Origin of the sequence: Aquabacterium sp. G14 (assembly GCF_037482285.1) — a bacterium.
Classification (GTDB): domain Bacteria; phylum Pseudomonadota; class Gammaproteobacteria; order Burkholderiales; family Burkholderiaceae_C; genus Aquabacterium.
The window spans coordinates 57,672-171,177 of record NZ_JBBEYB010000006.1 but is presented as its reverse complement, the minus strand read 5'-3'; the positions used below and the strand labels follow the sequence as shown (position 1 = coordinate 171,177).

Genomic DNA, 113,506 nt, shown 5'->3' with positions numbered 1-113,506 from the left:
TTCTGGTTCTTCGTGTGCACGATCAGCGGCATCATGGGCGGCGCCTGGCTCAGTGGTCGGTTGGCCGGGCGCATTGCGCCAGAGCGGCAGGTGCGCATCGGGCTGGTCATCATGCTCGCTGTGTCGGTGTTGAACCTGGGGGCCAACCTGCTGTTCAAGGCACACGTGAGCTGGTCCCTGTTTCCGATCGGCCTGTATTCGCTGGGCTGGGCCATGATGACCCCGGTGGTCACGTTGATGGTGCTGGACCTGTTTCCCGAGCGTCGCGGCATGGCGGCCTCCATGCAGGCGTTTGTGGGCAGCGCCTCCAACGGGGTGGTGGCCGGGGTGGTGGCCCCGCTGGTGATGCACAGCACGATCAGCCTGGCTTTCGCGGCTTTGTTGCTGATGATGGTGGGGTTGATCGCCTGGGGCGTGCTGCAGCGGCGATAATGCGCGGGTGAAGTCAGCCAGACCGCCGCTGGTGCAAGGCCCGAAAGGGCGCACTGGAGGAAGGTCCGGACTGCACAGGGCAGCGTAGGAGGTAACACCTCTCCACCGCGAGGTGAGGATCAGAGCAACAGAGACGAGCCGATTCAGTTCGGGTGAAACGGGCAATCTCTACGCGCAGCAACACCAAATAGGCACACGTTGACCTGGCCCGGGGAGTGTGCGGGTAGGTGGCATCGAGCCGCTCTGGCGACAGGCGGCCCAGAGGAATGGCGGTCACGGTTCAGCGTCGCGAGACACGGAATCGCACAGAATCCGGCCTATCGGCTGACTTCACACTTATTTTCCCAACGTCAGGGTCAAGTTGGGCCTGTCATCTGCCGAAAACAAGGCGTATGCCGGAGACTTCGACCATGATGCCCACGTTCGCATTCCCGCGCTTGACCGTACTGGCTCTGGCCTGCGCGGCGGGCTTTGCTTTGTCCTTGACCTCCGGTTCGGTGCGTGCCGCCGAGGCGCCGGCTGAAACCGAGCCGGCCGCGTCCAAGAGCATCCGTCCGACCCTGTCGAAGCCGCCGCAGTTCTTTCAGCGCAAAGGTGAGCAGGCCAAAGAGCCTGGCAAGGACAGCGCCAAGGCGCCGGCCAAGTCAGAGGCTCAGGGCGTCTCGATGAGCGAGTTGGCCGACCTCATTGACCAGAAGATTTCCGAGGTGGCGGCCAAGCGTGCGGCGGCGCCGGTCGTGAAAGTCACGCCGCCGGCCAGTCGTGCCAAGCGCCCGGCCGCCGTGAAGGCCTCGGCCGATGTGGCCTTGGCCTCTCAGGACCCCTTGCAACAGCGTTTGTTGAACGGCCGAGATGTGGATTGGGCCTACAGCGGGGCGACCGGGCCAGATGCCTGGGGGCAGCTCAAGCCCGCTTACCGGCTGTGCATGTTGGGCAAACGCCAAAGTCCCATCGACATCCGCGACGGTCTGCCGGTTCACCTCGACCCGATCCAGTTCGACTACCGTCCGACGCGTTTCCGCGTGATCGACACCGGTCGCACAGTGGAGGTCAAGTTCGATCTGGGCAACAGCATCACGGTGATGGGCCAACGCTACGAGCTGGTGGCCATGCACTTTCACCGCCCCAGCGAGGAGCGGGTGAACGGCCGTGCCTATCCGATGTCGGCGCATCTGCTGCACAAGAGCCCGGCCGGGCAGCATGCGGTGGTGGCCGTGTTGCTGGACCAAGGCGAGTCCCAGCCACTGATCCAGCAGGTGTGGAACAACCTGCCGCTGGAGAAGCATCAGGAGCAACTGGCCCAGGCGCCGATGGACCCGAGCCAGATCCTGCCCGCCCAGCGCGCCCAGTACTACACCTACATGGGCTCGCTCACCACGCCGCCCTGCACGGAGAACGTGCTGTGGATGGTGATGAAGCAGCCGGTCACCGTGTCGATCGACCAGATCGACATCTTCCACCGCCTCTACCCGATGAATGCGCGCCCCGTGCAGCCGACTTCGGGCCGCCTGATCAAGGAAGGTCTTTGAGCCCCTGCGGGCTCAGTACACCCGTCCGCCCTTGATCTGGGCGTGGGTACGCCGGGTCAACTCGGTGGCTTTGGCCATTTGCGCCATGGCATGACCGGCGTGGGCGTGGCAAATGGCCAGGCCCAAAGCGTCGGAGGCGTCGTTGTTCGGTTCGCGCGGCAGATTCAGCAGGCGCATCACCATGTGACGGATCTGGGCCTTGGCGGCGTGCCCGTGCCCAACCACGGCTTTCTTCATCTGCAAGGCCGTGTATTCCGAGACCTGGGGTGAGGTCGGACTGGCCAGCAGCCCGGCGATCGCGGCGCCACGTGCCTGACCCAGCAGCAACGTGGACTGCGGGTTCACGTTCACGAACACGATCTCGACCGAGGCCTGTTCGGGCTCGTAGCGCGCCACGACTTCGCGCACCCCTTCGAAGATCAGTTTCAGCCGCGAGGGCAGGTCGCCTTGGGCGGCTTCCTTGGTCTTGATGGTGCCGCTGGCCACGTAATGCAGGCGGGGGCCTTCGGTTTCAATCACCCCGAAACCGGTGGTCTGCAAGCCAGGGTCGATGCCGAGGATTCTCATGGGGCGTGTGGGGCGCGGTGTTCGTTCGGGGTGGGGGAGGCGTCTTGCATGAGCAGTCGGATGCCCACCAGGGTGTAGCGGGTGCTGGCAGCATTCCAGTTGCGGTAGCTGCAGCGGGCATAGAACGCCCAGGTGTGCCATGAGCCTCCGCGGCGCACGCGCACCGAGCCGTCGGCCGGCCCCGGCGGATCGACCTCGGGCGAGTGGGCATAGTAGTCGTCTTCGTGCCAGTCGGCCGTCCATTCCCAGACATTGCCCAGCATGTCGTACAAGCCGAAGGCATTGGGCGCCAGGCTGCCAACCGGGGCGGTGAAGGCGAAGCCGTCGCTGGCCTTCACGGCGCGGTCGGCCCACAGCGGCCAGTGCGTTGCGGCGGCGGCATCGAAGACGTTGGCGGCCTGGGTCAGCTTGGTGGGATCGTCGCCATGGGGGTAGCGGGTGGTGGTGCCGGCGCGGCAGGCGTATTCCCACTCGGCTTCGGTGGGCAGGCGGTAGGTGCGTTGTTCGGTTTGGCTCAGCCAGCGTGCCAGGGTCTGCGCATCGTGCCAACTGACGTTGACCACCGGTTCGTCATCGCCTTGGGTGAAGCCCGGGTTCTGCCAGGAGTACTTCGGATCGCGTCCCGCAAAGGCGTCCTGATTCGGTTGGCGCCGGGTCACGTGGTCGGCGCTGTAGCCAAACCCCCCGGTGCCGTCGGCCACCGATTGGGGGACGTAGCCGGATGCCGCCAGGAAGCGCCGGAACTGGCCGACGGTGACCTCGTGCTGACCCATGTAGAAAGCACGCGAGATGCGCACACGGTGCACGGGCGCTTCGTCGTGCAGTTGCGTGAAGCGTTCGGGCTCGTAGCCGGGGAAGGCCTGGGCGAGGGCTGCCGGCAATTCGGCACTGCCCATCATGAACTCGCCGGCCGGGATGCGCACCAGTTTCATGCCCAGGCTGTTCTCGATGACCTGCGGTTCGGCCTGGGCGGCGCAGGCGAGGGCCGCGCAAACCACCGACAAAGCGCTGTGACGCCGCGCGGGCAGACACCTCAGCATGAGGTCAACTCCTGGGGATGCAAACCGCCCGCAGCTTACGCCAATTTGCCGTTCAAGATTGACCGCGCAGGGCCGCCGCGATCAGGGGCCACACAGCGCGGTGAGATGATCGGAACCAGTCGATGTGCCCCAGGCTTTTCAGCCCATGCTGTGCGGGCTGCACCCGGATGGCCTGCTTCGGCGCGGCGGGGAAGGTGCGCAGCAGGTCGGCCACGGTGGCGTCGGTGGCAATGTCATCGTCGGATGCGTGCAGCACCGTGATCGGCGTGCGCACTTGCGCATGGAAGTCGTGCTCGGGGTGGTGGCGCACGGCGTTGGTGGCATAGCCACCCGCGGCACACCATTGCCCCCATTGCAGGCCCACGCGGGCGGGCAGGTTCTCGCCCAGGCCAATCGCGGCGGTGGGGGCATAGCCCTTGAAGCGCACGCCCATCGGGATCACGCCGCGCAGGCCAAACCAGGCCTTCATGCGGAAGCCGGGGCGCATGCCGCGCAGCCAGCCCGTCGAGGCCGACACGCCCACCAGGCGGGCAACGCGATGGTGGTTGGGCAGTAGCCCGATCATCTGACCACCGGCGCTGTGGCCCAGCAGCAAGGCCTGCGCGCTGCCGGTGCGCTGCAGCAGCCAGTCCAGCGCCGCGACCTGATCCTGCTGCCCCCACTCGGCCAGCGAGGCGCGACAGTGTTTCAGCGGGCCGTGCAGGGACAGGCCGATGCCGCGGTAGTCGAACACCAGAACGTCATGCCCCTGCTGGGCCAGCCAGTGCACGAAGCGCAGGTAGTAATGCTGTTTCACGCCGGTGGCCGGACTCAGCAACACGGGCAGGCCTGCGGGGGCGTCCGAGCGGCTGCGCACGAGATGTCCGTGCAAGCGAACGCCGTCCGCGCAGGTGATCTCGACGCGTTCGATGCCATCAGAAGGGGAGGTGCGGGTCATGAGGGATCTCAGCGAGGGGAATGGTCATCGAGGTGTTGCACATGACGCAGCCAGCGGGCCACGGTCTGCAACTCCTCGTCAGAGAAGCCTTCGTACAGGCGGGTGTTGATGCGCCTGAGCGCCTGTTTCAGGGCCGGTAACTGGGTGCGGCCAGCATCCTGCAGCCAGACGCGCTGGGTGCGGGCATCGTCCGGGCAGGGACGGCGTTGCACCCAGTGCAAGGCCTCCATGCGCTGAATCAGCCCCGAGACGGCCGAGGGCGCCAGGTCGAGCGCCTCGGCCAGCTGGCCCATGGTGGCGCCATCGGCTTTGGCCAGCGCGAACAGCACGCCGCTTTGGGCCGAGGTGGGCGCATTGCCCCCGGAGGCGGTGGCCCAGGCCTGTTGGGCGGTCATCCATTGCTGGAGCCGGCGTTGGGCACTGTTGAGCATGAAGATCAAGCGGGGACGGTCAGCCATGATCCATTGATTTGTTTCGTATGCGAAGTATAAGTGCTTCGCATACGAAGTAAATGGGCGAGTTTCAAGCTGGGCGCAGAAAAAGAAAAAGGCCCCGAAGGGCCTTTGGTGTGTGCATCGCGATGGCGCGTCGGTACGTGGCCGGCGCCAGTCGCAGCATCGATCAGTGACGGAAGTGACGCGTGCCAGTGAAGACCATGGCAATGCCACGCTCGTCAGCAGCCGCGATGACTTCATCGTCGCGCATCGAACCACCCGGATGGATCACGCAGGTCGCGCCCGCATCGACCACCACATCCAGGCCGTCGCGGAACGGGAAGAACGCGTCCGACGCAACGGCGGTGCCTTGCAGGCTCAGACCGGCGTGTTGCGCCTTGATCGAGGCGATGCGGGCCGAGTCCAGGCGGCTCATCTGGCCGGCGCCCACGCCCATGGTCATGCCGTCCTTGCAGAACACGATGGCGTTGCTCTTGACGAAGCGGGCCACGGTCCAGGCAAACAGCATGTCCTTCATCTGCTGCTCGGTGGGCTGCAGCTTGGTCACGACCTTGATGTCGCCGACGATGTCAATGTTGTCCGCCGATTGCAGCAGCATGCCGCCGCCGACGCGCTTGAAGTCCAGGGCGTTGCCCAGTTTGCGGGTGGCGTCGTCCAGCGGCACTTCCAGCAGACGCACGTTCTGCTTGGAGGCATAGGCAGCTCGCGCGGCATCGGTGAACTTCGGCGCGATCACCACTTCCACGAACTGCTTGTTGGCGTTGATGGCGTCGATCACGTCCACGTCCACCACGCGGTTGAAGGCCATGATGCCGCCAAACGCCGAGGTCGGGTCGGTCTTCAAAGCCTGGGTGTAGGCCTGCAGCGGGCCGGCGCCCACGGCCACGCCGCAGGGGTTGGCGTGTTTGATGATCACGCAAGCCGGGGCTTCAAAGGCCTTCACGCATTCCCACGCGGCATCGGCGTCGGCGATGTTGTTGAAGGACAGTTCCTTGCCCTGGATCTGCGTCCAGTTGGCCAGGGTGCTGACCACGGGAGCGGCTTCACGGTAAAACGCGGCCGACTGGTGCGGGTTCTCGCCGTAACGCATGCCCTGCACCTTGTGCAGTTGCAGGTTGTAGACGGCGGGGTACTCGGCCTTGGCGGGCACGGCTTCGGTGGCCAGCTCGGCACCGGCTTCCAGCGAGGTCAGGTAGTTGGTGATCATGCCGTCGTAGGCGGCGGTGTGGGCAAACACCTTCTTGGCCAGCATGAACTTGGTCGAACGGGTGATGCCCTCAAGCTTCATTTCCGACAGCACCTGTTCATAGTCGACCGGGTCGATGATCACGGCCACGTCCTGCCAGTTCTTGGCAGCCGCGCGCAGCATGGTGGGGCCGCCGATGTCGATGTTCTCGATGGCGTTTTCCAGCGTGCAATCGGCCTTGGCGGTAGCCTGGGCGAAGGGGTAGAGGTTGACCACCAGCATGTCGATGGTGTCGATGCCGTGTTCCTTCAGAGCGGCCATGTGCTCGGGCAGATCGCGGCGAGCCAGGATGCCACCGTGCACGCGCGGGTGCAGCGTCTTGACGCGGCCGTCCAGCATTTCTGGGAAGCCGGTGATTTCCGACACCTCGGTCACGGGCAGGCCCTTTTCGGCCAGCAGCTTGGCGGTGCCGCCGGTGGACAGCAGGCGCACGCCCTGGGCGTTCAGCGCCTGGGCAAATTCAACGATGCCGGTCTTGTCGGACACGGACAGCAAGGCGGTCAAGGCCATGGGGTCTTCCTTCAGTTCAAAGATCGTGGGGATGCAAAAACAGGTTCACTTGATGAGCTTGTGCTCCAGGAGCTTGCGACGCAGGGTGTTGCGGTTGATGCCCAGCCAGTCGGCGGCCTTGGACTGGTTGCCCTCGGCACGTTGCATCACCACTTCCAGCATCGGGCGCTCCACCGCATTGACGACCATGTCGTACACGGCGTGCGGCTCGGCGCCACGCAGGTCGTGGAAGTAGCCTTCCAGGTTGTCCTTGATGCAGTCTTGGATGTTCTTCTTGCTCATATCAATCAATTCGCTGTGCAGGAGGCCTCCCTGGCCTCCTGCGCGTCGTCGTCCTCGCTCACGTCCACGGCCCCAGCGGGCAGGCGATCGTGATCGAGGCTGAGTTCATCAAAATAGTCGGCCACGGCCTGCACCTGCGCGGCGCAGCTGTCGAGCGCGTTCATGCGGCTGCGAAAGGCCTCGCCGCCGGGCAGGGCGCGCACGGCCCAGCCGATGTGCTTGCGGGCGGTGCGCACGCCGGCGAACTCGCCGTACAGGCCGTAGTGGTCGTCGAGGTGGGCCAGCAGCCACTGCTTGACCTGCTGCGTCAGCGGCGCGGCGCGGTGCGTGCCGGTGGCCAGGAAGTGGGCGATGTCGCCAAAAATCCAGGGGCGGCCTTGCGCGGCGCGGCCGATCATGAGGGCGTCGGCGCCGGTGTGCTGCAGCACGGCCAACGCTTTCTCGGGTGTGGTGATGTCGCCATTGGCCACCACCGGCACGCGCACGGCGGCTTTGACGGCGGCAATCGTGTCGTACTCGGCCTGGCCCTTGTAGCCTTGTTCACGGGTACGGCCGTGCACGGTCAGCATGGCGACGCCGGCCTGCTCAGCTGCGCGGGCAATGCGCTCGGCGTTCTTGTGCTGCTGGCTCCAGCCGGTGCGCATCTTCAGCGTCACCGGGACGTTGTGAGGCGCGCAGGCGGCCACCACCGCTTCCACGATCTGCAAGGCCAGCGGCTCGTCCTGCATCAAGGCCGAGCCCGCCCATTTGTTGCACACCTTCTTGGCTGGGCAGCCCATGTTGATGTCGATGATTTGCGCGCCGCGGTCGATGTTGTAGGCGGCGGCCTCGGCCATCATGGCCGCGTCGGTGCCGGCAATCTGCACGGCGATCGGGCGGGTTTCACCGTCGTGGTTGGCGCGGCGCGAGGTCTTGAGCGTGTGCCACAGGTCCTTGCGCGACGTCACCATCTCGCTGACCGCGTAGCCTGCGCCCAGGCTTTTGCACAGCTGGCGGAACGGGCGGTCCGTCACCCCGGCCATGGGCGCCACGAACAGGCGATTCGGCAACGTGATGTTGCCAATCGCCAGGGCGCTGAGGGTGGGGTGGGGGGCGTTCATGCGGGCTCTGAAAGAGGCAAAGCCCCGACCGATTGAGCGATCAGGGCTGCTTAAAAAGGAGGCAGAGTATAGCCCGCCTCGAAGCGGGTGCGCACCCTTTTTCGAGCGCCGCACACGGAAAACCCATGCCATCGAGCGGCGGCGGCATGGGGAAAACCTGATGAGTGACGTAAGCGTAAACACCCGGCATTAAGCGTCAAGTGTTCCGTAGGATGGAGGCGTCTGCCCTATGCGGCAAGCGAGCCGCTTTCACCACTTTGTTGAACCTTGGAGAAGCCTGATGAAGCCGATGCACTTGTCTCTGGCCCTGGCGGCCACCTTGCTGGCCGGTGCTGCCAGCGCCTAGCAGTACACCTTCAAGGTGGGGGCGGCCTACATCAACCCGAATGCGACCAGCGATGACCTGACCGGCACCATGACGCTCAACGTCGAAGGGGTGCCTTTCACCATCACCAAACCGGTGGATGCGGGGATTCAGCTGGAAGTGCAGCCTCAGACCGCCTTCATCTTCAGCATCGCCCGCAGCTTCACGGACAACTGGGAGGCCGAGGTCTTGCTGGGCTTCCCGCCTCGGCACGATGTGAAAATGCGCATGAACAATGCGCGCATCAAGCAACTCTCCACCCTGAATCCGGAGGGCCCGCTGCCCGATGGGGTCAGCAGCTACAGCGTGATCGCGTCCAAGCACATCGCCTCGTATGACGGGAAGGTGGTCTCGTCGCTCACGCAGTTCGCCCCCACCGCTTTCATCAACTACAAGTTTGGCTCCGCACAGAGCACCTGGCGTCCCTATGTCGGTGTGGGTGTCAACTTCACCCACGTCAAACCCGACCCGAGCGCCGCAGGCGAAGCGTTCTACAACGATGGCAAGGTGAAAACCAAGGTGTCCGACTCTTGGGGGCTGGCGCTGCAGGCAGGGATCAGCTACCACATTGATGACACCTGGCTCATCAACGCGAGCTATGCCACGGCGCAAGTCGCCAACAAGATCGAGATCCAGACGGTGTCGGGCGCCACGCAGTACGGCAAGTACAAGTTCAACCCATCGATCTGGATGCTCACCGTGGGCCGCAAGTTCTGAACCTTCTCAATCAGAGGCGGTCATTTTTCATGGCGATGCGAGTTTGTTGCATTTGAAATGCAATCGTTGCAAATAAAATGTCAGATTCACTGAATTGTTCTGACATTTTTCGCGCCTCTCATGAAGTTTCTCCCTGTGACGCTCTCCCTGGCTGCCACCCTGGTGGCCAGTTCTGCCTTGGCTCAGTCGGGCTACACCATCAAGCTGGGTGTGGGCACCATCGATCCACGCGCCACCAGCTCTGATCTGAAGGGCACTTTGCCGGTGTACAACCCGCAGGTGCAGCAGGTGATTGGCACGGTGGGCGTGTCCAGCGGGGTGCAACTGGAGGTGCAGCGACAAGACACCTTGATGTTCAGCATCGAGCGCGCGCTCAATGAGCAATGGGCGGTCGAGTTGCGTCTGGGCTACCCGCCCAAGCACGATGTCAAGTTGCGCCTGAAGGACCCCGTGCTGACTGGCCCGGGGCCCTATGTCGCTGGTGTGCAGGCCAAGCTGGCCGCCAACGATGGCCTCGTCGTCGCTGGGGTTCGCCAATGGGCCCCGACGCTGTTCCTGAACTACAAGTTCGGTGACAAGACCAGCGTTCTGCGTCCCTGGGTGGGGGTGGGCGTCAACCACACCACCTTCAAGTCCTCGACCACAGCGGTGGGCAATGAGCTCTACCACGATGGCGTGGTGCGCGTGAAGCTCTCCGATTCCACGGGGCTGGCGTTCCAGACCGGGCTCACCTATCAGCTTGACCAGAACTGGTCGCTGCAGGCCAGCTGGATGACGGCGGCCGTCAAGCATCGCTTGAGCACCTACACCGATCAAAGCGCGCAGAAGGCCACTTACCGTTTCCATCCCTCGGTGTTCACCGCGGTGGTGGCGTACAGCTACTGAGTTCCTCGGCAACGCGACTCCGATCAGCCCCTGCTTGCAGGGGCTTTTTCATTCCCGGGCCACAATCACGGCCATGGAAAGTTGGATGCCCTCTTTCATCGCCAGCACCCTGGCCTGGTTGGCGCTGCCGTCGGTCGGCTTGCCGGCCGTGTTCCTGGTGGCCACACTGTCGGCCACCTTGCTGCCCATGGGCTCGGAGCCTGCTGTGTTTGCCTTGGTGCAAGCCCAGCCCGAGTTGTTCTGGCCCGCCGTGCTGGTGGCCACCATGGGCAACACCCTCGGCGGTGCCATCTCGTGGTGGATGGGGGCCGGGGCGCATCGCACCGTGGAGCACTGGCAACAGGCGCACCCGGCCGGGCATCCGCCCCAGGGCCGTGGCCACGGCCAGGCACTGGCGTGGCTGGCACGTTTCGGTCCCAAAGCCTGCCTCTTGTCGTGGCTGCCCGTGGTGGGCGACCCGCTGTGTGCCGTCGCCGGCTGGCTGCGGCTGCCCTTCTGGCCTTGTGTCGCCTACATGGCCGTGGGCAAACTGGCCCGCTATGTCACGATGACCGGCGCCTTGGTCTGGGTGTTCTGAGCGTCCGGCCGGTCAGCCGTGCTTACTGGCCTTACTTGCGCACCTCAATGGCGGTGACCGTGAACTGCCCCCCCACCTTGTCAGCCTCGAAGCTCACCTTGTCACCCACCTGCAGCTTCTGCAGCCAGGCGGGGTTGGCCACCCGGAAGGCCATCTGCATGGCCGGGATGTCGAGGTTCTGAATCGGGCCGTGCTTGAGGGTGATCTTGCCGGCATCCACGTCGATCTTCTTGACTTCGCCATCCACGGGCTGCGCCTGAACGCTCAGGGCCATGCCCAGGCCGAGCATCAGACCGCCGAAGGTGCGGGTCAGGGTGTGCTTCACGGGGGTGCTCCTCTGTCACAAACAAGGGTGACAGTATCCGATAAACGCGTGAGCCGCGTTCGGGTTGACCTGTTCGCCCCCGGCAGGCCCGCAGGCTTCTAGAATGTTGCCTTGGTTTTCCTTTCACTCCCACCTCTCTGCGCGCACGCCATGCCCAACTCTGCCCAGCCCGACCTCGTTGCCCACATCGCTCCCCGTGACAAGGCGGAGATCCTGGCGCAGGCCTTGCCCTACATCCGCAAGTTCCACGGCAAGACCATCGTCATCAAGTACGGCGGCAACGCCATGACCGACCCGGCCCTGCAGGCCGACTTTGCCGAAGACGTGGTGCTGCTCAAACTGGTGGGCCTCAACCCGGTGGTGGTGCACGGCGGTGGCCCGCAGATCGATGCCGCGCTCAACAAGATCGGCAAGAAGGGCCAGTTCATCCAGGGCATGCGCGTCACCGACGAAGAAACCATGGAGGTGGTCGAGTGGGTGCTGGCCGGTGAGGTGCAGCAAGACATCGTGGGCCTGATCAACGCCGCCGGCGGCAAGGCCGTGGGCCTGACCGGTCGCGACGGCGGCATGATCCGCGCGCGCAAGCTCAAGCTGGTGGACCTGGAAGATGCCACCAAGGAGCACGATGTGGGGCAGGTGGGTGAGATCGAAGCCATCGATCCCAGCGTGGTCAAGGCCTTGCAGGACGATCAGTTCATCCCCGTCATCAGCCCCATCGGCTTTGGTGCACAGAACGAGAGCTACAACATCAACGCGGACCTGGTCGCGTCGAAGTTGGCCGAGATCCTCAAGGCCGAGAAGCTCATGCTGCTGACCAACATCAAGGGCGTGCTCGACAAGGAAGGCAACCTGCTGACCGACCTGACCGCTCGCCGCATTGACGAGCTGGTGGCCGATGGCACCATCAGCGGCGGCATGCTGCCCAAGATCGCCGGCGCGCTGGATGCGGCCAAGAGCGGCGTCAACGCCGTCCACATCGTTGATGGCCGCGTGCCGCACGCCATGCTGCTCGAAATCCTGACCGAGCAGGCTTACGGCACCATGATCCGTTCGCACTGATCGCTCATGCACACCGACGCGTCGGGCATGCAGCGCTGGTCGCGGCTGGATGCCCGACTGCTCGGCGTCGCGCTCGTTTACCTCATCGTGGTGGCGGGCCTGCAAGCGTGGGCCTCGCCCACCGCAGAGCTGGACCAGGCTGAGCAACTGGTGTTCGCGCAAGGCCTCCAGTGGGGTTACAGCAACCAGCCGCCGCTTTACACATGGTTGTTGTGGGGGTTGGAGCAGATGACCGGCCCCAGCCTGGTGGTGCTCTACCTTGTCAAAGTCGCGCTGCTGGGCTCCTTGGCGGTCAGTTTCGTGGGCATCGGCCACGAACTGCAACTGTCGTCGCGTCAGCGACTCGTGTCGCTGTTGGGGCTGGCATGGCTGCCGGCCTTCGTCTGGGAGGCGCAACGTGACCTGACCCATTCGATGATGGCGGCCACGATGGCGTCGCTCATGTTGTGGGGCAGTTTGTGGGCGGTTCGGCGTCGCGTCTGGTGGGCCTACACCTGGCCGGGGCTGGCGGCGGCGGGTGCGCTGCTCTCCAAACACAATGCGGTCATCTTTGTGGTGTCCGTGCTGCTCACCTTGCTGTCCTTGCCCGACTGGCGTCGCCGCTTGAGTCCCGGGGGCGTGGTGTGGGCCTGCGTGTTGATGATGGTGCTGTGCGCCCCCCACGGCAGGTGGTTGTTGCAGCACCCCGATGTGGTGGCGCAGACGACCCACAAGCTCATCGGTGCGCACGATGACGCTGGTTGGGTCGCCTGGGGAGAGTTGCTCGGCGGATTGATCAAGGGGCTGTTGGCCTTTTTGGTGCCCTGGTTGCTGGTGGCGGTGCCGTTGTGGTGGCGTGCCCACCAGCGCTGCGCGGCCAGCGTGCTCCTGACCCGCTTGCTGTGGGTGGTCATGGCGGTGTTGCTGGTCTTTGTGCTGGCCATCGGTGCCGAGTCGTTCAAGGGGCGCTGGCTGTTCCCGCTGCTCTTTTTTGTCCCTCTGTGGCTGGCAGCTTCGGTCGACGTGGCGGCTTCGCGCGCCAGCCTGGTGATGGTGAGGGGCGGCGTGATCTTGGCCCTGCTGTGCGGCGTGCTGCTGTCGGCCCGCATCGTTTGGCCGATCGCTGGCGAAGTCCAGACGCGCCAGAATCTGCCTTTGGTGGGCCTGGGCGCGCAGTTGCAGCAGGCCTGGGGCGAGGTGCCGCCCGTCGTGCTCGTGTCGCATCATCACGTCGGAGGCAACTTGCGGTTGGCCTGGGGTGGCGATCCTGTGATTCAGACGCCGAAGCTGACCTGGCCCGTGGCGTTGCCCGATACGCTGATGGTTGTGGCCACCACCCAGGACTTGCGCAACCCCGACTTTGCGACCTGGCTGCGCGCACAGACGGGCCAAGACCCGGCAGGGGTGAACTGGCAGGCCGTGCAGGCACCGGTGTTGCACCGGCCTGAACTGGCGCCGTACGTGCTGCACTGGGCCGCGCTGCCGCGTACGGCTGGGGGGGCGCCATGAGCTCGCGTCGTGCGCCGGAGCTGGCGGCCCCGATCTGGCTGTTCGACCTCGACAACACCCTGCACGATGCCAGCAAGGCCGTTTTCGGGCGACTCAATCGCTCAATGACCGATTACATCGTGCAGCATCTGGGGCTGGCGCGTGACGATGCGGACCGGCTGCGCATGCACTACTGGCGCCGCTATGGCGCCACCTTGTTGGGCCTGGAGAGGCACCATGGCATCCGCGCGGCGCACTTCCTGGCCCAGACCCATACGCTGCCCGGTCTGGAAGCGCAGTTGCACATCCCCCCGGTGGACCGCGCAGCGCTGCACAGCCTGCCGGGACGCAAGTTCCTGCTCACCAATGCGCCGGCCGACTATGCCAAGCGCGTGCTCACCGCGCTCGACCTCGCCTCGTGCTTCGAAGGTGTCATTTCGATCGAGGGCATGCGCGTGTTCGGCGACCTGCGGCCCAAGCCCGATGCCCGCATGATGCGCGTCGTGCTGGCGCGCCACCGGCTGCCAGTCCACCGCTGCGTGCTGGTCGAAGACACGGTGGCCAACCTCAAGAGCGCGCGCAGCCTGGGCCTGCGCACGGTGTGGATGCAGCACTACCTGCGCCACAACCCGCATGGCCCGGAGTTGGGCGTGCCCCTGCACGGCCGGCCGTCATGGGTGTGTGTCAGAATCAAAAAGCTACGGACCCTGCACCGCTGGGCCCGCACGGCAAGTCGGTGATCACCACTCAGGGAGGCTGGATGTCGGACGCGTACTCATCCCAGGCGGCACAGACCGCAGCGGCTGCGGTGCCATCCTCCCCGTCGTCTTCCCCCGTCCTCGCCGAGGCCGCGCCCGGTGCGCCCGCAGCCGCCGGTCGCAAACGGCCCAAGCCTGGTGAGCGGCGCGAACAAATCCTGCGTGCCCTGGCCATGTTGCTGGAACAGCCTGAGGCCGATCGCATCACCACGGCGGCCCTGGCCAAGCACCTGCAGGTCAGTGAGGCGGCCTTGTATCGCCACTTCGCCAGCAAGGCGCAGATGTTCGAAGGCTTGATCGCCTTCATTGAAGACAGCCTGTTCACGCTCGCCAACCAGATCCAGGCACGCGAGCCCGATCCGGCCCAACAGGTGGCCCGTCTGCTGGCGCTGGTGCTCCAGTTCGCGCAAAAGAACCCCGGCATGTGCCGCGTGATGGTGGGCGACGCGCTCATCCTGGAGCACGCGCGTCTGTCGGTGCGCATCAACCAGCTGTGGGATCGGCTGGAATCCTTGCTGCGCCAGAGTCACAAGGCGGTGGCCGACGCGCGTGGCTCGCTCACGCCCACGGTCGAGGCCCAGGCAGCGGCCTCGCTGGCGGTCAGTTTCTTGCTGGGGCGCTTGCAGCGCTTTGTGCGCAGCGGTTTTCAGCGCTTGCCCACCGAGCATCTCGAAGCCAGCGTGCAGCAATTGTTGCGCTGAGCGGGCAGGCGCGGCAGTCGCTACACTGCCCGCATGACGACGCTTGACCCCGCCCTGATCTCCCTGCTGCAGCGTGCCGAGTCGCTGGTGACGCGACTCGATGCCTTGCTGCCTTCTTCTCAACATGTTGTGCTGGCGCCCGACTGGTCGGCCTCGGTGGCCTTCCGCTATCGCAAGCGCAGCGGGCAGGCCTGGGCGGCTGGCCGGCTGGAGCCGGTGCGCCATGTGGCCCACATCACCTATGCCGACCTGCAGGAGGTGGACACGCAAAAGGAGCGCTTCGCCCGCAACCTAGCTCAGTTCGTGGCAGGCAAACCCGCCAACAACGTGTTGCTGTCGGGCGCGCGCGGCACTGGCAAGTCCTCCCTGGTCAAGGCCGGGTTGCACGCTCATGCCGCACAGGGGCTGCGCCTCATCGAGGTGGACAAGTCCGACATGATCGATCTGCCCGACCTGATCGATCTGGTGAGCGCCCGCCCGGAGCGCTTCATCATTTTCTGTGACGACCTGAGCTTTGACGAGGGCGAGCCCGGCTACAAGGCGCTCAAGTCCATCCTCGATGGCACCGTGTCGGCCGGGGGGGACAACGTGCTGCTGATGGCCACGTCCAACCGCCGCCACCTGCTGCCCGAATACCACTCCGACAACGCCACCTACAAGCACACCAGCGATGGTGAGTTGCACCCGGGTGAGGCGGTGGAGGAGAAGATCTCGCTGTCCGAACGCTTCGGGCTGTGGATCAGCTTCTACCCCTTCTCGCAAGACGAGTACCTGGCCATCGTGGCGCAGTGGCTGAGCCACTTCGGCCTGCCTGACGGCGTGATGGATGTGGCCCGCCCGCAGGCTTTGCTGTGGGCGCTGGAGCGGGGCTCGCGATCGGGCCGCGTGGCCTATCAGTTTGCACGCGATTACGCTGGCCGTGGCTACACGGGAGCCAACCATGTCTGAGGCACAGACCGAACGCAAGTCATACCACGTGATGGATGCCACCGACCGCACGCCGGTCGAAGTGGCCGTGGGCGTGCTGATCGAGCGCGATGCCCAGGGGCGCGAGAGCCGCTTCCTGTTGACCTCACGTCCACAAGGCAAGGTGTATGCGGGCTACTGGGAGTTTCCGGGCGGCAAGCTGGAGGCCGGTGAAACGGTTGAGCAGGCCTTGCGCCGTGAGCTGCACGAAGAGATTGGCGTCACCATTGGCGAGGCTCATCCCTGGCAGGTGGAGCTGATGGACTATCCCCACGCGCGTGTGCGCCTGCATTTCTGCAAGGTGTACGAGTGGCAGGGGGAGTTCGAGATGAAGGAGTCGCAACACATGGCCTGGCAGACGCTGCCGGTGGAGGTGGGGCCGGTCTTGCCGGGCACCATTCCAGTGTTGCAGTGGCTGGCCGCGGAGCGGGGCCACACCGGCTTGACCCACCATCAGGTGGGCGAGCCGGGTTGAGCGCGGCGCCTCAGCCGAGGCGCGGTCGATCAGTTGCTGGCGGCGCTGGCGGCTTGCGAGGCAGCCGATGCGGCTTCCACAGCGGCGGCGCTGGCCACCGGGGCTGCTTCGCTGGCAGGGGCCGATACGTCCGAAGCGGCCGAGGCGCTGTGGTCCACTTCGATGCCGTGCTTCTCACCGCCCATGTCGATGTCGCCACCGCTCTTCATCAGCACGAAAATGGCCAGGGCCGCAAAGGCCACAAAGGCCACCAAAATCTTCCACATGGGGTTCTCCTGAAAGTGGTTCACAAAGACGGATGCCTGTTGGGCATCGGGTGCCACCCGGCGTGGGGCAGCGCGGCACATTGTGCGTCACCCCTGGGGACAACGCTCTCCGTAGCTTCCCTGGGGCCGCCATGAAATAAGCCCGGCATGGCCGGGCTGGAGGTGTGTCACGGGCTGGGCTCGTCAGCGCAGCCTGTGGCAGAGGGATCAGCTCAGTTGTTGGCTGACCAGCTTGGTCAGTTCGAACATCGTGACCTGGTCCTTGCCGAAGATGGGCTTGAGCTTGGCATCAGCATTGATGTTGCGCTTGTTGGCCGCGTCTTGCAGGTTGTTCTTCTTGATGTATTCCCAAACCTTCTTGGTCACTTCGGTGCGGGGCAGCGGGGCGGCGCCGATCACGGCGGCCAGCAGCGGGCTGGGGGTCAGGGGCTTGAGGAAAGCCGCATTGGGGGCGCGCTTGGCTGCGGGAGCCTTGGTGCCTTCGGCCTTGGCCGGGGCTTTCTTTGCAGTTGCCATAAGTTTCACTCCAATTTTGGTGAGTCAGATCTGATTCGAGCCCAGGTGTTGGCGGTGCACGCACGCGGCACACTGGGTCTTGCCTCGGCGATGGTAATGCTTTTCCTGGGCAAAACCGCCGTGTGGCACGCTTTGTACCGCCATGTGCCCCCTGAAAAGCACGGGGACAAGGGCTTTGGTGTTCAATCCGGGTGCGTGTTTTCGCGCGTTGTCCTAATTTCCCGGAGTCCTGAATGCAGCCTCAAGCCGTGTTGGCCCAACCCTTTCCTTTGCCCCGTGGTGGGCGGGTCCGAAACCGCCTGTTCAAATCGGCGATGAGCGAGGCCCTGGGCACGCGCCAGGGGCACGCCACTCCCGAGTTGGCGCGTTTGTATGGCGCCTGGGCCGACGGGGGCGTGGGCTTGTGCGTCACAGGCAATGTCATGATCGACCGGCGTGCGCTGGGCGAACCAGGCAATGTAGTGATTGAGGACGACAGCCAGATGGCTGCATTGCAGGCCTGGGCCCAGGCCGCGACGCGCCACGGGACGCAGTGCTGGGTGCAACTCAACCACCCAGGCAAACAGGCGCCAAAGGGTTTGAACAAGGAGAACGTAGCGCCGTCGGCCGTGCCGTTTCGCAAGGACATGCAAGCCTTCTTCCCGACGCCGCGCGAGCTCACCGGTGCTGAGGTACGGGAGTTGATCGCACGCTTTGGTCGGGCCGCTGGCATCGTCAAGCGGGCTGGCTTTACCGGGGTGCAGATCCATGGTGCGCACGGTTATCTGGTCAGCCAGTTCCTCTCCCCGCACCACAACCAGCGTACCGATGAGTGGGGTGGCACGCCCGAGAAGCGCCGTCGCTTCGTGCTGGCGGTGCTGGCGGCGATCCGCGATGCGGTCGGCCCCGACTTCCCGATTGGCATCAAGCTCAATTCGGCCGATTTTCAGCGTGGCGGCTTCACCGAGGAGGAGTCGCTCGACACCATCCGTGCCTTGGCGCAGGCGGGCATCGACTTGATCGAGATTTCCGGCGGCACCTATGAGGCACCGGCCATGACAGGTGTGAAGACGGCTGGGGCGCCGGTGAAGGAGAGCACCCGCCAACGCGAGGCCTACTTCCTCGCGTTTGCCGAGAAGGCCCGCCAGGCGGTGTCGGTGCCACTGGTGGTGACCGGGGGCTTTCGGTCGCTGGAGGGCATGGCAGCGGCCCTCACCTCTGGGGCGGTGGACATGGTCGGCCTGGCGCGGGCTCTGGCCATCGAGCCCGACGTGGCCAGCCGTCTGTTGAGCGGGCAGGCGCCACGTGAGCAGGTGCGTCCGATCAAGACGGGCATCCCCCCGATCGACCGCATGGGGCTGATGGAGGTGAGCTGGTACACCGGACAACTCAAGCGCATCGGGCGTGGCGAGGCACCACAGCCGAACGAGAGTGCGTTGTGGGTCTTTCTCAAGACCGTGTTCAAGCAGATGGGGCTGGGGCGCAAGAAACGCCCCACGCGCTTGCGGGCTGTCTCCTGAGGGGTCAGCGGTAGCCGGCGCGATCCAGCAGTTTCTGCGCCGGGACCAGCTGGCTGGACAGCACGCTCAGCGGCAGGGTGTCGGCCTTGAAGGTGCCGAGGTCTTCCAGCCCCTCGTTGTCGATCTTGACCCCGGGCACGGCAGGCCATTCGTTGTTGCCTTCGGCCAGATAGCGTTGGGCCTCATCGCTGGCCAGGTACTCCAGGAAGCGAACGGCCGCTTCCTTGTTCTTGGAGGTCTTGACCACACCGGCGCCCGAGACATTGACGTGGGTGCCATAGCTGTTCTGGTTCGGCATGACGATGCCCAGGCGCTTGATCAGATTGCGCTCTTCCACGCGCTCTGAATTGAGAAAGCGCGCCAGGTAGTAGGTGTTGGACACGGCCACACCGCACTCACCACTGGCCACCGACTTGATCTGATCGTTGTCACCGCCGCGTGGTGGGGTTGCGAAGTTGGCGACCACGCCCTTGGCCCATTGTTCCGTCTTGGCCTCTCCGTTGTGCGCCACCAGTGCGGCCACCAGAGACAGGTTGTAGGGGTGGTTGCCCGAGCGGCTGCACACCAGTCCCTTCAGTTTGGGGTCGGCGAGGGACTCGTAGGTGGCGACGTCAGTGGGCTTGAGCAGCTTGCGGTTGTAGATGATCACGCGGGCGCGTGTGGAAAATGCAAACCATGTTGCCGACCGCAGGTGAGCTGGAATACGTGCTTCCAGCACCTTGGATTTGACAGGTGCGAAGACGCCCCACGCATCGGCCACGGCCAGGTTGGCAGCGTCGACGGTGATCAGGACGTCTGCCGGGCTGTTGGCGCCTTCATTGCGGATGCGTTCCAGCAATTCTTCCGCACGGCCATCCAGCCTGTTGATCTTGATACCGGTCTGCTTGGTGAAGTTGCTGTAGAGCGCTTCATCAGTTTGATAGTGGCGGGCCGAGTACAGGTTCAAAACCTGATCCTTGGCCATGGCGCCCATGCTGGCTGCGAGCAGGGAGAGCGAGAGGAGCAGTGGTTTCATCATGGTGTGTGTCGTGTAGGGCGGTGGAGGACGATGCATCAGGTGCTGGCCCAGCGGCGCAGCAGGTTGTGATAAACGCCAGTCAGCTTGAGCAACTGGGGGTCGTCGGGGGCGGTCCGTGGTGTGAGGCCCTGGATGGCCTGGTCGAGGTCAAACAGCAGGGTGCGTTCACCTTCGTCGCCCACCATGCTTTCGATCCAGAAGAACGAGGCAACGCGTGCGCCGCGCGTGACTGGCGTGACCCGATGAAGGCTGGACGAGGGGTAGAGCACCATGTCGCCGGCTGCCAGCTTCACCGCTTGCACGCCGAACGGGCCTTCAATTTCCAGCTCGCCGCCGTCGTATTCATCCGGTTCAGCCAGAAACAGGGTGGCGGAGAGGTCGCTGCGCACCGTGATCTGGGTGCCCGGCACCTGCATCACCGCACTGTCGACATGGGCACCGTAGGTACCACCGTCGGCGTAGCGATTGAACTTGGGGGGGTAGATCTTCTTGGGCAGGGCGGCGGAGATGAACAGGGGGGTGGCAGCCAGGCGACGCAGGATGTGCTCGCCCAGCTCCACGGCCGTGTCCGAGCCATCTGCCAGTTGCTGGTTCTGTTTGACGCTGCGCGCCAGGGTGCCCGCAGTCTGACCGCCGTCTTGCCACGACGCCTGGTCGAGCTGGGCGCGGAAGTGGCGGACCTCGTCCTTGCTCAGGACCTGTTCGATGGAAATCAACATGGTGATGCCTTGCTGGCGGAGTCAAAAAGGATGTCGGGGGTGATGTCGGCCAGCGTGGCGCAGCCTGCCTGGGCCATGCACAACTCCAGTTCCTCATGCAGGGTGCGCAGCATGTGCGCCACGCCCAAAGCGCCTGCCACAGCGAGTGCGTACACCTGCAGCCGGCCAATCAGCACGGCATTGGCACCGAGGGCCAGGGCTTTGAAGATGTCCTGTCCGCTGCGGATGCCGCTGTCCAGCAGGAGTGGATAGCCGGGTCCGACCGCAGCGCGAATGGACGGCAGCACTGTGATGCTGGCAGGGGCACCATCCAGCGCACGTCCGCCATGGTTGGAGACCACTTGCGCGGCGATGCCCATTTCTTGCAAGACGCGAGCATCCGCGGGGTGCTGAACGCCTTTGACCACGATCGGCAGCTGAGTTTGCGTTTGCAACCAGCGCAGATCGTCCCAGGTGGGGGCGTCGGCCATGATCCCTTGGAACACCATGCTGTCGCCATGCCGCAGTGGGCGAGACGTCGGCGTCGGATAACGATCGAGGTTCACATGGCGGACGGCATCGGGCATGACAAAGCCGCTGCGCAAGGCCCGTCCACTTGGGCTCTTGATCGTGGCGTCCAGGGTCACCACGAGGGCCTGGTACTGCGCGTGTTCCGCACGCCGGATCAGATCCAGCGTGACCTGGCGGTTCGGTTGAAAGTACAGCTGGAACCACTTGTCATGGGTGAGCGGGGCGATGTCCTCCAGCAGGGTCGAGGACAAGGTGCTGACGATCATCCCGGCATCCATGGCGTGGGCGCCCTGAGCCGTGGCCAACTCGCCCAGAGGGTGCACCAGCCGCTGGTAAGCCACCGGGGCCAGCAAGATGGGGTGCAGTCGGGGCTGTCCCAGCAGTGTCAGGCGGGTATGCCCATGCGCGAGCGGGCGCAGCAGACGTGGTTGCAGGCGCAGGCGTGCCAAGGCGCCTTGATTGGCCTGCAGCGTCAGCTCTTGTCCGCTGCCCCCCTGGATGTAGTGCCAGGTGGACGGTTCGATGAACTCCGGGGCCAGGCGCTCGTAGTCTTGCGCGGCATGCAGGCCGTCGGGGATCTGATTCAAGGCGTTTGGCATGGTGGCGTGCGCACGGAAGGACCAACGGAAAAAGGCCGGACACGAGATCCGGCCTGGTGTGCGCGTCGATGCGTCAGAAATCGTAATTCAGCGTCGCGCGAACATTGCGGGCATCACCCAGGTAGGCAAATGTGCCTGAGGTGTAGGCGGCGGTGTAGTGCTCCTTGTCAAACACATTGCCGATGTTCACCCGGGCGCTCAGGTTGCGGTTGAACTTGTAGCTGGCAAACAGATCGATCAAGCCATACCCCGGCAGTTTGCGATCGTTGGACACCGATTCAGGGCTGCCCGCGAACTTGCTGCTTTGGTAGGTGTAGGTGCCGCCAAAGGTGAACTTGGGCGTCAGCTTGTAGCTCAGCAGCACCGAGGCGCTGTGGCGGGCAATGTTGGCCATTTCCTTGCCGACGTTGGCCGCGTTCAGAGACTGCAACAGCTCGGAGTTCAGTCGGGCATAGCCAGCATGGGCGCTGAGCTTGCTGGTGATGTTGCCGCTCAGACCCAGTTCGTAGCCCTGCACGCGGTACTTGCCAGTGTTCAGTGCGCCTTCCTGGGAGTAGTTGTCCAGCGTGGCCTGCTCCATCACGTCAGACTTGGTGACGCGGAACACGGCTGCGGTGGCCAGCAACTTGCCGCCCATCAGGTCCCACTTCGTGCCCAATTCGATGTTTCGGGACTTCTCCGGGCTGCTGAAGTTGGAGAAGTAGTCCAGCTTCTCGTCGTTGGTGGCGCCACTGGGCAGGCACAGACCACCGTAGCCGCAGCTGGTCACATCCGACTCGCCGCCGTTGAAGTCGCTGCCGGTGCTGTAGTTCAGGTAAACGTTCGCGTTGGGCAGGAACTTGTAGGTGGTGCCGAGCTGGTAATTGGTCAGGTTGTCGTGAAGCGCGTAGCGCAGGCCACCGTTTTCGTTGCTGTAGTCGATCCGGTCGATGCGCACGCCACCGAACACGGTCCACTTGTCGGTCACATCCACGGCATCCATGGCCGAGACGCCAATGGTCTTGTTCTTCCACAGGCTGCGGGTGCCCGTGCGTGTGGCCTGGCGCAGGTAGGCGTCGCCTTGGCCATCTTCAAAGACGCACCAGGTGGTGGCCGAGCCGCAATTGCCGCTGCTCAGAGGGGTGACCGTGAACTGGCCGTTGCGCACCAGGTGATCCGACAGCTCCAGGCTGAAGATCATGTTGTGCTTCATGCCCGCGATGTCGCGGTTCAAGAACAGGTTGGTCTGGTTAGCGAAGTAGGCGACATCCTGACCACCGGCATGGTTGCTCAGGCGAGCCAGGGCGGCCTCACCATCGTCGTTCACATAGGTGGAGGCGCGCGCACCGGTCACGAGGTAACGATTGCGGGTCGTGCCATACCGGGTCAGGTTGCTCAGCTTCGTGTCGTCATCGTGCTGGTAATTCAGCCGCACCGTGTAGGTGTCGATGTTGGAGCGCAGGTAATCGGTGTCTTGCACATAGACGGGTGGGTTCTTGACCACCTTCGCCGCGGACGCTGGCGAGCCCACCATCCACGACCCCAGGTCCGGCTTGTCTTCACCCTCCATGTGGTAGTAGTCGGCCGTGACGTTGAGCTTGTCTGTCAACTTGTGGTGCAGCGACAGGGCGACCCCTTGGCGTTCCCGGTCGGCCGGGCCGCGGTCAGGCACTTCCTGGTAGGCTTTCAACAGGTTCACGCGCAAGGCGGTGTCGTCACTGAAGGCGTGGTTGGCATCCAGCGTGAGGCGGTAGAAGTCATCGGTGCCCACACCGGCCGACAACTTCGTGAAGTCCGCATCGGTGGTGGCCTGCTTGGTGATGGAGTTCACGGCGCCGCCGGTGGCGCCACGGCCTGCGAAGGTCGCGCTGGGGCCCTTGGTGATTTCCACTTGCTCGGTGGCGAAGGATTCGCGCACGGTCATGCCTGGGTCGCGCAGGCCGTCCACGAACACGTCGGAGCGGGCCTCCTGGCCGCGGATGATGTAGCGGTCGCCAAAGGCGTTGCCGTTCTCACCGGTGCCCAGCGTGATGCCGGGTTGGGTGCGCAGGATCTCGCGCAAGTCCGTGCGGCCGGTGTCCAGCAACTGTTGCTGCGTCAGCACCGTGATCGTGGCGGGCGTTTCGGCCAGTGGCTTCACGCGGCGCTCGTCGCCGGACGTCTTGGCCTTGTAGGCGGCACCGGGCTCACCATGCGGGTTGTGATCGGGGGCGCGCACGGTGATGCTCACCGGCTTGACTTCCACCACTTCCTGAGCCGAGGTCAGTGCAGGCATCAGCAGGGCCGTCGAGGCACCCAGGGCCAGGGTCGTGCGCGCGAAAGGCGTGGCGGCGGCGGTGGGCGCGATGCGCAGGCTGCGCGGGCGTTTCAGGTTGGAGGTCGTCATGAGGCGTTGAAAGATGAGAGATCTGAATGAAAGCGCGGAAGACGGATGAGATGCACCAAGAGGGGCTCTTGATTGAAATCAATGACAAATGATAACGATTCGCAATTACCAAGTAAAGCGGAGCGTTGTATTCATGCACGTCTTGCCGCGCTCAGCCACCCAGCATCAAGGCCACGCGATAGGTCACGAACGATGCGGCATAGGCCAGGGCGAACAGGTAGCCTGCGGCGATCAGCGCCATCTTCCAGCCACCTGTTTCTCGCTTGATGGTGGCCAGTGTGCTCAGGCACATCGGTGCGAACACATACCAGGCCAGCAGCGACAGTGCCGTGGCCAGGGACCAGTCCTGCTGCAGGATGGGAATGAGGGCATCGGTGGCGTCATCGGCCACAGCTGACAGCGCATACACCGTGCCCAGCGCACTGACCGCCACCTCGCGGGCCGCCAGGCCTGGCACCAGGGCGATGCTGATCTGCCAGTTGAAACCGATCGGTTCGAACACCACAGCCAGCGCTCGGCCCAGCATCCCGGCCAGGCTGTACTCGATCGCAGGTCCTGTCGCGCCTGTGGGCGGGGCGGGGAAGCTCGACAGGAACCACAGCAACACGGTCAGCGTCAGGATGATGCCCCCCACGCGGCGCATGAAAATCTGCACGCGTTGCCACAGTCCCAGGGCGATGTTGCGCGGGTTCGGCCAGTGGTAATTGGGCAGCTCCATCATCAGGCTGCGCACCTGTCCCTTGGTGGTGAACTGCTTGAGCACCCAGGCCACCGCCATGGCGCCGGCAATGCCGGCCACATACAGGCTGAACAACACCAGACCTTGCAAAGACAGGCCCCCCGCCACCTCGCGAGCAGGCACAAACGCGCCGATCAACAGCGCATACACCGGCAAGCGCGCCGAGCAGGTCATCAGCGGCGCGATCAGGATCGTGACGATGCGGTCTCTCGGGTTGGCGATGGTGCGCGCGGCCAGGATCCCCGGAATCGCGCAGGCAAAGCTCGACAACAGGGGGATGAAGGAGCGCCCCGACAAGCCCACAGCGCCCATCAGGCGGTCCAGCAGGAAGGCCGCGCGTGGCAGATACCCTGATTCTTCGAGAATCAGGATGAAGAAAAACAGGATCAGGATTTGAGGCAGGAAGACCACCACGCCGCCGAGGCCGGCCACCAGGCCATCGACCACCAGGCTGCGCAGCCATCCTTCCGGCAGCAGGGCGCCCAAGCCGGTGCCCAGCCAGGACGTGGCCGCCTCAATCCAGCCCATCGGCGTTTCGGCCCAAGCGAACACCGCCTGGAACACCAGAAACAGCACGGCCGCCAGCAACAGGGGGCCGGCGATCGGGTGCAGCACCACCCGATCGATCCGGTCACTCAGGAGGTGAGGCACGCTGGTGTCCAAACCCAGCCCTTGCAGGATGCTGCGCACGGCTTCATGGTCGCCTCGCGAGTCGGCTTCGGGTGTGGCTGGCGCGGCCGTTGCTGGCGGTGCAGGCTGGCCGGCAAGGGCGGCGCCGGCCGTGTCCGTCGTGGTTCGCCCCCAGATGCGGGCGTCATCGAGCAACTGGCTCAGCGCAACGGCACCTTGGGTGTGCACCGCCACCGTCTTCACCACCGGCACGCCCAAAGCCTCGCTCAGGGCGTCGGGGTCGATGTCCAGGCCACGGCGTTGGGCCAAGTCCACCATGTTCAGGGCCACCACGCAAGGCAACCCAAGGCGCTTGACGGCCAGCACCAGGCGCAGATTGCGTCGCAGGTGGGTGGCGTCCACCACGCAGACCACCAGATCCGGGCGCTTCTCACCCTTGGCGTGGCCATTGAGCACATTCACGGTCACCGACTCGTCCAGCGAACGTGGATGCAGGCTGTAGGCGCCTGGCAGGTCCAGCAAACGCAAGGTCTTGCCGGCCGGTGTCACCAGGCGGCCTTCCTTGCGCTCGACCGTCACCCCGGCATAGTTGGCCACCTTCTGATGACTGCCCGTCAGGCGGTTGAAAAGGGCGGTTTTGCCGCAATTGGGGTTCCCGACCAGGGCGACCAGCGGCCCCCCGCGGTGCACGTGAACGACAGACTCTTTCATGAGGCGACTTTCGGCTCGTCCGCACGCACGCCGATGCAGTCGGCCTCGGCCCGACGCAAGGCAAAGGTGGAGTCGCCCACCCGCACCACCAGTGGATCGCCCCCGGGCATGGCCCGCGCCATGATCTGCACTTGCTCACCGGGCATGAAGCCAATTTCAGCCAGCAAGCGACCCCATTCAGGGCTGTGTTCGGGAGGCGTCACCTCGGTGACGGTGGCCCGACGGTGCAATGGCAACTGGCTCAGTGGCCCGGTGGCCGCGGCGAAGGTGTGAGCAGACATGGGCAGACGGCATGCGGCCACGCGTCAGGCACGCGTGGCCGATAGAAACCAATCCGACCATTGTAACGAGAATTATTCTCGTCTGGGTGTCGTCCTCACAACTCCACGGTCTTGCTGCCGCCAATCTTCGGCGCGGTCTTCACGCTCCAGACCATCGTGATGATCAGGATGCCAATGACGACGCCCAGCGACACCAGAACCGGGATCTTGTAGAGGTCGATCAGCAGCATCTTCGTGCCGATGAAGACCAGGATCACGGCCAGGCCATAGTTCAACAGGTGGAACTTGGCGGCCATCGCAGCCAGCAGGAAGAACATCGCGCGCAGCCCCAGGATGGCGAAGATGTTCGACGTCAGCACAATGAAGGGGTCGGACGTGATGGCGTAAATGGCGGGGATCGAATCCACCGCGAAGATCACATCGGTGAAACCCACCAGGGCCACCACCAGCAGCAGTGGGGTGGCGATGCGCACGCCGTTCTGCACCGTCCAGAAGCGCTCGCCGTCAAAGTGCTTGCTCACCGGCATCACCTTGCGCAGGATCTTCAAGGCCGGGTTGTCTTCCAAGTCGGGCTCCTGGTCGGCCGCCCACCACATCTTGACGCCAGTCAGCACCAGGAAGGCGCCGAACACATACAGGATCCAGTGGAACTGCGAAATCAGCCAGCCGCCCACCAGGATCATCACCGTGCGCAACACGATGGCGCCGATGATGCCGATCATCAGCACCCGTTTCTGGTAAGCCGAGGGCACCGAGAAGTAGGTGAAGATCATCAGGAAGACAAAGATGTTGTCCACCGCCAATGACTTCTCGATGAGGTAGCCGGTGAGGAACTCCAGCGCTTTGGTGTTGGCCACGGCGGCCCCTTGCTCTTGCATGAAGGCCCACCAGAGCAGGCCGTTGAAGGCAAAGCTCAGCGCCACCCAGATGGCCGACCAGCGAATCGCCTCGGGCACGGTGACGTCATGAGCGCCTTGTTTCTTCAGGACGACGAAGTCCACGAACAGGGCCAGCAAGACAAACACAATGAAAACGGACCACAGCCACACGGGCGCCAGGGTATGCATGAAAGTCTCCAGTCGGCACGAACATGGGCGGCCCACCATGGGCCGCTTGCATGAAGCGCCGAAAGGTCTTGCAAAACAGACGGGCGTCTGTCGTGTGCCCCGGATGGGTGGCCTGGACGGGCTCCCAACGTGCTGACGAGGCATCACCCGCGCTGATGCGTGGTGCTACTCCCCCTTCGGTCAGCGCGGATGATACCGAAGATGGCGGATGTCCGTTGGCAGGCGACACGAGACCCATAAAAAAATACCGCCAAGAGGCAGGCCCCTTGGCGGTGAAGGAAAAGAAGGTGGAGCCCCACACCCCACCTACACCATGGCTGGTGTCGCTGGCGCGGACAAGGTGACCTCGTTCGCGCTTGCTGCTATGTTAATGCGAATCATTCGCAACTATAGCAAGACCATGCAGGGAAAGTGGTTTAGCGTTCGTCGCGCAGGTCATCGCGCTGTTGACGCTGCCACGCCTTCAGTCGTGCGTCCATCACGCTGAGCTCGATCACGTCGGCCGCATTCGGACGCCGGAAGCGCTGATGGGCGCCCTGAATCCGCTCAATGGCGCCCGGCAGGTCCCCCAGCGCGGCCGCGGCTTCGGCATCGGCGCGGATCGCGCGCAAGGGCTGCTCCAATCGACGCCACAGCTCGGACAGCAGTGCCCAGGCCGCGGCATCTTGCGGGTGCGCGCTGACGTGGGTCTGTAGCCGGTTGGCGGCGTCACGCCATCCGTCGACCTGGCTGGTGCTGTCAGGTTGTGCCAGCGCCAGTCGAGCATGCAGCAGCAACTCCGGGCGGCCAGCCTGTGGCGCCGTGACGGGGGATGGGGGGGCGGGGCGCATCAGCGTGGCGGCAGCTTCGGCGGGGCGCTGTGCCTCCAGCAGGCCTTCTGATTCGCTCAGTGTCAGGATGCGCCACACCAGCGGCTGCTGGGTCGCCGGCAAGCTCAAGGCTGCCTGGCGTGCCTGAGCCATTGCCGCCGCCGCGCCACTCACTTGCCCGATGCGCTGCTTGGCCAGCGCAACCGTGTAGTGCAGACGCACCTGCGCCAAGGGGCGCGCCTCCTCGGCGCGGGTCAGGTTGCTCAGCCGGTGCAGGGCGTCGCTGCGCGGGTCCATCAGCACCTGCGCGCGGGCAGACATCAGCGCATGCCAGGCCGCACGCTGGTGCTCCGAGGGTTGAGCTCGCAGGGCCTGGGTCCAGCCATCCAGCCCCATGCGGGCACGTGCCTCCCCAATGCGCTCACTGGTCAGCGGGTGGGTGCGCAGGTAGGGGAAGCTGCCGTCGTCATTGAGGCGCGAGGCCTGTTGCAGGTGTTCGAACATGCGCGCCATGCCACCGGGCTCGAAGCCTGCCTCGGACAGCACCGTGAAACCCACGCGGTCGGCCTCGCGCTCCATGTCGCGCGAAAAATTCAACTGTCCCTGGATGGTGGCGGCCTGCCCACCATAAATCAGCGCCTGTGCGGCCGCCGGGTTGCGGCTGGCCGCCAAGATGCCCAGCACCATCGAGGCCATGCTCATCCACGAGGTGCGCGCCTGCTGCCCCATCATGCGGGCAATGTGCCGTTGGGTCACGTGCGACAACTCGTGCGCCAGCACCGAGGCCAGCTCGTCGGTCGTCGTGGTCATCGCCATCAGACCCAGGTGGACGCCGATGTAGCCCCCCGGCAACGCAAACGCGTTCACCGACTTGTCTCGCACCAGGAAGGGCTCCCACGCGTGACTGTCTTCCAGATCCGGGCCGATCTCTCCCCGTTGCCGTGCCGCGCTCAGCAAGTCGCCCCACAACGCTTGCACGTACTCCAGCAGCAAGGGATCGTCGATCACGGCCGGGTCGCCGCGGATGGCACGCATGATGCGGTCACCCAGTCGACGCTCGGCCCGAGCTGACAGGTCTTGTCCGACCGAGTCACCCAGGGCAGGCAAGGTCACGGGTGCCGCCGGGACCGTGGGGCTGTCGGCCAGGGCCCCGGTGCTCAGCGGGGCGGCACAGCACGCCACGATCATGGCCAGGGCCCAGCGCCGCGTGCTGCGCGAGGGGGCATGCGGGCCGCAGGTGCGGTTGGTGCAGGCAGTCGGGATGGGGGGCAGGACCATGAACACAAAACTCGAATGGAACGGTGCAGTATGCTGCGAAGCCACGGCCTTGAGAGCCTCAGGGCGTCTCAAAGTTCGGTTTCCTGACTGTCTTTACGCAGCTTTGCTGTTCGCCGCCCATGACCGAGTTGACCCATTTCGACCCCCAGGGCCAAGCCCACATGGTGGACGTGTCTGCCAAGCCCGCCACCGTGCGCGTGGCGGTGGCGCAAGGCCGCATCGTGATGCTGCCCAGCACGCTCGCCCTGATCGCTGAGGGCCGTGCCGGCAAAGGCGATGTGCTCGGTGTGGCACGCATCGCCGCCATCCAGGGTGCCAAGCGCACCGCCGACCTCATTCCACTGTGCCACCCGCTGGCCCTGTCCAAGGTAGCCGTTGAGTTTGAGCTGGACGAGGTCGCCAGTTCGGTCACGTGCCGCGCAACCGTACAGACCGTGGGCCCCACGGGCGTCGAGATGGAGGCCCTCACCGCCGTGCAGGTGGGCCTGCTCACCATTTACGACATGTGCAAGGCCGCTGAAAAAGGCATGGTCATCACCGACGTGCGGCTGCTGGAAAAGCAGGGCGGCAAGTCCGGGCACTGGCAGGCGGCTTGAGGCGCGATCGCCACCTGTGCGGCCATCTGCCCGCCATCAGGGCAACAACGTGCGCCAGGGGTAATGCCGCTGGGGCGGCGCACATTGGAACGGCGCCGTGCCTGCTGCTGCTGGCGGACGCTCGCAAGCCGCGAAGAAAGCCTTGGCCGACCCGTTGCGGAATTCCTTGAGGCGAGCCACGACGAAGCGCGCCTTGTCGACCTCGCCATGCTCGGCCAAAGACCGGGCATAGGCCATCATCAGGCGGGCGTCCAGCAGGTTGTGCAGTGTGCGGCGGAAGGCCTGCGGGGGGCGGCTGGGCTCGTCATCCCCTCCCACGGTCACATCGGCGTAGTCCGCCTGGTAGCCCCACCACGGCATGGGTTTGGCAAAGGCAATGCGGCGCTCCAGCGTCGAGGCTCCGGGGCGGGGTGCGTAGATGTTGGCGGCTGCCTGGTAGTCCAGCGCGCACCACAGGGCCATCACGGCCATCACCACGCCGCCAGCGGTCCGCCAGCGTGGCAGGCGGGAGACCGAAGCGGCGGTGCCCACCCCCTCCCGAGCCCCCAGCCCGAGCCCCCATGCAAACGCCGTGGGCAGCAGGAAGTAGCTGTACCACAGCGGGTACTCCAGCAAACTGTGCAGGCCTGCCGTCGTCACGATCACGGCCGCGGCGCCCACGGTCGCGGGCTCGCCGGTGCGCCGTTCGGTGTCGGTGCCGGGGCGCACCAGCGCCCACCAGCCCCATAGCGCCAACAGGCTCAGCACGATGGCCGCCGGAATGCCCAACTCCACGGCCCATTGCAGGACCACGTTATGGGTGTGGTCGAAAAAGGCCAGCGGCCGATCTGGAAACGGGGTCAAGGTCCAAGCCAGGTTGAATTCTCCGTAGCCCACACCCCACCATGGGTGTTGCTGGATCAGGCTCAGCACATTGGCCCAGATCTTGAAGCGCGACGACGAAATGTCGCTGCCATCGTGCAGCCGTGCCTCGCCCGCAAAGGCCACCGTTCGGTCGGCATGGGACAGCCACCACATGCCGCCCCACCAGGCAGCGTACAGCAGTGGTGCCGCAGCCAAGGTCAGGCGCAGCACACGAGGCAGGCGTCGGTCGAGCAGGCCCCATGCGCTCAGGAATACCATGGCCACCATGCCGGTGCGCGACGCGGTCCACACGATGCCCGCAATGCACAACGCCACGCCCAGTGCGGCCAGCGCTGGACGCAAACGCTGGCGTGCACCCAGCCAGGCAAAACCGGCCGAGGCAAACACCAGCAAGGTGCTGAAGTGATTGGGCTGGCGCAGATTGCCGACCGCACGGCCGGCCATATTGGGTCGGGCGATCAGCGTGCCATCGGCCCATTCGGGCATGAACACCTGCACAGCAGCCAGCAGCAGACCCACGCCGCCGGCCACGGCCAGCGCACCGAAGAACAGTTCGGCCATCGTGTCGCGGCAGGCCGCTTGTCCTTGTGCCCAACCGCTGCGCAGGGCCAGCAAGGCGGCCAAGCTCATGCCGCCGCCCATCAAGCTCAAGCCCACCGGCAGCGTGCCGAACACACTGGCGCCGAAGGCTGCCAGTGCCAAGGCGCCCAGCATGCCAGTCAGGCCCCAGCCAGCAGCCTGGCCGCGCGTGGCGGTGGTGGGCACGGCCAGCGGCGAGCCGCCCATCCATGCCAGCCACAAGCCCCAGCCCAGCACGGCCAGCGCCTGGTTGTAAAAGGTCACGGAAGGCGGGTCGTGGGCGGCAATCAGCGTCGGGGCCACAACGGCCAGCAGCGCCCACGCCCATCCGGCCGGAGTCGGGGCCACAGGCGTGCGCCCCAGAGGCGAGTTGCCAACATCAGGTGTGCTCATGGGCCGCTATTGTCAGGCCTTCGCCGCGCTTCGATTGACCTGTCTCAACAGACAAAATCTTTTCTCCCTCCAGGGCGCGTGATCCAGACAAACCCCCATGTCACGCCCTTGTCATCAGGCTTGGAGATGGGCACACTGGATTCCCGGGTGGCACTTTATGCACCGCTCAGGTGCACAGTCAGCCGGTTGTTTTCAACACCCCCTGCTCTCGAAAGGAGGCAGTATGAATTTGACGATCAGTGGCCACCATCTTGAAGTGACTCCAGCCCTGCGCGAGTACGTCATGACCAAGCTGGAAAGAGTGACCCGTCATTTCGATCAGGTTGTCGATGTGAACGTCATCCTGTCCGTGGAGAAACAAAAGGAAAAGGAACGTCGCCAGAAGGCTGAAGTGAACCTGCATGTCAAAGGCAAGGACATTTTCGTGGAGAACGCCCACGAAGACCTGTATGCCGCCATTGATCAACTGATGGACAAGCTGGATCGCCAGGTTTGTCGTCACAAGGAACGCACCCAGGATCACCACCACGAATCCATCAAGCACCATGACCTTGGAATGGATGCCATGCAATAAGCACGCGGACGACCGCGTGGCGAGCAGTGTGCTTGGTGCGACCTGATTGCGGGTCGCCAGCGCAGGTGAGCACCAAGTTGACGGCCCCTCTGGGGCCGTTTTTCATGGGGTGCCAGGCCGTGGTGGGCGCGCCCCTTGCTGCGGCGCAGCATTCGGCGCACAATTGCCCGCCAAGGGGTTCACTTTTTCCTATAATCCGCCGCTCACCCCTCCCCGTCGCCGGGGCAAGGCCTTTGCTGCCCAGCCTGCTTGTACTCAGATGAACCGTCTTTCCGCCATCCTTCCCGTCAGCCAGGTGCTGGTGGACGTGGACGCCACGAGCAAAAAGCGCGTCTTCGAAGCGGCAGGCCTGCTCTTTGAGAACCAGCATGCCATTGCGCGGGCCACGGTCACCGACAACCTCTTTGCGCGGGAGCGCCTGGGGTCCACGGGACTGGGGCATGGCGTGGCGATCCCGCATGGCCGCATCAAGGGCCTGAAACACCCCCTGGCAGCGGTCATCCGCCTGAGCCACCCGATTCCCTTCGATGCCCCGGACGACGAGCCCGTCAACCTGCTGATCTTCCTGCTGGTGCCCGAGGCAGCCACACAGAGCCACCTTGAGATCCTCTCCGAGATCGCAGAGATGCTCTCCAACCGTGAACTGCGTGAGCGCTTGCGCGCCGAGGCCGATGCCGCCGAGGTGCATGGCCTCATTGAACGCTGGCAGCCCCTCAAATCGGTAGCCTGACGCAGCTGCGGGTTCGCGGTTGCGGCATCATGAGGTTCCGAGAAGGACGCCCCCAACCTTATGCCCGTGAGCCTCAAAGACCTTGCCATCATCAGCGCCGAGGCGCTGTTCGAAGCCAACCGTGCGGCCTTGCACTGGGAATGGGTGGCCGGACACGCCCACCCCGAGCGCCGGTTTGACGAAGCGGCCGTGCAGTTCGCCCAGTCGGCGGCGGATCTGGTGGGCTACCTCAACTACATCCACCCCTACCGGGTGCAGATCGTCGGGCGACGCGAAACCGCGTACTTCTCGAATGCCACCCCCGAAGACCAGGAACGCCGCATCCAGCGCATCGTGACCCTGGAGCCTCCCGTCGTGGTCGTCGCCGATGGCGAGGCGCCTTCCGACAAGCTGATGGCCATGTGCGGCCGCGCGGGCATCCCGCTGTTCGTCACGCAAGAACCGGCCGGTCACGTCATCGACGTGCTGCGCGGCTACCTCACCCACCATTTCGCTGAGCGCATCACCCGTCACGGGGTCTTCATGGACATCCTGGGTTTGGGCGTGATGCTCACCGGCGAGTCCGGCCTGGGCAAGAGCGAGCTGGGTCTGGAGCTCATTTCGCGCGGTCACGGTCTGGTGGCCGACGATGCCGTCGACCTGTACCGCGTTTCACGCACCGCCATCGAAGGCCGCTGTCCCGAACTGCTGCAGAACCTGCTCGAAGTGCGCGGCATCGGCCTGCTCGACATCAAGGCCATCTTTGGGGAAACGGCGGTGCGTCGCAAGATGCGGCTCAAGCTCATCGTGCACCTGGTGCGCAAGGAGACCATGGAGCGCGAGTTCGAGCGTCTGCCCTACGAACCTCTGTACGAAGAGGTGATGGGGGTGGCCGTGCGCAAGGCCGTGATCGCGGTGGATGCCGGGCGCAACCTGGCTGTGCTGGTCGAGGCTGCCGTGCGCAACACCGTGCTGCAACTGCGCGGCATCGACACCTACAAGGAATTCACCGAGCGCCACCAGCGCGCCATGGAGCGCGGCGGGCTCTGAACGCGGCGCGAGGCAGGCCGCGCGACGCCTCAGCCGTGGTGGTGTACGTGACCGCCGGTGCCGCCCTTGCTCTGGCATTCCGGGCGGTTGCAGACCACATACAGTGACAGCGCGTGGTCCTGCAGTTTGTAGCCGCGTTCTTCCGCGATCTGCTGCTGGCGACGCTCGATTTCGGCGTCGTAAAACTCCTCGACGCGACCGCAGTGCACACACACCAGATGGTCGTGGTGTTGCCCTTCGTTGAGTTCGAACACGGCCTTGCCGGCCTCGAAGTGGTTACGCGACAGCAGGCCGGCCTGCTCGAACTGCATCAGCACCCGGTACACGGTGGCCAAGCCGATGTCCGACCCATCGTTGAGCAGGATCTTGTAGACCTCTTCGGCCGTCATGTGGCGTTGTTGGGCCTGTTGAAAGACCTCGAGGATCTTGATGCGGGGCAAGGTGGCCTTGAGCCCGCTGCTCTTGAGTTCTTCTGCGTGATTCATGGTGGGCTCCATCGTGCGGGCAGTTCCTGAGCGGCCCCGCTAGAATGCCCAATGATATCGACATGGCTTCGACCTTTGAAACCGTCGGGCCATCTTGGTGCGCCTTTTGTGTCCTTTCGTATGAACCGAGCCTCCCCCATGACGCAGACCCCGCTTCGCCGAGTCCTCCTTGCCTTGGCCCCCGTCGTGCTGTTGACCGCCTGTGGCAGCACGGGCAACGTGTCTTGGAGCAAGCCCGAGACCCTGTTCGGCTTGCTGGAGCCCTACCGCGTCGACGTCGTGCAGGGCAACGTCGTCACTCAGGAGGTGATGGCCTTGATTCAGCCAGGTTTGGGCCGTGCGCAGGTGCGCGAGATCCTCGGAACCCCCTTGCTGGCGGACCCCTTCCACGCGAACCGCTGGGACTATGTCTTCACCATCCGTCGCCAAGGCGTAGCCGACCAGAAGCGCACCATCACCGTTTTCTTTGAAAACGACGTCGTGGCCCGCTTCGATACGGCCGAACTGCCTTCCGAGAACGAATTCGTCGCCTCCATCGCCAAGCCCCTGGATCGCAAGGACCCACCCGCCAACCTGACGCCCGAGCAGATTGCCAAGCTGCCCGCGCCGCCTCAGGCCCAGCCAGTGGCCCAGCTTCCCCAGGGCGCGGCACGCGCCTATCCGCCGCTGGAAGGCGGCAGCCGCTGAGCCTGCAGCAGGCCTCCGTCTCTTGTCTTGTCCTTCAGGTTCCGTACCACGGGACCTTTCCTGATCGTTCACCGAGAACCCGCATGAGCACCGCCGCTTCCCCCTCCACCAGCCACCCCCACCACGCCATCGCGATCGCGGGCGCATCGGGCCGCATGGGGCGCATGCTGATCGAAGCCATCCAGAACGCGCCGGACGCGCGCTTGGCCGGCGCCCTTGACATCCCGGGCAGCCCGGCCCTGGGGGCCGATGCCACCGCCTACCTGGGGGTGCAAAGCGGTGTCGTCATCACCTCGGACCTGCGCGAGGGGCTGAAAAACGCCAAGTACCTCATCGATTTCACCCGCCCCGAAGGCACTTTGGCGCATTTGCGTGTTTGCCGCGAACTCGGGGTCAACATGGTGATCGGCACCACGGGCTTCACCGACGAGCAGAAGGCCGAAATCAAGGACGCCGCGCGCGACATCGCCATCGTCATGGCCCCCAACATGGCCGTGGGCGTCAACGTCGTCTTCAAGCTGCTGGCACAGGCGGCCAAGGCCCTCAAAGAGGGCTACGACATCGAGATCATCGAGGCGCACCACCGCCACAAGGTCGATGCCCCAAGCGGCACGGCGCTGAAGATGGGCGAGGTGGTGGCCGAGGCCGTCGGGCGCGACCTCAAGGAATGCGCCGTGTATGGCCGTGAGGGTGTCACCGGTGAGCGCGACCCGTCCACCATCGGCTTTGCCACCATCCGGGGTGGTGACGTCGTGGGTGACCACACCGTGTTGTTTGCCGGCATTGGTGAGCGCATTGAGATCACGCACAAGTCTTCCAGCCGCGCCACCTATGCGCAGGGCAGTTTGCGTGCCGTGCGCTTCCTGGCACACCAGCCGCATGGCCTGTTCGGCATGGACGACGTGCTGGGGCTCAAGTAACACCACCTTCGCGAGGGCGCCCCATGCAGGCTTTGGCACCGTTCTGGCAGCAAGCCGACACCGTGGGTCGTGCGGTGGCCCTGGTGCTCCTGATGCTGTCCATCAGCACCTGGGCCGTCATCTTCTGGAAAGCCTGGCTGCTGGCGCGGGCGCGTCGCGACCTGCGGGTCGGCACCGTGGCTTTCTGGCGTGCTGCCGACCTGGCCTCGGCCCGCTCTGCCCTGCAAACGCTGGACCGAGACGGCGTGTTGCTGCCCTTGGTTGACGCGGTGCAGGCACCCGAGGCCCCCGGCACTTTGGCCACCCGTGCCATGCCCGAAGCACAACTCACCCGTCGGCTGCGAGACAGCCTGCAAGGCGTGCTCTTGCGCTTGCAGGCTGGTCAGGTGCTCTTGGCCTCGGTGGGCGCCGTTTCTCCCTTTGTGGGGCTGTTCGGCACGGTATGGGGCGTCTTTCATGCCATGCAGGCCATCGGCGGCTCGGGTTCGGCTGGTCTGGATCAAATTGCCGGCCCCGTGGGCGAGGCGCTTGTCATGACCGCTGCCGGCCTGGCGGTGGCCATCCCTGCGGTGCTCGCCTACAACCTGTTTGGCAAACGCATCGCTGCGTGCGAGGCTGACCTTGAAGGCTTTGCGCTCGACCTGCGCGACACCTTGCTCGTCCGTCCCGACTGAGGTGCCGTCACCATGGCATTTGGCCGCCTGACCCGCCCCCAGGGGCAACGCCCCTTCAGCGACATCAACATGACGCCGCTCATCGACGTCATGCTGGTGCTGCTCATCATTTTCATGGTCACGGCGCCGCTGCTGGGGGCCCGCTTGCCGCTTGATCTCCCCCAGACCGATGCCCCGGTCACCACCGCACCGTCGGCCACCTTGCAAGTCACCTTGCGTGCCGATGGCCGCCTGTACCTGGACGAGCAAGCCAGCACCCTGGCTGCGCTGTCAGACCGGGCCCGCGCCCTGGCACGCCAGCGCCCGGATACCGAAGTGCAGTTGCGTGCCGACCAGAGCGTGCCCTACGGCCGTGTCGCCGAGCTCATCGGCGCGATCCAGCAAGCGGGCTTGCAACGCGTGGCTTTCGTCACCGAAGCGCCGCCCGAGACGGGCGTGCGGCCCTGAGCGTCAGCCCAGACGCAAGGGGGTGTCGGCTGGACACGACAGCCGCTCCCGCCGCGGGCCCTGCGCCCTGGCGCGGACGCCGTGATGCGGCGCACAATGGTTTCACGTTGACTGTTGGTCAGGACCTGAGATGGCTGCCCCGAAGTTCCCCACCCAGCGATTCGACCAGGCCGATGCGGCCCTGGCCTACGTGACCCAGCTCTACGACGCCCAGATCGCGCACCTGCGCCAGTCGCTGCAGCGCTTCGTGGCCGGTGAAAATTTCCGCCAGCCCGTGCGGGGCAAGTACCCCTTCGTGCGTGTGCACACCGACACCGTTGCCCGCGCCGACTCGCGCCTGTCCTACGGCTTTGTGGCCGGTCCCGGCACTTACGAGACCACGCTGACCCGCCCCGACCTGTACGCCGACTACTACCGCGTGCAGTTCGAGCTGCTGCTGGCCAACCACGGGGTCTCGCTGGAGGTCGGGTTGGGTGGAGATCCGATCCCCATCCATTTCAGCCTGGGGGAACACCAGCACTTGGAAGGCAGTCTCACGCCTGAGCGGCGCTTGCTGTTGAGTGACCTGTTTGACCTGCCTGATCTGGCCTCGATGGACGATGGCATCGCCAATGGCACCTATGAGCGACGGGGGGGGGCACCTCGGCCGCTGGCGCTGTTCACCGCACCGCGTGTGGACTACTCATTGCACCGCCTGCGCCATTACACCGGCACGTCGCCCGAGCACTTCCAGAACTTCGTGCTGTTCACGAACTATCAGTTCTACATCGACGAGTTCGTTCGCATGGGGCACGAATTGATGCGCCGTGCGCCCGATCCGGCCCATCCACGCGACGATGACGATTGCATTGCGTTCATCGAGCCAGGCAACGTCATCACGCGCCGAGTGGGGCAGGCTGTCGAGGTCATCGACGCTCAGGGGGCGGTGCCACCTCGCTTGCCGCAGATGCCCGCTTACCACCTGATGCGCAAGGACCGCAGTGGCATCACCATGGTCAACATCGGGGTGGGGCCGGCCAATGCCAAGACCATCACCGATCACATCGCGGTGCTGCGTCCACATGCCTGGATCATGCTGGGCCACTGTGCGGGCCTGCGCAACTCGCAGCAACTGGGGGACTATGTGCTGGCCCACGGCTACGTCCGTGAAGACCATGTGCTCGACGAAGACCTGCCGCTGTGGGTGCCGATTCCGCCGCTGGCTGAAATCCAGTTGGCGCTGGAAGGCGCGGTGGCCGATGTGACGCAGCTGCATGGCTACGAACTCAAGCGCATCATGCGCACCGGCACGGTGGCGTCCACCGACAACCGCAATTGGGAGTTGCTGCCGCAGCGCGAGCCCGAGCGGCGTTTCAGTCAGAGCCGTGCGGTGGCGCTCGACATGGAAAGCGCCACCATCGCGGCCAATGGCTTTCGCTTCCGCGTGCCCTACGGCACCTTGCTGTGTGTGAGCGACAAGCCGCTGCACGGTGAGCTCAAGTTGCCGGGCATGGCCAACCAGTTCTACCGCGAGCGGGTCGATCAGCATCTGCGCATCGGTCTGCGCGCCATCGAGCGTTTGCGCAGCGAGCGTGCCGGACAACTCCACAGCCGCAAGCTGCGCAGCTTTGCCGAGGTGGCTTTTCAGTGAGGCCGATGACCTGACGTGGCACGGTCGCCCGTCAGGTTGGCCCTGGCGATCACGCAGCCTTCAAGGCGGTGGGCATGGCGTCCGCAGGTGCCACTTCACGTCGGATCTGCTCGCCCGCCAGTTCGGCGGCCACGCGCAGGTCATAGGCGGTTTGCAGGTCCATCCAGTACTGCGGCGTGGTGCCGAAATAACGTGCCAGGCGCAAGGCCGAGTCCGGGCTGATGCCGCGACGCTCACGCACGATGTCGTTGACGCGGGGGGCGGGCACATGCAGGCGAATGGCCAAGCCGCTGGCCGACAGACCGTAGGGCTCCATGAACTGCGTGCGCAGGATGGCACCGGGGTGAGCAGCTGGTGTGGTCGTCATGAGGGCTGAGGGTGGGTTCAAATCGTTACGCAGCCGATCGTATGGGGTTTTCCCTTGCGCGTTTGTCAATTTCGAGACAATTTGATGTGCCCCATCTAACTCGGCTGAAATTCGTCCGAAAATCTCGGACTCATCAACGATGACCACCCCATGAAACCGCGTTCGGAGCCCACCCCCGCCAGCCTCTTGCCGGCTCTCCAGACGCACCTGTGGTTTGCCAGCTGTCCTGCGGCATTCCAGGAGGCGCTGGTGGCGCGGTCGCGTCTGGTGTACTTGCAGGCCGGAGAGAGCCTTTTCAGCCGCGGCGGGCCGCCCGAGGCGCTGTGTTGTGTGGTCGCGGGAGCCTTGCGTCTGGGGTCGGTCAATCCGGTCGATGGGAGCCCCCGATTGATGTTGTACGCCGAGCCCTATCACTGGTTTGGTGAAATCGCCCTCATCGACCAGTTGCCGCGCAGCCAGGACGCCGTGGCCGACATCGCCTCGACCGTGTTGGTTGTCTCACGTCCCTTGCTGGAAGCTTGGCTGGATCTGCATCCTCAGCACTGGCGTGACCTGGCGCGGCTGGCCTGCGGCAAGTTGCGCTTGCTGCTCACTGCGCTGGAAGACAACGCCAGCCTCTCGCTGGAGCAGCAGTTGGCGCGTCGTCTGTTGTTCTCGGTCACCAATTTCGGCCAGGCCACGCAAGGGGCGGCGCGTCGCCATGTGCGCTTGCCGCAGGCCTACCTTGCGCGCATGCTGGGTGTCTCACGCCAGACCATCAACAAGCTCTTGCGCGCCATGGAGCGCGAGCGCGTGCTGGCCCTGCGTTACGCCGAGATCGAGATCCTCGACATCGCTGCGTTGGTGAGCAAGGCTGGGTCCATCGACCCCGCCTTGATGCAAACCATCGACTTCATGGCTTCGCCCCCCGTGAAACCGGCCTGAGGGCCGAAGCGTCACACCGGTTGCGCCGCTTTCACGCGGACCCGGCTGGCCGCCAGACGGGCCTTGGCACGGGCTTGATCGATGTCATGGGCCGTGGCCAGGGCCACCCCCATGCGTCGTTTCACGAAGCTTTCAGGCTTGCCAAACAGGCGTACATCGGTGCCAACTTCGGCCAGGGCTTCGGCCACGCCTTCGAACACCACGTCCTGGGCGTCCACGCCGCCATAGATCACCGCCGAGGCGCCAGGTGCTCGCAAGGTGGTGTCCACGGGCAGCCCCAGGATGGCCCGTGCGTGCAATTCGAACTCGCTTTGCGTCTGGGTGCTCAGCGTGACCAGCCCCGTGTCATGTGGACGTGGGCTCACTTCGCTGAACCACACCATGTCCCCCTTGACGAAGAGCTCTACCCCGAACAGGCCCTGTCCGCCCAGGTTGTCGGTCACGGCGCGGGCAATGTCACGGGCGCGTTGCAAGGCGGCCGGGCTCATGGGATGAGGCTGCCAGCTCTCCACGTAATCTCCGCTGACCTGCAGGTGGCCGATCGGCTCGCAAAAATGCGTCGTGACCTGGTTCGATGAGGCGTCACGCCCTGCGGCGCGCACGGTCAGCTGCGTGATCTCGTAATCGAAATCGATGAATCCTTCCACAATGACCCGACCATGGCTCACTCGCCCGCCGGCCATCGCGTAGTCCCAGGCAGCCGCCACGTCGGCGGGCGTGTCGATCTTGCTCTGTCCTTTGCCCGAAGAGCTCATCACTGGCTTGACGATGCAGGGGTAGCCAATTGCCGCCTGGCCGTCGCTGCCCTCGATGGCCGCCTGCAACTCGGCCAGAGAGTCGCAGAAACGATAGGGGCTGGTCGGCAAGCCGAGCGTCTCGGCGGCCAGCCGGCGGATGCCCTCGCGGTCCATGGTCAGTCGGGCTGCGCGTGCGGTGGGGATCACCCGCACCACGCCGGCGGCTTCCAACTCTTCGAGCACAGGCGTGGCAATCGCCTCGATCTCGGGCACCACCAGATGCGGGCGTTCGGCTTCAATCAGCGCACGCAATTGCACCGGGTCGCTCATCGTGATCGTGCGGGCGTGATGCGCCACCTGTTGTCCCGGCGCGTGGTCATAGCGGTCCACCGCGATGGTTTCGACGCCCAGACGCTGCAGGGCAATCAGCACCTCCTTGCCCAACTCGCCCGAACCCAGCAGCATGACGCGGGCGGCAGAGGGCGACAAAGGCGTACCCAGGGGGAGAGACTGAAGGGCGTTGGACATGGGCGATTCCTGTCGGTCAAAAATGAGGGTATGGGTGGCAAAAGGCCACGCGGGCGTGAAAGCAGCGATGATGGCGGGGTTCCAGCCAACTGCCATTTTCCATGTTGTCGACCCCTGGCCGCATTGGCGTGATCGCCGCCCTGCCTGAAGAACTCCAATCCTTGCTGGATGCCATGCCCGATGCCCAGGCGATCGAGCGGGCTGGCCGCACCTTTTGGGTGGGTCATCTGCAAGGGCGTGACATCGTGGCCGTGCTGTCGCGCATCGGCAAAGTGGCTGCGGCCACCACCACCACCGTGTTGCTCACCGAGATGGCGTGTCGCCAGATCATCTTCACCGGCGTGGCGGGTGGCCTGGGACCGGACGTGAGGGTGGGGGATGTGGTCGTGGCCGACGCGCTCGTGCAGCACGACATGGACGCGTCTCCGCTGTTTCCACGCTATGAACTGCCCGGTCTGGGCGTCAGCCACCTGCACCCTCCAGTCGACCTCACTGCCCGCGTCCACGAGGTGGTGTCCGAAGCCCTGAGCCCACAGGCTTTGAGCGTCAATGGTCCGCTGAAGGATGTGCACCTCGCTTCGCTGGGCCTGGGGTTGCCTCGCGTCCATCGTGGCCTCATTGCCAGTGGGGACCAGTTTGTCAACGCGGCAGCTGACTGCGACACCTTGCGCCATCACTTGCCAGGCGTGCTGGCCGTTGAGATGGAGGGGGCCGCCGTGGCCCAGGTCTGCCACGACTTTGACACACCGTATGTGGTGCTGCGCACCATTTCCGATCGTGCCGATGAGTCGGCGCACATCGATTTCCCGCGCTTTGTGCGCGCGGTGGCCTGTCGCTACGCTCTGGTCATGATCGAAGCCCTGCTGCGACCGGACCGCGGGTCTTGACGAATGGAGCGCAGCGGCGTGCTGCGGCATGCTGTGCGCACCGCATCAGGCGCAGGAGCCGTCATGAGCCGCTACACCTCGTTTCGCGACTTTTATCCTTTCTATCTGTCTCAGCATGCCAACCGCACTTGCCGCCGCCTGCACTTCGTGGGCTCGTGGCTGGTGCTGATCGTGCTGTTCTCGGCGATCACGACGGGCAATTGGCTTTGGTTGTGGGCCTTGCCTGTGCTGGGTTACGGTTTCGCCTGGGTGGGGCATTTCTTTTTCGAGCGCAACCGCCCGGCCACCTTCACCTACCCTCTCTACAGCCTGATGGGGGATTGGGTGATGTTTTGGCAGACGTTGACCGGCAAGCTGCGCTTCTGACGTTTCAGGCGCAAAAAAAGCCCGAAGGCCAGAGGCCATCGGGCGGACCGGCGCGCATCGCTTGAGGGATGCGCGGAGGCACTGTTCAAATCAGAACGGAATGTCGTCGTCCATGTCGTCGAAGCCTGTCGACGACTTGGGCGCGGGGGCTGGCGCCGGACGCGGTGCGGCGCTTGGTCGAGCCGCTGGACGGCTCGGTGCCGATGGCGCTTCCTGGCTGTAGTCTTCGGGGTTGCCGCCTTGGCCGCCACCGTAGCCACCGCCGCCGCTGCTCTCACGGCCGCCCAGCAGTTGCATCTGCTCGGCCACGATTTCGGTGGTGTAGTTGTCCTTGCCGTCCTTGTCCTGCCACTTGCGGGTCTTGAGGCGGCCTTCCACGTACACGGGGCGGCCCTTCTTCAGGTACTCGCCCGCGATTTCGGCCAGGCGGTCGTAAAACACGACACGGTGCCATTCGGTCTCCTCGACCTTGTCGCCGCTGTTCTTGTCTTTCCAGTTGCGGGTGGTCGCCACCGACACGTTGCACACGGCCGCGCCGCTGGGGGTGTAACGCACTTCGGGGTCGCGGCCCAGGTTGCCGATGAGGATGACTTTGTTGATGGAGGCCATGGCCTGATTCCTGATGGGTGATGGTTGGTTAAAAAGGGTGCCGTTAGTTAGCCCGGCGATTATGACCGCTGACCTCGACCTGTCCAGTCCTCAGGAAGAGGGCCCTCCTTCAGGTGAGCTTGGTATCCTTCGTGCCATCACCCTTTTTCTTGCAGGATTTCGCCATGTGTGAGCTGCTGGGCATGAACAGCAACACGCCCACCGACATCGTTTTCAGCTTCTCGGGCTTTGCCACACGTGCCACCGAACACGCCGATGGCTTTGGCATCGCTTTCTTCGAGGGGCGGGGTGTGCGCCTGTTCGTCGATCACCAGGCCGCCGTGTCATCGCCTGTGGCCGAGCTGGTCAAGCACTATCCCATCAAGAGCCTCAACACCATCGCCCACATCCGCAAGGCCACCCAGGGGCAGGTCTCGCTCGAAAACTGTCACCCCTTCGTGCGTGAACTGTGGGGGCGTTACTGGGTGTTCGCCCACAACGGCAACCTGGTCGATTTCCACCCCAAGTTGCACGCTACCTTCAAGCCTGTGGGCGACACCGACAGCGAGCGGGCCTTTTGCTGGCTCATGCAGGAGCTCGCCAAGAGTCACGCCTCCATGCCCTCGGTCACTGAACTGAACCACACGCTGGGCGAACTGGTGCCGCAGGTGGCCCGCCACGGTACCTTCAATTTCATGCTCAGCCAGGGCGAGGCCCTGTGGGTGCATTGCTCCACCCATCTGCACTACCTGTTGCGTCAGCATCCCTTCGGCCACGCCCGCCTGCAGGACCAGGACATGGAAGTGAACTTCGCCGAACACACCCAAGCCGGTGACCGTGTGGCGCTGGTGGCCACCCAGCCGCTGACCCTCAACGAAGACTGGGTGGCCATGCACAAGGGACAGCTGCTCGCCTTCGTGGGTGGGCAGCCGGTAGACTCAAGTTCATGAGTGCCGAGACCTTGAACTGGGACCGTCCCCAGCCGCCCTACACCCTGAGCGTGACCGTGCAGCCGCAGCACATCGATGTCATGCGCCACACCAACAACGTGGTCTACCTGCAGTGGCTGGAAGACATCGCCTGGGCGCACTCCGCGGCCTTGGGGCTCGGGCCCCAGGAGTACGAGGCCCTGGGCCATGGCATGGTCGTGCGCCAGCACGAGCTCAACTACCTGGCCGCCACACGGCTGGGTGAGCGCATCGTGCTGGGCACCTGGCTGACCCGTGCCGACAAACTGACACTGCAGCGACACTACCAGTTCATCCGTGAAGACGATGGGCTCACCGTGTTCCGCGGCCGCTCCGAATTCGTTTGCGTGGACATCGCTGAAGGCAAGGTCAGGCGCATGCCATCGGCCTTCATCGCCGCGTACACCGGCGCCGTGGTGCCGGACCACGCTTAAGAGGGCGCCCGGAAGACGGAGCGAGGCAGGGCGGGAGCCATCACAATACCGGTTTGCCTTGCCGGCCTTTCTTTCTACCTGTGACCGCCCCCGTGCCGCCTGTTTCCGACGACTCCTCCCGCTCGCCGCTGGCCATCCTGCAGGAAGTCTTTGGCTACACCGCCTTCCGGGGGCAACAACAGGCCATCGTCGACCACGTCACCGCCGGGCACGATGCGCTGGTGCTGATGCCCACGGGCGGCGGCAAGAGCCTGTGTTACCAGGTGCCCGCCATCGCCCGCCACCGGGCGGGCAAGGGTGTCACCATCGTCGTCTCGCCCTTGATTGCGCTGATGCACGACCAGGTCGGCGCGCTCGAAGAAGTGGGCGTGCACGCCGCCTTCCTGAACAGCACCCTCAGCCTGGAAGACACCCAGCGCATCGAACGCGAGATGATGGCCGGCCGCATGGTGATGCTCTACGCGGCGCCCGAGCGCGTCACCAACCTGCGTTTTCAGGCGCAACTGGCCAGCCTGCACGAGCGCGGCCTGCTCAGCCTGTTCGCCATCGACGAGGCGCACTGCGTCAGCCAGTGGGGCCACGATTTCCGTGAAGACTATTTGCAGCTCAGCATGCTGCACGAGCGCTTCCCCGATGTGCCGCGCCTGGCCCTGACCGCCACCGCCGACGACCACACCCGCGCCGACATGATCGAGCGCCTGCAACTGCAGGACGCCCGCGTCTTCATCAGCAGCTTCGACCGTCCCAACATCCGCTACACCCTGGTCGAAAAGGACAACCCGCGCCAGCAACTGCTGCGCTTCATCCGCGACGAGCACGACGGCGACGCCGGCATCGTCTACTGCCAGAGCCGTCGCAAGGTGGAAGAAACCGCCGACTGGCTGAACCAGCAAGGCCTCACCGCCTTGCCGTATCACGCTGGCCTGGACGCCAAGGTGCGCCAGCGCCACCAGGACCGCTTCCTGCGCGAAGACGGCATCGTCATGGTGGCCACTGTGGCCTTCGGCATGGGCATCGACAAGCCCGACGTGCGCTTTGTGGCCCACCTGGACCTGCCCAAGAACATCGAAGGCTACTACCAGGAGACGGGGCGGGCAGGGCGCGATGGCGGTGACGCCGACGCCTGGCTCACCTACGGCCTGGCCGACGTGGTCAACCAGCGCCGCATGATCGACGAAAGCCCGGCCGCTGACGACTTCAAACGCATCCAGCGCGGCAAGCTCGACGCCTTGCTGGCCCTGGCCGAAGCCCACGACTGCCGCCGCGTGCGCCTGCTGAGCTATTTTGGCGAGGAGAGCCAGCCCTGTGGCAACTGCGACAACTGCCTGCGCCCGCCCGCCACCTGGGACGGCACCGACGCGGCCCGCAAGCTGCTCAGCTGCATCTACCGCTTCTGGCAGCATGGCCAGCAGCGCTTTGGCGCCGGCCACCTCATTGACGTGCTGCGCGGCAAGGAGACCGACAAGGTGCAGCAATACGGTCACCAGAGCCTGAGCACCTTCGGCGTGGGCGCCGACCTGTCCGAAAACCAGTGGCGCGCGGTGCTGCGCCAGCTCATTGCCCTGGGCCATGTGGTGGCCGAGGGTGAGTACAACACCCTGGCGCTGACCGAGAGCGCGCGTGCCGTGCTCAAGGGCGAGGTGCAACTGACCCTGCGGGAAGCCGCCGAGGCCCCGCGCCGCAGCAAGGCCGGCAAGGGGGCGGGCAAGCCTGCCGCGCCAGCCGACCTGACGGGCGACGCACTGGCGCGCTTCGCCGACCTGCGCGCCTGGCGTGCCGAGGTTGCACGCGAGCACAACCTGCCGGCCTACATCGTCTTCAACGACGCCACGCTGGCCGACATGGCTCGCGTCGCGCCCCAGACTTTGGGTGAACTGGGGCAGATCAGCGGCGTCGGGGTCAAAAAGTTACAGGCGTATGGCGAGCAGATTCTGCGGGTCCTGAAACCCTGAACCTCGCCCAAAAGTGTTGCTGTTGGGCAACGAAATTACGTAAATTTCGGTCGCTCCCTAGGGGGAGGCCACGGATTTGTCCGGCTTTGGCTTGGCCCGACGCGCGTTTACTGTGCAGAATCAGCCCATCAGCTTCGGCTTGCGCCCCAACATGGCGTGACAACGCACCAAGCGCGTGCTGATGAATCCCTGAATCAAAGGAGAACCTGAATGTGCGCTAAAAAGAATCTGATCGCTGTTGCAGCTCTGGCTACCCTGGCTGTGTCGGCTCAAGCTCAATCGAGCGTGACCCTGTACGGTAACGTTGACGTCGGTCTGACCTCCATTAAGACCAAGAACTCTCCTGCCAAGGCTACCGACAGCACCGTTAACGGCGTGACCTCCTCGATCCTGACCGAAAGCTTCTTTGGTCTGAAGGGTCAAGAAGATCTGGGTGGCGGTCTGAAGGCTATCTTCAAGCTGGAAAGCTTCATTGACGTGGACACCGGTGCTACCACCGCCGGCAACTTCTTCGGCAAGAACGCCTATGTTGGCCTGGCTGGTGACTTCGGTACCGTGAAGCTGGGTAATCAAGAAAGCCTGTTCAAGACCGAAGCTGCTGCGTTCGACGCTTTCGGTGTGTCGCCCGTTCTGGCGGTTTCCAAGCTGTTCGTAGGCAACACCCTGGGTGGTAGCTGGCAGAACGCCATCGGCTACACCTCGCCTAGCCTGAGCGGCCTGACCCTGTCGGCTCAGCACAGTGCTCGCGAAGGCAACACTGGCAAGAGCACTGTTACCGTTAACGGTGGTGCAACTGCCGTGTCGGCCAACTACACCGCTGGCGCCCTTGGCCTGTCCGCTGTTTACGGCGATGTTCGCAGCACCAACGCTAGCGCTGCTAACTCGCAGCAACAAGCATGGTTGCTGGGTGCTTCGTACGACTTCGGTGTTGTGAAGGCTTTCGCTCAGTACGGCCAGAACAAGGCTGAAAATGCCGCCGGTGCAGAAACTGGCAAGGACAAGTTCTACCAACTGGGCGCCGTGGTGCCTGTGACCCAAGCCGGTGCCGTGCACGCTGCTTACGGTCAAATCAAGAACGACAACGCTGCAGCTGCCGACACCGAGTCGCGTAAGTTCTCTCTGGCTTACCACCACACCCTGTCGAAGCGCACCGGCGTTTACGCTGGCGTGGCTTACACCAAGGCTGAAGTTGGCAGCGCTGAGACCAAGACCACTACAATCGCTGCTGGTCTGCGTCACGCCTTCTGATCGGTGTCAGGTCGATCTGGCCTGATACTTTGATCACCAAAGCGCCCTTCGGGGCGCTTTTTTTTTGACCTCAGAACGCACCAGATGAGGGATGTTTGTCCGATTTGATGTGGCGATGTTGGTGCTTGTGGCGCGGGCGACACACATTGCGCATCGCTGTGGTGCGGGTTGGCCCAGTCTTTGCTTTCTGCTTGGCGGTGAGACGCTTCCCTCTCACAATCGTCTCAAGGGCGGCGTGACAAACCCGTGACGCACCCCGGCTTCATTCCCCATTTCATTGCTAGGAGAACTTGATGTTTGCAAAGAAGACCCTGGTGGCTGCGGCCGCCCTGCTGGCTGTCGCTGGCGCTGCTCAAGCCCAATCCAGCGTCAAGCTGTACGGCTACATCGAAGCCTCGGTGGGCTCGTTCGAAGATTTCTCGCTTGCCTCCTCGGGAACCTTGGTCGGCGCCACCACCAGCCGCGCCACCAAGGTGGAGAGCGGCAACATGATGACCAGCTACATCGGCCTGTCCGGGTCTGAAGACCTGGGTGGTGGCTTGAAGGCCGAGTTCGTCCTGGAAAGCTTCTTGGCTGGTGACACGGGCGGCAATGTGCCCAATCTGGCGGGTGGTTTCTGGGGGCGTGGTTCGTGGGTGGGTCTGAGCGGTGACTTCGGTCGTGTGGCATTGGGCCAGTACGACAACGCCTTCTTCACCATGGGCCTGCTGTACAACCCCTTCGGCTCGTCCATGACTTTCTCGCCGACGATGGTCTCCTACTACAGCCTGGCTGGCTTCGCCGCTCCCAGCCTGGGTTACGACACCGGTTGGGTGAACTCCATCACCTACGAAACCCCGAATTTCGGCGGCTTCACTGCTTCGTTGCAATTTGCGCCGAAGGAGACCTCGGGCGGTAGTGACGTGAAGAACGCCTACGCGCTGTCGGCTGCATACAATGCGGGCCCGTTGAGTGTGATGGGCGTCTACACCAGCAGTGGTAATACGGGTAGTGCGGCCTACACCAAGGTCCAGAAGAACTTCGGTCTGGGTGCCAGCTATGACTTCGGTGTGGCAAAGTTGTCCGCCCAATACTCGCAAGTCAAGGATGAAACCGCTGGCGCTGACAGCAAATCCAAGTTCTTCCAGGTGGGCGCCACGATTCCTGTCACAGACAATGGCAACGTGATGGTCTCCTACGGTCAAACCAAGTACGAAGACGGTTTCCTCGGTTTGGCCGATGGCAAGCTGCAACAGTTCTCGTTGGGCTACGACCACTCGCTGTCCAAGCGCACCGGTGTGTACGCTGCACTCACCACCAAGAAATTGAAGGACGCTGGTTTGGCTGATGACTCGGCCAACATCTTCGCCGTGGGCCTGCGTCACGCCTTCTAAAGTCATTCTTCCTTGGATGTTAGGGCGCCTTCGGGCGCCCTTTCTCATTTTGGTGCGATCAAATGTCGCTAAATCGGTGCCTCATGGTGCCAATTGCGCTTTTCTGGCGCAGTTTCTCTGATGTTGGGCGTCGCCATCCTGGCATGCTTTCTGCAAATCTGTATACAGTTTGCCGTGTTGGCAGACCTCATCCAGTGCATCAGGAGTTGCCATGTCCCATTCGAAAGTCTTTGTTCCCCTCGTGATTGCCTCCATGGGGGCATGTGCCTCTGTGCACGCACAATCTTCCTTGCAGCTTTATGGCGTGGTGGACATCGCTGCCGGATCGTTCCAGTACAGTGGCGCCAAGGGCAGCGCCGCCAATGCCCGTCTCACCAAGGTCGAAGGCAACCAGATGATCACCAGTTTCATCGGCCTCAAGGGGACCGAAGTTCTGGGTGGTGGTCTGAAAGCAGGCTTTGTCATTGAGTCCTTCCTCCGGCCCGACTCGGGTGCATCCGGGCGTTATGGCTCGAGTGACCCCTTCTGGTCACGCGCTGCCAATGTCTGGGTGCAGGGCGGACTGGGGCAACTCACCCTGGGGCGCCAAGGCTCATTGCTGTTCGTGAACACCTTGCAGTTCAATCCGTTGGGTGCCGCCTTTGGCTTATCGCCGGCCATCCGCCTGACCTTCGGGGGCACTAAGGTCTATGACAAGTCAGACTCGGGCTGGAGCAACGCGCTGACCTACCAGACCCCCAATCTGTCTGGCTTCACCGGGGCGGTGCAAGTGCAGTTTGGTGAGGGCGCGAGCAAAGATGAGCGCACCAGTTATGCCCTGTCTGCCCGCTATGTCTCCGGCCCGTTTGCCGTCGGTGGTGCATGGCAAACGATGCGCTCTGCCGAGGCGCCTAAGCCTAGTCTCACGGCCGGCCAGGCGCAGAACTTCGGTATGTTGGGCGTGAGCTACGACGCCGGGTTTGCCAAGTTCTTTGGTCAGTATGGTGCATTTGCCAACAAGGGCTTCACCAGCCTTGAAAACAACATCGACACCCGCTTGTATCAAGTGGGGGCAGCGGTGCCGGTGACAAAGAGCGGCAAGCTGTTGGTGTCTTATGGGCAAAGCAAGGAAGAGGAGGCCAGCGGTTCGGCGCCCGTAGATGTGACGCACAGCATCCTGACCCTGGCCTACGACCACTATCTGTCCAAGCGCACCGATGTGTACGCGGCCTTCATGCTTGACGATAAAGACAAGGCGAACTTCAAGAAGGGCTACACCTACACCGTGGGCGTACGCCACGCCTTCTGATGCACGGCGTGTGCGTGTGCGTGTCCGCGACCACGGCACTCACACGCCAAGCTCAGCGTGCCGAGCGCTCAGCGGCGCTCGAACTTGAACACCGCCTTGCTGGCCATCAGGTTGGGCCAGCGGGTGATGATCTCGCCCTCATGCACGCCAAATGATTCGAGGATGCGCAGGCCGTTCTGTTCGGCCAGCACCTCGAAATCGGCAAAGGTGGCCACGCGGATGTTGGGCGTGTCGTACCACTGGTAGGGCAGGCTGCGCGTGACCGGCATGCGGCCGCGCAGAACGCTCAAGCGGTGCGGCCAGTGCGCAAAGTTGGGGAAGCTGACGATGCCCTGTTTGCCGATGCGGGCGGTCTCGCGCAGCATGTCCACCGTGTTGCGCAGGTGTTGCAGGGTGTCGAGTTGCAGCACCACGTCGAAGCTGTTGTCCTCGAACAGGCTCAAACCTTCTTCCAGGTTGCGCTGGATGACGTTGACGCCGCGCTGCACGCACTGCAGCACCTTGGCATCGTCCAGTTCGATCCCGTAGCCGGTGCACTGGCGGGTGTCGCGCAGGTGCGCGAGCAGGGTGCCGTTGCCGCAGCCCAGGTCCAGCACGCGCGAGCCGGGCGGCACCAGCTGCGCGATCACGTCGTAGACATCGTGTTGGTTCATGGTCTCGCCCCTCACACCGCCACCTTCAGGAGCTGGCCCTGCGTGGTGACCAGAGGTGTGTGTGGTGCCTGCAGTTCTTGCGCAATGCGTTCAAAGTAGGCGCGCACCACGCCGTGGTAACGCGGGTCGTCCAGCAGGAAGGCATCGTGGCCATGGGGCGCGTCGATTTCGGCGTAGCTCACGTCGTGGCGGTTGTCGACCAGCGCCTTGACGATTTCGCGCGAGCGGGCGGGCGAGAAGCGCCAGTCGGTGGTGAAGCTGATGACGAGAAACTTGGCCATGGCCTTGGCCATGGCCGCCGCCAGATCGCCTCCGTGATGCCGGGCCGGGTCGAAGTAGTCGAGCGCGCGGGTGATCAGCAAATAGGTGTTGGCGTCAAAGTAGTCGCTGAACTTGTCACCCTGGTAGCGCAGGTAGCTCTCAACCTGGAACTCGATGTCCTGGGTGCTGTAGTTGGGTGCGTCACCCAGCGTGCGGCCCACCAGTTCGCGGCCGAACTTCTCTTCCATCACGTCATCGGACAGATAGGTGATGTGGCCGATCATGCGTGCGACGCGCAGGCCGCGACGAGGCACCACGCCATGGGCGTAAAAGTGCCCCTGGTGGAAGTCGGGGTCGGTGACGATGGCCTGGCGCGCCACCTCGTTGAAGGCAATGTTTTGCGCCGACAGGTTGGGCGCCGTGGCGACGGCCACGCAATGGCGGACCCGCTCGGGGTGCTGCAGCGTCCAGCTCAGGGCCTGCATGCCACCCAAGCTGCCGCCCAGTACCGCGGCCAGCTGCGTGATCCCGAGTTGGTCCAGAAGGCGGGCTTGGGCGTTGACCCAGTCTTCCACGGTCACCACCGGGAAGTCGGCACCGTAGGGGCGGCCCGTGTCCGGGTTGGTGTGCATGGGGCCCGTCGAGCCGAAACACGAACCGGGGTTGTTGATGCCGATGACGAAGAACTTGTTGGTGTCCAGCGGCTTGCCAGGGCCGATCAGGTTGTCCCACCAGCCTTCGCTCTTGGGGAGGGGGCGGCCTTGATCGTCGGCATGCACGCCTGCCACGTGGTGCGAGGCATTGAGCGCATGGCACACGAGCACGGCGTTGCTGCGATCGGCATTGAGCTGCCCGTAGGTCTCATAGACCAGGGTGTAGTCTTTGAGCACCGCACCGCTTTGCAGAGGCAGCGGGGCTGTAAAGTGCATGGAGGCAGGGGTGACGACCCCGAGGGAAGACATGACGCTACGAAGTTCTGAACAAAGAAAAAACCGGCCTCGCATCAAAGCAGGGGCCGGTGAGCAGCGCCCTCTTTAGCGGAATTTTTTGAGCGCCCGCAATCCGGACAAATCGGCGCTGTAGATTCAAGTGTAGCGCCAAACCGGCGCCCTGTGCCATCAGGCGGCCGGGGGCGCCGTGTCGGTGAAGCTGGGGCGCTGCATCAGCTTGGCGTGGAGCTTGTCGAGGTTGGGGTAGGTGGTACGCCAGTCGATGTCCGGGAAGCGGAAGTCCAGATAACCCAGGGCGCAGCCCACGGCAATGTCGGCCAGGCTGTGGTGGGTGCCCGTGCACCAGGGCTTGTCACCCAGGCCTTGGCTGAAGGCCTTCAGGCTTTGGTGGACCTTGTCGAGCTGGCGGTTGATCCAGGCCGGGCTGCGCTGCGCGTCGGTGCGGCCGCTCCAGGTTTGTTCCATGCGGGCCAGCACGGCGGCGTCCAGCAGGCCATCGGCCAGGGCTTCCCAGGTGCGCACCTCCACGCGCTCGCGACCGCTCAAGGGAATGAGCTTGCCCACGGGCGACAGGGTGTCCACGTACTCGACGATCACGCGGGAGTCGAAAATGGCTTCGCCGCCGTCCATGACGAGGCAGGGGACTTTGCCGAGCGGATTCGCTTCCGCGATGCGCGAGTCGGCCGACCACACATCTTCCACCTCGAATTTGTAGTCGAGTTTTTTCTCGGCCAGCACGATCCGAACTTTGCGGACGAAGGGGCTGGTCAGGGATCCGATGAGTTTCATGGGCTTGGACAAGGTGGTGTTGCTTTCATTTTATCGGTCTGACTCTGTCTTGATGGCGAGCAGGGGCTCGATGCAGCGTCATGCCCCCAACAGAGGGTGCGAGGGCACCTCGCCATGCCCAGCTCCGCGCGGCAGGTCTCCAGCTTGGCACAAAGTGCGAGCGCGGTAAAATGACAGGTTGGCCTGCGGAGATCTTGCTCGCAGGCGTGCTCTGTTTTCCTCATCCGGACACCGCCATGAACCTGTCTGCTCTCACCGCTCTGTCGCCGCTGGACGGCCGTTATGCCACCAAGGTGGCCGCTTTGCGCCCGCTGTTGTCCGAATTCGGCCTGATGCACCGCCGCGTGCAGGTGGAAATCGAGTGGTTCATCGCCCTGTCGGACGCCGGTCTGCCTGAGCTGCCCCCGCTGTCGGAAGCCTCGCGCATGTTCCTGCGCGGCCTGGTGACGCATTTCTCCGAGTCCGACGCGCAGGCGATCAAGGACATCGAAAAGACCACCAACCACGACGTCAAGGCCGTGGAGTACTGGATCAAGTCGCGCTTTGCCACGCATCCCGAACTGGAAAAGGCCGGCGAGTTCGTGCACTTTGCCTGCACCTCGGAAGACATCAACAACACCAGCCACGGCCTGATGCTCAAGGCTGCGCGCGAGCAGGTGATCCTGCCGACCATCGACGCCCTGATCGGCACGATGAGCGGCCTGGCCCACAACTTGGCCGAGATCCCGATGCTGAGCCGCACGCACGGTCAGACCGCGTCGCCCACCACCGTGGGCAAGGAAGTCGCCAACGTGGTGGCCCGCTTGGCCAATGCCCGCGCCCGCATCGCCGACGTCAAGCTGCTGGCCAAGATGAACGGCGCCGTCGGCAACTACAACGCCCACCTGTCGGCCTACCCGGACAAGGACTGGGAAGCCTTCAGCCAGTCGGTCATCGAAAAGCAACTGGGCCTGACTTTCAACCCCTACACCATCCAGATCGAGCCGCACGACTACATGGCCGAGCTGTTTGACGCGGTCACCCGTCTCAACACCATCTTGATCGACTGGTCGCGTGACGTGTGGGGTTACATCAGCTTGGGTTACTTCAAGCAAAAGACCAAGGCGGGTGAAATCGGCTCGTCCACGATGCCGCACAAGGTCAACCCGATCGACTTCGAGAACGCCGAGGGCAACTTTGGCCTGGCCAACGCCGTGCTGACCCACCTGAGCCAGAAGCTGCCCATCAGCCGCTGGCAGCGTGACCTGACCGACTCCACCGTGCTGCGTAATATGGGCGTGGCGCTGGGTTATGCGCTGCTGGGCTATGACAGCCTGGCCCGCGGCCTGGGCAAGCTGGAAGTCAACCCCGAAGCCCTGGCACAAGACCTCGACAGTTCGTGGGAAGTGCTGGCCGAGCCGATCCAGACCGTGATGCGTCGCTACGCGCTGCCCAACCCGTATGAGCGTCTGAAGGAGCTGACCCGTGGCAAGGCCATCACGAAGGAGTCCATCCAGGCCTTCATCGAGACGCTGGAGCTGCCCGAGGCCGAGAAGGCCCGCCTGATGGCGATGACGCCTGGCAACTACATCGGCAAGGCTGTTGAGCTGGCTCAGCGCATTGGCAAGTAAGGCAAGGGCGCAGCCATGATCTTCACCGAGCAACTGCGCCACGCGCAGCAGCAAAACAACTCGCTGCTGTGCGTGGGCCTGGACCCCGAGCCGTCGAAGTTCCCTGGTGCCTGGAAGGGCCAGAGCGACCGCATCTATGACTTCTGCGCGGCCATTGTGGACGCGACGAAGGACCTGGTTTGCGCCTTCAAACCGCAGATCGCCTACTTTGCGGCGCACCGTGCGGAAGACCAACTGGAGCGGCTGATGGCGCACATGCGCCGTGTCGCCCCGCAGGTGCCGGTGATCCTGGATGCCAAGCGCGGCGACATCGGCTCGACCGCGGATCAGTACGCGCGTGAAGCCTTTGTGCGCTACCAGGCCGATGCGGTGACGCTGTCACCCTTCATGGGCTTTGACACCATGGAGCCTTTCCTGAAGTACCCGGGCAAGGGCGTGATCTTGCTGTGCCGCACCTCCAACCCGGGCGGCTCGGATTTGCAGAACCTGCGTCTGGCCGATGTCGAAGGCCAGCCGCGTGTGTACGAGCACATCGCCAGCCAGGCGCAGGGGCCGTGGAACACCAATGGCCAGATGGGCCTGGTGGTGGGGGCGACCTTCCCTGAAGAGATTGCCCGCGTGCGCGAGCTGGCTCCGACGCTGCCCCTGCTGATCCCCGGCGTGGGCGCGCAGGGCGGCGATGCCGTGGCCACCGTCAAGGCGGGCTTGACCACCGATGCCAGCGGCGCCATCACCGGCACCATCATCGTCAACAGCTCGCGTGCGGTGCTGTACGCCAGCAGTGGGGACGATTTCGCCAGCGCAGCCCGACGTGTGGCGCTGGAAACGCGGGATGCGTTGAACGCGGCGCGCTGACCTCACGCATTGCTGACTCAACGGGCAGGCGCTGGACGGTCAGGCCGCCCGAAAGCATGGCTGGCGTCGAACGACCAAGGCGACGTATCATGCTCGGTTGCCCTCACGTCCGACATGTCCGTGTCGGACGTCAGCTTGGGGCCATTTTTCTTGCACCGAGTCTTCCATGTCCCGCCCTGATGCTCCCGTCGTGCCCGGCGCCTCTGCCGATGCGGCTCCCTATCTCGCTCACGCGGTGCGATCGGCACCGTTGGCGGAGCGCACGCAGATCCAGATTCGGGGTGCCCGCACCCACAATCTGAAAAACATTGACCTGGATCTGCCGCGCAACCAGTTGGTGGTGATCACCGGTTTGTCGGGATCGGGCAAGTCCAGCCTGGCGTTCGACACCTTGTATGCCGAAGGCCAGCGTCGCTATGTGGAGAGTCTGAGTGCCTACGCGCGTCAGTTCCTGCAGTTGATGGACAAGCCCGATGTCGATGTGATCGAGGGCCTGTCGCCCGCGATCAGCATCGAGCAGAAGGCCACCAGCCACAACCCGCGTTCCACCGTGGGCACGGTCACCGAGATCCACGATTACCTGCGCCTGCTGTACGCCCGCGCGGGCACCCCGTTCTGCCCGGAGCATGGCGAGCCGCTGCAGGCGCAAAGCGTGAGCCAGATGGTCGATGCCGTGCTGGCGCTGCCGGAAGAGACCAAGCTGATGATCCTGGCGCCGGTGGTGCGCGACCGCAAGGGCGAGCACGTCGAGCTGTTTGCGCAGATGCAGGCGCAGGGCTATGTGCGCTTTCGCATCAACGGGCAGGTGGTGGAGGCGGCCGACCTGCAGCCGCTGGTCAAGAACGAGAAGCACAACATCGACGTGGTCATCGACCGCCTGAAGGTGCGGCCCGACATGGCGCAACGCCTGGCCGAGAGCTTTGAGGCCGCGCTGCGTCTGGCCGAGGGCCGTGCGCTCGCGCTGGAGATGGACAGCGGCGTCACCCACCTGTTCTCGGCCAAGTTTGCCTGTCCCATCTGCAGCTATTCGCTCTCGGAGTTGGAGCCGCGGCTGTTCTCGTTCAACTCGCCGCAGGGCGCGTGCCCGACCTGTGATGGTCTGGGTCATGTGATCGCGTTCGACCCGCAGCGCGTGGTGGCCTTCCCGTCGCTGAGCATCGGCAGCGGGGCCGTCAAGGGCTGGGACCGCCGCAACCCCTACACCTACAGCCTGATCGAATCCATCGGTCGCCATTACGACGTGGACATCGAGCAGCCTTTTGAAGAGCTGCCCGCCCACGTGCAGCAGGTGCTGTTGTACGGCTCGGGCACCGAAGAGATCGAGTTCACCTACGAGGCCGATGGCACCAGCGGCAAGAAGCGCAAGGTCAAGCGCTCGCACCCGTTCGAAGGCATCATCCCCAACTTCGAGCGCCGCTTCAAGGAGACCGACTCCAGCGCCGTGCGCGAAGAACTGGCCCGCTACCAGCAGCCCAAGGCCTGCCCGGCCTGCCACGGCACGCGCCTGCGCACCGAGGCGCGGCACGTCAAGTTGCTCGATGCACATACGGGCGAGACCAAGCCCATCTACGAGATCGCCCACGCCACCCTGGCCGAGGCGCAGCACTACTTCGAGCACCTGCACCTGCAAGGCGCCAAGGCCGAGATCGCGGCCAAGGTGGTCAACGAGATCCGTTCGCGCCTGCGCTTTCTCAATGACGTGGGCCTGAATTACCTCAGCCTGGATCGCAGTGCCGACACGCTCTCAGGCGGCGAAGCGCAGCGTATCCGCTTGGCGTCGCAGATCGGCTCGGGCCTGACCGGGGTGATGTATGTGCTCGACGAGCCCAGCATCGGCTTGCACCAGCGCGACAACGACCGCCTGATCGGCACCCTGCAGCACTTGCGCAACCTGGGCAACAGCGTGCTGGTGGTCGAGCATGACGAGGACATGATCCGCGCCGCTGACCACGTCGTCGACATGGGGCCGGGGGCAGGCGTGCATGGTGGGCGTGTGCTCGCGCAAGGCACGCCGCAAGAGGTCCAGGCCAATCCTGAGAGCATCACCGGCCGCTATCTGGCACGGGCGCTGCGCATCGAGGTGCCGACCCAGCGTCATGCCTTCACCGATGAGACGCCGCGGCTGCGTGTGGTCAACGCCCGTGGTCACAACCTCAAAGGCGTCACCGCTGACTTCCCCGTGGGCCTGCTGACCTGCGTCACCGGCGTGTCGGGTTCGGGCAAGTCCACCCTGGTCAATGACACCCTGTATGCGGCGGTTGCCCGCAAGCTGTACCAGAGCCACCTGGATCCCGAGCCGCATGACGAGATCGAGGGCCTGGAGCTGTTCGACAAGGTCATCAATGTCGACCAGTCCCCGATTGGCCGCACGCCACGCAGCAACCCGGCCACCTACACCGGTCTGTTTACGCCGATCCGCGAGCTGATGGCCGATGTGCCCGCGGCGCGTGAGCGCGGCTATGGCGCCGGCCGCTTCTCGTTCAATGTGGCCGGCGGTCGCTGCGAAGCCTGCCAGGGCGACGGCATGATCAAGGTCGAGATGCACTTCCTGCCGGATGTGTATGTGCCCTGCGATGTGTGCCATGGCAAGCGCTACAACCGCGAGACGCTGGAGATCCAGTACAAGGGCCTCAACATCCACGAGATCCTGAACCTGACCGTGGAGGCCGCGCTGACCTTCTTCAGCGCCGTGCCCACCATTGCTCGCAAGCTGCAGACGCTGATGGACGTGGGCTTGGGCTACATCCGCCTGGGGCAGGCCGCGACCACGCTGTCAGGGGGCGAGGCGCAGCGCGTCAAGCTGGCGCTGGAGCTGTCCAAGCGCGACACGGGGCGCACGCTCTACATCCTGGATGAGCCGACCACGGGCCTGCACTTCCACGACATCGCCTTGCTGCTCAAGGTGCTGCACCAGTTGCGCGACGCGGGCAACACCATCGTCATCATCGAGCACAACCTCGACGTCATCAAGACGGCCGACTGGTTGATCGACATCGGGCCGGAAGGCGGCTCCGGCGGTGGTCAGGTGTTGGTGGCCGGCACACCCGAGCAGGTGGCCGCGCACGCAGGCAGTCACACCGGGCGCTATCTGAGGTCTTTGCTCTGAGCAATGTCCGTCAGGATCAGGTCTTCATGAAGCCCAGATCATGCACATCGCTGTTGAATTGGCCTAGATTGGGCAGGATGGCGTTCAGATCCGTCTGGCTCACGCCCATCCATCTGCCGAGGGTATAAGCGTACTGTTCCACCGCGGTTGACGGGATCAGCGAGCCATTCTGGATTTGATCGGGACTGCTGAATGCACCGCTGCTGTCGGCAGAACTGTACGTGGGAAAGGTTCCATACACCTCGGTACCGTTGACCGCACCGCCCATGATGAACTGGTGTCCACCCCAGCCGTGATCGGTCCCATCACCGTTGCTGGTGAAAGTGCGCCCAAACTCGGACATGGTGAAGGTGGTGACTTGTGCTCTCATGTCACCCGTGGGCATGCTGCCCAGTACCGCATCGAAGTAAGCCATGGCGTGGTTGAGTTGCGCCAGTCGCTCACCGTGATTGCGGATTTGATCGTCGTGGGTGTCGAATCCGCCCAGACTCACCATGAACAACTGTCGGGTGATGCCCAGACTCGCTGCCGTGTTGGTGGCGATCAGGCGGGCGACCATCTGCAGTTGCATCGCCAGGTGGTTGGTTTTCAGTGTGCCGTCGATCGTGCTGGTGTACTTGAGCAAGTCGTCGTTGTAGGCGTTGTAGTTGCCGGAGCCCGATGGCGTGGCCCAGGGGGCGACCCCACCAGAGGCCAGGCTGGTGCTCAGCAGATCGCTTGCCTGCAAGGCGCGTTGTACGACCTTCTGATGGTCTCCGTGCAGCAGGTTGCGTGCCGGGACCGGTTGGCTGCCGTCTGGTTGCAATTTGCCCATGATGGCGGCCACTGAGCTGTGAAGGGTGCTGCTACCGTAGACCTTGCCGCCACTGCCCAGCCCCAGAATGCCGGTGGTGCTGCTTTGGTAGGGCAACACCATTTGTCCAGCCAGCCAGACGGATGCACTGCCTGGGCTCATGCATGTGAATGAGCGCTGGATGATGCCGGCTTCGCTGACGGGGCGGCCACTTCCATTGCTGCCCATCAGCCGGTCCCCCATCAGTCCGCCCCAGCCCTTGTCGGCGCCCTCGGCATGGAACGATTGCCAGGTGGACTGTTGATCGTTGTGGGAAAACAGCTTGGCCGGCTTGCTGGCTGTGGCGCTGGCAAAGTCGGCCTTGGTGGTCGGGCGTGTCAGCGGACCCACGTTGGCCAAGATCGCGATGCGCCCGGCCTCATGCAGGCTTTGCACATGTGGCAAAGCCGGATGCAGCGCAAAGGTGCGGCCCGCATGCACGCTGCGACCTTGGTGGTTGATCGGCAGCACGCCGCCCAGTCTGGCGGGATCAGTGCGCGCGGCAGCGCTGTTTGCGGCGACGCCGGGCGCTGGCAGGGCAATGCCTGTGCTGCCATCGACGGGCTTGCGATGTGTGTTGTAGTGCTCCCATGATTCGGCATCCGTGGCCAGCACGGTGTTGAAGGCATCGTTGCCGCCATTGAGCACAATGCAAACCAATGCTCGATAGCTGCCGTTGCCCGCGCTTTGTGCAGCAGCTTCGGTCAACGCGCTCAGGCTGAGTCCGAGAGGTGCGGCGGAGCCCATGCCAGAGAGGGCCGCCATGCGTTGCAAAAATTGTCGGCGGGTGTGCTGACTCATGGTGGATCTCACTGTTGAATCACGAAAGCGGGCGAGACCGCGACCATGAGAATGGCCGCTTGAATGCGCTGCCGACGCTGTTTGGCCAGCACAGTCGTATCGGTCGCGCTGATGGGCATGGCCGTGATGGCGCTGACAGCCAGATTGCGCTCGTCGTCAGGCAAGGTGTGCCCTACCAAATGCTGTGCCATGGCATCGATCAAGGCGGGAGGATCCCCAGCCAGCGTGTCCCAGCCGCTGAGGTCGAACTGGATGTCCCAGTTACCACTGTTGACGTTCCATTGTCCCCAGCCCCTTTCCAGGATCGTGGCCACGAAGTTGGCGTAGCCCAGCACGGAGGTCTCGCTGGTGATCTGCATTTCTGGCGCGACCATGCCTTGGGCGGCCATCGCGCTTTGCGGCGCTGTGTAGCCCGGCCGAAAGAAATTGAAGACCGAGGGGGCTCGCAGTGGAGTCTGGCCCAGTTGCGTGCCGGGGTCACTCGTGTCGTCGGCCAGATAGAAGGGGGCCGCGCCGCCGGCTGTGAAGCGGGCACTGGTGTGAGGAAGCGCCCGCAGCAGGTGGCTCAGACGCAATACCGGCTCACGCAGCTTGCCGTAGGTGCTGAGGCCGACCGAGGGCGGGCGGCGCGCCTCCTCGTGCAACAAGATGGCTTTGACCACCGCGCGCAGGTTGCCATTTTGGGCACGAAAGACCCGGGTGACATCGGCCACATAGGTGTCGCTGGGGTTGCTGGTGACGAGTCGCTGGATCAACTGTCGGCTGATGAACGGTGCAGTGTTGGGGTGGGTGGCCAACCGGTCCAACGCGGCTTTCAGGCTGGCTTTGGGGTCGGCCGTCTCCTGTGCCGCCACATCGACACCGAGAAACTGCTTGGCACTGGTCGAATGTGCCTGACCGTAGCCCGTCATGCTGCGCACGTCCTGGCTTGGATCTCGGCACTCGAGGGTCCGCCAGAAACACTGCCACCATTCCACGGCTGACTTGGCCGAGGGCCAGTGCCAGCTGAATCCTGTGAACACGCGGGCCAGACCTTTGATGTCGTTGGCGTTGTAGGTTTCGACGGTTTGACCATTGACCAGGCGCGGGCGTCCGCTGTCCTCCAGATCATGCAGGCCGATCGAAAAAAGCTGCATCACCTCACGGGCAAAGTTCTCGTCGGGAACGCGACCGGTGCCGTCTTCCTTGCGATTGCCAAGGTGGGAGAGATACTGCCCCATGGCGGGGTGCAGGGCGACGGCTTCCAGGAGATCTCGGTAGTTGGCATCGGCGTGGACGGTCAGCATGTCCAAGTAGCTGGCAGCACTGCGGCCGTCATCGACCGTGAGGGTCGAGACCACAAAGATCTCGGACAATGCAAACGCCACACGCTGTCGCAACTGGCCCGGTTCGCGAACAGCATGGGTCCACCAGCTGTGGGTCACATTGTGGGCGTAGGCTTGCGACTGACCGAGCGTCGAGGCGGAGAACTCCACGGTGCTCAAGTGGCTGCTCTGTATGGGCAGCTTGAACTGTTCGTCGATCCAGTTGTCGTACCCGATCCTCTTGACACGAGCCAGATCGGACGCAGTGGGTCCGAAAGTGGCCTGGGTCAGGAAGCGGTAGCCCTCGGCATCATTGCTCGGCACCATGGATGCCGAGACGGTCAGGCCTGTGTCCGGGTCAATGGACGTCGAGCTGCCGCCACCTCCGCCGCACGCAGTGAGCAGCAGAGCCAAGGTCAGTGCAAACCAGCGCCACGCAGACGATCGGTGGCAGGAACGGGGAGAGGGGGCAGATCGCATGGAGGCCGGCAAAGAGATGACTGGAGAAGGTCATCTGCTGCAGCGCAGTCTCCTCGGACGTCGGCGTTGCGAGCGGGTCAGACCCGTGGCCGCAAGGGTGCCACGTTGACCTGGGCGGCAGGTGCTGCCAATCGTCTGCTTTGTAAGCGAATGAAAGCCGCGCGATACGCTGCGGCTTTCAGTGCGACTTTGTGCACAGGGGGATCAAAGCAGCGGTGCCAAGGCACGTTCCGCATCGGTGACCGACAGACCGGTGCGCAGTGCCCAGTCTTCCACCTGATCGTGGCCGATCTTGCCCACGTTGAAGTAGGCGGCCTCGGGGTGGGCCATGTAGAAACCGCTCACGCTGGCGGCCGGCATCATGGCCAGGCTTTCCGTCAGGTGCATGTGCACGTCTGCGGCGTCGAGCACGCGGAACATCTCACGCTTGACCGTGTGGTCAGGGCAGGCTGGGTAACCCGGTGCCGGGCGGATGCCGCGGTACTGCTCCTTGATCAGGGCAGCGTTGTCCAGCGCCTCGTCGGCGGCGTAGCCCCAGAACTCCTTCCGTACCCGTTCGTGCATGCGCTCGGCAAAGGCCTCGGCCAGGCGGTCAGCCAGGGCCTTGAGCATGATGGCCGAGTAGTCGTCATGGTGGGCCATGAACTCGGCTTCCTTCTTCTCGATGTTCAGGCCGGCCGTCACGGCGAACATGCCGATGTAATCGGGCTTGGCATCGCGGGGCGCGATGAAATCGGCCAGCGAGCGGTTGGGGCGCTTGACGCCATCGACCACCGGACGCTCCGTCTGCATGCGCAGCGGGTCCCAGCACATCAGCACCTTGCTGCGCGACTCGTCTTCGTAGATCTCGATGGTGTCGTCCTTGACCGACTGCGCCGGGTACAGGCCGATCACGCCATTGGCGGTCAGCCAACGGCCCTCGACGATCTTCTTGAGCATGGCCTGTGCATCGGCGTACACCTTGCGGGCTTCGACGCCGACGACCTCATCCTCGAGGATGGCCGGGAAGGGGCCGGCCAGGTCCCAGGTCTGGAAGAACGGACCCCAGTCGATGTAGGCCACCAACTCGCTCAGGTCGTAGTTCTTGAACACGCGTCGGCCGATGAACTTCGGCACCGTGGGCGTGTAGGTGGCAAAGTCCACTTCGGCCTTGTTGGCGCGGGCCTCGGCCAATTTCACCAGCGGCGTGGCCTTCTTGTTGGCATGCAGCTGACGCACATGTTCATAGTCGGCGTTCAGCTCGGCGATGTAGGCCTGCTGGCGCTCGGGGCTGAGCAGCTCCGAGCACACGCCCACGGCGCGCGAGGCGTCGGGCACATAGACCACCGGGCCGCTGTAGTTGGGCGCAATCTTCACAGCCGTGTGCACACGCGAGCAGGTCGCCCCGCCGATCAGCAGCGGGATCTGGCGCGAGCGGAAGTACTCGTCACGCTCCATCTCGGCGGCCACGTACTGCATCTCTTCCAGCGAGGGCGTGATCAGACCCGACAGGCCCACGATGTCCGCGCCCACTTCCTTGGCCTTGGCGAGGATGTCCTTGCACGGGACCATCACGCCCATGTTGACCACCTCGAAGTTGTTGCACTGCAAGACCACGGTCACGATGTTCTTGCCGATGTCGTGCACATCGCCCTTGACGGTGGCGATCACGATCTTTCCCTTGGCCTTGACGTCGCCGCCGGCCAATTCCAGCTGGCGCTTTTCTTCTTCGATGTAGGGCACCAGGTGGGCCACGGCCTGCTTCATCACGCGGGCTGATTTCACCACCTGCGGCAGGAACATCTTGCCGGCGCCAAACAGGTCGCCGACCGTGTTCATGCCGGCCATCAAGGGGCCTTCGATCACGTGCAGCGGGCGACCACCGCCGGCCTTGATCTTCTGATAGCACTCCTCGGTGTCGACCGTGATGAAGTCGGTGATGCCGTGCACCAGGGCGTGGCTCAGGCGGTCTTCCACCGAGGCCGGGTGCTCGGCCGTGCCGCGCCACGCCAGCTTGGCGCTGTCATCCTTGGCGGCACCCTTCACTTGTTCGGCGATGCCCAGCAGCCGCTCGGTCGGGGTCAGCGAAGTGTCTTCACCTTCTTTGAACACCGGCTGGCGGTTCAGCACCACGTCTTCGACCAGCTCGCGCAGCTGAGCGTCCAGATCGTCGTACACGCCGACCATGCCAGCGTTGACGATGCCCATGTCCATGCCCGCTTGGATCGCGTGGTACAGGAAGACGGTGTGGATGGCCTCGCGCACCGGCTCGTTGCCACGGAAGCTGAAGGACACGTTCGAGACGCCGCCCGACACCTTGGCGCCCGGCAGGTTCTGCTTGATCCAGCGCGTGGCGTTGATGAAGTCCACGGCGTAGTTGTCGTGCTCTTCGATGCCCGTGGCGATCGCGAAGATGTTGGGGTCGAAGATGATGTCTTCTGGCGGGAAGCCCACCTCATCGACCAGGATGCGGTAAGCGCGCTCGCAGATTTCAACCTTGCGCTGGTAGGTGTCGGCCTGGCCTTGTTCGTCGAACGCCATCACCACGGCAGCAGCACCGTAGCGCTTGATCAGTTTTGCCTGATGGACGAAGTTCTCAAGGCCTTCCTTCAACGAGATCGAGTTGACGATGCCCTTGCCCTGAATGCACTTCAAGCCAGCCTCGATCACGTCCCACTTGGACGAGTCGATCATGATGGGCACGCGCGCGATCTCCGGCTCGCCGGCGATCAGGTTCAGGAAGCGCACCATGGCGGCCTTGCTGTCGAGCATGGCCTCGTCCATGTTGATGTCGATGACCTGGGCGCCGTTTTCCACCTGCTGGCGCGCCACCGACAGGGCGTCTTCAAAGCGCCCTTCGAGGATCATGCGCGCGAAAGCCTTCGAGCCCGTCACGTTGGTGCGTTCGCCCACGTTGACGAACAGCGAGCCTTCGCCAATGTTCACCGGCTCCAGGCCGGACAGGCGCATGGGCGGCACAGCGGCGGCGCGGGGCAGGGCGGTGTCGCCGGATGGCGAAGCGGAAGGGGGGCGGGCAGACTCGGTCATAACCCTCCATTTTAGAGGGCGGGCCTTGAGAATGTCTGGCCCTCGCTGTCGTGCCCACAAAAGGAAAGGGCACCGCGCTTGTGACGCGATGCCCAGAGGCGCTGTCGAGATGGCTGGATCTGGCCCCCCGCAGCAATTGCCTTAACTGTTGACAGCGGTGCCGGATCAGGCCTTCAGCAGCGCGTACAACTCGTCCTTGAGCAGCACACGCAGCTTCTTCTTGGTCTCGATCTCGGCGTCTGAGCCATGCTCCACACCGGTTTCCAGACGAATCACCGCCTTGTCCACTTCTTCGTATTCACGATGCAGGCGCGCAAAGTGCGTGTTGCTGGTCTTCAGTGCGTGGATCTTGTCCTTGAACTCAGGAAAGTCGCTTGCCAGAGGGTGATTATCGAGTTCGTGTCCCATCGTGTCTCCTGTCAAAGGTCATTGAAGCTGGGGAAGAACCGGTCTTCCGTTGAACACATCTTGTGCCTGATTGGTGCGCTCAGACTTGCGGCAAATCAAGTTTGCCCGGTTGGCGGGGCCATTTGCTGCAAAAACGTGTCGTGGATGTCGAAGGAGCTTTCGGCTCCCACCTGATGTCGATGCGCCTTCAACCATTGGTCGCCGGCCTGGTGTCCAAGGCGGTGCAACTCCTGCAAGAAGGCCCAGTCGGTGTTGAACTTGCTGGAAGCATTGAAAGCGCTCATGCCCCCGTCATCCGCCACCATGTGCATGTGCAGGCGCTTGTAGTGACCTCGGTCCAGTTTGTGCTCGTCGATCAAGCGTTTGACGAAGGCAATCGCCCGCATCTCGCTGACCAGGCTGGCATTGAAAGTGATCTCGCTGAGTCGATCGATGATGTCGATGCTGCGTGTCGGGTTGTCGATGCGTTGCAGCGGCGTCAGGCGGACCAGCAGAATGTCGATGCCCGTGGTCTCGTAGATCAATGGGTAAAGCGCCGGGTTCCCGGTGTAGCCGCCATCCCAGTAAGGCTCGCCCTCGATTTCGACCGCCTGAAACACAAATGGCAGGCAGGCCGAGGCCATCAAGGCATCAATGGACAACGATTCTGCGGTGAACACCCGCGCCTGCCCGGTGTGTACCGACGTGGCCGTCACAAACAGCGGGATACCGCATTGCTTGCAGCCCTGATGCAGCGCGGCCGCGTCAACATGGCGCTTCAGCACGGCCTCCAGCGGGTTCAGGTTGAGGGGGTTGAACTCATAGGGGCTGAACGACCGCATGAACACGTTCAGCCATTGATAGGCTGGGAACTGGTCGAAGTTGAACTCCGTTTTCAGCAGCCCGTTGGCCTGGATGTTCAAGGGTGAAAACAGGGGGCCGTGGCGACTCACGTCGCGCCAGAACTCACGCAGGGATTTCTGTGCCTCCTGCCTCGCGGCCGCCTCTCCTCCCGCTTGGTGTCCTCTGGCGTAGCCCGTCAACAGCACGGCGCCGTTGAGCGCCCCTGCGCTGGTGCCAGAAATGCCGCCGAAGTCGAGCCCATCGGCTTCCAGCAAACGATCCAGCACACCCCATGTGAAGGCGCCGTGCGAGCCACCGCCTTGCAAGGCCAGGTTGACACGAGGCCGCGCGCCGTTGTGCGAAGCGCGACCGGTGCGCGCGCGCCGGGGGCGCCGATGCACCTGATGGTCTTCCTCCAGACGCTGCGTGTGGGCCTGATCCTGGGGCGTGCGCTTGGAACTCATGAGATCAGTCTAGCGGGAAATGCTGCATCGCAATATGCGCAGGCCGCCACCCCAATCAGAGGGGCGAAAATTATTTGCGAAAGTACTGTATGAATGTCCAGCTTTTGCCATAATGCATCCCAGCCAATCATTGAACCTTCCGGAGACTTCGCATGGACGCCAACGCCAAATCTGCCCTCAGCACCGAAAAAGCCAAAGCCTTGCAGGCCGCCTTGGCCCAGATCGAGAAGCAGTTCGGCAAGGGCTCCATCATGCGCCTGGGCGAGGGTGAAGTCGTCGAAGACATCCAGGTGGTGTCGACCGGTTCGCTGGGGCTGGACATCGCCTTGGGCGTCGGTGGTCTGCCGCGTGGCCGCGTGGTCGAAATTTACGGCCCTGAGTCGTCCGGCAAAACCACACTGACCCTGCAGGTCGTGGCCGAGATGCAGAAGCAAGGCGGCGTCTGCGCTTTCATCGACGCCGAACACGCGCTGGACGCCCAATACGCCCAGAAGCTCGGTGTCAACCTGCAAGACCTGCTGATCTCGCAGCCCGACACCGGTGAGCAGGCGCTCGAAATCGTCGACGCCCTGGTGCGCTCCGGTTCGGTCGATCTGATCGTGGTTGACTCAGTGGCCGCGCTCACGCCCAAGGCCGAACTCGAAGGCGAGATGGGCGATGCCTTGCCCGGTTTGCAGGCGCGCCTGATGAGCCAGGCCTTGCGCAAACTCACGGCCACCATCAAGAAGACCAATTGCATGGTCATCTTCATCAACCAGATCCGCATGAAGATCGGTGTGATGTTCGGCAGCCCTGAAACCACCACCGGCGGTAACGCCTTGAAGTTCTACGCTTCCGTGCGCCTCGACATCCGTCGCATCGGCTCCATCAAGAAGGGCGACGAGATCATCGGCAACGAAACCAAGGTCAAGGTTGTCAAGAACAAGGTTTCGCCGCCGTTCAAGACGGCCGAGTTCGACATCCTGTACGGCGAGGGCATCAGCCGCGAGGGCGAGATCATCGACCTGGGTGTGAATGCCAAGATCGTGGACAAGTCGGGCTCCTGGTATGCCTACAACGGCGAGAAGATCGGCCAGGGCAAGGACAACGCCCGTGAGTTCCTGCGTGAGAACGCCGATCTGGCGCGCGAAATCGAGAACAAGATTCGTGACTCGCTGGGTGTGGCACTCTTGCCGGCGGCCGTGGCCGGCGGCAAGGCCGACACGGTGGAAGATGACGAGGTCTGATCCTCCGGACACCGGCACGAAGCCTGCCCGTCGCCCGACCTTGTCGCTCAAGGGGCGGGCACTGAAATACTTGGCCGCGCGGGAGCATTCTCGCGTCGAGCTGACCCGCAAGCTCGCCCCCCACGCTGAATCGCCGGAACAGGTGGCGCAGGTGCTTGATGAGCTGGAGCAAAAGGGCTGGCTGTCGGCCCAGCGTTTTGCCGACTCCATGTTGCACCGCAAGGCAGCGCGCTATGGTGCGGCGAGGCTGAAGGCTGAGTTGGCTCAGCATCAACTTCCTTCAGAGGTGGCGCAGGCCGCCACCCAAAGTCTGCGCGACACCGAGTTCGCCCGTGCCCATGCCCTGTGGCTGCGTCGCTTTGGCGAGCCGGCGCAATCGCCGCAAGACAAGGCGCGTCAAATGCGCTTCTTGATCAGCCGCGGATTTGCCTCCGATGTCGTGCGTCGCGTCATTCGAGGCGATGGCTTGTTGACAGGCGAGTGAAATCGCAGAAAACCAAGGGGAAACCCTGAATCGCTGCCCCCTCTGTTCGTGGGGGCGCCGATGTATGCTGAGCGCCGAACCGCGCGAGACCTGACAAAAGGTCGCGTGTACCCGCCTCAGCCCGATCGGATGAGGCGGGTTTGCCATGTTCGACAAGAACGCAACACCTGACTGCGAGAACCACATGAAGATTCATGAATACCAAGGCAAAGAGATCCTGAGCCGATTTGGCGTGCCGGTCCCAAGAGGTATCCCGGCTTTTTCCGTTGACGAAGCTGTCGCTGCAGCTGAAAAGCTGGGCGGCCCGGTGTGGGTGGTCAAGGCCCAGATCCACGCAGGTGGTCGCGGCAAGGGTGGTGGCGTGAAGGTGGCGAAGTCCATTGAGGACGTGCGTCGCCTGGCCGGTGAAATCCTGGGCATGCAGCTCAAGACCCACCAAACTGGCCCGGAAGGCCAGAAGGTCAACCGTCTGTACATCGAAGACGGTGCTGACATCCAGAAGGAATACTACGTGTCGGTCGTGACCGACCGTGCCACCCAGAAGGTGGCGTTCATTGCCTCCAGCGAAGGCGGCATGGACATCGAAGAAGTGGCGCACAGCACGCCCGAGAAGATCATCACGGTCTACATTGACCCGCTGGCGGGACTGACCGACGCGCAAGCGCAAGAGATCGCCGACGGCATCGGCATGCCGGCCGACTCGCAAGCCCAAGCCAAGGACATCTTCAAGAAGCTGTACCAGTGCTACATGGAAACCGACGCGTCGCTGGTTGAAATCAACCCGCTGAACCGCGACGGCAAGGGCAACGTCATTGCCCTGGATGCCAAGTTCAACTTCGATTCCAACGCCCTGTTCCGCCACCCCGAAATCGTGGCGCTGCGCGACCTGGACGAAGAAGATCCTGCTGAAATCGAAGCTTCCAAGTTCGACCTGGCCTACATCCAGCTCGACGGCAACATCGGCTGCCTGGTCAACGGCGCCGGTCTGGCCATGTCCACCATGGACACCATCAAGCTGTTCGGTGGCGAGCCTGCCAACTTCCTGGACGTCGGCGGTGGCGCCACGGCCGAGAAGGTCACCGAAGCATTCAAGATCATGCTGAAGAACCCCGATGTCAAGGGCATCCTGGTGAACATCTTCGGCGGCATCATGAAGTGCGACACCATCGCCGATGGCGTCATCACCGCCTGCAAGGCCGTGAACCTGAACGTGCCGCTGGTCGTCCGCATGAAGGGCACCAACGAAGACCTGGGCAAGAAGATGCTGGCCGACTCCGGTCTGCCCATCATCGCTGCCGATTCGATGGCCGAAGCCGCGACCAAGATCGTCGCCGCTGTCGCCTGAGCCCAGAACACAAGGACTTCGTCATGAGCATTTACATCAACAAAGACACCAAGGTCATCACCCAAGGCATCACGGGCAAGACCGGTCAATTCCACACCCTGGGCTGCCAGGCCTACGCCAACGGCAAGAACGCTTTCGTCGCGGGTGTGAACCCCAAGAAGGCTGGCGAGAAGTTCTCCGACATCCCCATTTACGCCTCCGTCAAGGAAGCGGCTCAGCAAACCGGCGCCACCGTGTCGGTGATCTACGTGCCGCCCGCCGGTGCCGCTGACGCCATCTGGGAAGCCGTCGAGGCCGATCTGGACCTGGTCATCGCCATCACCGAAGGCATCCCCGTGCGCGACATGCTGATGGTGCGCAACAAGATGAAGGCCAAGGAAGCCGCTGGCGGCAAGAAGACCTTGCTGCTGGGCCCGAACTGCCCTGGCCTGATCACGCCCGACGAGATCAAGATCGGCATCATGCCCGGTCACATCCATCGCAAGGGCCGCATCGGCGTCGTCTCCCGCTCGGGCACGCTGACCTATGAAGCCGTGGCACAGCTGACCGAACTGGGCCTGGGTCAATCCAGCGCCGTTGGCATCGGTGGCGACCCCATCAACGGTCTGAAGCACATCGACGTGATGAAGGCCTTCAACGATGATCCTGACACCGACGCCGTCATCATGATTGGTGAAATCGGTGGTCCGGATGAGGCTGAAGCCGCCTACTGGTGCAAGGACAACATGAAGAAGCCCATCGTCGGCTTCATCGCCGGTGTCACCGCCCCTCCGGGCAAGCGCATGGGCCACGCCGGCGCGCTGATCTCTGGCGGCGCCGACACGGCCGACGCCAAGCTCGCCATCATGGAAGAGTGCGGCTTCACCATCACCCGCAACCCGTCGGAAATGGGCAAGCTGCTCAAGGGCCTGCTCTGATCTGAGTTCGCTTTTCTTGCCGACAGGCCCCCATCAGCCCCTACACTCAGGGGCTGATTTTTTTTGAGCATGATGGAATCCTTGCTGACACCCGAGTTCTGGCTGGCGGTTGGCCAGATCGTGATGATCGACATCCTCCTCGGAGGAGACAACGCCGTGGTGATCGCCCTGGCGTGTCGCAACCTGCCCCCTGAACTCCGGCGGCGTGGCATCTTGTGGGGCACGGCAGGCGCCATCGTGCTGCGGATTGTCTTGATTTTCTTTGCCATGTCCTTGCTGGCGCTCCCCTACCTGAAACTGGTCGGAGCGGCCTTGTTGCTGTGGATTGGCGTGAAACTTCTTGTCCCAGAGGAAGAGGGGCACGGCAACTTGCAGGCCAGCGACAAGCTCTTGGGTGCCATCAAGACCATCATCATGGCCGACTTCATCATGAGCGTCGACAACGTCATCGGCATTGCCGGTGCGGCACAAACCAGTGGTCATGCGGGTCATCACATGCCGCTCGTCATTTTCGGTTTGCTGGTCAGCATTCCCATCATCGTGTGGGGCAGTGGGTTCGTCCTCAAAATGATGGACCGCTTTCCCATCATCATCACCGCCGGGGGCATGTTGCTCGGGTGGATCGCCGGCACCCTGGCCGTGAGCGATCCGGCCACCGTCCACCTCATCCCTGAAAGCCCTGCATTGCACTATGGTGCAGGCGTGGTCGGTGCCTTTTTGGTGCTGGCGTTGGGTAGCCTGCTGGCGCGTCGCGCTGCGGCCGTGGAAACCTGACGTACGGGGCTAGGGGCTGCACGATGTCGCTGTTGGATGGGTTGATGGTTTTCGTGGCGGTGCTGCTCGGCGTGGGCCTGTGGCTGATGTGGCAGTTGCGTGAGCGCCGAAACCGCCCGATGGCTCGGCACACGCGCCCTATCGTGACGGACTCGCAGGCCTATCAGGACACGGCGCCCCTTGACGAGGCCGCGCTGCCCCGCGTCGACGCGGGCGAAACCGATTACGGGCCTGAGACCATCGTCTCTTACATGGACGTGCCCACCAATACCCGCCCCCAGTCTCAATTCTCGACGTCCAATCTGTCCTCCTTGTTTCCCGAGGACATCGAGCCCGACACAGGGCCTTCGACCTTGCCACCGGCCCCAACCCAGGACGGCAACGACCTGATTCGCATTCGCCAGGCGCTGCGCGACCTCGACACGGGGGCGCTGGACCGAGCTTGGGAGGTCTTGAGAGGTTTCGTCCCCGAGCTCGCACAGCGGGACATCGCCCTGGAAGCCATGGACCGTGTGGCGCAGGCTTTTGAGAAGGCTTCGCGTTACGACCAGGCGCGAGATGTCTACGAGCAGATGGTGGACATCGAGCCCGAGCGACATCACCTCAAGCCACGGCTGATGCGAGCACGAGGGCTGGCCCAGGCCGCTACCGTGCAGCGCTGGGGCACCGTCCCGTCCCCGCTGGCACCACAGGCCGAGCACAAGCAGTTGGGCAAGTATGTGGTCGAGAAGGAGATTGGTCGGGGGGCCATGGGCGCGGTCTATCTCGGCTACGACCCCGTCACCGATCGCAAGGTGGCGCTCAAGACCATGTCGCTCAACCAGGAGTTCAGTGGGCGTGACCTGGCCGACGCGCGGGCGCGCTTTCTGCGCGAAGCCGAGATGTCGGGTCGCCTTCAGCACCCCGATGTGGTGAGCATCATCGACGCGGGCGAGTCCGATGGGCTGGCCTACATCGCCATGGAGTTGGTACAGGGCATCGACCTCAGCCAGTACACCTTGCCTGGCCGCTTGCTCCCTGTGCGTCAGGTGCTGCTGACCATCGCGCGCGTGGCCGAGGCCTTGGCCTACGCCCATGAGCGGGGCGTGACCCATCGCGACATCAAGCCCGCCAACATCATGATCGATCCGGCCACCGACAGCGTGAAAGTGATGGACTTTGGCGTGGCGCGTGTGGCCGATGCCGCACGCACCCGCACCGGCGTGGTGCTGGGCACTCCCACGTTCATGTCACCTGAGCAACTCTCGGGACAGGTCATTGATGGCCGCAGCGACCTGTATTCCTTGGGCGTGACGCTGTTTCAGTTGCTCACCGGCCAACTGCCTTACCGCAACGACTCCATGGCCACCTTGATGCGGGCGATTGCGCGCGACAAGGTGCCCAATGTGTGCGACTTGCGGCCGGAGCTGCCTGCCGCGGTGGGGGACATCGTGGCCTTGGCGTTGGAAAAGCATCCCAACATCCGTTACGCCAACGGGCGTCAGATGGCCGATGACCTGCGGGCAGTGGCCGTTCGGCTCACCCCCCCAGTTCTCGCCTGAGCGAGCTCACTTCGATCACCAAAACCCAGCGACAATCAGCGCATGAACTTCGAGTTCTATAGTCAAACTGACACCGGACGGGTGCGAACCAACAACGAGGATTCGGTCGCCCTGGATGAAAGCTGTGCTGTGGCCGTGCTGGCTGACGGCATGGGTGGTTACGCCGCAGGCGAGGTCGCCAGCGGCATGGCCTGTGATTTCATCAAGTCCGAATTGGGCCGTTGGTTGCAGGAAGCCTCGGCCATCGCCAGCGATGCCGATGTCAAGCGCGCCATGGACATCTGTGTCGACAACGCCAACCAGGCAATCTTTGGCGCAGCCAACTCCAACCCGACCTACGCCGGCATGGGCACCACCTTGGTATTGGGTGTCTTCAGGCCAGGGCGCTTGCTCTTGGGGCACATCGGCGATTCGCGTGGTTATCGGTGGCGCAACGGTGTTTTGCAGCAGATCACGAAAGACCATTCGTTACTGCAAGAACAAATTGATGCTGGCATGCTGACCCCGGAACAGGCTCAGTTTGCTGCCAACAAGAATCTGGTCACGCGTGCCCTGGGTGTCGAAGACATGGTGTTGCTCGAAACCCATCAGCATGATGTGATGCCCGGCGATGTGTACCTGATGTGCTCTGATGGCCTGTCAGACATGTTGCGCGATGCGCAGATTGCCGAGATCATGGCGTCACACCCGAGTTTGTCCGACATGGGGGAAGCCCTTGTCGCCGCCGCCAATGAAGCAGGCGGGCGGGATAATATCGCTGTGGTGCTGGCCCGCGCTGTGGGGTCGAATGAACCGTCGTCCGCCAAGTCGTGGTGGCCATTCAAGCGCCTGAGTGGCCTTGGTTGATTGTCATAGAAAAGTAATCCATACCCGAGAGGTTGCGAATGGGAAAACTGGTTGTCTCGCTGGACGGCGTGGTCATCAAAGAAGTCCAACTCACCAAGGACAAGACCACCTTGGGCCGGCGTCCCTACAACGACATCGTGATCGACAACCTGGCTGTCAGCGGGGAACATGCCGTGCTCCAGATGGTGGGCAGCGACGTGTTCATTGAAGACCTCAACAGCACCAATGGCACCTACATCAATGGCCGCGCCGTCAAGAAGCAGCTGCTGCAGCACAACGACACGGTCGAGATCGGCAAGTACAAGATCAAGTTCCTGGGTGAGGAAAGCAACGAGTTCGAGAAGACGATGATCATGCGTCACGGGGCTCCCGTGTCCGCAGCACCGGCTTCGCCGCTGGCCGGTGGTTCTCCCATGGCTGCCCCGCGTCCAGCGCCCCCCACGCCGGCTGCCACCTATACGCCGCAAGCAGCCTCTGGCTTCGGACACTCGGCACCTGGCGGTTTGGCATCGGGCTTTGGTGGCTTGGCACCGCAGGCGCCGGCCCTCATCAAAGTGCTCAATGGTGCTGCAGCCGGACGTGAGGTGCCACTGACCAAGGTGGTGACCACGGTAGGTAAGCCGGGTGTGCAGGTGGCTTCGCTCACCAAGCGTCCAGGTGGCTATGTGTTCGCCCACGTCGAAGGCGCTGCGCGTCCTCTGATCAATGGCGCCCCTGTGGGGGCTGAGCCGGTACACCTCAAGAGCGGTGACGTGATTGAGCTGGCGGGCACCCAGATGCAGTTCATGCAAGGCTGATGTGCGCAACTAGCGTCGGGGCCTTGAAATGATTCGTGTTCTGGGCTGCTCGGGCTCCATCGCGGCGCGGTGTCACACCACGTCTTTCTTGCTGGACGACGACGTCCTGATCGATGCGGGTACCGGCGTGGGTGAGCTGCGGCTGGACGAGCTCGCCCGCATCAATCACATTCTGATCAGTCACAGCCACCTGGATCACATCCTCAGCATTCCCTTGCTGGCCGACAGTGTGATCAAGCTGCGCATGGGCGGCGCAGGGCCAGCGGCCTTGCGCCCCATTCACGTCCACGCGCTGCCTGAAACCTTGCAGGCCATGCGCGACCACCTGTTCAACGGTGTGATCTGGCCCGACTTCACGCGCTTGCCCAGCGTACAGCACCCGATACTCGTGTTTCATGAGTTGGCGGTGGGCGACGTGCTCTCGTTCCCGGCCCGAGGTGCTTTGCCCGAGCGCGTGGTGCATGTGCTGCCGGCTGCCCACACCGTGCCTGCGGTGGGCTTTGGCGTGGAGACGCCGCTGGGCTGGTGGGTGTTCACCGGGGATACTGGCCCCAACCCTGCGCTGTGGGATGTTTTGGCCGGGCAGAAAATTGCGCAACTGGTGATCGAAACCGCTTTTGGCGATGAAGAGGCTTATCTGGCCGACATCAGTGGGCACCTCTCACCCCAAACCCTGGCGCAAGAGTTGTTGCAGTTGGATGGCGAAGTGAGTGTGTACATCACGCACCCGAAACCCGGCGAGGTTCCGGCCGTGTTGTCGCAGATCCGTGCGCTGGACACCCGGCATGTGATTGAGCCGCTACGTGAAGGACAGCGGTTTCATGCACCGGTCGTGGACCGGCGGCAGATGTGATTCAATGCGCTGGGGGCATTCCCTCTGAAGCCTGGGGCCATCACAAGGTTATCAATGGACGAGAGATTATTAGACGTCGATCAATATGGCGTTTTGCGTGTGCCGGGCACATTTTGGCTTGGCATGGCGGTGTTGGTCAGATATTGGGTGCTGATGTTGATCATGTTGGTGTCAGCTCAGCAGGCTGGTACCATTTTTGAAATGATGGGCAACAAGGTGCCCTGGCTGGCCTTGGCTGGCGAGACCTTCGCCTTGGCTGCGTTGATTGCAGCCGGGAGTCGCCAGCCTGAGGCGGGTGGGGTATGGCGTTCGATATGGAGTCGGACGCACGTTTGGGTTGTGTTGACCGCAGCCTGCAATGTGGCATGGTTCACTTATGCATCGACTCAGGGCAATTGGGAGCTCACGAGGGCTCAGGTGGCGATGGCGGGATTTGCACTCCTGGATGGCTGCATGGCGTGGATTTTTGTGCGCTCGGCTTACTTCAGGCAATTGTTCAGTGAGTTCCCCGTCGCCGCTAAGCAGTGAAGTCCATGCGGGCTGCTGGGAGGGGGCGACACGATTGGTCAGACCACCTTTAGATGTGACCAATTTGGTCGGGTCTGATTCAATGCGTTGCCGCTGCGGGCGCTTTTTGTCATACCGGGCCTCTGAAGTGTGAGTAAATTGGCACAGGTGGCGATGCTCTTGGCTTGGCACGTGCCGTGCATTACGATGTTGCACACCCTCAGTTCCAGGGGGTGACCTCTGATCTCAAACGGGCGAAAGCCTTAGGAGTTAACCATGAAGATGATGAAGCAAGTGCAAAAGGGCTTCACCCTGATCGAACTGATGATCGTGGTGGCCATCATTGGTATTCTGGCTGCCGTGGCGCTGCCTGCTTACCAAAACTACACCATCCGTGCCAAGGTGTCGGAACTGATGCTGGCGGCCAGCGGTGCACGCACCTGTATTACCGAAGCTTTCCAGGCGAATAACGGTGTATTCCCTAGCTCTTTGGCCTCTGACTGCTCTATCGTTGTTGGCGGGAAAGTTACCGGCGCGAGCGTTGCGACGACTGGTCTGATCACAGTGACCGGCAGTTCTGCCACGTCTTCGGTTGGTGCTGCCATCACGCTGACCTTGACCCCGTCCTCGGCAGCCAACGGTTCGCTGACTTGGACTTGCTCGGGTTCGGACACCCGCTATGTGCCGGGTTCGTGCCGCGGCTAAGCTCATTGAGCTTTGTGCAAGCCCCTCTTCGAGGGGCTTTTCTATTTGAGGTATTGCATGAGTATCTGGAACTTCTTCAGCCGAACACAAGAGAAAAGCTTCGTGGCTCAGCAGCTGGCTGTGCTGGTGAAAGATCTGCCGCCGACCTTGATTCAGGATGGCCGCGGTAAGGTCTCGGTTAACAAAATCACACGACATCTGGAGCGTGTTTACAAAGCAGCGTCCGATTTCAAGGAAGCCCAGAATATTGGCTTCATGGGGCGGGCTGTGATGGCCAATGCCTTCAAATGGGGGCTGAAGGAGTGCGGATACCCTGATGAATTTGCCGACATGGCCACCGAGGGTTTGGTCGTGGCCTTGTCCAAGAAAGCCAGCGCCTGATCGGGCATGTAAAGGTGTGAGTTGATGCTGTCCTCGCTGTTTGGTCGTCTGTTGGGCTTTCGGAAGGCGTCGAAGGTGGACGCGTTCGACTTGAATGCCAAGATCCGTGATGCTGATAACCACCGTATGCGCGGTGAGTTGCACGAGGCCATCTTGCTGTACGAAGAATGCTTGGCTGTTGACAAACAGAATGTGGAGTTGATCAACAGCTTGGGGGCGTGCTATGTGGACGTGGGCCGTGAGCAAGAGGGGCGGGCGCAGTTTGAGTTGGCGTATTCGCTGAATGACGCGTATATACCTGGCGTGGCCAACTACGCCAAAAGCTTGGTCGATAACCGAGAAACTACCCGTGCGCTGGAGTTGCTGGAACACATTCATATCTGTGAGCCAGACTTCGGGAATATTTATGCAATTTATGCCGCCCTGTGCTTCAAGATGGGAGACACAGCGCGCGCGCGGCATTTCTACATGAAGGGGTGGTTAGGCGCATTTGACAGCCTGCGCATGGCCAATGCCTATCTGTTTCCATTGAGTTACTGTGGCAGCGAGCAAGAGACCGCAATGGAGCATCGCTTCTGGGCGGCCACCTTGCGTGACACCTTGTTGGCCGATGAGGCCAAGCGCCGAGCCCAAGAGGTCGGTGAAGACTGCACGATCACGCCATTGCCAAGCCGTGTGCCAACGGAAGGGAAGCTCCGGATCGGTTACTGGTCGCCGGACTTGCGCAATCATTCCGTTCGATATTTTTTCCGTCCTCTGCTCGAAAATCACGATCGCTCACGCTTTGAGGTGCATCTGTATCACGATTGCTTCGCATCGGATGCCCAGACTGAGGCCATGAAGGTGTCATGCGACCACTTTCACGACGTGTTTTTGCTCAATGACGTGCAACTGTTCGAGTTGATGCGATCTCATCAACTCGACATCTTGGTGGAAATGGCGGGGCATACCTCGGCCAACCGCTTGTTGTTGTTCAAGAACAATCGTTTTGCCGCTTTGCAGATCACGGGTATTGGCTACCCCCCGACGACAGGGCTCACGTCGATTGATGCGAAGATGATCGACCGCTTCATTGCGAATGATCATGTGGCGCACCATTACGCCGAGAAGCCAATGGTGCTGCCGTCCTCCTTCTGGTGCTATGACCCCATGGATACCGATGAGGGGACGTTGGCTGATGTGCCTCCATCGGAGCGCAACGGCTTTGTGACGTTTGCTTGTGTGGGTAACATTGCCAAGATCAACCCCGAGGTGATGGGGCTGTGGCGTCGCATTTTGGACGGAGTGCCTGGCAGCCGGTTGGCCATTCGCGCCATCAACTTTGAAGATCCGAATGCCAGGGCGGCAATGGCGAAGCGGATGGCCGAGCATGGCTTTGACATGGAGCGCGTTGACCTGCTGGATGCGCAGGGCGGCGCGGCGTACTTCAACTCCTATAACGACATCGACATCATTCTCGATACCTACCCTTTCAATGGTGGGACCACGACTTGTTTTGCGACTTATATGGGGGTTCCGGTGATCACGCGAGCTGGCGACTCGCTGATCAGTCGCATGGGCTTGTCTGCCATGGCGAACCTGGGTTTTGAGGATTGGGTTGCGCACAGCGACGAGGCCTATGTGCAGAAAGCCATTCAGGCAGCCCACGATGCTGATTTCTTGCGCACGTTCAAGCGTACAGCCAGGGGGCGTTTCAAAGAGACTTCGCTGGGTAATGGGCAAATGTTTGCTCATGATTTTGAACAAGCTTGTGAGGCATATCTGCGTGACAAGCACCAAGATGGCCTGAGTTACCAGCACGACATTCCCCCGTTGCCGGCCAAGGAGTTGATGCGGCGTGCCTACGGCGTGTGGCGAGCTGGTAATGGGGACGCCGCTGTCCGGATCCTGAATCATTGTTTGGCGCTGCATCCCGACCACGGCGGTGCGCATTTGTTTGTGGCGCAGCAGTTGGGAGACAAGGGAAGCTACGGTGAGGCAATCGCCTATCTGTCGGAGCGGCTGCCAACGTTCGACCGCGACGATCAGGTCGGTGCCATGATTGTGGTCATCCGATGGTTGCTGATCTCGGGTGATCTGATCGCCGCGCAAGACTGGTTGGCGCGTGCGGAGGCGGTGGGCTCCAGCGATTCATTCGACGTGGCGCAGTTGCGCCTGTATCGCGCCTGTTTGAGCGCACGGGGCGAAGACGTGCCCCCGGCCTCAGAGACGACAGGTTTTGGCCCTGAGCCGAAACGCGTGGTGGTCTTGGTGCCTTGCGATGATCCTGAGTATTTTGATGCGTGGGTGATGCGGATGCAGAGCACCTGGCGCGTGCCTGCTGGTTGCTCTGTGAAGTTTGAGCGGTGCAGTGAGCGTGCTCGAGGTCGAGCGTATCAAGCCTGGATGACCGGTGGTCACGCCGATGTGTTGATCATCATGCAGTGGGTGGCTGAGGCCGTGGCTCCCGATTTCTTGGCAGTCATGTTGGCGTCGTTGGCGCAGCACACTGCGGTCAGTGTGGCCGGGGCGACACGTTGGACACGCTCTCACTGGCGCGGCGATGAGTTTGCCGTCAAGTCGGCTGGCTTTATCGTCGAGGCGCGCGATGCGCCGGGCATGTACGACGTGCAGTGTTTGGGCACGTCTGGTGACATGCTGGTGGGACAGCAGTCCATTTTGGATGGCGTGGTTTTGGGTGTGCGCTTGGGCGGCGGCTTGCCAGTGACGGATTTCGACGACGAGTTGGTTGGCGTGGGTTGGGCGCTGGAGGAAGAGTGGTCCTACCGGCTGGGGCAGGCGGGGGGGCAGTTGGCGGTTCATCGCGGTCTGGGCATACTGGTGCGTGCATTGCCGGAGCAGCCCCGCGAAGAGCGCTATCCCGGGTTGCTGAGGTTGCAGGAGAAATATGATTTCCCGCTTTTCAGCATGGATCGGGATGACGGCATGGTTTTGTCGGCGCCGCAGGCTCATTTGGACGAGGCCGTGATGGCCTTGCGTGCGTGGGCCGGCGCATGTCAGTGTTGAGGGTGAGTGACGCAATGCAGCAGACACCGGTTCATGAGGACTCCAATCCCGATTTGCTGGGGGTGATGCCGCTCCATGCGCGACGCATCGTGGAGATTGGTTGCAGTTCTGGCGCGCTGGCGCGGGACTACAAATTGCGTAATCCGGGGTGTTGGTATCTCGGGTGCGATATCGATGCGTCTTATGTCGACCTCGCGCGTCGCCATTGTGACGAGGTCAAGGTGCTGGACATCGATCAGGCCCCAGAAAATTTTTATAGCATGGGAGCCGATGTCTGGGTGTTTGGCGACACCTTGGAGCACATGAAGGACCCGTGGGCGGTGCTACGGCGCGTGCGGGAGTCGATGCAGCCTGGTGGCGTCGTGGTGGCATGTATCCCGAATGCTCAGCATTGGTCGGTGCAGGTGAGACTCAATGTCGGTGAGTTTCGCTACGAAGCGTCGGGTTTGCTGGACCGAACTCACCTGAGGTGGTTCACACGTAAAACCATCTTGCAAATGTTTGCAGAGGCAGGGTTTGCAGTGGACGCTTTGATTCCTCGCGTATTCGTTGAGCCGGGCTACGATGTTGTTGCGCCGGTCATCGAGGAGTTGGCCGAGGTGAGCGGCGCTGATCCACGGGAGGCTGTTTTGGATGCGCGCCCCTTGCAATATGTCATCAGAGCGACGGTGCCAAGCGGCGCTTCATGACCATTTGGCGAAGTACACTTTTTCCATTGCTTGCCATGACGCGCTGCCAAACAGGCCTGAGCTGAGGTGAATCAGGTCGATGGGCCAGGTGCTCAAGGTCAGCCCAGCTTGACGAGCTGCGCGGCAGAAGTCCATGTCATAAAAATCAAATTTGAACGCGGGGTCGAATCCGACGTTCGAGGCCAGCAGACCTTGTCGTTTGGCAGCAAGGAACACCCCATCCATCAACTCGCATGCAGCGGGGGCGGCGCCAAAGTGCGATGGCGCGGATTTGCCAGGTTCACCGTGTTTGATGCTGCCAGACAGGTTGGGGCGATCGAGCTCCAAATTGCCATCCGCTCCTCGCAGGAAAAGCCAAGCGGGTTGACCGGCTACTCTGCGGATGTTGCCGGCCACCCCGATCACGTCATTCCACTTGAGTGCCGCCCTGATTTTCTGCATCAATTGCGTGTCTTCCAGCCATACATCGTCATGCAGGAACACCAAAATATCGGCCTCAATACCTTGAATGGCTTCGTTGTAGATGTCTGGTAAGCCACGGGTGTTGTCGAACGCGATGCGGCAGGTGATGGTGCTCTGATTCAGGCGCGGGCGCAGGCTTCGGCCCAGTAGGCTCTTGGTCCAAAAGTCTTTTTCGCTGAGTCGGGTAGCCGAGACGAAGCAAATTGATTGCTGATCGGGTGTGGTGAGGTTGACAAGCGCTTTGCCAATGAAGGTGCGATTGAACTTGTTGCGGAGCGTGTTGCGCAGCCAGTGGATATGACGCATGGTGTTTGCGATGAGGTGCTTTGGCCGAGGGTGACGAATGTTAGCTTGTGGCGCTTGACGCTCTGCGGGGCGCGAAGGGTATCGCTGATGTCTGGGAATGTACTGTGCAATTTGTGAAGCGGATCTTGACGTGGGGGCGGAGTGGGGGGCGTTCGCAGGCCATCGCTTTGCCTGGGGTGCGAGGCTTCCAGATCGTGTACGACGAGGCGAGCCGTTTGATGGTCGATCCAGACTTCGAGCCTTTAGCGAACGATCAAGCAACCAAGCCGGATTGGTTTGAGTACTGGCCGATCAGGCGGTTCTTCGCAGAGGCAGACATTGATGAGTCCACGTTGTACGGGTTTTTGTCGCCCAAGTTTGCTCTGAAGACAGGGCTCAGTGGTGCAGATGTACTGGCCTTTATTGAGTCGGTGCCACAGGCAGATGTGGTGTTGTTCTCACCCTACCCCGAGCATGTCGCTTGTTTTCTGAACGTCTTTGAGCAGCAACAACTGTTTGACCCGGGCTTTGTCGAGGTTTGCCAGCGTTTTTTCAGCGGCATGGGGGATGAATGCGAGGTGGCGCGCATGGTGCATCACGCACACAGCGCGGTGTTCTCCAATTTCTTTTTCGCCAAGCCCGCGTTCTGGCGAACATGGTTGGCCGTGTGTGAGCGCCTGGTTCAAGCATCTGAGCAAGGGGAGTTGCGAGAAGGACTCTGCGAAGGCTTTGTGTACACCGTGGCGAGCGGGGCATCCAAGCTGGTGCAGCGCAAAGTTTTTGTAATGGAGCGCATCGCCTCCTACTTGCTGGGGCGAGTTCATCCATTCCGGGTTGCGAACTACCCGGGAGGCAAGATGGTCAGGCTGCCCCACACACTGCATCTTGGTCATGTATTGGCGGAGATGGATCAACTGAAGGTGGCCTTGGCGCAAGACGGCGATGCAGCAATCTTGGCGCGATTCCGTGAATTGCAACGTGAAGTGCTGCCTGTTGTGATCCCGGGGCTGTCTATGCGTGGATCACCCGCGCAATGGCGAGTGGGCGTTTAGCGGGGGGATCAGTCGATTCGATCTGCGGAGGTCTGCCAGCGGATAAAATGCCGGTTTTCCGTCTCTGCGCCATCCCACCATGCCCAACTCCACCAAGAACATCACTGCCATGGCCAACGCCATCCGTGCGCTGGCCATGGACGCCGTCCAGCAAGCCAATTCCGGTCACCCCGGCGCCCCGATGGGCATGGCCGACATGGCGGTGGCTCTGTGGGGGCGCCATCTGCGCCACAACCCGGCGCAGCCGCAGTGGGCCGACCGCGACCGCTTCGTGCTGTCCAACGGTCACGCCTCGATGCTGATCTATTCGCTGCTGCATCTCTCTGGCTACGACCTGTCGATCGACGACCTCAAGGCCTTCCGCCAGATGCACAGCAAGACACCCGGTCACCCCGAAGTGGGCATCACCCCGGGCGTTGAAACGACCACGGGCCCGCTGGGCCAAGGCATCACCAACGCCGTGGGCATGGCCCTGGCCGAGAAGCTGCTGGCCACCGAGTTCAACCGTGAAGGCCACAGCATCGTCAACCATTACACCTACGCCTTCCTGGGCGATGGTTGCCTGATGGAAGGCATCAGCCACGAAGCCTGCGCGCTGGCTGGCGCCTGGAAGCTCAACAAGCTGATCGCCCTGTACGACGACAACGGCATCTCCATCGACGGCCAGGTCACGCCCTGGTTCATCGACAACACGCCTCAGCGTTTCGCCGCTTACGGCTGGAACGTGATCACCGATGTGGACGGCCATGACGTGGACGCCATCGACGGCGCCATCGAAAAGGCCAAGCTGAGCACCGACAAGCCCACGCTGATCGTGTGCAAGACGGCCATCGGCCATGGTTCGCCCAACCGCGCCAACACGGCCAAGGCGCACGGCGAGCCCCTGGGCCCTGATGAAATCAAGCTGACCCGCGAGAACCTGGGTTGGACGCACGGTGCGTTCGAGATTCCCGCCGAGGTCTACGAAGACTGGAATGCCAAGGCCGATGGCGAGCTGCTCGTCAACGATTGGAACCAGCGTTTCGACGCTTACGCCAAGGCCTTCCCCGAGCTGGCTGCCGAGTTCACCCGCCGCATGGCTGGCGAGCTGCCCGCCAACTTCGCCGAGATCGCGGTGCAGGCCGTGGCCGCAGCCCACGACAAGGCCGAGACCGTGGCCAGCCGCAAGGCCAGCCAGATCGCGCTGGAGTTCTTCACCGCTGGTGTGCCGGAAATGCTGGGCGGCTCGGCCGACCTGACCGGCTCGAACCTGACCAACACGAAGAACACTCCCGCTTTCCGCGTGGACGACGAAGGCAAGGTCGTGCTGACCGACGGCAAGCCCGGCCGCCACATCAACTACGGTGTGCGCGAGTTCGGCATGGCCGCCATCATGAACGGCGTGGCCCTGCACGGTGGCTACATCCCCTACGCCGGCACCTTCCTGACTTTCTCGGACTACAGCCGCAACGCCATCCGCATGGCTGCGCTGATGAAGACCCGCGTGGTGCACGTGTTCACCCACGACTCCATCGGTCTGGGCGAAGACGGTCCGACCCACCAGTCCGTCGAGCACGCCGCCAGCCTGCGTCTGATCCCGGGTCTGGATGTCTGGCGTCCGGCTGACACCACCGAAACCGCCGTGGCCTGGTCCATGGCCTTGGCCAACAAGCACCGCCCCAGCGCGCTGCTGCTGTCGCGCCAGAACCTGCCTTATGCGCCCAAGGCCGATGCCGACGTGATCACCCAAGGTGCTTACGTGTTGGCCGAGCCTTCGGAAGTGGGCCTGAAGAAGAAGCCGGTGGCCGTGATCATCGCCACCGGTTCGGAAGTGCAACTGGCGCTGCACGCCCAGCAACAACTGGCCGAGTTGAAGATCCCGGTGCGCGTGGTGTCGATGCCTTCGACCACCGTGTTCGACCGCCAGCCGATGGACTACAAGAAGGCCGTGCTGCCCAACAAGCTGCCGCGCATTGCCATTGAAGCGGGTGTGACCGACTTCTGGTGGAAGTATGGCTGCGACGCCGTGATCGGCATCGACACCTACGGCGAGTCGGCTCCGGCGGGCGTGCTGTTCAAGCACTTCGGCTTCACCACCGAGAACGTGGTGGCGACGGTGCGCAAGGTGCTGTCCAAGAAGAAGTAAGCAGGTTTCCTGAGCGGTTTTTCGTTTTCTTAGAGCAAGGTAGACAAGATCATGACCATCAAGATTGGTATCAACGGTTTTGGCCGCATCGGCCGCATGGTGTTCCGCGCTGCTGTGCAGAACTTCGCCAACGACGTCGAAATCGTCGGCATCAACGACCTGCTGGAGCCGGACTACCTGGCTTACATGCTGAAGTACGACAGCGTGCACGGCCGCTTCAAGGGTGACGTGTCCGTGGACGGCAACACCCTGGTCGTCAACGGCAAGAAGATCCGTCTGACCGCTGTGAAGAACCCCGCTGAGTTGAAGTGGGACGAAGTCGGCGCCGACGTCGTGATCGAATCGACCGGCCTGTTCCTGACCAAGGAAACCGCTGAAGCCCACATCAAGGCGGGCGCCAAGAAGGTCATCATGTCGGCCCCGTCCAAGGACGACACACCGATGTTCGTCTACGGCGTGAACGACAAGACTTACGCCGGTCAGACCATCATCTCGAACGCTTCGTGCACCACCAACTGCCTGGCCCCCGTGGCCAAGGTGCTGAACGACACCTTCGGCATCAAGCGCGGCCTGATGACCACCGTGCACGCTGCCACCGCCACGCAAAAGACCGTGGACGGCCCGTCGAACAAAGACTGGCGCGGTGGCCGTGGCATCCTGGAAAACATCATTCCTTCCAGCACCGGCGCTGCCAAGGCTGTGGGCGTGGTGATTCCTGAGCTGAACAAGAAGCTGACCGGCATGTCCTTCCGCGTGCCCACCTCCGACGTGTCGGTGGTGGACCTGACCGTGGAGCTGAACAAGGAAGCTTCGTACGAAGACATCTGCAACGCCATGAAGGCCGCTTCGGAAGGCGCCATGAAGGGCGTGCTGGGTTACACCGAAGACAAGGTCGTGGCCACCGACTTCCGTGGCGAAAGCTGCACCTCGGTGTTCGATGCCGAAGCCGGTATCGCCCTGGACAAGACCTTCGTGAAGGTCGTGGCCTGGTACGACAACGAGTGGGGCTACTCGAACAAGTGCCTGGAAATGGCCCGCGTCATCGCCAAGTGATCTGACGGTTGCGGGTGGCTGAGGCCACCTGCGTCGTGATCGTCAAACCTCCCAGGGCTCGCGCCTTGGGAGGTTTTTTCATGCCTGTTGCGGGAGGCTTCGCTGATCGCTGCGGCGTGTCAAGGGCAGGCAGCAAAGCGCTTGCCCTGCGGCAGGCGCACGCCATTGAGGCTGGTCTGCATGCTGGCGGTGGCCTGCGGCACGATGACGTTCTGGGCCTGCATGCGCGGGCGAATGATGACGACCCGGGCCGAGCGCACACCACGCTCTTTCAGCTTGTTGAGGGCGGCTTGGGCCTCTTCCGGGCGCTCATAGCGGCCCAGCACGAAGCCATTGGCCAAGCTGGTGGGGGTGCGCACCTCGCGGAAACTGAGGCCACCAATGGCCTTGAGTTCAGCCTGCTTTCGGTTGAAGAGCTCGCGGTCCGGGTAGGGGCCCATGTAGACAAACCACAGGCCTTCGAGGGTGACGTCTTCGGCGCGCCAGGCGTTATCGGCCAGTACGGGCTTGATGTTGGTGCGCACGATGCCCATTTCCATGGAGCCGAACGGCCCCGCCTTGAGGCAGGACGTCGGGCCTGCTGCCACGGATGTGGTGCTGGCCGCGCTGGCCGCCGTAGGCGCAGACGAGGCGCTTGATGCCAGCGAGGGGATGGGCGAAGAGGCGGCCTCACTGCTGCCGTCGGACGCGGCGGAGGCGATGGCCTGGGCCAAGGCCGCCGACGCGGCACTGGCTGAGGGCAGCACACCCGGCGGGATCACCTCCAACTGGTCGGCATGCACCTGCAGGCTCAGGCGCTGAGGCTCGTGCTGCTGCGACGGGTCAACGCCCACCAGGGCAGTCAGCCAGCCTTGGGTCCAGCTGAAAAAGGCCAGGTTGAGGAGCAACAGGATCAGCACCAGGGAGCGCAGCATGGGCGAGGGGCCGGGTCGGGTCGAGAAGGGTTGAAAGAGATGAGGGTCAGGCGGCGTGAGGGCGCACACTGACGTCGCCGCTGTGCCATGCCTGCACACCCTGTTCAGTATGCACGAGCAAGGCGCCTTGGGCGTTCACGCCTTGTGCCACACCCGTCTGAGTAGGTGGGTGCCCATCGGCAGGGTACTGGCCGGGGGTGCTCCACAGGCCCACGCTTTGGCCGCGCAGCACGTCGCGCTGGGCGTAGGCAGCTTGCAGGGGCGCAAAGCCCTGGGTCGCGAAGGTCTGCACGCCGTGGATCAGCGCCGGGGCCATCCAGGCCCACACGTCACCGATGCGAGGGGGGGAGGCCGGATCGACCTCGGCGAGGCTGGCCGAACCCGCAGGGGCCGAGCCCGGACGCACATTGAGCCCCACGCCGATGACCACCCAGCGTTGCCCGTCCGGCAGGCCAGGGGCGGGGCTGGCTTCGATCAGGATGCCGCCGAGCTTGCGGCCGGACAGCCAGAGGTCATTGGGCCATTTCAGGCCCACATGGTGTGTCTGGCCCAGTGGCAAGGGCTTCATCAGGCCGGCATCGAGCGCCTCGGCCAGCGCGAGGCCCACGGCCAACGACAACGCGCTGGCACCACCAGGGATGCGGCCCAGGTCGAGCGGCAGGCCCAAGGAGAAGGTCAGGGTGTCACCCGGTTCGGCCTGCCAGGTGCGCCCCAGACGGCCACGGCCAGCGGTCTGGCGTGCGGCCGCGAGCAGGGTGGGCGCGGTCTCGCCCCGGCGGCCTCTCGCCATCAGCTCGGTGTTGGTTGAGCCGAGCTCGGGCAGCACCTCGATGCTCAGGTCGGGGCAGGTGGCGTTGCTGACCAGCCAGATGCGTTCGGCGGCGCCGTTCAGCTCGGCCAGCACCGGGGTCAGCGCGTCCTGCATGGGCGTGCGACCGGTGATCTCAGGGCTGGACGCAGGAGGCAGGGCAGACATGGTCGGGTGCCGTGGGCAAAAGGGGCGCGTTGCTTCAGCGGCGCTTGCGGGTCTTGACCGCCAGCATGGTGCCGCGACAGGTGGGGGCGCCACACCAGCAGGCGTATTCCTTCTTGAGCTTGGCGGTCAGGCGTGCGTCGATGACGAGGCCATAGTCGAAGAAGAGCTCCTCGCCGGGCTCGATGTCGCGCAGGGCGTTGAGGAACACGCGGTTGCCGATCTGGTCGGCTTCCAAATTGGGCTCGCAGCTGTGGTTGATCCACTTGGCCGAGTTGCCCTGGTACTTGCCGTCGATGACGTGGCCGTCGTCGAGGTGGAAGTAGAAAGTGTGGTTGGGCTGCTCGGGGTCGTGGGGGTGGCGGTCGAGCGCCTCTTCCCAGGTGATGATTTCGCCCTTGTATTCGAGCACGCGTTCACCCGCCTTGATGGGCCGCACGGCATAAACGCCCTTGCCGTGGATGCCCGAGTCGCGCACCTGGGTGCGGCGGCCGGTGGCAGAGGCCGTGTCGCTGTGGGCGGCGGTACGGGCGGCAGGCGTGGGTTTGTGCGCGGCTTGCGTCATCGACCAGTGTGTTTATATTGAAATGTGCGGGTGCGCGCGTGCGTGCGCGCGAGAAACCCGATTGTATGAACGGTTTGCATATATAAACACGCCCATGAGCAAAGCCCTGGTCATTGCAGAAAAACCTTCGGTTGCCCAAGACATCGTGCGCGCGCTGACGCCGGTGGATGGCAAGTTCGAGAAGCACGATGAATACTTTGAGAGCGAGCACTATGTGGTCAGCTCCGCCGTCGGCCATCTGGTCGAGATCAAGGCGCCCGAAGAGTTCGACGTCAAGCGCGGCAAGTGGAGCTTTGCGAACCTGCCGGTGATCCCGCCGCACTTCGATCTGAATCCGATCGACAAGAGCAAGGGGCGCCTCAATGCCCTGGTCAAGCTGATCAAGCGCAAGGACGTCACCACCCTGATCAACGCATGTGACGCGGGGCGCGAAGGGGAGCTGATCTTCCGCCTGATTGCGCAGTACGCGCAGGACAGCACGGCCACGACGCGGGCCAAGGGCCTGGGCAAGGAAGTCAAGCGCCTGTGGCTGCAGAGTATGACGCCAGCGGCCATCCGTGAGGGCTTCGAGTCGCTGCGCACCGATGAGCAGATGCTGCCGCTGGCCAGTGCCGCGCGTTGCCGCTCCGAGGCCGACTGGTTGGTGGGCATCAATGGCACGCGGGCGATGACGGCGTTCAACTCTCGCGACGGCGGCTTTTTCCTGACCACCGTGGGCCGGGTGCAGACCCCGACGCTGTCCATCGTGGTCGAGCGCGAAGAAAAGATCCGCAAGCACGTGTACCGCGATTACTGGGAAATTCGCGGCAGCTTTGATGTGGCCGCGGGCAGCTACGACGGCAAGTGGTTTGACCCGGAGTTCAAGAAGGCCAAGAACGCGGCAGAGGGCTCGCAAGAGGCCGAGCTGAAGGCCGACCGCGTCTGGTCGGCGGCCGAGGCGCAGGCGATTGCCGATGCGGTGCGTGGTCAGGCCGGCACGGTGACGGAAGAGGCCAAGCCCAGCAGCCAGTCCAGCCCCTTGCTGTACGACCTGACGACGCTGCAGCGTGAGGCCAACTCGCGCTTCGGTTTCAGCGCCAAGACCACGCTGTCGCTGGCCCAGGCGCTGTATGAAAAGCACAAGGCGCTGACCTACCCGCGTACCGATTCGCGTGCGCTGCCCGAGGACTACCTGGGCGTGGTGAAGGACACCATGGACATGATCGCCAACGAGGATCTGCCGGGCCCGCTGCGCGAACTGGCCATGCACGCCCGCAAGGCTGTCAACGATGGCTATGTGAAGCCCAACAAGCGCGTCTTCGACAACGCGAAAGTGTCGGATCACTTTGCCATCATCCCGACGATGCAGGCGCCGCGCAGCCTCACCGAGGCCGAGGCCAAGCTGTACGACATGGTGGTCAAGCGCTTCATCGCGGTGTTCTACCCGGCGGCCGAGTTCATGGTCACAACCCGCATCACCAAGGTGCCGGCCGCGGGCAAGGTGCATCACTTCCAGACCAACGGCAAGGTGCTGGTCAAGCCGGGCTGGATGGCCGTGTATGGCAAGGAGGCGGCTGAAGAGGGCGACGACACCAACCTGGTCGCCGTGCAGCCTGGCGAGGCTGTGCGCAACGAGGACGTGGTCGTCAATGCGCTCAAGACCAAGCCGCCCGCCCGCTACACCGAAGCGACGCTGCTGAGCGCCATGGAAGGCGCCGGCAAGCTGATCGACGACGAGGAGCTGAAGGCGGCGATGACCGAGAAGGGCCTGGGCACGCCAGCGACCCGCGCTGCCATCATCGAAGGCCTGATCACCGAGAAGTACCTGTTCCGCGAAGGCCGCGAGATGATCCCCACGGCCAAGGCTTTCCAGCTGATGACGCTGCTGCGCGGCCTGGGCGTGGAAGACCTGACCAAGCCCGAGCTGACCGGCAACTGGGAATTCAAGCTGGCCGAGATGGAAAAGGGCCGCCTGAGCCGCGAGGCCTTCATGGCCGAGATCGAGGCCATGACCCAGCGCGTGGTGCAAAAGGCCAAGGAATACGACCGTGACACCATCCCGGGCGACTACGCGACGCTGAGCACGCCCTGCCCGAACTGCGGCGGCGTGGTCAAGGAAAACTACCGTCGCTTCACCTGCACGGGCAAGGGAGGTGGCGATGCCGAGGGCACCACCGGTTGCGGCTTCAGCATGACCAAGATCCCGGCTGGCCGCAGCTTCGAGCTGCACGAGGTGGAGCAACTGCTGCGCGACCACAAGATCGGGCCGCTGGAGGGCTTCCGCTCGAAGGCCGGCTGGCCGTTCACGGCCGAGTTGCGCATGGTGCGCGACGAAGAGTCGGCCAACTGGAAGATGGAGTTCGACTTCGGCGAGGACGCGAAGAAGGACGAGGGCTCCGGTGAGGCCGTGGACTTCAGCGCGCAGACCAGTCTGGGCGCTTGCCCCAAGTGCGGCGGCCATGTGTACGAGCACGGCGCCAACTATGTGTGCGAGCGCACCACCGGCACGCCCACCTGCGACTTCAAGAGCGGCAAGATCATCTTGCAGCAGCCGGTGACGCCGGAGCAGATCACCAAGCTGCTGACCACGGGCAAGACCGACCTGCTGGAGAGCTTCGTGTCCAACAAGACGCGACGCAAGTTCAAGGCCTTCCTGAGCTGGGATGCCAAGACCGGCAAGGTGGGCTTCGAGTTCGAACCGCGTGCCGCCAAGGCGCCGGCTGCCAAGAAGACTGCAGCGAAGAAAGCCGCCGCCAAGAAGGCAGCGTGATCGGTCGGTCGTCACACGGCTGACGCATTGCCCTTGTACATTCCGCCCGGATGAATCGGACATGGATGTACATGGCAATGCAGCGGTGCCGCGCCTGGGGCGCGCAGTGGTGGTTGGGCGGTGTGTTGGCGCTGTGCGCCTGGGTGATGCCGGCGCAGGCGGATGTGGTGATCAAGGGGGCGGGTGCGACCTTCCCTTCTCGGGTTTATGACCGCTGGACTGCACAGTTCATGCAGGAGAACCGTGGCGTGGCCCTTCAATACCAGGGCACGGGTTCGGGCGATGGCATTCGACAGGCCAAGGCCCGCACGGTTCACTTCGGTGGCACTGACAACCCTTTGAGTGCGGCACAACTGACCGAGCACAAGCTGGTGCAAATCCCCCTGCTGGTGGGCGGCTTCGTCCCGGTGGTGAACCTGCCCGGGGTGCGGCCCAACGAGTTGGTACTCAGCGGTGAGGTGCTGGCAGACATGACCCGTGGCGTCATCACGCGCTGGAATGACGCGCGCATCGCCGAGTTGAACCCAGGCTTGTCTTTGCCGGCCTTGCCTGTGGTGCGGGTGGTGCGTGAGGACAAATCGGGGTCCACCGAGGTGTGGGTCCGTTATCTGGCTGATTCCTCGCCTGCCTTTGCCAAGGCCGTGCCCATCAGCCAGAAGCCCGCTTGGCCGGCGGCCACCCTGCAGGCCAAGGGCAACGATGGCGTGTCGGCGCTCGTCAAGGCCACGCCGGGCGGCTTCACGTATGTGTCGTACGACCGCGTTGTGAAGGACAAGTTGGTGGGCGCGCGCTTGCGCAACCGCAAGGGCCAGATCCTGAGCGCTTCGGAGGCAGGTTTCCGAGCGGCCATCCTGGCCTCGGACGTGTACCGCAAGGCCGATGACACGGCCAGCTTGCTCAATCGCCCACGGCCTGACGCCTGGCCCATCACTTCGACGAGTTTTGTCTTGCTGGACGCGCGCCCGACGAAGATGGGCGAGGCGGACTGGACCGCGCGCTTCGTGTACTGGTGCTTCATGCACGGGGATGAGCTGACCCGTGGGACGGGCTTTGCGCCCTTGCCCGCGACGGTGCAGGCCCGCTTGGCCGGTCGGCTGATGCAAATCCGAGGCCCTGCTGGCGAGTTGACCAAATTTCAGTGAGCCTGCGCCCGCTGGGCGCGAGGTGTAAGGTGCAGCCTTCATTCCCGGTGGAGTTCGGCCATGCCTTTGATCCTGACTTCTCAACACGCGGCACACCCTGACAGCGGGCAGGTGCACCCCGTTCCCAGCGAGATCACGCCGCGTGCGCTGTATGCCACCCGACGGCAATGGCTGCGCGATGCCGTTTTGCTGGGGAGTGGGGGGCTGGCCGCTTCGTCTTGGTCTGGCGCCTTGGCGCAAACTTCTGCTCCGGTCAGTGCGGCCACGGTCACGCGGCCGGGCAAGCGGGCGGCCTTGCCGGCGGTGCGCAGCAGCGTGCCGGGGGCGTTGGCCGTGGACAAGCTCACGTCCTATGAGCACATCACCACTTACAACAACTTCTACGAGTTCGGCACCGACAAGTCGGATCCGGCCGAGTACGCTCACACCTTGAGGACCCGCCCGTGGACGCTGAGCATCGAGGGGGAGGTGGGGCGCCCCTTGAAGCTGGGCTTGGATGATTTGCTCAAGCTGGGCGCGATGGAGGAGCGCATTTACCGTCTGCGCTGTGTGGAGGGCTGGTCCATGGTGATCCCCTGGGTGGGGTACTCGCTCTCGACGCTGCTGCAGCGGGCACAGCCCACCAGCCGGGCCAAATTCGTCGAGTTCATCAGCTTGGCGGATGCGCAGCAGATGCCCGGCGTGCGCAGCAGCGTGCTGGACTGGCCGTATGTGGAGGGCTTGCGCATTGACGAGGCCATGCACCCGCTGACGCTGATGGCCTTTGGCCTGTATGGCGAGGTGCTGCCGCCGCAGAACGGTGCGCCGCTGCGTCTGGTTGTGCCCTGGAAGTATGGGTTCAAGAGCGCGAAGTCGATTGTGACCATCCGTCTGACTGAGAAGCCCCGCCCGTCGAGCTGGATGCTGGCCAACCCGCGTGAGTACGGCTACTACTCGAATGTGAACCCGACGGTGGACCACCCACGCTGGAGTCAAGCCACGGAGCGCAGAATCGGGGAAGGGGGGCTGTTTGCACCGCGCAAGCCCACCTTGATGTTCAATGGCTATGGCGCCCAGGTGGCGCAGTTGTACGCGGGCATGGATTTGAGGAAGTTCTACTGATGGCCTTGTCGATGGCGAACCAATGGTTGCTCAAGCCCTGGGGCAAGCCGGTGTTGTGGGTGGTGTGTGCGGTGCCGGCGCTGGCTTTGCTGGTGGGCGCTTTGACGGATGGTCTGGGTGCGAACCCCGCGCAGACGCTCATTCAGGAAACGGGGGAGTGGGCTTTGCGCTGGCTGTGGCTGACCCTGTTGGTGACGCCTTTGCGTGAGATGGCCGCTTTGCCGGCGCTGTTGCGCTACCGGCGTACGCTGGGCGTGACGGCCTTTGTGTACGCTGTGCTGCACCTGCTGTCGTACGCCTGGCTGGACAAGGGCTGGGTGCTCGATGACATCGTGGCCGACGTGTTCAAGCGCAATTTCATCCTCGTTGGCATGCTGACCTTCCTGGTGATGTTGCCGCTGGCGATCACCTCCTTCAATGCCGCCATCCGTGCCCTGGGCGGCCGAAAGTGGCAATTGCTGCACAAACTGGTCTATGCCGTTTCTCTGCTCGGTTTGCTGCACTTCTACCTGAAGAAGGACGCCAAGAACGACGTGAGCGAGGTCATGGTCTATGCCGTGATCCTGGCGTTGTTGCTGGGCTGGCGGGTTGTGCGCCGAGGGGGTGTGCTGGCGATGCTGCGCGTACGCTGAGGCACCGTGTGCAGCCTGTACAGAATGTGCTGAACGCTGACACATTCACGGCCGCTGTGGGCGACAATGTCACCATCGCTGCCGCACATGTTCCCCATGTTCTTGTCGAAGCTCTCCAGCCGGTCCAGCGCCCTGAAGGTGGCGGTGGTGTTGTTTCTGCTGTTCGACTTTGCCGCCTTGGGTTTGAACGTGTGGCTCTCGGTGAAGATCGAGCGCGAGGCAGTGGGCATCAACCTGGCCGGGCGCCAGCGCATGCTGTCGCAGCGCATGGCCAAGGTGCTTTTGCAGATGGAGGATGCGCATCGGGCGGGTGAGAGCCTGGCTGGCCCCATGCAGGAGCTGGCGCTGACCACGGAGCTGTTCGACCAGACCTTGCAGGGATTTTGGGCTGGGCGAGACACGGAGGGCGGGCAGGGCGAGCGGGTCAGGCTGGAGCCGGTGGCCGACCCCGACACCCGTCGTCTGGTGGCGCAAGCCATCGAGATCTGGACACCCTATCGCGAGCTGAGTCGAGCCGTGTTGACGTCTTCCCCAGCGCAGTTGCCGGTCGTGCTGCCGCCGGTGGTGGCCTACGCCAAGACGCACAACCTGGCTTTGCTCTCGCTGATGAACGAGCTCACCACCGAGTTGGAGGTGTTGACCCGCCGGGAAGCCAGCCGCATTCGCTGGTACCAGGGCATCACCTTCATGCTGGCCTTGCTCAACTTTGCAGGCGTGTTTGCGGTCTACCAGCGACGCATTCGCCATGCGCACGAACAGCAGGACCTGCTCGACGAGGTGATCCACAAGGTGGCGGCCTGTGTGCTCGTGCTGGACGAGGATGGCACGACCATCGTCAAGAGCAACCGCATGGCCGAGCGCCTGTTTGGGCGAGACCCCGGAGCGTTGCTGGGCTTGCCGCTAGACCAGTTGATCCAGCAGCGAGAGGGTGAGCCCGTGGGCGTGCGTCTGGACGGGAGCACCTTTCCGGTGGTGGCCGAGCGGCATCCCGCCTTTCTGCATGGGCGTCGCCTGTTCGTGGAAACCGTGCAGGACGTGACCGAGCAACGCCGCACCGAAGCCCATCTGACCGAACTGGCCTATCACGATGGCCTGACGCAGTTGCCCAATCGCTTGCTGTTCGAAGACCGTCTGCGCATGGAGATGGCGCGGGCACGTCGCCACGGCCAGCAGATGGCGGTGCTGTTTGTCGATCTGGACCGCTTCAAGCTGGTCAACGACCGGCACGGACACGAGATGGGCGATTTGCTGCTCAAGAAAGTGGCGAAGCGCCTGGTGGGCTGCGTGCGGGAGAGCGATACGGTGTCGCGTCGGGGCGGGGACGAGTTCACCGTCATCCTGGGAGACGTGCACGGCCCCGAGGACGCAGCCTGTGTGGCCCGTCACATCGTGGAACGGATGCAGACACCTTTCCATGTGCACGGTGAGGTGTTGCAGATCGGGGCCAGCGTGGGTATTTGCATGTTCCCCTCCGAGGCTCAGGATGTGAGCGCCTTGGTGAAGGGGGCCGACGAGGCCATGTACCGTGCCAAGGAGCAGGGGCGTGGGACCTGCTGCTTCTACACGGCGGACCAGGGCTGATTCAAGGCAGGCTCAGATAGGCGGCCAGGCCGCCTTGCGGGCTGGCCTGCAAGCGCAGGGCGCCCCCGTAGGTCTCGGCGATGTCTTGCACGATGGCCAGTCCCAGACCGTGTCCGGGCACCTGTTCGTCAAAGCGGCGGCCCCGCTGGATCGAAGTCTCTTGCTGAGTGGGACTGAGGCCCGGTCCATCGTCGGCCACGCACAAGGTCCAGCCCTTGTCTTGTGGATGGAGTTGGAGATGGACCCGGCTGTGTGCCCATTTGCCTGCGTTGTCCAGCAGGTTGCCGGCCATCTCTTCCAGATCGGATGAGGCGCCTTGCCACCGCAAGGTGGGGGGCAGTGTGGCCTCCCACTGCAAGGCACGCTCGCCATGGATCTGCCGCATCAAAGTGAGCACGCGCTGGAGCACGGGGACGACATCGATCGCCTGCTTGCTCCCGGCCCCACTGGCGAAGCGGGCCAGGTGCCGGTCAATGCTGTCGGACATGGTCTGAACTTGCTCGCGCAGCAGCGGGCCGGGCACGTGTTCGGCCTGAGCCTGCAGGCTCAACTGCGCCAGGGGCTTCTTGAGCGCGTGGCTGAGGTCGGCCGCTTGGTGGCGCGCCCGTGCGACCACCTGGGCGTTGCGATGCAGCACGTCGTTCATGGACTGGGCGATGGGGGCCAGGTCGGGGCCGTAGTCGCCGCTCAGGGTGTCGCTGCGCCCTGCGTGGACCGCCTGAAGGGCCTGCTGCAGGCGACGCAGGGGGGCAAGACCCAGTTGGACCTGTGCGATGGTCCAGCCGATGACGGCGAGCAGGAAGCCGCCTTGGGTGAGCAGCAGGATCTGGTCGATGCGGCGCCATTCGGATTCGATTTCCTGCAGGGGCACGAACACGTACAGGCGTGCCGCTTGTCCGTCCAGGGTGAGGTCGGTTCGCTGGCCAAGGATAGGCTCGCTGCGCGGATCGGTCAGGCGGGACAGGCCCACGCGCTGGGGCAGGGGCTGCGCGCGGTTCAGGTTCAGTGTGTCATCCCACAGGGAGCGCGAGCGCCAGGTCTGCTCCCCTTGCTGGACCACCCAGTACCAGCCGGAGAAGATCTGGCCAAAGGCGCCCTGATCGAGGGCCCCATTGCGCAGGGCGCTGGTGCCGCTGGTTTGCAACTCGGCCAGCAGGCGCTCGGTGTGGTCCTGCAGGCCCCGCTCACCACTGCGCAGCACGACCTCGTGCAACTGGGTGCGCATGACCCATCCACCCACGCTGGTGCACAGCCATGCCGCGAACAGGCTCAAGGCGATCAGTCGGGTCGACAGGCGCCAGGGTTCATGCCAGCGCATCAGGGTCCTCTTTCAGGGCCAGGCGATAACCTCGTCCGCGCTCGGTGTGGATCAGCGTGTGGGGGCTCAGCTTGCGGCGGATGCGGCCAATCAGGACGTCCAGGGTGTTGGAGTCCGGGTCCAGGTCGCGCGCGTAGACGTGCTCGGCGATGTCGGCGCGGCTGACGACCTGGCCCGCACGCTGGATGAGGTGCGCGAGGATGCGCTGCTCCTGGGCCGTGAGGGTCAGGTGGCGTTCATCGAGCTGGAAGCGGTCGGCGATGGTGTCGTATCGCAAGGGGCCCACGGTGACGATGGGGGTGGCACGTCCCTGGTGGCGGCGATGCAGCACCCGCAGTCGGGTGACGACCTCGTCTTCGAGGAAGGGCTTGGTGAGGTAGTCGTCCGCACCGGCCTGGAAGGCATCGAGCTTGTCGCTCCAGCGTGAGCGTGCGGTGAGGACGAGCACCGAGAAGTGCTGGCCTTGCTCGCGCCAGTGGCGCAAGGTGGAGAGGCCATCCTGGCCCGGCAGCCCCAAGTCCAGCACAGCGGCGTCGTAGCGCTCGACACAGCCCAGCACCTGGGCCTGATGGCCGTCATGACAGACGTCGGGCACCATCCCGGCGTGCTGCAGCGCCTGTCGCAGGGCGCGGGCCAGCACTTCGTCGTCTTCCACAATCAGGACGCGCATCAGCGGATCTCGTGGGGCTGCAGGGTGCGGCCGGTCTGGGCATCCACCCAGACTTCCTGGGTGCGACCGTTGGGCAGTCGCATCTCGACTTCGTACAGCCATGGGGGTTGACCGCCCCGCTTGAGTTCCACTTCGCTGATGTGGGCCTGAAAGCGTTGGGCCAAGGCCTCCAGCAGGGGCGGCAAGGCCACGAAGGTGGCCTGCAGGGCAGGGTCAAAGCGGCCCTTGCGCAGCACCTGACCCGTGATGGCGTCGATGCGCAAGGCGATGTCGCGGCCATCGGTGCTCAGCAACTCGATCTCGTACACCGGCCGCTCGCCGCGCTCTTCTTCGAGGTCTGCTTTGACGATCAGGCCGCTGTGTTGGGACTGAACCTGCCGCAAGACCTGGGCCATGGGCAGGAGGCGGCCCGTGCTGTGCTCTGGCTTCTTGATCTCGCGACCGGTGACCGCATCAACGTACAACTCGATGCGCTGCTGTTGCGGGGTCAGCAGCTTGATCTCATACCAGCGCTGGCCTTGAGGGCCTTGCTCCAGTTCGACGTCCAGCACCCGTCCGGGGGTGCGTTGCTGTACGAGGTGGAGGATGTCGCTGAGCGGTTTGACCTGACCGGCCTGCACGGCACGCCGGATCTCGTCCTGACTGGTGGCGGCCAGGGCCGTTGCGCACACGAGGGGCAGCAGGCAGGCAAGGAGGCGGTTCATGCGCGAAAGCTTATCGCAGCGTCCTTAAACCGTCCATGAACGAGTGGTTCAGCCTGGATTCAGGATGCGTTTTTGACAATGCGTGCATCTTCACTTTTTGCAGGATACGTTCATGTCTTGTTTTCAGTCTTGGTCCAAATCGGGTGCTTGGGGGCTGGCTGCGGTGTCACTGGCGGCACTGGCCGCTTGTGGTGGTGGGGGCGGCGGTGACGCCAACGCGGCCACGCCTTCAAACTTTGCACAAGGCAGCATCGAGGGCTTTGGATCGATCATTGTCAATGGGGTGCGCTATGACGAGACACAGGCGCGCGTGAGCAGCGATGAGGGCGCCACCTTGGCGAGCGAGGCGCTCAAGCTGGGCATGGTGGTCGAGGTGCTGGCCTCGGCACCCACGGCATCACCCACCGGCTTGCCGACGGCCAAGGCCTCGGCGGTGCGCACACGCAGCGAAGTGGAGGGACCGTTGACGGCCATCGCGGGCGACATGCTCACGGTGCTGGGGCAGTCTGTGCGCCTCACCCCGGCGACGTTCTTCGACGATGACCTGGTGAATGGCCGAACGAGTCTGGCCGTGGGGCAGCGGCTTGAGGTCTATGGGCATGTGGGGCAGGATGGGGTGCTGACGGCCACCCGCATCGATCTCGAAGACGACACGGACGATTACAAGCTGCGTGGGACGGTGACGGCGCTGGACCCGGTCAACCGAACGTTCAACATCGGCGGTGCGACCTTGTCTTACGCGTCGCTGGCCACACAGCCAGCCTTGGCCGAGGGGCAGGTGGTCGACGTGCGTTTGGCCACGGGTCAGCAGGGCGGCGCGTGGGTGCTCACCCGATTGCGTGCGCCCACCAGTCTGGTGGCCGGACAGTCGCTGAAGGCCGAGTTGGAGGGGGGGGTCAGTGAGGTGATGTACCAGGGCGCACAGATCACGGGCTTGGTGGTCAATGGGGTGCGGGTGGACACCGCCAGCGTGACCTTGCCGGTCGGCTTGGCCCAGGGCAGCCTGGTCGAGGTGGAGGGCCGACTCCATGACGGCGTGTTGACCGCGAGCAAGGTGGAGCGCGAGCAGCGTCTGGACGGTGATGAGGGCTTCGAAGTCCAGGGGCGCATCACCGCACTGGACACCGTTCAGAAGACCTTTGAGTTGCGCGGAGTGAAGGTGAAGTACAACGACAGCACGCGCTTCGAGGACGGTGGCCTCGCGCAGTTGGCGCTCAATGCCAAAGTCGAAGTCAGCGCGACGCTGGAGGCGGATGGGCGCACACTGCTGGCCACGGAGGTCGAGTTCGACGACTGATCTGCCGCATGCTCAGGGTGGGCGATGGCCATGCAGCGTGCCATCGCCCACACACTCATTGCGAGCGTGGGCGGTGCAACACCCCCTTGAGCGCCATCCCCGTGTGGGTCTTGCGCTTGACGATCTCATCGGGTGAGCCTGCGGCGGCGACCTTGCCGCCCCCGGTGCCGCCTTCCGGCCCCATGTCGATCACCCAGTCGGCTTCGGCGATCACATCCAGATCGTGCTCGATGACGATGACGCTGTGGCCGCCGTCGACCAGGCGGTGCAGCACGCGGATGAGCTTTTCCACATCGGCCAGGTGCAGGCCCACGGTGGGCTCGTCGAGCACATACAGGGTGTGCGGTGCCTTCTGGCCACGACGCGTGATGTCGTCGCGCACCTTGCTGAGCTCGGTCACCAGCTTGATGCGCTGGGCTTCACCGCCGGACAATGTGGGTGAGGGCTGACCCAAAGTGAGGTAGCCCAGGCCCACGTCCTGCAGCAGCTTGAGCGGGTGCGCGATGGAGGGCATGGAGGCGAAGAACTCGACGGCCTCGTCCACCTCCATTTTCAGCACGTCGCCGATGTGCTTGCCGCGCCAGGTGGCGGCCAGCGTTTCGGGGTTGAAGCGCATGCCGTTGCAGGTGTCGCAGTGCACTTTCACATCGGGCAGGAAAGCCATCTCGATGGTGCGGATGCCTTGACCCTCGCAAGCCGGGCAGCGGCCTTCGCCGGTGTTGAAGCTGAAGCGGCCCGCTGCCCAGCCGCGGGCGCGCGCTTCGAGCGTGTCGGCAAACAGCTTGCGGATGGTGTCCCAGAAGCCGATGTAGGTGGCCGGGCAGGAGCGGGGGGTCTTGCCAATCGGCGTCTGGTCCACTTCGAGCACGCGGTCCACCGCGCCCCAGCCTTCAAGGCCATCGCATCCGGTCCATTGCGGCAGCGAGGTCCCGCGCTCCTTGAAGGGGATGCTGACGGCCGCGTGCACGTTGGCCAGCAGCACATCGCGCGCCAGCGTGGACTTGCCGGAGCCCGACACACCGGTGACCGCAACCAGGCGTTGCAGCGGCACCTGCACGTCCACGCCTTGCAGGTTGTGCAGGCGGGCGCCTTTCAGTTGCAAGTGCGGTGTGCTGGCGTCCACGGTGCGGCGACCGATGGCCTGGCCCTCGGCATCGACCCGCAAGGGGTGTTGCATGGGGGCACGCAGACAGCGTCCGGTGACCGAGTCGGGCGCATCCATGATGTCTTGCACGCTGCCCTGCGCGACCACCGTGCCGCCGCGCACGCCGGCGCCGGGGCCGATGTCGATGACGTGTTCGGCGCGGCGGATGGTGTCTTCATCGTGCTCGACCACGACCAGGGTGTTGCCCTCGGCGCCCAGGGTGTGCAACGCGTCGAGCAGCAGCTGGTTGTCGCGCGGGTGCAGGCCGATGGTGGGCTCGTCGAGCACATAGCAGACGCCTTGCAGGTTGCTGCCGAGTTGCGCGGCCAGCCGGATGCGCTGGGCCTCGCCGCCCGACAGCGTGGGCGCGGCGCGGTCCAGGCTGAGGTAGCCCAGGCCGACCTGCTCCATGAAGGCCAGGCGTGACTTGATCTCGCTGACGATGTCGCGGGCGATCGTCGCTTCGCGCCCATCGAGCTTGAGCTTGTCGGCCCACTTGCGTGCGTCCTTGACGGCCAGCGCCGACAGCTCGGCAATCGACTGGCCGCGCAGCTGCACGGCCAAAGCGACGGGGTTGAGGCGCGCGCTGTGGCAGGTGCCGCATTCGGCGTCGGTCACGTCTTCCACATCGGGTTCGGCAAAGGTCTGCTCGCGGCCGGACTCGCGACCCTTCTTGTCGTCGGGCTGCGAGTCGTCCATCACCTTGCGCTGTTCGCGCGTCAGGGCCAGCCCCGTGCCCACGCAGTCGGGGCACCAGCCGTGCTTGCTGTTGTAGCTGAACAGGCGCGGGTCCAGCTCGGGGTAGCTGGTGCCGCAGCTGGGGCAGGCGCGTTCGGTGGAGAACACCTTGACGCGGCCCATGCGCAGTGTGGACTTGCCGGTGGCCAGCGCCTCGGCCAGGCCTTCCAGCCCGGTGATGAGGTGGACCACACCCTTGCCGTGCTCCAGCGCCTGGGCCAGCAGCTCGCGCAGGCGTGGCTCGTTCTCGGGCGTGACCACGACGTCGCCCACCGGCAGCTCGATGGTGTGCTCGCGGTAGCGGTCGAGCTTGGGGCCCTTGGCCGTGCCCCAGCCTGCCGTGGGCAGGAACTCGCCATCCACGCGCAGGTGGTCGAAGCCCTTGCTCGACGCCCACTTGGCCAGCTCGGTGTAGAGGCCCTTGCGGTTGACGACCAGCGGCGCCATCAGTCCGATGTGCTGGCCGCGGTAGTCGCGCACCCATTGGGCCGCGATGGCCTCGGGCGTTTGCGGCAGGACCGGGATGGGGTGGCCGTCTTCGTCGACGCAGGTGGTGCAGTGCTGAGTGCCCAGCTTCACGAACAGCAGGCGCAGGAAGTGGTGCACCTCGGTGGTGGTGCCCACGGTGGACTTGCGGCCGCCGCGCGACAGGCGCTGCTCGATGGCGACGGTTGGCGGGATGCCATAGACCGCGTCCACCTCGGGGCGGCCGGCCGGCTGCACCAGTGAGCGTGCGTAGGCGTTGAGCGATTCCAGATAACGGCGTTGACCCTCGGCGAACAGGATGTCGAACGCCAACGTGGACTTGCCCGAGCCCGATACGCCCGTGATGACGTTGAACTTGCCGCGCGGGATGTGCACGCTCAGGCCCTGGAGGTTGTTCTCGTGCGCGTTGACGACCTCGATGCTGTCGTGGCCGGGCGCGCTGGCGGCACGGGCGCGGCGCTCGTCGCGGCGGGCCTTGATGAGGGCCTGCAGCGAAGGGCCGTCTTCGGTGGTGTCGCGACCCAGGTGGTAGGCCGGGGCTTTCTCGGCCACCTGCAAGACCTGGGCGGCGTTGGCAGCTTCCCCGCGGTCTGCCGAGGCGGGCAGGGCCGGCACCTCCAGGCCCAAGGCCTGTTCGTATTCGCGCAAGGCGATGGCCGTGTGGGTCTGACCCAGGCGCAGCTGCTCCGGCGGGCCGTAGGCCACCAGCTGGCCACCTGCGTCGCCCCCCTCGGGGCCCAACTCGATCAGCCAGTCGCACGCCCGGATCACGTCGAGGTTGTGCTCGATCAGGATGATGGAGTGGCCCGCGTCCAGCAGCTTGGCAAAGGCACGCATCAGCTTGGCGATGTCGTCGAAGTGCAGGCCAGTGGTCGGCTCGTCGAACATGAAGAGCGTGCCCTTGCGGGCGAGCTTCTGGCGCGACTTGCTGGCCTGCTGCGCGGTCTCGACCAGATGGCCGGCCAGCTTCAAACGCTGCGCCTCGCCACCCGACAGCGTCGGCACCGGCTGGCCCAGCTTCACATAGTCCAGGCCCACATCGGCCAGCGGTTGCAGCGCGCGCACCACGTCCACGTCTTGCGCGAACAGGCGCACGGCTTCGGCCACGGTCAACTCCAGCACGTCGGAAATGCTGAGCTTCTTGTTGAGTCGCTCGATGGTGACCTCGCGCACCTCGGCGCGGAAGCGGGTGCCATCGCAGTCCGGGCAGCGCAGGTAAACGTCCGACAGGAACTGCATCTCGACGTGCTCAAACCCGGAGCCGCCGCAGGTCGCGCAGCGGCCCGTGCCCGCGTTGAAGCTGAAGGTACCGGCGGTGTACTTGCGCTCGCGCGCCAGCGGTGTCACGGCAAACAGCGTGCGCATCGCGTCGAACGCGCCCACATAGCTGGCCGGGTTGGAGCGGGCCGTCTTGCCAATCGGCGACTGGTCGACGAAGTTGACCGCGCTCAGCCAGTCGGCGCCCAGCAGTTCGTCGTGCTCGCCGGGCGAGTCGGTGGCCAGGCCGAAGTGGCGCAGCAGGGCGGGGTGCAGGATGTCCTGGATCAAGGTGGACTTGCCCGATCCGCTCACACCGGTCACGCCCACCAGACGTTGCAGCGGGAACTCGATGTTCAGGTTCTTCAGGTTGTGCTGTCGCGCGCCTTGCAGGATCAGGCGCGGCGTGTTCTCGGCCACCGGGCGGCGCAGGCCCAGGCCGATGGTGCGGCGCGCGCCCAGGTAGGCGCCGGTCAGCGTCTCGGCCTGCTTGAGCTCATCGGGTGAGCCATCGAAGACGATGCGACCGCCCTGATGGCCGGGGCCGGGGCCCATGTCGATGACGCGGTCGGCGGCCAGCATCACGGCCGGATCGTGTTCGACCACGACGAGCGTGTTGCCAGCATCGACCAGGCGCTGCATGGCCACGTTGATGCGATCCATGTCGCGTGGGTGCAGGCCGATGGAGGGCTCGTCCAGCACGAACAGGGTGTTGACCAGCGAGGTGCCCAGCGCGGTCGTCAGGTTGATGCGCTGCACCTCGCCGCCCGACAGGGTGCGGCTTTGGCGGTCCAGCGTGAGGTAGCCCAGGCCCACGTCCACCAGGTACTTCAGGCGGGTGCGGATTTCGTCGAGCAGCAACTGCAGGGCCTCGGCGTCTTCCTGATGGGCCAGCGTGACAAACGAGAAAAAGCGCTGCAATTGCGAGATCGGCAACAGCATCACATCGTGTAGGTTCAGGCCAGGCAAGGCTTCGAGCACGTCGCGGGGCAAGGCCGCACCGTGGGGCTTGAAGCGCTTGGCCGGGGCCAGCACCGCATCGGCGTCTTCGCGTGAACCCAGGCGCCACAGCAGCGACTCGGTCTGCAGGCGCGCGCCCTCGCAGGTGGGGCAGGGCGTGTAGCTGCGGTATTTTGACAAAAGCACGCGGATGTGCATCTTGTAGGCCTTGCTCTCCAGGTACTCGAAGAAGCGTTTGATGCCGTACCACTGCTTCTGCCACTGGCCCTTCCAGTTCGGGTCACCGTCGAGCACCCAGGCCTTGTGCTCGGGCGTCATCTGCGACCAGGCCAGGTCGCGCGGTACCCCGGCTTCGCCCGCGTACTTGATCAGCTCTTCCTGGCACTCGGCCCAGGCCGGGGTCTGGATGGTCTTGATGGCACCGCCGCGCAATGTCTTCTTGGCGTCGGGGATGACGAGGCCCCAGTCCACGCCGATGACGCGGCCAAAGCCGCGGCAGGTCGGGCAGGCGCCGGCCGCCGAATTGAAGGAGAACATGCCCGGTGTGGGCGCGCTGTAGCGGCGGTGGCTGTCCGGGCAGTGCAGGCCGGCGGAGAAGCGCCACAGCTCGGGCTCGGTCTCGTCGCCCGATTCGGGCAGGGCGTAGACCGTGATGTGGCCGCTGCCACGCTTGAAAGCCACTTCCAGTGCTTCGATCACGCGGGGGCGGTCCAGATCGGCCCCGCTCGGGTCGGCGCCGATGCGGAAGCGGTCGGCCACCACGTCGAGCACCAGACGCTCGTCGTCCTCCAGCTCCGTGCTGGCGGCATCCTTCGCCTTCTTGCTGGCTTTCTTCGCCGCAGGCTTCTTCTTGGCCGCTGCGCCTTCCTCGTCCAGCGAGGCCGCCACCTGCGCACTGGTCAACGCGGCCGAGGGCAGGTCACGTGCCTTCACCACGCGCTGCGCCTGGATGCGCGAAAAGCCGCTGACCGACAGCCATTCCTCCATCTGCGCGGGCGTGGTGTGGGCCGGCAGCACCGCCCCAAAAGTGACCACCACGCGGCGTCCACCCGGCGTGGCCGCACAGCGTCGCAGCAGCTCGGCAAACACCGACTGGGGCGTGTCTTCGCGCACCAGCTGGCCGGTGTCCTGGTCGAACAACTGCGCCCCCCGCGCGAACAGCAGCTTGAGGTGGTCGTTCAGCTCGGTCATCGTCCCCACGGTCGAGCGCGAGGTGCGCACCGGGTTGCTCTGGTCGATGGCTATGGCCGGGGGCACGCCCTCCACGCGGTCCACGGCGGGGCGGTCCATGCGGTCGAGGAACTGGCGGGCGTAGGCGCTGAAGGTCTCGACATAGCGGCGCTGGCCTTCCGCATACAGCGTGTCGAACACCAGCGAGGACTTGCCCGAGCCGCTGGGCCCCGTCACAACCGTCAGTTCACCCGTGTGGATGTCGAGGTCGAGGTTCTTGAGGTTGTGCTGGCGGGCGCCTCGGATGCGGATATCGGACATGGGTCACCTTCTAAGGGTCTGCCGCAGGGAGATACCGCGGCATGAGCGCGCAAACATTCTAGAGACGCCAGAAAGTCACGACCTGTCGGGGGACAAATATGTTGGCGACAGCGTGGCGTCAGGGGCGTTGGGATAATGGGTTTCTGCTCAGGAGAGTGAATTGCGTTTCGTGATGGATCTGCTGTTGGGGCGCGAAGCCCGGCAACGGGGTTATGTGCTGCGGACCTTGCTGGCGGCCTCCGGCTATCTGATCGGGGTGCTGATCGCCGAGGTGGCGGTGTCGATTGGCGTGGCCGAACTGGGTCCGGCGCGGGTGTTTCAGGCTGCGGCGCTGACGGCCGGCCTCATCAGCTACGCCATGGTGCGCTGGGGCTGGACGCGCAGTTTCCGTGATCCGGCCATGACGATGACACAGATGCTGGTGGGGCAGACCATGGCCGTGGTGGCCTACGTGCTGCTGCACGAGTTCCGCGGCGCCCTCATCGGCTTGAGTGTGGCCGTGACTTCTTTTGGCACGTTCAGCCTCTCGCGTGAGCGTCAGTGGGCGATGAGCCTGTACGCCTTGCTCACCATGGGGGGCGGCATGCTCTGGATGAGTGTGCGGGATCCGATGAACTTCCCGCCCGAAGTCGAGGCGGTGCACTTCCTGGTTCTGCTGATCCTGCAATTCATGGCCGCCTTGCTGGGCGCCCAGTTCGGTGAGATGCGTCGGCGCCTGCGCAGTCGCAAGCGTGAACTCGAAGACGCCTTGGAGCGCATCCAGGAACTGGCCAACCGCGACAGCCTGACCGGCCTCTACAACCGTCGCTACGCGCAGGAGTTGATCGACCACCATGTGCACCTGAAGGAGCGCAACGGGCGTCCCTTGGCGATGGCCTTGATCGACCTCGATCACTTCAAGCAGGTCAACGACCAGTATGGCCACGCCCTGGGGGACCGGGTGCTGCAGACCTTTGCGCAGCAGGCACGTCAGGTCACACGCGATGCCGACATCGTGGCGCGCTGGGGGGGCGAGGAGTTCCTCATCGTCATGCCGGAGACCTCGGCCGATGGGGCAGCGCTGCTGGTGGAGCGCTTGCGTGAGACGCTGTCGGTCTTGGCCGTGAGCGACGAGGCGCCAGCGTTGCGCATCGCGTTTTCAGCCGGCATCACCTCGCACCGCGCGGGGGAACACACCGACCAGACGGTGCAACGTGCCGACGAGGCCTTGTACGAGGCCAAGTCGGCCGGTCGCCACCGCAGTGTGGTGGCCTGAGCCACCCAACCGGGCGCGTGTTCAGCGCACCAGCAACACCGGGGTCTTGCAGGCGGCCATGACCTTGGTCGCCACCGAACCGGCCACCAGGTTCATGAAGTTGCTGTGGCCGTGAGAGCCCATGATGATCAGGTCGTACTTGCCCTTTTCGGCCATCTTGGCGATGACGTCGGGGGCGTGGCCGATCTTGCCCTGGTAGGACGTGGCCAGGTTGTGCTTGGCCGTGAACTTGCGGATGGGCTTGAAGATGGCCTCGGCCGTGTCCTCGTAGTAGGACTTGAGCTGGTCAGCAGGGAACATGGCCGCGGCATGCGGCGGGATCTGCGGCACCACCGTCAGCACGGTGAACTCATGCTGGCCCGTCAGCCACTCGTCGTGCGTGGTCAGCCAGGCGAGCATGCGCTTGGTGTAGGAGCTGCCGTCCACGGGGAGCAGGATCTTCATGGATGTTCCTCGGTTGTGTCTGTAGAAAAAACTGGTCATGCCAGCACAGCGTTCAGTCTAGATCCTAGACCCGAACGCAACATCTGCCATCGTAGCCGTCTGATTCGTTTTTGTGACCGTGACCGCGTGCGTTGCTGACCACGCGCGTGACGCCACGCTCGTGCGGGACCAGGTAGTCGTGTCGGCAGTGCAAGTGGCCGTGGATCCACAAGGCGGCGCCGGGCATCAGGTCATCGTCGGCATTGCAAAAGCTCGCGGTGCCGGGTTGGCGGCCGTAGCGCGGGTCGGCGCTGAGCAGGCTGGGGCCGAAGTGGGTGATGACCACGGTGGCGTTCCAGGGCTGTTCGGCCGTGGGCACCATGGCCAGGGTGTCGGCCAGCCATTGCCGGCAGCGCAGGGCCTCGGTGCGCACGGCTTCGGGGCCGAAGGGCTCACCGCCCCTCGTGGCCCGCATCACCTTGACGAAATAGCTCGCCGCCCGCATGGCGCGGGGCCGCTGGTCTTCACCGAACAGGTCGAAATCCGACCAGCGGGTGGTGCCGAGAAAGCGGATCACCCGGCCATCGGGGGCGGTGACGAAAGCAGTTTCGCGCTCCAGCAGGGTGATGCCCAGTTCGCGGGCGCGCTCACGCAAACCGGCCAGCGCGGCGTCCACGTCACGACCGTCGAACTCGTGGTTGCCGGGCACGAACAGCACCGGCACGGGCCAGTTCGCAAAGCGCGACAGACCCTGCCAGCTACTGTCCACATCGCCGGCCAGCACCAGCAAGTCGGCGCCGGGGGCAGGCAGGGGCGTGAAGTCTTCGGTCTCCAGGTGCAGGTCAGACAGCACCTGGATCGTCAAGCGACCATCCGCGTGCAATCAGTTGGCCCCGTGGCAGTTCTTGTACTTCTTGCCGCTGCCGCAGTGGCAGGGGTCGTTGCGGCCGAGCTTGGGGTGCTCGCGGATCACGGTCTCGACCTTGTGGCTTTCGGCCAGGCCGATCTGGGCCAGGTCCACCACGTCGAACACCAGGGCTTCGATGGCCTCGTCCAGGTTCTTGAGCGGGTGCTCTTCGTCCAGGGCTTTGGTCAGGGCCTGCTGGGCTTCATCCTGTTCGGGCAGGTGGCGCCAGATCGAGTCCAGCAGGTCGGGCACGCCCGACAGCGCGGCCTCTTCCAGCTGCGGGAAGTTGGCCAGCGCCCACTCGAAGCCGGCGGCCCAGTAGCCGATGCCTTCCAGCGCGTCCTTGCCTTCGACCGGCTTGCCGTCGTCGTCTTCGATCATCGGCACGATGGGGTCGAACCAGCCGTCTTCCAGGATGCCGCGCAGGATCTCGTCCTTGCGGCGAGTGATCAGGCTGACCAGGCGGTCGTGTTGCGCTTCGCTCCAGCCTTCAATGCCGGGCTCGGGCATGCCCTCGGTGCCGAAGATCGGCGGCAGCCAGTCTTCCGGCTGAAGCAGCACGGGCTGCACCAGCACACCGGCCAGGTAGCCGTCCAGGATCACGGCATCCACGGTTTCAAAGGGTGCGGGCACAGCGGCCAGCAGCTCGTCGATTTCGTTGATCTCGGCGTCGGTGAGCGCAGGCGTCTTTTTCATGGTCGGGCAATTCAGGGCGTCAAAACCCGCATTGTGCGACAAGGGCCTGCGCTTGACCATCCCGAGGACCTTGCACGGGCGCTCGGGACACGCTCAACGTCAGCGTTGTGCCGCTTCCTGCAACTGCTGCAGGGCGGTCGGGTCTTCGATGGTGCTCAGGTCGCCGGTTTCGCGGCCCTCGCACACCGCCTGGATGGCGCGGCGCAGCAGCTTGCCCGAGCGGGTCTTGGGCAGCACGTTGACAAAGTGCACGCGCGCTGGACGCGCCACGGCACCCAGTTGCTGGTCCACTGTGTGCATGATCTCGGATTCGAGCTGCTGGCGGCCGGCGTCGTCGCTCACGCGGCTGGCATCGCGGGGCACCACGAAGGCCTTGGCCACCTGACCCTTGAGCTGGTCGGCCACGCCCACCACCGCCACCTCGGCGACACCGGGGTGGCTGCTGATGGACTCCTCGATCTCGCGGGTGCCCAGGCGGTGGCCGGCCACGTTGATCACGTCGTCGGTGCGGCCCAGGATGAAGTAGTAGCCGTCCGCATCGCGGATGCCCCAGTCGAAGGTGTTGTACACCTGCTTGTGCGGGAAGGTGGACCAGTAGGTGCTCACAAAGCGCTGGTCATCGCCCCACACGGTCTGCAGACAGCCGGGGGGCAAGGGCCCTTCGATGGTCAGCACGCCCTTCTGGTTGGCGCCGGTCAGCTCTTCACCGGTCTGGTCGTCGAGCAGCTTGACCTGGTAACCCGGCATCGGGAACCCCGGCGAGCCCAGGCGCGGTGTCAGCGTCGGGTCCACGCCGCGCGCCAGACTCAGGATGGGCCAGCCGGTTTCGGTCTGCCAGTAGTTGTCGATGATGGGCTTGCCGATGGCATCGCCAATCCAGGCGGCGGTCGGCTCATCCAGCGGCTCACCGGCCAGGAACAGCTGCTTGAGGCTGGACAGGTCGTGGCGCTTGAGGCAGTCCGGGTCCTGCTTCTTGAGCACGCGGATGGCGGTGGGCGCCGAGAACATCACATTGACCTTGTACTTCTCGACCAGCGACCACCAGATGGCTGCGTCCGGACGGATCGGCAGGCCTTCGTAGATGATCGTCGTCATGCCGGTGAGCAGCGGGCCGTAGACGATGTAGCTGTGGCCCACGACCCAGCCGATGTCGCTGGCGCAAAAGAAGGTCTTGCCCGGCTTGCCGCAGTACACCTGCTCCATGGAGGCCGCCAGCGCCACGGCGTAGCCGCCGGTGTCGCGCTGCACGCCCTTGGGCTTGCCGGTGGTGCCGCTGGTATAGAGCGTGTAGCTGGGGTGAGTGGCTTCGACCCACTCGCAGGGCACGATGGCGTCCATCACGCTGCTGCGGGCGTCCCAGTAGTCCACGTCGCGCGGGGTTTGCATATCGGCCGGGGCCAGCTTGCGGTCGACCAGCAGCACATGGGGCACGTGGTGGGTGCTCTGGCGCAGGGCCTCGTCCAGCAGCGGCTTGTAAGGGATGACCTTGCCACCGCGCGAACCGGCATCGGCGCTCACGATGACGGTGGGCCGGGCGTCGTCGATGCGGCTGGCCAGGGCGTGGCTGGCAAAGCCGCCGAACACCACCGAGTGGATGGCGCCCAGGCGCACCGTGGCCAGCATGGCGATCACGGCCTGCGGGATCATGGGCATGTAGATCAGCACCCGGTCCCCCTTGCCGACGCCCAGGCCGTGCAGGATGGCGGCCATGCGTTCGACCTCGACCAGCAACTGGCCGTAGCTGATCGTCTCTTCGGTGTTGGTCTCGGTGGACACGAAGACCAGGGCAGCCTGGTCGGCCCGGTCGTGCACATGGCGGTCGACCGCGTTGTGACACAGATTGGTCAAGCCACCCACAAACCATTTCGCGAAGGGCGGTTGGCTGTGGTCGCAGACCGTGTCGAACGGACGGTGCCAGTGGATGCGGGAGGCCTGTTCGGCCCAGTAAGCGTCGCGTTCGTGGATGGAACGCTCGTACAGCGCGCGGTAGCTCATGCTTGCTCCTGAAGTGCCTCAGCGGGTAGCCGAAGCTTCAGGTCGCAGATGCTAGTGCGCCCCTTGATTCAGGGGGGAGGGGACTATCCCGTGGTGAAGCTGTGCAGACTTGATCTGCCTCAAATGAACACCGCGGCGCGGCGCAGCACGATCAGGCCGATGAAACACAGACCCAGCACCACGCCCCAGCGCAAGGACAGCATGGCCCACTGCCGCCAGCGTGGTTGACCGGTGACCGTGAACACGGCCATGTTTAGCAGGAAGGACAGGGCCAGGATCATGCCCAGGGTACGAAACAGAACCATGCTGGGCAACCTTGCGCGTTACCAAGCCGGGGCCAGTTCGGCCATGCCACGCGGGGCCTTGGCCTCGTCCTCGAACGTGACGATCTCCCACGCATCCTGCTGCGCCATCAGCGCGCGCAGCAGCTGGTTGTTCATCGCGTGGCCCGACTTGTAGGCGGTGTAGCTGGCCAGCAGCGGGTAGCCCGCCACATACAGGTCGCCGATCGCGTCGAGGATCTTGTGCTTGACGAACTCGTCGTCGTAGCGCAGGCCGTCGGCGTTGAGCACGCGGTGCTCGTCCACCACGATGGCGTTGTCCATGCTGGCGCCCAGGCCCAGGCCGCGCGAGCGCATCATTTCCACGTCCTTGGTGAAGCCGAAAGTGCGGGCGCGGGCGATGTCGCGCTTGTACTGGCCGGTGCTGAAATCGAACTCGACGCGCTGGCCGGTCTGATCGACGGCGGGGTGGTCGAAGTCGATCTCGAAGGTCAGCTTGTAGCCGTGATACGGCTCCAGGCGCGCCCACTTCAGCGAACGGCCTTCACCTTCGCGCACCTCGACAGGCTTGAGCACGCGCAGGAACTTCTTGGGCGCCTTTTGCAATTCGATGCCGGCGCTTTGCAGCAGGTACACAAACGCGGCCGACGAGCCATCGAGGATGGGCACTTCCTCGGCGGTGATGTCCACATACAGGTTGTCCAGCCCCAGGCCGGCGCATGCCGACATCAGGTGCTCGATGGTGTTGACCTTGGCCAGCCCCGGATCGCCACCGGGCGAGATGGTGGTGGCCATGCGGCAGTCGCACACCGCCCCGGTGTTGACGGGGATGTCCACCGGCTCGGGCAGGTCCACGCGGCGGAACACGATGCCGGTGTTGACCGGCGCCGGGCGCAGCGTCAACTCGACGCGCTGACCGCTGTGGAGACCCACGCCCACGGCGCGGGTGAGGGATTTGAGGGTGCGTTGAGGCAACATTCCCCCATTATCGGGGGGCTGACGATGCTTTGCAGTGAGACTTCGCTATGACCCTGATTGACGACGCGCAAGGGCCTCATCAAGCCCCCCCGTCAGGGTGAAGTCCGAGAGAGGGGGAGCTCACTACAATGCCGGCATTAAAAGATATTCAGGGATATTTCTATATGTAACGTGCGCAGGCACGTTTGCGCGCGCGTCACTGCTGCGCCTCTTTTCTTTTTGAACATTCCGTTTGCCGCTCGGCAAGCGGTGTTGGCGTTCGTCTGGCTTTAAAACATGAAGAAAATCATTGGCAGGTTCTGGGCTATTTGTTTGCTGCTGAGTGGGGTCTCTGCAGGTGCGACAGAGGTGTATTTTGCGGGAATGGCCTATTCAGGTGACGCCACGTCGATCGTGGATCGGTTTCCCTATACCAGTCAGTATCTCAAAGGGCTGGAGGCCAACAAGGTTCGTGTGGGCTCTCTGATTTACAAAAATCTGGAAGCCAATCCTCCCCGGAATTTTGAGCTCGCCCCCTTGGCGGCGCAAGCGCAATTGAAAGGCCGTGACCGCGCTGTATCGGTGGCCTTGCTGCTGAACAACGAGGCGGTGTCGCTGGAGCGCTTCGGCCATTTCGCCAAGTTTTTCGTTCAACTGCGCGGCCAAGCCCTGTTCTTTGACTTCAAGTCTCAAACGGTCTTGCGCGCCTACCCCATCAGTCTGGCCTACATCGACGTCATCGACCACTATCCCTCCGAAGAGGAAGTGCACGAGCGCATCCGCTTGTTGTTCGAGGGCGCGCAGGGCAAGCCTGGCTTGTTCGGACGCTTTGCGCTCGCGGTTCAGCAAGCCAGCCTGCCCGAGGGTGTGTCCCGTTTCCTTCAGGTGAGTCAGGTCTCGGTGGCCCCCGAGGCTCTGGTGGGTCTGGCGCCGGCCCTCACGAGCACCAAGGGAGCCGCCGAAACCTGGTTGGCCGACATGCTGTCCGAAGCCATCTCCAACCGCGCCCAAGTGCCGATCCTGCCTTACGTCAAAGGCCATGCTTTGGGGAAAGTCATGGCCATGAAAATCGCCGACGGCGGTGCCTTCAATTTGAAATTACCCGAACCTGATTACACGATCTCTCTGGATCTGACTGGCGTGCGCCGGGTGGAGTTGAAGCGAACGGCTGCGGAAACTGCATATGTTTATGG

Annotated in this window: 103 protein-coding genes, 1 other RNA gene and 1 riboswitch (2 of these 105 only partly in view); of the genes, 59 read left to right on the top strand and 45 right to left on the bottom strand. The window is 63.9% G+C overall.

Annotation, left to right across the window (positions count from 1 at the left end):
- The 3 genes from WIT60_RS08925 to WIT60_RS08915 form a co-directional block, all read left to right on the top strand.
- Positions 1–432, top strand: partial view of a multidrug effflux MFS transporter gene (locus tag WIT60_RS08925; protein ID WP_339583589.1) — the 3' end only. 768 nt of this gene lie to the left of the window's left edge; the window shows 432 of its 1,200 coding nt (coding positions 769–1,200); its start codon lies off the left edge, out of view; it ends in the stop codon at positions 430–432.
- Between the two features lie 9 nt (positions 433–441).
- Positions 442–768, top strand: an RNA gene (gene rnpB, locus WIT60_RS08920) — RNase P RNA component class A.
- A gap of 74 nt (positions 769–842) precedes the next feature.
- A complete protein-coding gene (locus WIT60_RS08915; RefSeq protein WP_339583588.1) occupies positions 843–1,961 on the top strand; it encodes a carbonic anhydrase family protein in 1,119 nt (372 codons plus the stop codon).
- A gap of 12 nt (positions 1,962–1,973) precedes the next feature.
- Here the strand turns inward: WIT60_RS08915 and ruvC are convergent, their stop codons facing one another.
- From ruvC to dusB, 7 genes are all read right to left on the bottom strand, one after another.
- Positions 1,974–2,528, bottom strand: coding sequence for a crossover junction endodeoxyribonuclease RuvC (gene ruvC / locus WIT60_RS08910; RefSeq protein ID WP_339583587.1), 555 nt, complete (start codon positions 2,526–2,528; stop codon positions 1,974–1,976).
- The gene (locus WIT60_RS08905) at positions 2,525–3,568 is read right to left on the bottom strand and encodes a formylglycine-generating enzyme family protein (protein ID WP_339583586.1); all 1,044 of its coding nucleotides are present in this window, start codon (positions 3,566–3,568) and stop codon (positions 2,525–2,527) included. The genes ruvC and WIT60_RS08905 overlap by 4 nt, the downstream gene beginning before the upstream one ends.
- 52 nt (positions 3,569–3,620) lie before the next feature.
- Positions 3,621–4,505, bottom strand: coding sequence for an alpha/beta hydrolase family protein (locus WIT60_RS08900; protein ID WP_339583585.1), 885 nt, complete (start codon positions 4,503–4,505; stop codon positions 3,621–3,623).
- Positions 4,506–4,513: 8 nt separating this feature from the next.
- Entirely contained in the window at positions 4,514–4,963 is a 450-nt protein-coding gene (locus tag WIT60_RS08895) for a MarR family winged helix-turn-helix transcriptional regulator (RefSeq protein WP_339583584.1), read from the bottom strand.
- 163 nt (positions 4,964–5,126) lie between these two features.
- Positions 5,127–6,716 (bottom strand): bifunctional phosphoribosylaminoimidazolecarboxamide formyltransferase/IMP cyclohydrolase, encoded by a 1,590-nt coding sequence (gene purH, locus WIT60_RS08890; RefSeq protein ID WP_339583583.1) that lies wholly within the window; start codon positions 6,714–6,716, stop codon positions 5,127–5,129.
- Positions 6,717–6,761: 45 nt separating this feature from the next.
- Positions 6,762–6,998, bottom strand: a complete 237-nt coding sequence (locus WIT60_RS08885) for a Fis family transcriptional regulator (protein WP_320363242.1) — start codon at positions 6,996–6,998, stop codon at positions 6,762–6,764.
- Between the two features lie 5 nt (positions 6,999–7,003).
- A complete protein-coding gene (gene dusB / locus WIT60_RS08880) occupies positions 7,004–8,068 on the bottom strand; it encodes a tRNA dihydrouridine synthase DusB (RefSeq protein ID WP_339583622.1) in 1,065 nt (354 codons plus the stop codon).
- A gap of 445 nt (positions 8,069–8,513) precedes the next feature.
- Between dusB and WIT60_RS08875 the strand changes: the two genes are divergently transcribed.
- The 3 genes from WIT60_RS08875 (at position 8,514) to WIT60_RS08865 (ending at position 10,641) form a co-directional block, all read left to right on the top strand.
- The gene (locus WIT60_RS08875) at positions 8,514–9,179 is read left to right on the top strand and encodes an OmpW/AlkL family protein (protein WP_339583582.1); all 666 of its coding nucleotides are present in this window, start codon (positions 8,514–8,516) and stop codon (positions 9,177–9,179) included.
- A 120-nt stretch (positions 9,180–9,299) separates the two neighbouring features.
- Positions 9,300–10,064 carry an OmpW/AlkL family protein gene (locus WIT60_RS08870; protein ID WP_339583581.1) on the top strand — a complete coding sequence of 255 codons (765 nt, stop codon included), beginning with the start codon at positions 9,300–9,302 and terminating at the stop codon, positions 10,062–10,064.
- A gap of 85 nt (positions 10,065–10,149) precedes the next feature.
- Entirely contained in the window at positions 10,150–10,641 is a 492-nt protein-coding gene (locus WIT60_RS08865; protein WP_445207678.1) for a YqaA family protein, read from the top strand.
- Positions 10,642–10,672: 31 nt separating this feature from the next.
- Here WIT60_RS08865 and WIT60_RS08860 read toward each other — a convergent pair whose 3' ends face one another.
- Positions 10,673–10,966, bottom strand: coding sequence for a copper-binding protein (locus tag WIT60_RS08860; RefSeq protein ID WP_339583579.1), 294 nt, complete (start codon positions 10,964–10,966; stop codon positions 10,673–10,675).
- A gap of 150 nt (positions 10,967–11,116) precedes the next feature.
- Here WIT60_RS08860 and argB point away from each other — a divergent pair, with 150 nt between their 5' ends.
- Genes argB through WIT60_RS08830 form a run of 6 tightly spaced genes read left to right on the top strand, consistent with a single transcriptional unit; the run spans position 11,117 to position 16,392 of the window.
- Positions 11,117–12,025 carry an acetylglutamate kinase gene (gene argB / locus WIT60_RS08855; protein ID WP_339583578.1) on the top strand — a complete coding sequence of 303 codons (909 nt, stop codon included), beginning with the start codon at positions 11,117–11,119 and terminating at the stop codon, positions 12,023–12,025.
- 6 nt (positions 12,026–12,031) lie between these two features.
- Positions 12,032–13,513, top strand: coding sequence for an ArnT family glycosyltransferase (locus WIT60_RS08850; protein ID WP_339583577.1), 1,482 nt, complete (start codon positions 12,032–12,034; stop codon positions 13,511–13,513).
- Positions 13,510–14,232 carry a pyrimidine 5'-nucleotidase gene (locus WIT60_RS08845; protein WP_339583576.1) on the top strand — a complete coding sequence of 241 codons (723 nt, stop codon included), beginning with the start codon at positions 13,510–13,512 and terminating at the stop codon, positions 14,230–14,232. The genes WIT60_RS08850 and WIT60_RS08845 overlap by 4 nt, the downstream gene beginning before the upstream one ends.
- Before the next feature lie 20 nt (positions 14,233–14,252).
- The gene (gene slmA / locus WIT60_RS08840; RefSeq protein WP_339583575.1) at positions 14,253–14,951 is read left to right on the top strand and encodes a nucleoid occlusion factor SlmA; all 699 of its coding nucleotides are present in this window, start codon (positions 14,253–14,255) and stop codon (positions 14,949–14,951) included.
- Positions 14,952–14,984: 33 nt separating this feature from the next.
- A complete protein-coding gene (locus WIT60_RS08835; RefSeq protein ID WP_339583574.1) occupies positions 14,985–15,899 on the top strand; it encodes an ATP-binding protein in 915 nt (304 codons plus the stop codon).
- On the top strand, positions 15,892–16,392 hold the full coding sequence (locus WIT60_RS08830; RefSeq protein WP_339583573.1) for an NUDIX domain-containing protein: 501 nt from the start codon (positions 15,892–15,894) through the stop codon (positions 16,390–16,392). The genes WIT60_RS08835 and WIT60_RS08830 overlap by 8 nt, the downstream gene beginning before the upstream one ends.
- A gap of 29 nt (positions 16,393–16,421) precedes the next feature.
- Here the strand turns inward: WIT60_RS08830 and WIT60_RS08825 are convergent, their stop codons facing one another.
- Both WIT60_RS08825 and WIT60_RS08820 read right to left on the bottom strand, forming a co-directional pair.
- A complete protein-coding gene (locus tag WIT60_RS08825; protein ID WP_339583572.1) occupies positions 16,422–16,658 on the bottom strand; it encodes a hypothetical protein in 237 nt (78 codons plus the stop codon).
- A gap of 207 nt (positions 16,659–16,865) precedes the next feature.
- Positions 16,866–17,174 carry an SWIB/MDM2 domain-containing protein gene (locus WIT60_RS08820; protein WP_339583571.1) on the bottom strand — a complete coding sequence of 103 codons (309 nt, stop codon included), beginning with the start codon at positions 17,172–17,174 and terminating at the stop codon, positions 16,866–16,868.
- Positions 17,175–17,407: 233 nt separating this feature from the next.
- Between WIT60_RS08820 and WIT60_RS08815 the strand changes: the two genes are divergently transcribed.
- Complete coding sequence (locus WIT60_RS08815; protein ID WP_339583570.1) at positions 17,408–18,673, top strand: NADH:flavin oxidoreductase/NADH oxidase family protein; 1,266 nt, start codon at positions 17,408–17,410, stop codon at positions 18,671–18,673.
- Positions 18,674–18,677: 4 nt separating this feature from the next.
- Here WIT60_RS08815 and WIT60_RS08810 read toward each other — a convergent pair whose 3' ends face one another.
- The 8 genes from WIT60_RS08810 to WIT60_RS08775 all read right to left on the bottom strand — a co-directional run bounded on the left by WIT60_RS08810 (position 18,678) and on the right by WIT60_RS08775 (position 29,399).
- Complete coding sequence (locus tag WIT60_RS08810) at positions 18,678–19,691, bottom strand: extracellular solute-binding protein (RefSeq protein ID WP_445207677.1); 1,014 nt, start codon at positions 19,689–19,691, stop codon at positions 18,678–18,680.
- Between the two features lie 35 nt (positions 19,692–19,726).
- The gene (locus WIT60_RS08805; RefSeq protein WP_339583569.1) at positions 19,727–20,410 is read right to left on the bottom strand and encodes a Fe2+-dependent dioxygenase; all 684 of its coding nucleotides are present in this window, start codon (positions 20,408–20,410) and stop codon (positions 19,727–19,729) included.
- On the bottom strand, positions 20,404–21,519 hold the full coding sequence (locus WIT60_RS08800; RefSeq protein WP_339583568.1) for an alpha-hydroxy acid oxidase: 1,116 nt from the start codon (positions 21,517–21,519) through the stop codon (positions 20,404–20,406). Before WIT60_RS08800 ends, WIT60_RS08805 begins: the two co-directional genes overlap by 7 nt.
- A gap of 73 nt (positions 21,520–21,592) precedes the next feature.
- Positions 21,593–23,884 (bottom strand): TonB-dependent receptor, encoded by a 2,292-nt coding sequence (locus tag WIT60_RS08795; protein ID WP_339583567.1) that lies wholly within the window; start codon positions 23,882–23,884, stop codon positions 21,593–21,595.
- Between the two features lie 151 nt (positions 23,885–24,035).
- Positions 24,036–25,964 carry a ferrous iron transporter B gene (feoB, locus tag WIT60_RS08790; RefSeq protein WP_339583566.1) on the bottom strand — a complete coding sequence of 643 codons (1,929 nt, stop codon included), beginning with the start codon at positions 25,962–25,964 and terminating at the stop codon, positions 24,036–24,038.
- Complete coding sequence (locus WIT60_RS08785; RefSeq protein WP_339583565.1) at positions 25,961–26,245, bottom strand: FeoA family protein; 285 nt, start codon at positions 26,243–26,245, stop codon at positions 25,961–25,963. The genes feoB and WIT60_RS08785 overlap by 4 nt, the downstream gene beginning before the upstream one ends.
- 95 nt (positions 26,246–26,340) lie before the next feature.
- On the bottom strand, positions 26,341–27,312 hold the full coding sequence (locus WIT60_RS08780; RefSeq protein ID WP_339583564.1) for a TerC family protein: 972 nt from the start codon (positions 27,310–27,312) through the stop codon (positions 26,341–26,343).
- A 416-nt stretch (positions 27,313–27,728) separates the two neighbouring features.
- A complete protein-coding gene (locus tag WIT60_RS08775) occupies positions 27,729–29,399 on the bottom strand; it encodes a M48 family metalloprotease (protein WP_339583563.1) in 1,671 nt (556 codons plus the stop codon).
- A gap of 119 nt (positions 29,400–29,518) precedes the next feature.
- Between WIT60_RS08775 and moaC the strand changes: the two genes are divergently transcribed.
- The gene (moaC, locus tag WIT60_RS08770) at positions 29,519–29,995 is read left to right on the top strand and encodes a cyclic pyranopterin monophosphate synthase MoaC (protein WP_339583562.1); all 477 of its coding nucleotides are present in this window, start codon (positions 29,519–29,521) and stop codon (positions 29,993–29,995) included.
- A gap of 36 nt (positions 29,996–30,031) precedes the next feature.
- On the opposite strand, the gene WIT60_RS08765 is transcribed toward moaC, so the two are convergent.
- Positions 30,032–31,831, bottom strand: a complete 1,800-nt coding sequence (locus WIT60_RS08765; protein WP_339583561.1) for a PglL family O-oligosaccharyltransferase — start codon at positions 31,829–31,831, stop codon at positions 30,032–30,034.
- Between the two features lie 223 nt (positions 31,832–32,054).
- On the opposite strand from WIT60_RS08765, the gene hpf reads away from it, so the two are divergent.
- The 3 genes from hpf (at position 32,055) to hprK (ending at position 34,164) form a co-directional block, all read left to right on the top strand.
- The gene (hpf, locus tag WIT60_RS08760) at positions 32,055–32,405 is read left to right on the top strand and encodes a ribosome hibernation-promoting factor, HPF/YfiA family (protein ID WP_339583560.1); all 351 of its coding nucleotides are present in this window, start codon (positions 32,055–32,057) and stop codon (positions 32,403–32,405) included.
- Between the two features lie 259 nt (positions 32,406–32,664).
- A complete protein-coding gene (locus WIT60_RS08755) occupies positions 32,665–33,135 on the top strand; it encodes a PTS sugar transporter subunit IIA (protein WP_339583559.1) in 471 nt (156 codons plus the stop codon).
- 66 nt (positions 33,136–33,201) lie between these two features.
- Positions 33,202–34,164: an HPr(Ser) kinase/phosphatase gene (hprK, locus tag WIT60_RS08750; RefSeq protein ID WP_339583558.1), complete on the top strand. Its 963-nt coding sequence runs from the start codon at positions 33,202–33,204 to the stop codon at positions 34,162–34,164.
- Positions 34,165–34,193: 29 nt separating this feature from the next.
- Here the strand turns inward: hprK and fur are convergent, their stop codons facing one another.
- Complete coding sequence (gene fur / locus WIT60_RS08745) at positions 34,194–34,649, bottom strand: ferric iron uptake transcriptional regulator (protein ID WP_339583557.1); 456 nt, start codon at positions 34,647–34,649, stop codon at positions 34,194–34,196.
- A 138-nt stretch (positions 34,650–34,787) separates the two neighbouring features.
- On the opposite strand from fur, the gene WIT60_RS08740 reads away from it, so the two are divergent.
- The 5 genes from WIT60_RS08740 (at position 34,788) to WIT60_RS08720 (ending at position 39,007) form a co-directional block, all read left to right on the top strand.
- The gene (locus WIT60_RS08740; RefSeq protein ID WP_339583556.1) at positions 34,788–35,336 is read left to right on the top strand and encodes an outer membrane protein assembly factor BamE; all 549 of its coding nucleotides are present in this window, start codon (positions 34,788–34,790) and stop codon (positions 35,334–35,336) included.
- An 83-nt stretch (positions 35,337–35,419) separates the two neighbouring features.
- Complete coding sequence (gene dapB / locus WIT60_RS08735) at positions 35,420–36,256, top strand: 4-hydroxy-tetrahydrodipicolinate reductase (protein ID WP_339583555.1); 837 nt, start codon at positions 35,420–35,422, stop codon at positions 36,254–36,256.
- 23 nt (positions 36,257–36,279) lie between these two features.
- Complete coding sequence (locus tag WIT60_RS08730) at positions 36,280–36,930, top strand: MotA/TolQ/ExbB proton channel family protein (protein WP_339583554.1); 651 nt, start codon at positions 36,280–36,282, stop codon at positions 36,928–36,930.
- Positions 36,931–36,942: 12 nt separating this feature from the next.
- Positions 36,943–37,377: an ExbD/TolR family protein gene (locus WIT60_RS08725; protein WP_339583553.1), complete on the top strand. Its 435-nt coding sequence runs from the start codon at positions 36,943–36,945 to the stop codon at positions 37,375–37,377.
- A 130-nt stretch (positions 37,378–37,507) separates the two neighbouring features.
- Positions 37,508–39,007: an AMP nucleosidase gene (locus WIT60_RS08720; RefSeq protein WP_339583552.1), complete on the top strand. Its 1,500-nt coding sequence runs from the start codon at positions 37,508–37,510 to the stop codon at positions 39,005–39,007.
- 49 nt (positions 39,008–39,056) lie between these two features.
- Here WIT60_RS08720 and WIT60_RS08715 read toward each other — a convergent pair whose 3' ends face one another.
- Positions 39,057–39,374 (bottom strand): HigA family addiction module antitoxin, encoded by a 318-nt coding sequence (locus WIT60_RS08715; protein WP_339583551.1) that lies wholly within the window; start codon positions 39,372–39,374, stop codon positions 39,057–39,059.
- 150 nt (positions 39,375–39,524) lie between these two features.
- Between WIT60_RS08715 and WIT60_RS08710 the strand changes: the two genes are divergently transcribed.
- The gene (locus tag WIT60_RS08710) at positions 39,525–40,298 is read left to right on the top strand and encodes a Crp/Fnr family transcriptional regulator (protein ID WP_339583550.1); all 774 of its coding nucleotides are present in this window, start codon (positions 39,525–39,527) and stop codon (positions 40,296–40,298) included.
- A gap of 11 nt (positions 40,299–40,309) precedes the next feature.
- Here WIT60_RS08710 and purT read toward each other — a convergent pair whose 3' ends face one another.
- Positions 40,310–41,563 carry a formate-dependent phosphoribosylglycinamide formyltransferase gene (gene purT / locus WIT60_RS08705; RefSeq protein WP_339583549.1) on the bottom strand — a complete coding sequence of 418 codons (1,254 nt, stop codon included), beginning with the start codon at positions 41,561–41,563 and terminating at the stop codon, positions 40,310–40,312.
- 101 nt (positions 41,564–41,664) lie between these two features.
- On the opposite strand from purT, the gene WIT60_RS08700 reads away from it, so the two are divergent.
- Positions 41,665–42,450 carry a 5'-methylthioadenosine/adenosylhomocysteine nucleosidase gene (locus WIT60_RS08700; protein ID WP_339583548.1) on the top strand — a complete coding sequence of 262 codons (786 nt, stop codon included), beginning with the start codon at positions 41,665–41,667 and terminating at the stop codon, positions 42,448–42,450.
- 63 nt (positions 42,451–42,513) lie between these two features.
- Entirely contained in the window at positions 42,514–42,816 is a 303-nt protein-coding gene (locus WIT60_RS08695) for an Mpo1-like protein (protein ID WP_339583547.1), read from the top strand.
- A gap of 90 nt (positions 42,817–42,906) precedes the next feature.
- Here the strand turns inward: WIT60_RS08695 and ssb are convergent, their stop codons facing one another.
- On the bottom strand, positions 42,907–43,425 hold the full coding sequence (gene ssb / locus WIT60_RS08690; protein ID WP_339583546.1) for a single-stranded DNA-binding protein: 519 nt from the start codon (positions 43,423–43,425) through the stop codon (positions 42,907–42,909).
- 164 nt (positions 43,426–43,589) lie between these two features.
- Between ssb and WIT60_RS08685 the strand changes: the two genes are divergently transcribed.
- The 6 genes from WIT60_RS08685 to WIT60_RS08660 all read left to right on the top strand — a co-directional run bounded on the left by WIT60_RS08685 (position 43,590) and on the right by WIT60_RS08660 (position 50,667).
- A complete protein-coding gene (locus WIT60_RS08685; RefSeq protein ID WP_339583545.1) occupies positions 43,590–44,354 on the top strand; it encodes a class II glutamine amidotransferase in 765 nt (254 codons plus the stop codon).
- A complete protein-coding gene (locus WIT60_RS08680) occupies positions 44,351–44,806 on the top strand; it encodes an acyl-CoA thioesterase (RefSeq protein WP_339583544.1) in 456 nt (151 codons plus the stop codon). Before WIT60_RS08685 ends, WIT60_RS08680 begins: the two co-directional genes overlap by 4 nt.
- A 92-nt stretch (positions 44,807–44,898) precedes the next feature.
- Positions 44,899–46,758, top strand: coding sequence for a DNA helicase RecQ (gene recQ, locus WIT60_RS08675; RefSeq protein WP_339583543.1), 1,860 nt, complete (start codon positions 44,899–44,901; stop codon positions 46,756–46,758).
- Between the two features lie 210 nt (positions 46,759–46,968).
- Positions 46,969–48,006, top strand: a complete 1,038-nt coding sequence (locus WIT60_RS08670; protein WP_339583542.1) for a porin — start codon at positions 46,969–46,971, stop codon at positions 48,004–48,006.
- Between the two features lie 293 nt (positions 48,007–48,299).
- Positions 48,300–49,379 (top strand): porin, encoded by a 1,080-nt coding sequence (locus tag WIT60_RS08665; RefSeq protein WP_339583541.1) that lies wholly within the window; start codon positions 48,300–48,302, stop codon positions 49,377–49,379.
- A 211-nt stretch (positions 49,380–49,590) separates the two neighbouring features.
- Entirely contained in the window at positions 49,591–50,667 is a 1,077-nt protein-coding gene (locus WIT60_RS08660) for a porin (protein ID WP_339583540.1), read from the top strand.
- A gap of 68 nt (positions 50,668–50,735) precedes the next feature.
- On the opposite strand, the gene metW is transcribed toward WIT60_RS08660, so the two are convergent.
- The 3 genes from metW to WIT60_RS08645 form a co-directional block, all read right to left on the bottom strand.
- Positions 50,736–51,320, bottom strand: a complete 585-nt coding sequence (gene metW, locus WIT60_RS08655; protein ID WP_339583539.1) for a methionine biosynthesis protein MetW — start codon at positions 51,318–51,320, stop codon at positions 50,736–50,738.
- An 11-nt stretch (positions 51,321–51,331) separates the two neighbouring features.
- Entirely contained in the window at positions 51,332–52,543 is a 1,212-nt protein-coding gene (gene metX / locus WIT60_RS08650) for a homoserine O-succinyltransferase MetX (protein WP_339583538.1), read from the bottom strand.
- Between the two features lie 51 nt (positions 52,544–52,594).
- Positions 52,595–52,669, bottom strand: a riboswitch (SAM riboswitch).
- 30 nt (positions 52,670–52,699) lie between these two features.
- The gene (locus tag WIT60_RS08645; RefSeq protein ID WP_339583537.1) at positions 52,700–53,320 is read right to left on the bottom strand and encodes a glutathione S-transferase N-terminal domain-containing protein; all 621 of its coding nucleotides are present in this window, start codon (positions 53,318–53,320) and stop codon (positions 52,700–52,702) included.
- Between the two features lie 236 nt (positions 53,321–53,556).
- Here WIT60_RS08645 and purB point away from each other — a divergent pair, with 236 nt between their 5' ends.
- The 3 genes from purB to uvrA all read left to right on the top strand — a co-directional run bounded on the left by purB (position 53,557) and on the right by uvrA (position 58,891).
- Entirely contained in the window at positions 53,557–54,930 is a 1,374-nt protein-coding gene (gene purB / locus WIT60_RS08640) for an adenylosuccinate lyase (protein ID WP_339583536.1), read from the top strand.
- A gap of 15 nt (positions 54,931–54,945) precedes the next feature.
- Complete coding sequence (gene pyrF, locus WIT60_RS08635; protein WP_339583535.1) at positions 54,946–55,785, top strand: orotidine-5'-phosphate decarboxylase; 840 nt, start codon at positions 54,946–54,948, stop codon at positions 55,783–55,785.
- 166 nt (positions 55,786–55,951) lie between these two features.
- On the top strand, positions 55,952–58,891 hold the full coding sequence (gene uvrA, locus WIT60_RS08630; protein WP_339583534.1) for an excinuclease ABC subunit UvrA: 2,940 nt from the start codon (positions 55,952–55,954) through the stop codon (positions 58,889–58,891).
- A gap of 16 nt (positions 58,892–58,907) precedes the next feature.
- Here uvrA and WIT60_RS08625 read toward each other — a convergent pair whose 3' ends face one another.
- The 5 genes from WIT60_RS08625 to WIT60_RS08605 form a co-directional block, all read right to left on the bottom strand.
- Positions 58,908–60,524 (bottom strand): DUF1501 domain-containing protein, encoded by a 1,617-nt coding sequence (locus WIT60_RS08625; RefSeq protein WP_339583533.1) that lies wholly within the window; start codon positions 60,522–60,524, stop codon positions 58,908–58,910.
- Positions 60,525–60,532: 8 nt separating this feature from the next.
- Positions 60,533–62,308: a DUF1800 domain-containing protein gene (locus WIT60_RS08620; protein WP_339583532.1), complete on the bottom strand. Its 1,776-nt coding sequence runs from the start codon at positions 62,306–62,308 to the stop codon at positions 60,533–60,535.
- A 204-nt stretch (positions 62,309–62,512) separates the two neighbouring features.
- Entirely contained in the window at positions 62,513–65,257 is a 2,745-nt protein-coding gene (metH, locus tag WIT60_RS08615; protein ID WP_339583620.1) for a methionine synthase, read from the bottom strand.
- Positions 65,258–65,500: 243 nt separating this feature from the next.
- On the bottom strand, positions 65,501–65,743 hold the full coding sequence (locus WIT60_RS08610; RefSeq protein WP_339583531.1) for an HP1242/YdcH family protein: 243 nt from the start codon (positions 65,741–65,743) through the stop codon (positions 65,501–65,503).
- Between the two features lie 95 nt (positions 65,744–65,838).
- Complete coding sequence (locus tag WIT60_RS08605; RefSeq protein WP_339583530.1) at positions 65,839–67,029, bottom strand: patatin-like phospholipase family protein; 1,191 nt, start codon at positions 67,027–67,029, stop codon at positions 65,839–65,841.
- Between the two features lie 152 nt (positions 67,030–67,181).
- Between WIT60_RS08605 and recA the strand changes: the two genes are divergently transcribed.
- The 14 genes from recA (at position 67,182) to WIT60_RS08535 (ending at position 81,100) form a co-directional block, all read left to right on the top strand.
- Complete coding sequence (gene recA, locus WIT60_RS08600) at positions 67,182–68,255, top strand: recombinase RecA (RefSeq protein ID WP_339583529.1); 1,074 nt, start codon at positions 67,182–67,184, stop codon at positions 68,253–68,255.
- Positions 68,242–68,739, top strand: a complete 498-nt coding sequence (gene recX, locus WIT60_RS08595; RefSeq protein ID WP_339583528.1) for a recombination regulator RecX — start codon at positions 68,242–68,244, stop codon at positions 68,737–68,739. The genes recA and recX overlap by 14 nt, the downstream gene beginning before the upstream one ends.
- 184 nt (positions 68,740–68,923) lie before the next feature.
- Positions 68,924–70,084: an ADP-forming succinate--CoA ligase subunit beta gene (gene sucC, locus WIT60_RS08590; RefSeq protein WP_339583527.1), complete on the top strand. Its 1,161-nt coding sequence runs from the start codon at positions 68,924–68,926 to the stop codon at positions 70,082–70,084.
- A 23-nt stretch (positions 70,085–70,107) separates the two neighbouring features.
- Entirely contained in the window at positions 70,108–71,001 is an 894-nt protein-coding gene (gene sucD / locus WIT60_RS08585; RefSeq protein ID WP_339583526.1) for a succinate--CoA ligase subunit alpha, read from the top strand.
- A gap of 72 nt (positions 71,002–71,073) precedes the next feature.
- Positions 71,074–71,775 carry a TerC family protein gene (locus WIT60_RS08580; RefSeq protein ID WP_339583525.1) on the top strand — a complete coding sequence of 234 codons (702 nt, stop codon included), beginning with the start codon at positions 71,074–71,076 and terminating at the stop codon, positions 71,773–71,775.
- Between the two features lie 44 nt (positions 71,776–71,819).
- Positions 71,820–73,316: a serine/threonine-protein kinase gene (locus tag WIT60_RS08575; protein WP_339583524.1), complete on the top strand. Its 1,497-nt coding sequence runs from the start codon at positions 71,820–71,822 to the stop codon at positions 73,314–73,316.
- Between the two features lie 42 nt (positions 73,317–73,358).
- Entirely contained in the window at positions 73,359–74,162 is an 804-nt protein-coding gene (locus tag WIT60_RS08570; protein ID WP_339583523.1) for a Stp1/IreP family PP2C-type Ser/Thr phosphatase, read from the top strand.
- A gap of 38 nt (positions 74,163–74,200) precedes the next feature.
- A complete protein-coding gene (locus WIT60_RS08565) occupies positions 74,201–74,959 on the top strand; it encodes an FHA domain-containing protein (protein ID WP_339583522.1) in 759 nt (252 codons plus the stop codon).
- A gap of 28 nt (positions 74,960–74,987) precedes the next feature.
- The gene (locus tag WIT60_RS08560; protein WP_339583521.1) at positions 74,988–75,812 is read left to right on the top strand and encodes an MBL fold metallo-hydrolase; all 825 of its coding nucleotides are present in this window, start codon (positions 74,988–74,990) and stop codon (positions 75,810–75,812) included.
- Between the two features lie 54 nt (positions 75,813–75,866).
- The gene (locus WIT60_RS08555) at positions 75,867–76,340 is read left to right on the top strand and encodes a DUF2919 family protein (protein WP_339583520.1); all 474 of its coding nucleotides are present in this window, start codon (positions 75,867–75,869) and stop codon (positions 76,338–76,340) included.
- A 255-nt stretch (positions 76,341–76,595) separates the two neighbouring features.
- Positions 76,596–77,024 (top strand): pilin, encoded by a 429-nt coding sequence (locus tag WIT60_RS08550; protein WP_339583519.1) that lies wholly within the window; start codon positions 76,596–76,598, stop codon positions 77,022–77,024.
- Positions 77,025–77,081: 57 nt separating this feature from the next.
- On the top strand, positions 77,082–77,405 hold the full coding sequence (locus tag WIT60_RS08545) for a hypothetical protein (RefSeq protein WP_339583518.1): 324 nt from the start codon (positions 77,082–77,084) through the stop codon (positions 77,403–77,405).
- Between the two features lie 24 nt (positions 77,406–77,429).
- Positions 77,430–80,411, top strand: a complete 2,982-nt coding sequence (locus tag WIT60_RS08540) for an O-linked N-acetylglucosamine transferase family protein (protein WP_339583517.1) — start codon at positions 77,430–77,432, stop codon at positions 80,409–80,411.
- A 14-nt stretch (positions 80,412–80,425) separates the two neighbouring features.
- Positions 80,426–81,100, top strand: a complete 675-nt coding sequence (locus tag WIT60_RS08535) for a class I SAM-dependent methyltransferase (protein ID WP_339583516.1) — start codon at positions 80,426–80,428, stop codon at positions 81,098–81,100.
- Here the strand turns inward: WIT60_RS08535 and WIT60_RS08530 are convergent.
- Positions 81,095–81,868, bottom strand: a complete 774-nt coding sequence (locus WIT60_RS08530; protein ID WP_339583515.1) for a glycosyltransferase — start codon at positions 81,866–81,868, stop codon at positions 81,095–81,097. The genes WIT60_RS08535 and WIT60_RS08530 overlap by 6 nt on opposite strands.
- Positions 81,869–82,062: 194 nt before the next feature.
- Between WIT60_RS08530 and WIT60_RS08525 the strand changes: the two genes are divergently transcribed.
- The 3 genes from WIT60_RS08525 (at position 82,063) to gap (ending at position 86,077) form a co-directional block, all read left to right on the top strand.
- A complete protein-coding gene (locus WIT60_RS08525) occupies positions 82,063–82,899 on the top strand; it encodes a hypothetical protein (RefSeq protein WP_339583514.1) in 837 nt (278 codons plus the stop codon).
- Positions 82,900–82,978: 79 nt separating this feature from the next.
- Positions 82,979–85,024, top strand: a complete 2,046-nt coding sequence (gene tkt, locus WIT60_RS08520; protein WP_339583513.1) for a transketolase — start codon at positions 82,979–82,981, stop codon at positions 85,022–85,024.
- A 51-nt stretch (positions 85,025–85,075) separates the two neighbouring features.
- Complete coding sequence (gene gap, locus WIT60_RS08515) at positions 85,076–86,077, top strand: type I glyceraldehyde-3-phosphate dehydrogenase (protein WP_339583512.1); 1,002 nt, start codon at positions 85,076–85,078, stop codon at positions 86,075–86,077.
- A gap of 119 nt (positions 86,078–86,196) precedes the next feature.
- On the opposite strand, the gene WIT60_RS08510 is transcribed toward gap, so the two are convergent.
- The 3 genes from WIT60_RS08510 to WIT60_RS08500 all read right to left on the bottom strand — a co-directional run bounded on the left by WIT60_RS08510 (position 86,197) and on the right by WIT60_RS08500 (position 88,529).
- Positions 86,197–86,991 (bottom strand): SPOR domain-containing protein, encoded by a 795-nt coding sequence (locus WIT60_RS08510; protein WP_339583511.1) that lies wholly within the window; start codon positions 86,989–86,991, stop codon positions 86,197–86,199.
- Between the two features lie 46 nt (positions 86,992–87,037).
- Positions 87,038–87,916: a biotin--[acetyl-CoA-carboxylase] ligase gene (locus tag WIT60_RS08505; protein WP_445207680.1), complete on the bottom strand. Its 879-nt coding sequence runs from the start codon at positions 87,914–87,916 to the stop codon at positions 87,038–87,040.
- A gap of 85 nt (positions 87,917–88,001) precedes the next feature.
- Positions 88,002–88,529 (bottom strand): SET domain-containing protein, encoded by a 528-nt coding sequence (locus tag WIT60_RS08500; RefSeq protein ID WP_339583509.1) that lies wholly within the window; start codon positions 88,527–88,529, stop codon positions 88,002–88,004.
- A gap of 94 nt (positions 88,530–88,623) precedes the next feature.
- Here WIT60_RS08500 and WIT60_RS08495 point away from each other — a divergent pair, with 94 nt between their 5' ends.
- The 5 genes from WIT60_RS08495 (at position 88,624) to WIT60_RS08475 (ending at position 95,734) form a co-directional block, all read left to right on the top strand.
- The gene (locus WIT60_RS08495; protein ID WP_339583508.1) at positions 88,624–91,278 is read left to right on the top strand and encodes a DNA topoisomerase III; all 2,655 of its coding nucleotides are present in this window, start codon (positions 88,624–88,626) and stop codon (positions 91,276–91,278) included.
- Between the two features lie 71 nt (positions 91,279–91,349).
- Entirely contained in the window at positions 91,350–92,420 is a 1,071-nt protein-coding gene (pstS, locus tag WIT60_RS08490; protein ID WP_339583507.1) for a phosphate ABC transporter substrate-binding protein PstS, read from the top strand.
- A 60-nt stretch (positions 92,421–92,480) separates the two neighbouring features.
- Positions 92,481–93,521 carry a protein-methionine-sulfoxide reductase catalytic subunit MsrP gene (gene msrP / locus WIT60_RS08485; RefSeq protein ID WP_339583506.1) on the top strand — a complete coding sequence of 347 codons (1,041 nt, stop codon included), beginning with the start codon at positions 92,481–92,483 and terminating at the stop codon, positions 93,519–93,521.
- Complete coding sequence (gene msrQ, locus WIT60_RS08480; RefSeq protein WP_339583505.1) at positions 93,521–94,153, top strand: protein-methionine-sulfoxide reductase heme-binding subunit MsrQ; 633 nt, start codon at positions 93,521–93,523, stop codon at positions 94,151–94,153. The genes msrP and msrQ overlap by 1 nt, the downstream gene beginning before the upstream one ends.
- An 87-nt stretch (positions 94,154–94,240) precedes the next feature.
- Positions 94,241–95,734, top strand: a complete 1,494-nt coding sequence (locus tag WIT60_RS08475; protein ID WP_339583504.1) for a diguanylate cyclase domain-containing protein — start codon at positions 94,241–94,243, stop codon at positions 95,732–95,734.
- Between the two features lies 1 nt (position 95,735).
- Here WIT60_RS08475 and WIT60_RS08470 read toward each other — a convergent pair whose 3' ends face one another.
- Genes WIT60_RS08470 through WIT60_RS08460 form a run of 3 tightly spaced genes read right to left on the bottom strand, consistent with a single transcriptional unit; the run spans position 95,736 to position 98,426 of the window.
- The gene (locus WIT60_RS08470; protein ID WP_339583503.1) at positions 95,736–97,052 is read right to left on the bottom strand and encodes a sensor histidine kinase; all 1,317 of its coding nucleotides are present in this window, start codon (positions 97,050–97,052) and stop codon (positions 95,736–95,738) included.
- Entirely contained in the window at positions 97,039–97,722 is a 684-nt protein-coding gene (locus WIT60_RS08465) for a response regulator transcription factor (RefSeq protein ID WP_339583502.1), read from the bottom strand. Before WIT60_RS08465 ends, WIT60_RS08470 begins: the two co-directional genes overlap by 14 nt.
- Complete coding sequence (locus WIT60_RS08460; RefSeq protein WP_339583501.1) at positions 97,722–98,426, bottom strand: PepSY domain-containing protein; 705 nt, start codon at positions 98,424–98,426, stop codon at positions 97,722–97,724. Before WIT60_RS08460 ends, WIT60_RS08465 begins: the two co-directional genes overlap by 1 nt.
- A gap of 112 nt (positions 98,427–98,538) precedes the next feature.
- On the opposite strand from WIT60_RS08460, the gene WIT60_RS08455 reads away from it, so the two are divergent.
- A complete protein-coding gene (locus WIT60_RS08455; protein ID WP_339583500.1) occupies positions 98,539–99,723 on the top strand; it encodes a DUF5666 domain-containing protein in 1,185 nt (394 codons plus the stop codon).
- 55 nt (positions 99,724–99,778) lie between these two features.
- Here the strand turns inward: WIT60_RS08455 and WIT60_RS08450 are convergent, their stop codons facing one another.
- The gene (locus WIT60_RS08450) at positions 99,779–105,799 is read right to left on the bottom strand and encodes an excinuclease ABC subunit UvrA (protein WP_339583499.1); all 6,021 of its coding nucleotides are present in this window, start codon (positions 105,797–105,799) and stop codon (positions 99,779–99,781) included.
- 169 nt (positions 105,800–105,968) lie between these two features.
- Here WIT60_RS08450 and WIT60_RS08445 point away from each other — a divergent pair, with 169 nt between their 5' ends.
- Entirely contained in the window at positions 105,969–107,054 is a 1,086-nt protein-coding gene (locus tag WIT60_RS08445; protein WP_339583619.1) for a GGDEF domain-containing protein, read from the top strand.
- 21 nt (positions 107,055–107,075) lie between these two features.
- Here WIT60_RS08445 and WIT60_RS08440 read toward each other — a convergent pair whose 3' ends face one another.
- The 6 genes from WIT60_RS08440 to lpxC form a co-directional block, all read right to left on the bottom strand.
- Positions 107,076–107,498 (bottom strand): universal stress protein, encoded by a 423-nt coding sequence (locus tag WIT60_RS08440; RefSeq protein WP_339583498.1) that lies wholly within the window; start codon positions 107,496–107,498, stop codon positions 107,076–107,078.
- 64 nt (positions 107,499–107,562) lie between these two features.
- The gene (locus WIT60_RS08435) at positions 107,563–108,342 is read right to left on the bottom strand and encodes a metallophosphoesterase (protein ID WP_339583497.1); all 780 of its coding nucleotides are present in this window, start codon (positions 108,340–108,342) and stop codon (positions 107,563–107,565) included.
- A gap of 18 nt (positions 108,343–108,360) precedes the next feature.
- On the bottom strand, positions 108,361–109,080 hold the full coding sequence (locus tag WIT60_RS08430; RefSeq protein WP_339583496.1) for a UPF0149 family protein: 720 nt from the start codon (positions 109,078–109,080) through the stop codon (positions 108,361–108,363).
- 99 nt (positions 109,081–109,179) lie between these two features.
- Positions 109,180–111,075, bottom strand: a complete 1,896-nt coding sequence (locus WIT60_RS08425) for a propionate--CoA ligase (protein WP_339583495.1) — start codon at positions 111,073–111,075, stop codon at positions 109,180–109,182.
- Positions 111,076–111,194: 119 nt separating this feature from the next.
- The gene (locus tag WIT60_RS08420) at positions 111,195–111,380 is read right to left on the bottom strand and encodes a hypothetical protein (protein ID WP_320363091.1); all 186 of its coding nucleotides are present in this window, start codon (positions 111,378–111,380) and stop codon (positions 111,195–111,197) included.
- A gap of 18 nt (positions 111,381–111,398) precedes the next feature.
- Entirely contained in the window at positions 111,399–112,334 is a 936-nt protein-coding gene (lpxC, locus tag WIT60_RS08415; protein WP_339583494.1) for a UDP-3-O-acyl-N-acetylglucosamine deacetylase, read from the bottom strand.
- Between the two features lie 276 nt (positions 112,335–112,610).
- On the opposite strand from lpxC, the gene WIT60_RS08410 reads away from it, so the two are divergent.
- A protein-coding gene (locus WIT60_RS08410; protein WP_339583493.1) for a hypothetical protein crosses the window boundary here: on the top strand, positions 112,611–113,506 show its 5' portion. It continues 271 nt past the right edge of the window; only the first 896 of its 1,167 coding nucleotides appear in the window; the start codon lies at positions 112,611–112,613; its stop codon lies off the right edge, out of view.

Excerpts from the sequence above, each read along its gene's own strand:
- WIT60_RS08915 (WP_339583588.1), top strand. The coding sequence starts at position 843 with ATGATGCCCACGTTCGCATTCCCGCGCTTGACCGTACTGGCTCTGGCC.
- ruvC (WP_339583587.1), bottom strand. The coding sequence starts at position 2,528 with ATGAGAATCCTCGGCATCGACCCTGGCTTGCAGACCACCGGTTTCGGG.
- WIT60_RS08905 (WP_339583586.1), bottom strand. The coding sequence starts at position 3,568 with ATGCTGAGGTGTCTGCCCGCGCGGCGTCACAGCGCTTTGTCGGTGGTT.
- WIT60_RS08900 (WP_339583585.1), bottom strand. The coding sequence starts at position 4,505 with ATGACCCGCACCTCCCCTTCTGATGGCATCGAACGCGTCGAGATCACC.
- WIT60_RS08895 (WP_339583584.1), bottom strand. The coding sequence starts at position 4,963 with ATGGCTGACCGTCCCCGCTTGATCTTCATGCTCAACAGTGCCCAACGC.
- purH (WP_339583583.1), bottom strand. The coding sequence starts at position 6,716 with ATGGCCTTGACCGCCTTGCTGTCCGTGTCCGACAAGACCGGCATCGTT.
- WIT60_RS08885 (WP_320363242.1), bottom strand. The coding sequence starts at position 6,998 with ATGAGCAAGAAGAACATCCAAGACTGCATCAAGGACAACCTGGAAGGC.
- WIT60_RS08875 (WP_339583582.1), top strand. The coding sequence starts at position 8,514 with ATGACGCTCAACGTCGAAGGGGTGCCTTTCACCATCACCAAACCGGTG.
- WIT60_RS08870 (WP_339583581.1), top strand. The coding sequence starts at position 9,300 with ATGAAGTTTCTCCCTGTGACGCTCTCCCTGGCTGCCACCCTGGTGGCC.
- WIT60_RS08865 (WP_445207678.1), top strand. The coding sequence starts at position 10,150 with ATGCCCTCTTTCATCGCCAGCACCCTGGCCTGGTTGGCGCTGCCGTCG.
- argB (WP_339583578.1), top strand. The coding sequence starts at position 11,117 with ATGCCCAACTCTGCCCAGCCCGACCTCGTTGCCCACATCGCTCCCCGT.
- WIT60_RS08850 (WP_339583577.1), top strand. The coding sequence starts at position 12,032 with ATGCACACCGACGCGTCGGGCATGCAGCGCTGGTCGCGGCTGGATGCC.
- WIT60_RS08845 (WP_339583576.1), top strand. The coding sequence starts at position 13,510 with ATGAGCTCGCGTCGTGCGCCGGAGCTGGCGGCCCCGATCTGGCTGTTC.
- slmA (WP_339583575.1), top strand. The coding sequence starts at position 14,253 with ATGTCGGACGCGTACTCATCCCAGGCGGCACAGACCGCAGCGGCTGCG.
- WIT60_RS08835 (WP_339583574.1), top strand. The coding sequence starts at position 14,985 with ATGACGACGCTTGACCCCGCCCTGATCTCCCTGCTGCAGCGTGCCGAG.
- WIT60_RS08830 (WP_339583573.1), top strand. The coding sequence starts at position 15,892 with ATGTCTGAGGCACAGACCGAACGCAAGTCATACCACGTGATGGATGCC.
- WIT60_RS08825 (WP_339583572.1), bottom strand. The coding sequence starts at position 16,658 with ATGTGGAAGATTTTGGTGGCCTTTGTGGCCTTTGCGGCCCTGGCCATT.
- WIT60_RS08820 (WP_339583571.1), bottom strand. The coding sequence starts at position 17,174 with ATGGCAACTGCAAAGAAAGCCCCGGCCAAGGCCGAAGGCACCAAGGCT.
- WIT60_RS08815 (WP_339583570.1), top strand. The coding sequence starts at position 17,408 with ATGCAGCCTCAAGCCGTGTTGGCCCAACCCTTTCCTTTGCCCCGTGGT.
- WIT60_RS08810 (WP_445207677.1), bottom strand. The coding sequence starts at position 19,691 with ATGATGAAACCACTGCTCCTCTCGCTCTCCCTGCTCGCAGCCAGCATG.
- WIT60_RS08805 (WP_339583569.1), bottom strand. The coding sequence starts at position 20,410 with ATGTTGATTTCCATCGAACAGGTCCTGAGCAAGGACGAGGTCCGCCAC.
- WIT60_RS08800 (WP_339583568.1), bottom strand. The coding sequence starts at position 21,519 with ATGCCAAACGCCTTGAATCAGATCCCCGACGGCCTGCATGCCGCGCAA.
- WIT60_RS08795 (WP_339583567.1), bottom strand. The coding sequence starts at position 23,884 with ATGACGACCTCCAACCTGAAACGCCCGCGCAGCCTGCGCATCGCGCCC.
- feoB (WP_339583566.1), bottom strand. The coding sequence starts at position 25,964 with ATGAAAGAGTCTGTCGTTCACGTGCACCGCGGGGGGCCGCTGGTCGCC.
- WIT60_RS08785 (WP_339583565.1), bottom strand. The coding sequence starts at position 26,245 with ATGTCTGCTCACACCTTCGCCGCGGCCACCGGGCCACTGAGCCAGTTG.
- WIT60_RS08780 (WP_339583564.1), bottom strand. The coding sequence starts at position 27,312 with ATGCATACCCTGGCGCCCGTGTGGCTGTGGTCCGTTTTCATTGTGTTT.
- WIT60_RS08775 (WP_339583563.1), bottom strand. The coding sequence starts at position 29,399 with ATGGTCCTGCCCCCCATCCCGACTGCCTGCACCAACCGCACCTGCGGC.
- moaC (WP_339583562.1), top strand. The coding sequence starts at position 29,519 with ATGACCGAGTTGACCCATTTCGACCCCCAGGGCCAAGCCCACATGGTG.
- WIT60_RS08765 (WP_339583561.1), bottom strand. The coding sequence starts at position 31,831 with ATGAGCACACCTGATGTTGGCAACTCGCCTCTGGGGCGCACGCCTGTG.
- hpf (WP_339583560.1), top strand. The coding sequence starts at position 32,055 with ATGAATTTGACGATCAGTGGCCACCATCTTGAAGTGACTCCAGCCCTG.
- WIT60_RS08755 (WP_339583559.1), top strand. The coding sequence starts at position 32,665 with ATGAACCGTCTTTCCGCCATCCTTCCCGTCAGCCAGGTGCTGGTGGAC.
- fur (WP_339583557.1), bottom strand. The coding sequence starts at position 34,649 with ATGAATCACGCAGAAGAACTCAAGAGCAGCGGGCTCAAGGCCACCTTG.
- WIT60_RS08740 (WP_339583556.1), top strand. The coding sequence starts at position 34,788 with ATGACGCAGACCCCGCTTCGCCGAGTCCTCCTTGCCTTGGCCCCCGTC.
- dapB (WP_339583555.1), top strand. The coding sequence starts at position 35,420 with ATGAGCACCGCCGCTTCCCCCTCCACCAGCCACCCCCACCACGCCATC.
- WIT60_RS08730 (WP_339583554.1), top strand. The coding sequence starts at position 36,280 with ATGCAGGCTTTGGCACCGTTCTGGCAGCAAGCCGACACCGTGGGTCGT.
- WIT60_RS08725 (WP_339583553.1), top strand. The coding sequence starts at position 36,943 with ATGGCATTTGGCCGCCTGACCCGCCCCCAGGGGCAACGCCCCTTCAGC.
- WIT60_RS08720 (WP_339583552.1), top strand. The coding sequence starts at position 37,508 with ATGGCTGCCCCGAAGTTCCCCACCCAGCGATTCGACCAGGCCGATGCG.
- WIT60_RS08715 (WP_339583551.1), bottom strand. The coding sequence starts at position 39,374 with ATGACGACCACACCAGCTGCTCACCCCGGTGCCATCCTGCGCACGCAG.
- WIT60_RS08710 (WP_339583550.1), top strand. The coding sequence starts at position 39,525 with ATGAAACCGCGTTCGGAGCCCACCCCCGCCAGCCTCTTGCCGGCTCTC.
- purT (WP_339583549.1), bottom strand. The coding sequence starts at position 41,563 with ATGTCCAACGCCCTTCAGTCTCTCCCCCTGGGTACGCCTTTGTCGCCC.
- WIT60_RS08700 (WP_339583548.1), top strand. The coding sequence starts at position 41,665 with ATGTTGTCGACCCCTGGCCGCATTGGCGTGATCGCCGCCCTGCCTGAA.
- WIT60_RS08695 (WP_339583547.1), top strand. The coding sequence starts at position 42,514 with ATGAGCCGCTACACCTCGTTTCGCGACTTTTATCCTTTCTATCTGTCT.
- ssb (WP_339583546.1), bottom strand. The coding sequence starts at position 43,425 with ATGGCCTCCATCAACAAAGTCATCCTCATCGGCAACCTGGGCCGCGAC.
- WIT60_RS08685 (WP_339583545.1), top strand. The coding sequence starts at position 43,590 with ATGTGTGAGCTGCTGGGCATGAACAGCAACACGCCCACCGACATCGTT.
- WIT60_RS08680 (WP_339583544.1), top strand. The coding sequence starts at position 44,351 with ATGAGTGCCGAGACCTTGAACTGGGACCGTCCCCAGCCGCCCTACACC.
- WIT60_RS08670 (WP_339583542.1), top strand. The coding sequence starts at position 46,969 with ATGTGCGCTAAAAAGAATCTGATCGCTGTTGCAGCTCTGGCTACCCTG.
- WIT60_RS08665 (WP_339583541.1), top strand. The coding sequence starts at position 48,300 with ATGTTTGCAAAGAAGACCCTGGTGGCTGCGGCCGCCCTGCTGGCTGTC.
- WIT60_RS08660 (WP_339583540.1), top strand. The coding sequence starts at position 49,591 with ATGTCCCATTCGAAAGTCTTTGTTCCCCTCGTGATTGCCTCCATGGGG.
- metW (WP_339583539.1), bottom strand. The coding sequence starts at position 51,320 with ATGAACCAACACGATGTCTACGACGTGATCGCGCAGCTGGTGCCGCCC.
- metX (WP_339583538.1), bottom strand. The coding sequence starts at position 52,543 with ATGTCTTCCCTCGGGGTCGTCACCCCTGCCTCCATGCACTTTACAGCC.
- WIT60_RS08645 (WP_339583537.1), bottom strand. The coding sequence starts at position 53,320 with ATGAAACTCATCGGATCCCTGACCAGCCCCTTCGTCCGCAAAGTTCGG.
- purB (WP_339583536.1), top strand. The coding sequence starts at position 53,557 with ATGAACCTGTCTGCTCTCACCGCTCTGTCGCCGCTGGACGGCCGTTAT.
- pyrF (WP_339583535.1), top strand. The coding sequence starts at position 54,946 with ATGATCTTCACCGAGCAACTGCGCCACGCGCAGCAGCAAAACAACTCG.
- uvrA (WP_339583534.1), top strand. The coding sequence starts at position 55,952 with ATGTCCCGCCCTGATGCTCCCGTCGTGCCCGGCGCCTCTGCCGATGCG.
- WIT60_RS08625 (WP_339583533.1), bottom strand. The coding sequence starts at position 60,524 with ATGAGTCAGCACACCCGCCGACAATTTTTGCAACGCATGGCGGCCCTC.
- WIT60_RS08620 (WP_339583532.1), bottom strand. The coding sequence starts at position 62,308 with ATGCGATCTGCCCCCTCTCCCCGTTCCTGCCACCGATCGTCTGCGTGG.
- metH (WP_339583620.1), bottom strand. The coding sequence starts at position 65,257 with ATGCGCCTGTCCGGCCTGGAGCCGGTGAACATTGGCGAAGGCTCGCTG.
- WIT60_RS08610 (WP_339583531.1), bottom strand. The coding sequence starts at position 65,743 with ATGGGACACGAACTCGATAATCACCCTCTGGCAAGCGACTTTCCTGAG.
- WIT60_RS08605 (WP_339583530.1), bottom strand. The coding sequence starts at position 67,029 with ATGAGTTCCAAGCGCACGCCCCAGGATCAGGCCCACACGCAGCGTCTG.
- recA (WP_339583529.1), top strand. The coding sequence starts at position 67,182 with ATGGACGCCAACGCCAAATCTGCCCTCAGCACCGAAAAAGCCAAAGCC.
- recX (WP_339583528.1), top strand. The coding sequence starts at position 68,242 with ATGACGAGGTCTGATCCTCCGGACACCGGCACGAAGCCTGCCCGTCGC.
- sucC (WP_339583527.1), top strand. The coding sequence starts at position 68,924 with ATGAAGATTCATGAATACCAAGGCAAAGAGATCCTGAGCCGATTTGGC.
- sucD (WP_339583526.1), top strand. The coding sequence starts at position 70,108 with ATGAGCATTTACATCAACAAAGACACCAAGGTCATCACCCAAGGCATC.
- WIT60_RS08580 (WP_339583525.1), top strand. The coding sequence starts at position 71,074 with ATGGAATCCTTGCTGACACCCGAGTTCTGGCTGGCGGTTGGCCAGATC.
- WIT60_RS08575 (WP_339583524.1), top strand. The coding sequence starts at position 71,820 with ATGGTTTTCGTGGCGGTGCTGCTCGGCGTGGGCCTGTGGCTGATGTGG.
- WIT60_RS08570 (WP_339583523.1), top strand. The coding sequence starts at position 73,359 with ATGAACTTCGAGTTCTATAGTCAAACTGACACCGGACGGGTGCGAACC.
- WIT60_RS08565 (WP_339583522.1), top strand. The coding sequence starts at position 74,201 with ATGGGAAAACTGGTTGTCTCGCTGGACGGCGTGGTCATCAAAGAAGTC.
- WIT60_RS08560 (WP_339583521.1), top strand. The coding sequence starts at position 74,988 with ATGATTCGTGTTCTGGGCTGCTCGGGCTCCATCGCGGCGCGGTGTCAC.
- WIT60_RS08555 (WP_339583520.1), top strand. The coding sequence starts at position 75,867 with ATGGACGAGAGATTATTAGACGTCGATCAATATGGCGTTTTGCGTGTG.
- WIT60_RS08550 (WP_339583519.1), top strand. The coding sequence starts at position 76,596 with ATGAAGATGATGAAGCAAGTGCAAAAGGGCTTCACCCTGATCGAACTG.
- WIT60_RS08545 (WP_339583518.1), top strand. The coding sequence starts at position 77,082 with ATGAGTATCTGGAACTTCTTCAGCCGAACACAAGAGAAAAGCTTCGTG.
- WIT60_RS08540 (WP_339583517.1), top strand. The coding sequence starts at position 77,430 with ATGCTGTCCTCGCTGTTTGGTCGTCTGTTGGGCTTTCGGAAGGCGTCG.
- WIT60_RS08535 (WP_339583516.1), top strand. The coding sequence starts at position 80,426 with ATGCAGCAGACACCGGTTCATGAGGACTCCAATCCCGATTTGCTGGGG.
- WIT60_RS08530 (WP_339583515.1), bottom strand. The coding sequence starts at position 81,868 with ATGCGTCATATCCACTGGCTGCGCAACACGCTCCGCAACAAGTTCAAT.
- tkt (WP_339583513.1), top strand. The coding sequence starts at position 82,979 with ATGCCCAACTCCACCAAGAACATCACTGCCATGGCCAACGCCATCCGT.
- gap (WP_339583512.1), top strand. The coding sequence starts at position 85,076 with ATGACCATCAAGATTGGTATCAACGGTTTTGGCCGCATCGGCCGCATG.
- WIT60_RS08510 (WP_339583511.1), bottom strand. The coding sequence starts at position 86,991 with ATGCTGCGCTCCCTGGTGCTGATCCTGTTGCTCCTCAACCTGGCCTTT.
- WIT60_RS08505 (WP_445207680.1), bottom strand. The coding sequence starts at position 87,916 with ATGCAGGACGCGCTGACCCCGGTGCTGGCCGAGCTGAACGGCGCCGCC.
- WIT60_RS08500 (WP_339583509.1), bottom strand. The coding sequence starts at position 88,529 with ATGACGCAAGCCGCGCACAAACCCACGCCTGCCGCCCGTACCGCCGCC.
- WIT60_RS08495 (WP_339583508.1), top strand. The coding sequence starts at position 88,624 with ATGAGCAAAGCCCTGGTCATTGCAGAAAAACCTTCGGTTGCCCAAGAC.
- pstS (WP_339583507.1), top strand. The coding sequence starts at position 91,350 with ATGGCAATGCAGCGGTGCCGCGCCTGGGGCGCGCAGTGGTGGTTGGGC.
- msrP (WP_339583506.1), top strand. The coding sequence starts at position 92,481 with ATGCCTTTGATCCTGACTTCTCAACACGCGGCACACCCTGACAGCGGG.
- msrQ (WP_339583505.1), top strand. The coding sequence starts at position 93,521 with ATGGCCTTGTCGATGGCGAACCAATGGTTGCTCAAGCCCTGGGGCAAG.
- WIT60_RS08475 (WP_339583504.1), top strand. The coding sequence starts at position 94,241 with ATGTTCCCCATGTTCTTGTCGAAGCTCTCCAGCCGGTCCAGCGCCCTG.
- WIT60_RS08470 (WP_339583503.1), bottom strand. The coding sequence starts at position 97,052 with ATGCGCTGGCATGAACCCTGGCGCCTGTCGACCCGACTGATCGCCTTG.
- WIT60_RS08465 (WP_339583502.1), bottom strand. The coding sequence starts at position 97,722 with ATGCGCGTCCTGATTGTGGAAGACGACGAAGTGCTGGCCCGCGCCCTG.
- WIT60_RS08460 (WP_339583501.1), bottom strand. The coding sequence starts at position 98,426 with ATGAACCGCCTCCTTGCCTGCCTGCTGCCCCTCGTGTGCGCAACGGCC.
- WIT60_RS08455 (WP_339583500.1), top strand. The coding sequence starts at position 98,539 with ATGTCTTGTTTTCAGTCTTGGTCCAAATCGGGTGCTTGGGGGCTGGCT.
- WIT60_RS08450 (WP_339583499.1), bottom strand. The coding sequence starts at position 105,799 with ATGTCCGATATCCGCATCCGAGGCGCCCGCCAGCACAACCTCAAGAAC.
- WIT60_RS08440 (WP_339583498.1), bottom strand. The coding sequence starts at position 107,498 with ATGAAGATCCTGCTCCCCGTGGACGGCAGCTCCTACACCAAGCGCATG.
- WIT60_RS08430 (WP_339583496.1), bottom strand. The coding sequence starts at position 109,080 with ATGAAAAAGACGCCTGCGCTCACCGACGCCGAGATCAACGAAATCGAC.
- WIT60_RS08425 (WP_339583495.1), bottom strand. The coding sequence starts at position 111,075 with ATGAGCTACCGCGCGCTGTACGAGCGTTCCATCCACGAACGCGACGCT.
- WIT60_RS08420 (WP_320363091.1), bottom strand. The coding sequence starts at position 111,380 with ATGGTTCTGTTTCGTACCCTGGGCATGATCCTGGCCCTGTCCTTCCTG.
- lpxC (WP_339583494.1), bottom strand. The coding sequence starts at position 112,334 with ATGTTGCCTCAACGCACCCTCAAATCCCTCACCCGCGCCGTGGGCGTG.